The following is a 112,046-nucleotide window of genomic DNA, read 5'->3' as shown; positions in this document are numbered from 1 at the left end:
GCGGCTTCGCCGGCACCGGCGCACACCACCGGCAGGCTGCCGTCGGGCAGGTAGTCGAACAGGGTTGCGGTGCGTTCGAAGAACAGCGGCAGGTAGTACTCCACGCCGGCCGGGGCCAGCCCGGACTTCAGATCCTGGTACAGCGCACTGCGCCGGGTGTCCACGTCGAAGCGCTCGCGCAGCGTGGCCAGCACACGGGCGATGCTGGCCTCGTCCATCGGCACTTCGCGGCCCGGCAGCATGTGCACCGCTTCGACCTTGTCCAGCGAACGCTGGCTTTCCGGGTCGAAGGCTCGGATCGAGTCGATGTCCTCGTCCAGCAGTTCCACCCGCAGCGGTGCGTCGGCACCCATCGGGAACACATCGAGCAGACCGCCGCGCACGGCGAAGTCGCCCGGGTCCATCACCTGCGGCACGTTGCGGTAGCCGGCGCTTTCCAGGCGGCGCTTCTCGACCTCCAGGTCCAGGCGCTGGCCAACCTTCAGGTCGAAGCTGCCACCGATCACGTAGCTGCGCGGGGCCAGCTGCTGCAGCAGGGTCTGCACCGGCACGATCACCAGCCCGCGCTTCAGCGCGGGCAGGCGGTGCAGGGCCGCCAGACGCTGCGAAATGATGTCCGGATGCGGGCTGAAGCGGTCGTAGGGCAGGGTTTCCCAGTCCGGGAAAGCCACTACCGGCAGGGCCGGGTCGCCGCCGAGCAGGGTATGCAGGTCGGCTTCGAGCTGGTTGGCGCCGTGGTTGTCACGCGCGATCACCAGCAGCGGGGCATCGTGGGCGCGCGCGGCCTGGGCCAGATACCAGGCCAGTGCAGTCGGCGAAGCCGGGGCGCGCCACCAGGCGCGGAGCTGGCCGGCACGCGGCAGCGGCGGAGCGGGGTATGAAGTACGCGACATTGATCGCGGATTTTAGCAGAAGCCCCCGCCCGGCCAATGATCGCGACGTGAGCGGGGTAGCGCCGGGCCAAGCCCGGCGAGCGCAGCGGTTGAATCAACGTCGCCGGGCATGGCCCGGCGCTACCGTCAGTTGTCCAGCTCCAGCACCATCCGCACCAGGCCCTCGGCCCCGGTCGGGTGCGGTACCGGCTTGAAGCCCAGCGAGGCGGCCAGCTGCTTCATCGGCTCGTTCTCGGCGGCAACGTCGCCGTACAGGCGGTCCAGATACTTGCCGCGGGCCCACTTCACCAGCTTGCGCATCAGCTGCCGGCCCAGGCCCTGGCCGATCAGGAAGCGGCTGATCAGGATCGCGTACTCGGCCTCACGGGTGCCGGGGATGATCGAGGCCCGGGCGACCGCGCCGACCACGGCTTCGCCAGCGGGCAGGGACTCGGCCGCGACCAGGGTGATCTCGGTCTTCGGATTCGGGTGGGTCAGGCGCTGGGTGGTTTCCGGTGACAGTTCGGTCACCGCCTGCAGGAAACGATCACGGATTTCTTCCGGCCCGAACAGGCTGAACGCCGCTTGCAGCGGTGCGCCATCTTCCGGGCGGATGGGGCGGATCAGCAGCTCGTGGCCGCTGGGAGCCTTGAAGATCTCATGCCAGGGCGGCATGCGGTTGCGAGTGGCCATACCGGGTGATTCCTTGGTGGTCCATCGATTGTGGCATCACCGGGGCTGCATTCCGTGAACGAAAGGCTCACGGCGGTACAGCCTCGTGAAGGCCGTTATTCGGGCGCTTTGAGCCAATCCAGGCGGGTGCTGGCACCGGGTTCACCCAGGTGCTGGCGCAGCGCCGGCAGGGCCGGGCCGACCACCCGGTCGAACTGCCAGGGCGGGTTGAGCAGCAGCATGCCACTGCCGTTCAGGCGCAGCGGCGAATCGTCCGGGCGCACCAGGAACTCGATCGTCATCGCCGACTTCACCGGCAGGGCGGTGGCCTTGCGCAGGAAATGCAGGATGGTGCGGCGCTGCTTGATCGGGAACCAGACCGCGCAGGTGGCCTGCGGCCAGCGTGCCAGGGTCTCGGCCAGGGCGGCCAGGACGGCCTGGTACTCGGCATCCTGGGCCTCGTAGGGCGGGTCGATCAGCACCAGGCCGCGGCCGATCTTGCTGCCGTTGAACTTCGGCGGCAGCAGCGAACGCAGCAGCGCGTAGCCATCGCCGGGATGCACGCCGACCCGGCTGTCATGCGCGAACAGCGCCTTCAGCGAGGCGGTTTCGGCCTCCTGCAGCTCGCACACGGCCATGCGGTCCTGTGCGCGCATCGCCTGTGCGCTCAGCAGCGGCGAACCCGGGTAGGTGGTCATCGCCCCCACCGGATTGCCGGCCTGAACTGCCTTCAGGTAGCGCTCGACCACCTCCGGCAGCTTGGGCTGGGCCATCAGCCGCATGATTCCGGACTCGGCCTCCAGGGTCTTGCGGCTCTCTTCGCTGGCCAGCAGATAGCGGCCGGCACCGCCGTGAGTGTCGAGCACGAAGAACGGGCTGTCCTTGCGCTTGAAGCTGTCAATCAGGGCCAGCTGCACGATGTGCTTGAGCACATCGGCGTGGTTGCCGGCATGGAAGGCGTGGCGATAGTTCATGGGCGGCAGTGTACGGGGCGGCGGCCGCAGCGGCTATGCTGCGCGCCATGACAGCGCCCGTTGCCCATGTCCTGGTGGTCGAGGACGAAACCGCCATCGCCGAAACCGTGCTCTATGCGCTGCGCAGCGAAGGCTACGCCGCCAGCCATTGCCTGCTGGGCGGTGAGGCCCTGCTGCGGCTGCAGGCCGGGGATATCGACGTGGTGGTGCTGGACGTCGGGCTGCCCGACCTGGGCGGCTTCGAGGTCTGCCGCCGGCTGCGTGCCCAACCCGGGCCGGCGGCGCAGCTGCCGGTGATCTTCCTGACCGCGCGCAATGATGAAGTGGACCGCGTGCTTGGCCTGGAGCTGGGCGCCGACGATTACATGACCAAGCCGTTCTCGCCGCGCGAGCTGGTGGCGCGGGTGCGGGCACGCCTGCGCCGTGTGCTGCCGGTTGCGGCCGTGGCCAGTGCCGACGCCGGTTGGCAGGAACAGGGTGCGTTCTCCATCGATCGCGAAGGCCGGCGCATCCGCTTCGATGGCCACCCACTGGATTTGACCCGCTACGAATACGCATTGCTGGAGGCGTTGCTGCAGCGCCCGGGTGCCATCCTCAGCCGTGCCCAGCTGATGGACCGGGGCTGGGACAGTGGTGCCGACAGCGCTGACCGCACCGTCGATACGCACGTAAAGACGCTGCGCGCCAAGCTGCGCGCGGCCGGGGCCAGCAACGATCCGATCCGCACCCACCGTGGCCTCGGCTACGCGCTGGAGGTGTAGCCGATGCGCCTGGTGCTGAAGCTGTTCCTCGGCTTCTTCCTGATCACCGGCATCGCCGCGTTCTTCGTGATGCGCGTGTTCGTCAACGAAGTGAAGCCCGGTGTACGCCAGGCGATGGAATCGACCCTGGTCGATGCCGCCAACGTGCTGGCCGAGATGGCCGCCGCCGACGTCAAGGCCGGCACCATCCGCAGCGGCAGCTTCACCCGCAACCTGGCCAAGGCACGCCAGCGCGACCTGAAAGCGATGGTCTGGCGGTTCCCGAAGCGCTCGCTGGATTACCGGGTGACCATCACCGATACCAGGGGCATCGTCATCTATGATTCGCTGGGCCGCGACCTGGGCCGTGACAATTCGCGCTGGAATGATGTCTACCGCACCCTGCGCGGTGAATATGGCGCCCGTTCCAGCCCGGAAACGCCGGGTGAGGAGGGCAATACGGTGATGCACGTGGCCGCCCCGGTGTACGACCCGGCCGATGGACGCACACTGATCGGCGTGCTCAGCCTGGCCCAGCCCAACCGCAGCATCGATCCGTTCATCGCCGCCAGCCAGCGCGCCATCATCGAGCGTGGTGTGTGGCTGATCGGGTTGTCGGCGCTGGTCGGGGTGCTGGTGACGATGTGGCTGACCACCGGCCTGGGTCAGCTCAGCCGCTATGCACGTGCGGTCACCGCCGGCGAACCGGTGCCACCGCCACGGCGCCGCCGCGACGAGATCGGCGACCTGGGCCAGGCGCTGGAAACGATGCGCCGCAAGCTGGAAGGCAAGGCCTACGTCGAGCAGTACGTGCAGTCGCTGACGCATGAGATGAAGAGCCCGCTGGCGGCGATCCGCGGTGCCGCCGAGCTGCTGCAGGAGCCGCTGCCGGAGGCCGATCGCCTGCACTTCGCGCGCAGCATCGTCGACCAGCAGGAGCGGCTGACCGAAACCATCGACAAGCTGCTGGCGCTGGCCGAAGTGGAACAGCACGGCTGGCTGCAGACCCGCGACCCGATCGCGCTGCCGGCGTTGCTGGCCGATGCGGCCGGGGCGGCGCAGGTGCGCGCGCAGGCGGCCGGCGTGCAGGTCCGCATCGGCAGCGTGCCCGAGCTGGCCGTGCAGGGCGATGCCTATCTGCTGCGGCAGGCATTGCACAACCTGATCGACAACGCGATTGCGTTCTCACCCGCCGGTGCAGAGGTGGTGCTGCAGGCTGACGCGGAGGGGCAGGGCGTGCGCCTGCAGGTGGCCGACCGTGGCGCCGGCATTCCCGACTATGCGCGCGAAAGGGTGTTCGAGCGCTTCTATTCGCTGGCCCGCCCCGGCAGCGGCCGGCGCAGTTCCGGTCTGGGCCTGCCGTTCGTGCAGGAGGTCGCGCGCCTGCACGACGGCCGCGCCAGTGTCGATGCCCGCGATGGTGGCGGTACCGTGGCCAGCCTGTGGCTGCCACTGGGCACGACGGGCCAGCGCCCGCGGCGCTGACTTCACACTCGCTTCAACTTCGCCACAAACCCTGCTCACGGCAGCGGTCCATCCTGCAGCCCTCTCCAACGAGGATGGACCATGAAATCCCTGAAGATGCTGCTGCGGTTCGCCATTGTCGGCGGGCTGATCCTGCTGCTGTTGATTCCGCTGACGATGATCCGCGGGGTCATCAGCGAGCGCAGCCAGTACCGCGACGAAGCCTTCGCGCGTGTGGCCGACAGCCGTGCCGGTGCGCAGCAGCTGGTCGGGCCGGTGCGGGTAGTGCCGTGGGTGGAACGCCAGCAGGTTGAAGTGGTTGACGCCAAGGGCAACAAGAAGACCGAAGAGCAGGTCACCGAAGGCCACTGGCTGCAGATGCCGGCGTCGCTGGAAGTGGGGGGCGAGATGCTGCCGAGCCAGCGTGAAGTCGGCCTGTTCAAGGTGCCGGTGTACAGCTGGAATGGCCAGTTGAAGGCGACCTTCGCCGCCGACGACTATCCGCTGAAGGCTGGCCGTGTCTACGGTCAACCCTACGTGGCACTGGGTATCTCCGATGTGCGCGGGCTGGTGGGCACGCCCAACCTGCGTGTGGATGGCAAGCAGGTGCGTCTGCTGCCCGGCGTCGGCGCAGCCAGCGAAGTCGGCCGTGGCCTGCATGCGCCGGTGGCCGGTTTCGCCGCGAACCAGGGCGGCACCCTGGCAGGCAGTTCGGTGGAGCTGGAACTGCGCCTGGATGGCAGCCGCATGCTGTCGGTGGTGCCGGTCGGCGATGACACCCGCATCGCGCTGCGCTCGAGCTGGCCGCACCCGTCGTTCAGCGGCGCGTTCCTGCCCAACGAGCGCCGCGTCGATGCCCAGGGCTTCGATGCACGCTGGGCGGTGTCTTCGCTGGCGTCCGATGCCCAGCGCCAGCTGCGTAGCGAGGGGGCCATCGATTCGCAGGCGGTGACGGTGTCGCTGGTCGATCCGGTCGATACCTACACCCAGGCCGACCGCGCTTCCAAGTATGGCGTGCTGTTCGTGCTGCTCACCTTCGTCGGCTTCATCCTGTTCGAGTTGATCAAGTCGCTGCGCATCCATCCGCTGCAGTACCTGATGGTGGGCCTGGCACTGGCGATCTTCTTCCTGCTGCTGATCAGCCTGTCCGAGCACATCGCGTTCTGGAAGGCCTACCTGGTCTCGGCGGTGGCGTGCATCGGCCTGCAGGCGGTGTACCTGGCCAACGTGCTGGGCCACTGGAAGCGTGGCCTCGGCTTTGCTGCGCTGCTGACCGTGCTGTACGGCGCGCTGTATGGGTTGCTGGTGTCGGAGAACAACGCGTTGCTGATGGGTTCGCTGCTGCTGTTCGTGATCCTGGCGCTGGCGATGTGGGTGACCCGCCGGGTCGACTGGTACGCGCTCGGCGCGGAACCGAAGTAAGGAGCGTGCGATGGGCTGGCGCCAGGGACTGCGGCAACGGGCACAACAGGGCATCCCGGCCCTGCTGGAGGTGGATGCACTGCTGCAGGCACATGGTGTGCTGGCGGCCCTGCCGGGGGCACGGATCGCCCCCGGCCTGGTCCGCTTCCAGCTGGCTGCGGTGACCTGCGAAGGATTGCAGGGGCAGGGCCTGGGCTGGTTGCAGGACGCGCGGCACGGACGCGGCGCGGTGGCCGGCCGGGTGCCGCGTTACCGGCCATGGAAGACCGGGGCGGCGGCGCTGGCCGAGATAGGCATGAGGGGTTTGCCGGAGGACTGGCCGGCACATGCGGCGGTATACGGCTGCAGCAGCATCGACCGGCGGCACTGGTTGCTGCTGCTGCCGGAACGGGCGCAGTTGTGGCTGGGGTGGAATGGGTGATCGCCCCCATGACCGATGGGACGGTATCGCCGCGCCCGTGCTGGCTAGACTCGACGGGTTGATGAGCAGGCCGCAAGGCAGGGGTGGGATGTGTTGAAGTGGGGCATGCTGGCCGCAGCGCTGGCGATGGGTGGCAACGCAGGGGCGCAGCAGCGCGAAACGGTGGACCTGGACATGGTCAGCCGCATCCGCCAGGAAGCGTTCCATCGTTCGCAGGTGATGGACACCTTCAGCTATCTCACCGAACGCATTGGGCCTCGCCTGACCAATTCGCCGGCGATGGGCCGCGCCAACGCCTGGACCCGCGGCAAGTTCAACGAATGGAAGCTGGACAACGTCCACGACGAAGCCTTCGATGATTTCGGACGCGGCTGGGAATTCACCTCGGCCAGCGTGGAGATGCTGGGTGACCGCATCCAGCCGCTGCATGCGCTGCCCAAGGCCTGGACTCCGGGCACGCAGGGGCCGGTGGAAGGCGAGCTGGTGCAGGTCGAGATCAAGAAGCCCGAAGACATCGAGAAATACCGCGGCAAGCTGCGCGGGAAGATCCTGCTGCTGGGCGAGGCGCGCGAGTACAAGCGCGGCACCGAAGCTGATTCGCACCGTCACGATGCCACCTCGCTGGAAGGCCTGCAGGAGTTCACCCTGCCCAAGGACAAGGACGCCACCGCTGAACGCGCCAAGCGGGTCAAGGAATACCAGGAACGGCAGGCGCTGACGGCCAAGGTCAATGCGTTCTTCGTCGAAGAGGGTGCGCTGGCCTCGATCAGCATCAGCAGCTGGGACAACGGCATCATCCGTGTGGCCGGTGGCGGCTCGCGCAAGGCCGGTGAATCGGTCGGCATTCCGGAGCTGGCGATGATCAGCGAGCACTTCAATCCGCTGGTGCGCGCGCTGGAGGCCAAGCAGACCGTGCGGCTGCGCGTGGATGTGGCCGCACGCTTCACCGACGAGGCCGACCAGCCCGGCTACAACACGCTGGCCGAGATCCGCGGCAGCAGAAAGCCCGACGAAGTGGTGATGATCGGCGCGCACCTGGATTCATGGCACAGCGGCACCGGCGCGGCCGACAATGCCGCCGGCGTGGCGGTGATGATGGAGGCCATGCGCATCCTCAAGGCCACCGGCGCCAAGCCCAAGCGCACCATCCGGGTGGCGTTGTGGAGTGGCGAAGAGCAGGGCCTGATCGGCTCGCAGGCCTATGTGGCCAAGCACTTCGGCCAGTTCCCCGCGCCCACCGACCCGGCGCAGAAGGCGCTGCCGGCCTCGCTGCGCGAGCCGACCGGCGCGCTGCGCAAGACCCGCGATTACGGCAAGTTCCAAGTCTACTTCAACATGGACAACGGCTCGGGCCGCTTCCGTGGCATCTACGCCCAGGAAAACCTGGCGGCGATGCCGATCTTCGAAGCCTGGCTGGCGCCGTTCCATGACGTGGGCGCCACCACCGTGGCCACCCGCAACACCGGCAGCACCGACCACATCAGCTTCGACCGTATCGGCCTGCCGGGCTTCCAGTTCATCCAGGATCGGCTGGACTATTTCACCAATGTCCACCATACCCATCTGGACACCTGGGACCACGCCGAACCGGAAGACCTGAAGCAGGCCGCAGCCATCGTCGCCTCGTTCGCCTACAACGCGGCGATGCGTGAGCAGTCCTTCCCGCGCAAGGCTGAACCGCAGCCCTGAAGAACCGGGTGGCAGGGGCCGGGCGCACCGGTCCCTGCTTGCCTTTCCGGGGCTGGTGGTAAAATCGGCGGATTCCCGTTCCTCGAGCCCTCCATGACCTGCCGCACCCGCTTCGCCCCCAGCCCCACCGGTTACCTGCACATCGGCGGTGCCCGCACCGCACTGTACTGCTGGCTGGAGGCCCGCCACCGTGGCGGCGAGTTCGTGCTGCGCATCGAGGACACCGACCGTGAACGCAGCACCCAGGCGGCGATCGACGCCATCCTGGAGGCGATGGACTGGCTGGGCCTGGACTACGACCAGGGCCCGATCTACCAGACCGACCGCGTGGCCCGTTACCTGGAAGTGGCCGAGCAGCTGGTGGCCGACGGCAAGGCGTACTACGCCTACGAAACCAAGGAAGAGCTGGACGCCATGCGCGAGGCGGCCATGGCCAGGCAGGAAAAGCCGCGCTACAACGGCGCCGCGCGCGAGCTGGGCCTGCCGCGCAAGGACGACCCGAACCGCGTCATCCGCTTCAAGAACCCGCTCGACGGCAGCGTGGTGTTCGACGACCTGATCAAGGGGCGCATCGAGATCGCCAACAGCGAGCTGGATGACATGGTCATCTTCCGCCCGGACGGCTACCCCACCTACAACTTCGCGGTGGTGGTGGACGACTGGGACATGGGCATCACCGAGGTCATCCGCGGCGACGACCACATCAACAACACCCCGCGCCAGATCAACCTCTACGAGGGCATCGGCGCGCCGGTGCCGAAGTTCGGCCACATGCCGATGATCCTGGATGAGCAGGGCGCCAAGCTGTCCAAGCGCACCGGCGCGGCCGACGTGATGCAGTACAAGGATGCCGGCTACCTGCCCGACGCGCTGCTGAGCTATCTGGCCCGCCTGGGCTGGTCGCACGGTGACCAGGAGCTGTTCAGCCGCCAGCAGCTGATCGAGCTGTTCGACGTGAAGGACTGCAATTCCAAGGCCTCGCGCCTGGACATGGCCAAGCTGGGCTGGGTCAACCAGCAGTTCCTGAAGAGCGAGACGCCGGCCAGCATCGCCCCGCACCTGGTCTACCAGCTGCAGAAGCTGGGCCTGGACGTGGCCGCCGGCCCGGCGCCGGAGGACGTGGTGGTGGCCCTGCGTGACCGCGTGCAGACCCTGAAGGATATGGCCGAGAGCGCCGTGGTCTGGTACCAGCCGCTGACCACCTACGACGAGGCCGCGGTGGCCAAGCATTTCAAGGCCGGTGCCGAGGTGGCGCTGGGCAAGGCCCGCGAGTTGCTGGCGGCGCTGCCGGAATGGACCGCCGAAGCGGTCGGCGTGGCCCTGCACGACACGGCCGCGGCACTGGAGATCGGCATGGGCAAGGTCGCCCAGCCGCTGCGCGTGGCCATCACCGGCACCCAGGTCAGCCCTGACATTTCCCAGACCGTGTATCTGGCCGGCCGCCAGCAGGCCTTGAAACGCATCGATGTGGCCATCACCAAGGTAGCAACGGCCTGAGGCATCCTTGCCAGGCCCGAACCGGAGAACGCGCATGCCCGCCAAGACCGCCACTGCTTGTACCGCCCCGCACCACCACGTCCATGACGCAACGGATTTCGTGGCGGTGGTCGAGCGTGTCTCGCGCGAACGCGGGCTGCGCCTGACCCCGATCCGCGCCAATGTGCTGAAGCTGATCGCCGAGGCCGGCAAGCCGGTCAAGGCCTACGAGCTGCTGGAGTGGGTGCGCAACGGCAAGGGCGTGGGCGCCGATGCCCCGCCCACCGTGTACCGCGCGCTGGACTTCCTGATGGCCAATGGCTTCGTGCACAAGCTGGAATCGGTCAACGCCTTCGTGGCCTGCCATCACCCCAGCAGCGCGGCGCACTCGGTGCCGTTCCTGATCTGCAACAGCTGCCACAGCGCGGTGGAGCTGGAAGACCGCGAGATCGTCAGCCAGCTGGAAAAGCGCGCCAAGGAACTGGGCTTCCAGCCGCAGGCGCAGACCCTGGAAGTGCACGGGCTCTGCGCGCGCTGCGCAGGCTGAGCGGGCGGTGGGATTGGGGTCAGATCCCTTTGCCAGAGGCAAAGGGATCTGACCCCATTTCATGAGCTAGTCGAGCAAGCTCGACTCTACCGGGCCGGCGCCGGCTCGACCGCGGTATCCACCCGTGCGATCACCGACATGCCTGGCCGCAGCCGCGCCGCCAGTTCCTGTCCCGGATCGATCGAGATCCGGATCGGCAGCCGCTGCACCACCTTGGTGAAGTTGCCGCTGGCATTGTCCGGCCGCAGCACGCTGAACTCCGAGCCGGTGGCCGGTGCGATCTGCTCCACATGGCCGCGCAGCACCTGGCCCTGGAACGCATCCACCGCGAAGGTGGCCGGTTGGCCGATGCGCATCTGCCAGGTCTGGCCTTCCTTGTAGTTGGCCACCACCCACAGCGCATCCGGTACCAGGAACAGCAGCTGCGAGCCGGCGGCCACGTACTGGCCCACGCGCACGCTGGCCTCGCTGATCTGGCCGTCGCGCGGCGCATGGATCACCGTGTTGGCCAGGTCGATGCGGGCCAGCTCCAGCTGCGCCTGTGCACTCTCCACCTGTGCTTCCAGGCTCTTGCGCGCCACCTGGGTCGAGACCAGGGTCTCCTCGGCGATGCGGATCTGCGCCTGCGCCTGCTGCACGCTGGCCTGCGCCGAGGCCTGGCTGGTGCGGAACTTGTCGCGGTCGTTGATCGATACCAGCTGCTGCGCGGCCAGTTCCTCGTAGCGTTTCAGCTCGTTGCGCGAGCGCTGCAGTTCGGCCTGCCCGGCCGACAGCGTGGCGTGCACCGAAGCGATCTGTGCACGGTTCTGCGCCTGCGACTGGTCCGAATTGGCCAGCGCCGCACGCGCGCTGTCCAGCGTGGCCTGCGCCTGCGCAACGCGCTGTGCGTAGATGCGGTCATCGATGCGCAGCAGCGGCTCACCCTGCTTCACATGCTGGAAATCCTTCACCAGCACCTCGGTGACGTAGCCGTTCACCTGCGGCGCCATCACCGTGATCTGCCCGCGCACATAGGCGTTGTCGGTCACCATCACGGCGCTGGTGAACGGCCACAGGTGCCAGGCGCGCAGGATCAGCGCGATGCCCAGCAGCGCCACCACCACCATCACCACCACACTGCGTGCGCTGGGCTTGAGGTACTTCGGCGGCAGCGCCGGTTCGACCGGCGTCGGCGCGGGGGCGGCGTCGGTCGGTGGCGGTGGGGTGACGTCGTCGGCGTCGTCGGGGCGGGGCGGAACCGGAGGCATGGCAGTGGACTCAGCGGGTTGCGGCCGGCGTGGCCACGGCAGGGGAAGAGGGATGACGCTTGCGCCATTGCCTGAGCACGGCGGTGCGCAGCGACAGCAGCAGCAACCAGCACAGGAAGCCGATCGCCAGCCAGCCGCTCAGGGTGAACACATCGTTGAAGCCGCGCACGTTGGCTTCGCGGCGCGTGGTCTGCGCCAGCTGCGCGCTGCCCTGTGCGCTGCGCAGCACCGGGTCGGTGATCTGTGCGCCGTACAACTGCTGCTGGAGGCGCAGGCGCTGCGCCACCACTGGATCGGCGGGGTCGAGCTGGCTGGTCAGCGCGCTGGAATACAGCTGTTCGCGATGCAGCTGGAAGGTGCCCAGCACCGCAGAACCGGCCAGGCCGCCGAGGGTCTGGGTGATCGACAGCGTCACCAGGAAGGTGATCATGTGGTCCACGCCCTGTTTCAGCGCGGCGGAGATGCCGAGCATGATCAGCGGCCCCATGAACATGCCGGCACCGACCGAGGCCAGGAACTGGCTGACGAAGAAGTCCTGCGGGCGATCCTGGCTGGTGCGGTGCTGGTCGAAGAACGCGGCCGCGCCCAGCAGCAGGATCGCCATCAGCAGCTGCGGAATCAGCCGCTTCGGGCCGAAGGTCAGCGCGGTGCCCACGATGCCGGTGACCACACCGGCCAGTATCACCACGAACAACGGTCGCATCTGATCAGGCCCCATGCCCAGCGTACGCATCAGGTTGACCACGCCATAGGACTGCTCGGTGGTCAGGAAACGGATCAGGAACGCGCCCATGATGAAATGCAGCACCGGCAGGCTGGCCAGCCAACGTGTCTGCAGCAGCGGGTTGCGCCGGTAATGTTCGATGATGAAGGCGGTGGTCGACAGCGCGATCGAGGCAATCAACGCCCAGCCCAGCCAGGGCGTGTTGAGCCACCAGCGTGTGTAGCCCTGCGCCAGCACGATCACCAGCAGCGCCACCGCCGGCGCGAGCAGCGCGAAGGTGAGGAAATCCAGCGGCTCGAACGCCTTCACCTGGATGCCCGGCGGCAGCTTCAGCACCACCACGGCAGCGAACGCACACAGCGCCAGGCCGGCTTCGAACGAGTACAGCTGGTGCCACTGGCCGGTATCGACCAGGCCCGGTGAAACGATCCAGGCGATCGGCACCGCCAGCTGTGAGAGGCCAACGCCGACCACCAGCAGGTTGCCGGTAAAGCGACGCGGCAGCGCCTGCAGCATGTACAGCGTGCCCAGCGTCGAACAGGCCGCGCCGGCGAAACCGCTGGCGGCCCGGGTCAGCATCGTGGTCTCGAAGCTGCCGACGAACAAGTGCAGCACCGCCAACGCCGCATACAGGCCCAGTCCGATCTCGGCGAACAGTCGGATGCCGTACTGCTGGCGGAACTTGAAGGCCAGCAGGTTGGCGGTGACATTGACCATCGCGTAGGCCGCCACCAGCCAGCTGCCCTGGGTCGGGGTCAGCGCCAGCTGGCCCTGCAGGAACGGCAGGTTGGCGGTGACCAGCGCGTTGCCCAGGCCGCCGGTGATCGCCACCAGCAGCGATACCAGTGCGTAGGCGACGCGTCGATGCGGCGGATGCCAGGGCATCGACGCCGAGCCGGGCATGGTCGGCTTCTCGTGCTCTTCCCAATCCGGAACCGGCTTCAGATACGGCTGGACCATCAACGGGCCTCGCTGGTAGCTCCCTGGAGACCCCCGCGCAGCAGTTGCAGGGCACGCCCGGCCAGATGGGCGCGCTCGTCGCGGGTCTTGCCGCGCAGGGCTGCGCCCAGCATGCCCGAGATCAGTGAAATATCCGTCTTGTCCAGGTCGGCGCGGCACAGGCCGGCGGCCTTGGCGCGGTTGATGGGGTCTTCCAGCAGATCACGCACGGTTTCGCGTGCGGTGCGCATGGCCGGCACGTCCGAATCGACCGCGCGCCAGTAATCGGCCAGTGCCGGCGAATCGATGATGCGCTGGGCCATGCCTTCGAACACCTCGAACAGGGCGTCGTCGCGGTCGCCAAGCTGTTCGACCTGGCGCCGGATGCGATCAACCGTGCGCTGCAGCAGCGCCTGGATCAGCGCAGTGCGGTCGGGAAAGTTGCGGTACAGGGTGGCCCGGCCCACCTGGGCGCGCTCGACCACCAGGTCCAGCGGGGCGGTGACGCCATGCTGGCCGAAGACATGGTCGGCGGCATCGAGGATGAGGGCACGGCGGGCGGCAGCATCGGCACGTTGGGCAGTCATGGAATTATTTTCGGACAAAAGTGTCCGTATGGCGAGACAGTGAGTGACGGGATTGTCCGGTTGTTGTCGTACGCACATCTTTGTGACGCCTACGTGATGGGGTGCGGCTGAAACAAAAACGGGGGCCCGAAGGCCCCCGTTCTGATGGCGTGGGGTCAGAGCCCTTTCCGTCGGAAAGGGATCCGATCCCGCCTTGCGCGATCAGAAAAACGCGCGGATGCCAAAAGCGACACCGCGACCCGGCAGCGGCGAGTAGTCGCGCAGCAGCGAGGTATGCGGACGCACTTCGCGGTTGGTCAGGTTGCTGCCATCCAGGAACACCTCGTAGCTGTTGCTGGTGTTGCGGTCCCAGCGGTAGGCCAGATGCGCATCGACCAGGGTGTAGCCATTGCTCGGCTCCTCGTTCTGCGCCACGTCCTTCTGGCGGCTGTAGCGCACCGCACCGACCGAGGCACGCCAGCCGTCCTTCGACCAGCGCAGGTCGGCGCCGACGCGGGCCGGTGCGATGCGCGGCAGGTAGCCGGTGTTGGCCAGTTCCACCGAGTAATTGTGGTTGTGGTCGCCGTGCGGCACCGCGATGTCCAGCGTGCGGCTGCCGCTGCCATCCAGCTTGGCCTTCACGTAATCGCCGAACAGGCGCAGGTCCCAGTCGCCGGCACCGCCTTCGAACAGATGCACCAGCGCCTCGGCTTCGGCGCCGCGGAACACCGCGTCCTGCTGGGTCCAGGCGCGGACCGGCAGGCTCTCGGTCACGCCGGTGTCGGCCAGGTAGATGAAGTCCTTGAACTTGGTCTGGTAGACCGACGCGGAGAAGTCCAGGCGCTCGCTGTGGGTATGGATGCCCAGCTCGACGCGCTGGCCTCGCTCGGTCTTCAGGTTGGCGTCGCCGATTTCCAGCGAGCGGGTGGCGATGTGCGCGCCGGCGGCATACAGCTCTTCATTGGTCGGCGCACGTTCGGAGCTGTCCACGCCGATGCGCAGGTCGACCGCGTCGTTGAGCTTCCAGATGCCGGCTGCGGACAGGTTGGTGGCACCGAAGGTACGGCGGCGGTAATCACCGGTCGGCTCCAGCTTGACCTGGTCGTGGCGGCCGCCCAGTTCCAGCTTGAACGGGCCGAACTGCTTTTCCTGCAGCACGAACAGGCCGATGTTCTTCGTGCCGGTATCCGGGACGAAAGCTTCTTCACCCTTGGCACCGAAATCACTGTTGCCGAACTGCAGGCCAAAGGCACCGTCCCAACCGCCGATCTGCTGCTGCACCGCCTCCAGCCGGGCCTCGATGCCACGGTTGGTGAAGCGGGTGGACGGCGTGCCAGCCTCCAGCTCCACGTGCTCATAGTCGGTGTAGGCCACGCGCGCGTTGATGTTCTTCAGGAACGAAACCGGGTTGTAGATGCCGGCCTTGGTCTCGAAACGGTTCTGCACCATGTCGATGCGCACGTCATGCTCGTCGCCTTCCTCTTCGTCGCCATGATCGTGATCGTGGTCATGGCCGTGATCGTCGCCGTCGGCGTGCACGTGGGCGCCGTTGGGAATGCCATAGTTGGTGCGGTAGGTGCTGGCCGACACGCCGAAGTAGCCACCTTCGCCCAGCCAGGTGGCGCCGACGCCACCGGCGCGGGTGCGGATGGAACTGTTGTCCAGGCGGCCGCGACGCGGTTCTTCACCCTCGGCCGCATCGTGGTCATGGTCGTGGTCGTGATGATCTTCCAGGCTGTCGATGACCGCATAGCCGGGAATGCGGTAGTCGTCGCCATTGCGCACCAGGCCATCGACGTGCAGCACGACATTGCCGCTGACGCCATCGAGGCGGAACATGCCGCTGCGCTCGTTGTTCACCGAATTGCCGCGCAGTTCGGCGCGGCCGCTGAGCGGGCGCTCCGGCAGTTCGCGCGCGATGCGGCCATCAACCACGTTGACTGCACCACCGATGGCGCCGCTGCCGAACAGCAGCGTGGCCGGGCCCTTCAGCACTTCGATCTGGTCGGCCAGGAACGGTTCGATGCTGGTGGCGTGGTCGGCGCTGACGGTGGAGGCATCCATGTTGCCCATGCCGTTGGACAGCACCGCCACGCGCGGGCCTTCCTGGCCACGGATGATCGGGCGGCCGACGCCGGGGCCGAAGAACGTGCTCTGCACGCCGGGCAGCTTGGCCACGGTATCGCCGAGGGTGCCAGCCTTCTGCTCGTCCAGGCGTTCGCCGGCAAGCACGTCGACCGGGCGCGCCAGCGATTCGGCATCGCCCTGCAGCGGCGAGGCCGTCACCTGCACCGACGACAGCTCGGTCAGGTGGCGGTCACGATGAGCGGTGTCCTGGCCGGCGGCAAAGGCCGTGGACGGCAGCAGGGCGGCCAGGGCCAGGGCGAGGGAATGCGGCTTGAAGCGCAGGGTTTGGGCGGGCATGGGCAAGTCCTTTGTTACAATGTATCAATTGCGGGGCGCACGTATCCCGTCGGCGGGACAGGGGGGAGGGAAACCGTGCGGGTCGGGAACGGATGTTATATTATTCCATAACGATTCGCCGACCCTGCTGGAAGTCATGTCCCTGTCCTCACGCCTGCGCCACCTGCTCGACCGTTTCGGCGCCACTGGTTCGATGCTGTGCGCGGTGCATTGCGCGGTGATTCCCGTGCTGCTGGCGGCGGCGCCTTCGCTGGGCCTGTCGTTCTGGCTGAGCGATGGCGTGGAGCAGGCCCTGGTGGTGTTCGTGACCCTGCTGGGGCTGTTCAGCCTGGTCTGGGGCTACCGCCGCCACGGCGCGCTGCGCGCGCTGGGCTTCCTGATTCCCGGTCTGGTCGCGCTGTGGGCCGGCGTGCTGTACGACCCGCTGCACCACAACGCCGTGCCGCATGCGGTGGTGATGACCATCGGTGGCCTGCTGGTGGGGGTTGCCCATCTGGTCAATCTGCGCCTGAACCACGGCCACGTGCACGACGCAAGCTGCGCGCACTAGGTGCTCCGTGATAGGATTTTCGATCGTGCGCGGGGGCGCCCAGCAAGGCGGCCCCGCCGAACCCGTGTCAGTACGGGGTAACCAGATTTCACACTTGAGGAGTTGAAGACATGGGTAAGGGTGACCGCAAGACCGCCAAGGGCAAGCGCTACAACGCCAGCTACGGCAACGCCCGTTCGCACACCGCGAGCAAGGTCGCCGTAGGCGCCGCCGCCCCGGTTGCCAAGAAGACCGTGGCCAAGGCTCCGGCGAAGAAGGCTGTGGCGAAGAAGACCGTCGCCAAGGCCTGATCCGGCCGACCGACCGGTCCAAAGAAAACGCGGCGCCTGGCGCCGCGTTTTTTTATGCCTGTCGTTCGGGCCGCTGCGCTCGCCGGGCATGCCCGGCGGAGGTGCTCAATCAGCGCAGCGTCTGCTTCAGCGTTTCCGGGTTGCCATCATTCGGCGCGGCCGGTACCTGCAGCAGGTGGGCCAGCAGCGGGTAGACATCCACGTTGTCGAACCCGTCGATCACCAGGCCCTGGCGGAACGATGGGCCGCTGGCCACGAACACCGCACGCATGGATGGCAGTGCGTTGTCGTAGCCGTGCGAGCCGCGGTCCTGGTGGACGCGCTTGGCGAGCTTCTGCTGGTGCAGCGCGTCCCAGCCTTCGTCCATGTTGCAGACAATGGCCGGAATGCGCGGATGCGTGCCGTAGTGCCAGCGCGCCGGCAGGTTCTCCTTCTTCCAGCACTCATAGTGTGCGTGACGGCCGAGCAGGGCGCGTTCGGCTTCTGCCTCACGGCCGGCCACCGGCGAAAAGCCGATCGACTGGCCCTGGCTGACATTGCGCGCGATGGCGGGGTCGACCATCGATTCGGTGGAAATCACCTGGCCTTCCGGCACCGATGCCATTCCGTGGTCGGACACCACGATCACGTTGGTGGTGGCGGCCAGGCCACGTTGCTGCAGGCCATCGAGCACCTGGCCGACAATCAGGTCCGCACGGGCGATGGCCTCGGCGTACTGCGTCGATTCGGGGCCGTAGTTGTGGCCGGCCTTGTCCACATGTTCCATGTACAACGTGGTCAGCCGCGGTGCATCGGCGTCGGACTGTGCCAGCCAGTCCAGCACGATGCCGGCGCGCTGCTCCAACGGCTCCTTGCTGTCGTACACGCGCCACTGGCTGGGGCGCACCCCGCCGATCGCTGATTCGCTGCCCGGCCAAGAGGTGGTGGCGGTACGCACGCCGACCTTCTCGGCGCCGACCCAGATCGGTTCACCGCCCCACCAGCCGCTGGTGGTGACCGCGTCGCGGTTGCTCAGTTCGAAACGGCCCAGCGCTGCATCGTCCATGCTGTTGTTGACGATGCCGTGGTGGTCCGGGCGCAGGCCGGTGACGATGGTGTAGTGGTTGGGGAAGGTCAGCGACGGATAGGACGGTGTCATCCAGCGTGCGCGGACGCCGCCGTCGATCAGACGCTGCAGGTTCGGGGTCAGGCCGCGATCGAGTGCGTCGGCGCGCAGGCCGTCGATCGAGATCAGCAGCAGCTTCGGCGGCGCGGCCGCAGCGGCAGCGGTGGGAGCGGAGGCGGAAGGGGCGGGCGCGGTGGTGCAGGATGCCAGGGGCAGCAGCAGCGCCAGCGAACAGGTCAGGCGTACGGAAGTCATCCATGCATGATAAGCCGCCGCAATGACCAAGCCGAGACACGGCGCCGGAGAGCGCGCCGTGTCCACGCATTTTTCCTTATCCCCGCGCCTTCGGCGCGCCCCCTTCAACAGGAAGGGGCTCCTCACCAGAGGCACTCCGCAAACCCATCCAGCATGTCGACCAAGGTCGACACCTGCCAACAGCCACTCAACCTTCAGGCAAACAGCGGGGCCTGGCGTTGTTCCAGGCGCAGCAGGGCGGCCTTGGTTTCCAGGCCGCCGCCGAATCCGGTGAGGGCGCCATTGCTGCCGATCACGCGATGGCAGGGCAGGATGATCGGCAGGGGATTGCGGCCATTGGCCGCGCCCACCGCGCGGGTCGCACTGGGTTGGCCCAGGTGCTGCGCCAGCTGCAGGTAGCTCCAGGTCTGGCCAAACGGGATCAGTGCCAGCGCCTGCCATACGCGCAGCTGGAACGGCGTGCCGCGCGGTGCAAGCTCAAGATCGAAGCGGCTGCGCTCGCCATGCAGGAACTGCAGCAACTGCTCGCGTGCTTCCGGCAGTGCATCCGGTGCGTAGTGCCAATCGTCACGGCCGCGCGCCGGATGGCGGTTCTCCGGGAACAGCACATGCGAAAGGCCGCGCTCGTCACCGGCAATGGTCAGCACGCCGATCGGGCTGTCGAAACGGTCGAACAGCAGGGTCATGTCGGTTCTCCAACGAAAGTGCCGGACAGGTGCCACAGGTGCAGCACGGCGTAGGCGCGCCAGGGGCGCCACGGTTGCGAGCGCGCTTCGGTGGCACGTTCGCTCAGGCGTTGGCCCTGCGCATGGCCCAGGACCTGCTGCAATACCAGGTCACCGGCGGGGAAGGCATCGGGTTGGCCGAGGCCGCGCAGGGCGATGTACTGCGCCGTCCACGGTCCGATGCCGGGCAGCGCCACGCAGCGGGCAACGAACTCTTCCAGCGCCTGGCCGGGCCCGAAGTCGAGCTGGCCGCTGGCGCAGGCGGCCGCCAGCGCACGCACGGTGGCCGCTCGGCTGCGCGGCAGGCCGATCGATTCCAGCGGCGCTTCGGCCAGCACCTCGGGCGCTGGGAACTGGCGGTCGAATTCCGAGGGCATGCCGGGCAGATGCGCGCCGTAGGCATCCACCAGCCGCCGCGCGAACGTCGTGGCCGCCGCGACGCTAACTTGTTGGCCCAGCACTGCGCGCACGCCCACTTCGAAACCATCCCAGCCGCCGGGCACGCGCAGGCCCGGCCGTTCGGCGATGCCGCGCGCCAGCAGCGGTTCCTCGCTCAGCGCGGCGTGCACTTGTTGCAGGTCGGCATCCAGATCGAACACGCGGCGCACGCGGCGCACGATGTCCGGAATCAGGCGCGGATCGACCGCGCCCAGCTGCAGATGCAGTTCCGGTCGCTTCGGGTCGGCGGTGACGCGCAGCAGGGTGGGGCGTTCGGGCGTGCCGAGCACGCGCTGGTAGCTGTCCTCGCCGATCAGCTCGATGCCGGGCAGGCTGCGCTTGCGCAGGAAGGCCAGCATGCGCGGGAAATCCAGCGGTGGGCGATACACCAGACGCAGCACCAGGCTGCCGTCGTCGGCGGCCAGTGGGTGATGCTGGCGGCGCAGCGCGGTTGGCGCCATGCCGCAGCCCTGCAGGAACGCCGTATTGAAGCGGCGCAGGCTGTTGTAACCGGCAGCCAGTGCCACGTCGGTCACCGGCAGCGTGGTTTCGGTCAGCAGCTGCTTGGCCAGCAGCAGGCGATGGGTGGCGTGGATCTGTCCCGGGGTCGCACCCAGGTGTTCGACGAACAGGCGCTGCAGCTGGCGCGCGCTCAGGCCAAGCTTCGCGGCCAGATCGCCAACCGGTTGATCCTGCAGGAAACCGCCATGAATCAGGGCGAGTGCACGCTGTACGGTCTGACCGGCAAGCGCCTGCTGCGCCTGGGGTGCCAGTTCGGGACGGCAGCGCAGACATGGCCGGTAGCCGGCTGCGGCTGCGGCGGCCGCCGTGGGGAAATAGCTGATGTTGCGCGGCTTCGGCGGTGGCGCCGGGCACACCGGGCGGCAGTAGATGCCGGTGCTGCGCACGGCGGTGAAGAATACGCCGTCGAAGCGTGCGTCGCGGGCCAGACGGGCGCGGTCGCAGGCGGCGGTGTCGAGGGCGAGTGCGGTGTCCATGGCGCCAGTCTAGGCCGGAGTGGGCAGCGATACTCGCCACATTCGGACATGGATGCTGAAGGGGTTCGGCAGGGCTGCGCCCTGCACCCGTGGTAGTGCCGGCCGCTGGCCGTCAACTGCAACAGCGGGCTTCCTGCGGGAGAGTGTTCTGCACTGCTGTTGGCAGGTGTCGAGCTTGGTCGACACGCTTTTTCCCCAAGGGTCAGAAGGGGTTCAGTGCCAGGCACTGAATGCGCGGCCTGGACGGGTAGACTGTGGCTCTTGCTCAGATGAAGACCGGTTGCCCGATGTCCGCCAAACTCCGCTGGTTGCCCCTGTTGTGCCTGGCCCTGGCGGGCTGCAGCCAGCTGGAGAATCCGGGCAACGTGACCGCCGCCGACAAGGCCGCGCGGGCACCGGCCAGCGATGGCGAGAACATGGTGTCGATCAATGCCGCCGATGCGCCACCGCCGCCGGCGCCGCCCCGCAGCCGGGCCGACCGGCCGTGGCCGCAGGCGCAGCTGGAGAACGGCCGCGCCTGGGTCAGCTGCAGCACCGAATATGCCGGTGACGCCGGCGACGGTGTCGAGCTGGAGGGTCTGCAGCGCGACCAGATCAGCAAGGCATTGGCGCCGTGTGCCGAGCGCGGCCTGATGCGCGTGCGCTATGCCGGCAAGATCAATCCGGGCTTCGCCGAGATGATGTGGCGGTTGGCTGTGGTGGCCGATGAACAGAAGATCCACAAACGCATCCTTGACCTCGATTCCAGCGGTGGCCAGGTGGAATCGGCGATCGTGGCCGGTGACAGCATCGGCGAATCGGGCTGGACCATCTGGGTGCGCGAAGGCTCGATCTGCCACAGCGCCTGCGTGTTCGTGCTGGCAGCCGGCGACAACCGCCTGCTGTCGGGCAAGGTCGGCATCCACCGCATGATGCGCATCAGTTCCAGGGCCACCTCGCGTGCTGAACTCAACCGCGAGCTGCACGAGGTCTACGACAACGTGAAGGACTACCTGCAGCGCAACGGCGTGGCGGTCGGCGTGGCCGACCTGATGATGACCGTGCCCAACCGCAGCCTGCGCCTGCTGACCGCCGACGAGCTGCGCCAGTACGGGCTGGATGGCACCAACGCTGTGCAGGATGATCTGGAACGGATCAAGCAGATGCGCGCCTGCGGCGATGATTTCGTGCAGCGCAAGGATGCGTTCCTGATCGCCTTCGACCAGCAGTGCAAGCGCGAAGGCGCCGACATGGAATCGATCAACAGCTGCGGCCAGGCGCTGAAACAGCGCTTCGGGTTCCCGGATGCGGTGTGTCCGGAGGAAAGCCCATTGTCGGAGATCGACGTGGCAACGCTGCCGCCGGCGCCGTCCGAGCCGTCGCCGGTGGCCGAGCAGCTGCCTGCGGACGCCGGTAGGCCTGCAGCGCAGGCCGACGCGGCTGCCGGGGCGGTGGAAGGCAGCGTCCCCGCGCGCTGACGAGGCGGTCACCGCGCTGGCGTAGACTGCGGTTCTTTCCCGAGAACCGGCGGTGTCCATGAAGCGCGTGCTCCTGCTGCTGTCCCTGATGCCCATCGCCGCGTTGGCGCAGGCGCCTGCACCGGCCACGCCCGCCCCCGCGCCTGCGCGACCGGCACCGGCATCGCCGGCGGCGGCCAAGCCGCTTACCGCGGGCGCGCCGGCACTGACCGCCGCACAGCAGGCGCAGGTGCAGAAACAGGATGCGGAGATGGGGGCGGCGGCGGTGCGGGTCGCGCAGCTGGTCGATGCCAATCGCGCAGGCGAATTGTGGGACGGCGCATCCGCAGTCGCACGACGCGCGGTTCCCAAGGCTGCCTTCGTTACCCAGCTGGCCGGTGAACGCACGCGCCTGGGCGCGATGGCCGGCCGTGGCCAGCCGACCATCACCCGGGTCAAGTACAGCGCGGGTGCGGCCGTACCGGAGGGGCTGTACATCAATGTCAGCTTCCCGACCCGCTTCGCCAACAGCGCACAGCCGGTGCGTGAGCTGGTGTCGTTCCGTTTCGACGAGGACCAGGTGTGGCGACTGGCCGGCTACAGCCTGCGCGCGTCGGGTCCCTGAGGAGAACGATGATGGCAACCGAACTGACCATGCTGGCCTGGGCGACCCTGCTGGGCTTCGTCTACATCTTCTCCACCTCCACCGTGGTCACCCGCGAGCGGGGAATGAAGTGGAATGCCTCGGCACGTGATGGCCAGGCCCGGCCGCTCACCCCGCTGGCCGGCCGCCTGCAACGGGCCCAGGCCAACTTCCTGGAGACCTTCCCGTTCTTCGCTGCCGCCGCGATCGCGGTGGTGCTGGCCGGGCGCGGCAATGACACCACGGCGCTGGCCGCGCAGGCCTACTTCTGGGCGCGCGTGGCCTATCTGCCGTTGTACGCCGCCGGCGTGCCGTACGTGCGCAGCCTGGTGTGGCTGGTGTCGCTGCTGTCGATCCTGGCGCTGGTGTTCGCGCTGTTGTGATCCGGCGCTGATCCAGATCAAGGCCGCTCAGCTGCACGGCGCTATGCTGGCGCGGACTGGATCAACGGCAGGAGGCGCGCATGCGCAGGATGGACGTGGTGGTGGTCGGTGCCGGGCCGGCAGGCCTGTGCTTTGCGCGCGCGCTGGCCGACAGCGGCCTGCAGGTCGGGCTGGTGGACGTGCAGCCGCGCCAGGCGCTGGCCGATGCCGCCTTTGATGGTCGCGAGATCGCGCTGACCCATGCCTCGCGGCAGAGCATGGAGCAGCTGGGGCTGTGGCAGCGCCTGCCGCATGCCGAGATCGCCGAACTGCGCGATGCGCGGGTGATGAACGGCGCATCGCCGTTCGCGCTGACCTTTGCCAGCCGCCAGGTCGACGGCCAGCCGCTGGGCTGGCTGGTGCCCAACCACCTGATCCGCCGTGCCGCGTGGGATGCGGTGCAGGGGCAGGACGGCCTGGAACTGTTCGACGGGCGCAAGGTGCTGGGGGTGCAGGCCGACGCGCAGGGCCACGTGGTCAAGCTCGATGACGGCAGCCAACTGCACGCGCGCCTGCTGATCGCCGCCGACAGCCGCTTCTCCGCCACCCGCCGCATGCTCGGCATCGGCGCGCAGATGCGCGACTTCGGCAAGTCGATGCTGGTGTGCCGGATGCAGGTCGAGCGCGATCACCATCACACCGCCTGGGAGTGGTTCGGCTATGGCCGCACCCTGGCGCTGCTGCCGCTCAACCAGGGCCAGGCCTCGGCGGTGATCACGCTGCCGCCGCGGCAGATCGAGGAGTTGCTGGCGATGGACGAGGTGGCCTTCGGTGAGGCCGTCACGGCCTTCTTCGAGCACCGCCTGGGTCGCATGCAGCCGGTGGCCACGCCACAGGCGTATCCGCTGGTCGGCGTGTACGCGCACCGTTTCGTCGGCGAGCGCTCGGCGCTGATCGGTGATGCCGCGGTGGGCATGCACCCGGTCACCGCGCATGGCTTCAACCTGGGCCTGGCCAGCGCGCAGCGGCTGGCACAGGGCATCGTCGAGCAGCAGCGCCGCGGTGCCGACATTGCCGCCGCAGGCATGCTGGCCAGCTACCAGCGTGGTCATCGACTGGCGTCGCGACCGCTTTACGAGGCGACCAATGCAATCGCCAGCCTGTATACCGACGACCGCCGCCCGGCCCGCGTGCTGCGTGCGGCCGGTCTGCGCCTGGCACAGGGCGTCGCGCCGTTCCGGCAACTGATTGCCGCGCATCTCACCCAGCGCGTGGCCTGAACGGGTTCAGATCAGCCGGCGGCCAGCACCCGGATCTGGCTGTCGGCGAATTCCACCACCTGGCCTGCGCGGATCTTGCAGGCCTTGCGCAGCTCGACCTCACCGTCGACCAGGACCTGGCCTTCGCTGATGACCATCTTGGCCTCGCCACCGCTGGTGACCAGGTCGGCCAGCTTGAGCAGCTGCTTGAGTTCGACGTAGTCGCCGTCGAGGTCGAATTCGAGAATCTGCATGGAGCGGGGTTTCCTGGGATAGGGCACGGGCCAGCGGCCGGGCCGGGGGGGAAGAGGGCGCGTATTGTGCGCCAGCACGGGGCATGACGGCACGCGCACGCAAAGCTGTACGCGTTGTTCAGGATCAATGCGGTATCATTCCGCTCTGAGCGAGTGAATCTCCCTCCGAACGAGCAGCGCCAGGGCACGCGATAAGAAGGGCGCCCAAAGCGCGGACCATCCCTTTTTTATCGCACTGCCATGCAGATGGCCGTGCCTTTGGAGTTTTCCATGTCCCAAGAATCCCAAGCGCCGCTGCAGTTTGCGCAGCTCGGCCTGTCCGAGCCCGTGATGCAGGCGGTCACCGCCATCGGCTACGAAACCCCGTCGCCGATCCAGGCGGCTACCATCCCGGCGATGCTGGAAGGCCGCGACGTGCTGGGCCAGGCCCAGACCGGTACCGGCAAGACCGCTGCGTTCGCACTGCCGGTACTGTCCAACATCGACCTGCAGCAGATCAAGCCCCAGGCCCTGATCCTGGCGCCGACCCGCGAACTGGCCATCCAGGTCGCCGAGGCGTTCCAGTCCTATTCGTCGAAGATCCCGGGCTTCCGCGTGCTGCCGGTGTACGGCGGCCAGCCTTACGGCCAGCAGCTGTCGGCGCTGCGCCGCGGCGTGCACATCGTGGTCGGTACCCCCGGCCGCGTGATCGACCATCTGGACCGCAGCACCCTGGACCTGTCCGAGCTGAAGACCCTGGTGCTGGACGAAGCCGATGAAATGCTGCGCATGGGCTTCATCGACGACGTCGAAGCCGTGCTGAAGAAGCTGCCGGAGCAGCGCCAGGTGGCCCTGTTCTCGGCCACCATGCCGCCGCAGATCCGTCGCATCGCGCAGACCTACCTGCAGGATCCGGTGGAAGTGACCATCGCGGCCAAGACCACCACCTCGGCCAACATCCGCCAGCGTTACTGGTGGGTGAGTGGCATGCACAAGCTGGACGCGCTGACCCGCATCCTGGAAGTGGAGCCCTTCGATGCGATGATCATCTTCGCGCGCACCAAGGCCGGCACCGAAGAACTGGCCAGCAAGCTGCAGGCCCGTGGCCTGGCGGCTGCCGCGATCAACGGCGACATGCAGCAGGCCCAGCGTGAGCGCACCATCGCCATGCTGAAGGAAGGCAAGCTGGACATCCTGGTGGCCACCGATGTGGCCGCGCGTGGCCTGGATGTGGAGCGCATCAGCCACGTGCTGAACTACGACATCCCGTACGACACCGAAAGCTACGTGCACCGCATCGGCCGTACCGGCCGTGCCGGCCGCAGCGGCGAGGCGATCCTGTTCGCCACCCCGCGCGAGAAGGGCATGCTGCGCCAGATCGAGCGCGCCACCCGCCAGCCGATCGAAGAAATGCAGCTGCCGAGCGTGGAAGCGGTCAACGACACCCGCATCAACAAGTTCACCTCGCGCATCAGCGAGACCCTCGGCGCCGGTGGCCTGGACTTCTACCGCCAGCTGCTGGAGCGCTTCGAGAACGAGCAGAACGTGCCGGCGATCGAAGTGGCCGCCGCGCTGGCCAAGATGCTGCAGGGCGACACTCCGTTCCTGCTGCAGGCGCCGGTGCGGGCCCCGCGTGAAGAACGGGGCCCGCGCGAGCGTTTCGACCGTGGCGACCGTCCGGAACGCGGTGATCGTTTCGATCGTAACGATCGTGGTCCGCGTTTCGAACGCGGCCCGCGCCGTGATGACGCCGAAGGCGGTTTCGAGCAGCGCCCGCGCCGTGAGGTTCCGCCGCGCGGTGCACCGGAGCAGGGCATGGAGACCTACCGCATTTCGGTGGGCCACCAGCATGGCGTGAAGCCGGCCAACATCGTCGGCGCCATCGCCAACGAAGCCGGCCTGGAAAGCCGCTTCATCGGTCGCATCGACATCCACGACGACTTCTCGCTGCTGGATCTGCCGGCGCAGATGCCGCCGGACGTGCTGTCGCACCTGCAGAAGGTCTGGGTGTCCGGCCAGCAGCTGCAGATGCGTGCGCTGGCCCCGGGTGAAGACACCAACCCGGCTCCGCGCCCGTTCAAGCCGCGCTTCGACAAGCGCGGTCCGGGTGGTCCGGGTGGTCCGCGTCGTGGCGGCCCGGGTGGTCCGGGTGGTCACGGTGGCGAACGCGGCGACCGTGGTGGTGACCGCGACGGCCGCCCGCCGCGCCGTGATGGCTTCAAGCCGCGCGGCCCGCGCAGCTACTGAGCCTCACCCGACGTAGTGAACAACGCCAGCCTCCGGGCTGGCGTTGCCCGTTGTGGCCCACGAAAAAGGGGACGGAGGGGATTAAGTCGCAATTGGCCGGCTGGACGCTTCTGCCGAAAGCGACTTAATCCCCTCCGTCCCCTTTTTCGCATGGCCCACACATTGCCGGTCATAGGCTGGACCGGTTCCAAGGGAGGTTGTCACCGCAGCACATTCGGGGGGATCCGGGATGGGTAGGAGTGGCACGGACCAGCAGCGCCGACGGGTTCCGATGACCCGTGGCCTGGGACTGCGATTTGCGTTGCTGACGGGCATGGCGATCGGATTGGTGGCACTGTCCGCGTTGATCCAGGAGTTGCAGGCGGCGTCCACTGCCTGGATCGCCGGCCAGGGCTACTGGTCGCGGGGGCAGCAGGATGCGACCGCCGCGCTCAGCCGTTACCTGGCCCGTGCCGATGCCCGCGATCTGGACGATGCGCGCCAGGCTCTGCAGGTGCCGTTGGGCGATCTGCAGGCGCGGCTTGCGCTCGAACAGGCCGAGCCGGATGTCGGCAAGGCCAGGCAGGGCTTCCTGCAGGGCGGCAACGCGCCGGCGGATATTCCGCGCCTGGTGTTCTCGTTCCGCTATGCGCGCGACATCGGCGCCTTCCGCGAAGCCACCACGCTGTGGCGCAATACCGATGATGACCTCAGAGCGGTGCAGCGGCTGATCGATACGTTGCAGCGGCGGCACCCGCAGGGCGCGCTGCCCACTGCCGCCCGTGACCTTCATCTGCAGCAGCTGCGCGATCTTGACCGCCGCCTGCAGATCCAGGCCCAGGCGTTTTCGCAGGCGTTGCTGCGCATGGCCACGATGGTGCGCATCGCCACGCTGGTGGTCGGTGGATTGTCGGTGCTGGCGATCAGCTTGATGGCGGTCGCACTGGCGCGGCGCGTCGGCAAGGACCTGACCGAGCATGAAAGCCGGTTCCGCGCGGCCTTCTACCAGGCCAATGTCGGCATGCTCAAGCTCGACACCGACGGCAAGGTGGTCGAGGCCAACCAGGCGATGGCCGACATCCTCGACCATCGTCGCGATGCGCTGATGCAGTTGTCCCTGGGCGACCTGTTGATGGACGGGGAACTGGTCATCGATGGCGTAGGGCGGATCGACTGGGACAGGCAGCTGCGGCCAAGTGAGCTGCGTTTCCGGCGCCGCGATGGCAGCCTGGTCTGGGGGCGCTGGAGTGGCACCGGTGTACGCAGCGCCGATGGCGGCTTGTCGGTGTTCGCGATCATCGAGGACGTCAGCCAGAATCATGCCCTGGCACGCGAGATCGAACACCATGCCAGCCACGATCCGCTGACCGGCCTGATCAACCGCCGCGAGATCGAGCGGCTGCTGGAGCGGGCGCTGCTGCAGGTGCGCAGCGAGGGCGGCACGCATGCGCTGTGCTACATCAACCTGGACCATTTCAAGCTGGTCAACGATAGTTTCGGCCATGCTGCCGGCGACCAGATGCTGCGCAGCTTCGCCGACTATCTGCTGGCGGCGGTGCGCGAAGGCGACTGGGTGGGCCGCCTGGGCGCCGACGAATTCGCGGTGTTCCTTGCCCATGCCGGGCAGGACGAGGCCAAGCGCGTACTGCAGCGGGTGATCCGCAACCTGGGCCAGGCCAGTTTCCCGATGCGGGAGGGCAGCCCACAGCCGAGCTGCAGCATCGGCGTGGTCGAGGTCAACGCCGAGGCGCCGGACGTGAACTGGCTGATGAGCGCTGCCGACAGTGCCTGCTACGCAGCCAAGCAGGCCGGGCGCAATCGCGTGCATTGCTTCAACGAAAACCGCATGGCGCTGGAGGAACGGCGCCGAGAAGCCGAACGGCTGCAGGGCGTCAGCGTGGCGATGGCCGAGAACCGCATGGTGCTGTACGCCCAGCGCATCGCCCGTGTCGGCGATCCGCAGTACCTGCACTACGAAGTGCTGGTGCGCATGCGTGGCAGTGACGGCAGCCTGCACCTGCCGGGCCAGTTCATGCCGGCGGTGGAGCGCTACGGCATGGCCGTGGCACTGGACCGGCACGTGCTCGGCCTGCTGTTCCGGCACCTGCAGGTCTGCCCGGCGCATGTCCGGCAGCTGGGGCTGTGCAATGTGAACGTATCGGCACAGTCGATCGCAGAGCCGGGGTTCCTGGCCTTCGTCTGCGATCTGCTGGAACGCAACCGGGCGCTGGCGTCCAAGCTGTGCTTCGAGATCACCGAGACGGCCGCGATCAGCAACCTGAGCCAGGCACGCGCCTTCATCGATGCGGTGAAGGCGCGCGGCTGCCGGATGGCGCTGGACGATTTCGGCTCCGGCCTGTCCTCGTTCGGGTATCTGCGCCAGCTGCCGGCGGACATCCTGAAGATCGACGGTGCGTTCGTGCGTGACATGGATACCGATCCGGTCAGCCACGCTACCGTACGTGCGATCAGCGAACTGGGGCGCGAACTGCAGATGGAGGTGGTGGCCGAGTGGGTGGAGACGGCCGAGGTCGCCGCCGCCTTGACCCGGCTGGGCGTGCAGGGGCTGCAGGGCTATGCGATCGAACGGCCGCAGCCGCTGGAACGGATGACGCTGTCCGAGCTGCGGCCGGCGCGGCTGGTCGCAGTGAAAGGACCGCCGGCCGCCGGCTGAAGGCCCGCAGCGACTTTGGTCTACACATGCGACGTTGCGGGGGCTGCGATAATGCCGGCCAGGGGCGACGTGCAGTGGGCGCGGTCGTAGGCAGGAACAGGACGTGGCGTGGGCGGCAGGCAGTGGCGGTACCGAACAGGTGGGGTGCGGATCGTGCTGCTGCTGTGGTGGGCGATGTCCTGGCCGCTGCAGGCGGCTCCGGCAGCGGCCGGACACGATTACCTGCTGGTGGGCAGCGCCACCGACGAACCCACGCCGCACCGGGCCTGCACGCCGCAGATGCTGGACGGTCCGCGCCAGCAGGTGCAGGTCGCGGCACCACCGGGGGGCTGGTCGGGCCAGCCGCAGGCGCTGGATGTGTTCAACGTGTTTGCCGGCGAAGTGCGCGTGCAGCACGGCGATCGCGAGATCTGCGGCAACATGCACGACGCGCGCACCCGCGATTCGCGCTTCCGCGCGGGCATCGGCCTGGTCGCGGTGCCTGTGGCCGGCAGCCATGAACCGTTCCTGGTTTCCTGGCAGACACCACTGAAGGCGCGCTGGGTGCCGACGCTGCGGCTGGGCGCGCCCAGCCCGGTGCAGCAGAACGACACCGCCCGGCTGCTGGTGCGCGCGGCCTGCATCGCAGTGGCGATCGCGCTGGCGCTGTCGGCGTTGATGGCGTTCCTCACCACGCGTGATCGCAGTTTCCTGGTCTACATCGCCGGCACCGCCGTGATGGTGCTGTGGCAGTCCATCCTGGGGGGCCTGAGCGGCTATCCGGAACCGTGGCTGCCGGTGGGCGAACAGGGCGCCTGGTGGCTGCTGGCGCTGACCGCAGCGACCCAGGCGCTGGTGTTGCCTGCGCTGTGGCGGCTCAATGGCGGTGATCGTCTGCTGCCGCGCTCGCGCCCGGCCCAGTTGCTGGCGTTGTGGGGGCTGCTGGGCGTGGCGGTGCTGGTGCCGTGGCTGCAACGCGATGGCCTGGCCTGGGTGGCGCGCGGCCTGCAGGCGTCCTGCCTGCTGGGCTGCGGCCTGGCGCTGGCCGTGGGCGTGTGGGCGCGCTGGCGCGGTGACCGCTGGGCGCAGGCCGGGCTGGCGGCGCTGGCGCCGATGCTGGTGCTGATCGTCGCCGATGCCTGCCGTGCGGAGTGGCTGCTGGAGTACCGGGTGGAGGCGCTGCAGCTGGCCGTGACCTGGCTGCTGATGATGTCAGCCTACGCGTTGAACCAGCGGCTGGGGCGGCTGCGCCAGCAACGCGATGAACTGCGCCAGCTGGCCGAGACCGATGGCCTGACCGGGCTGCCCAACCGTCGCGCCGGCCTGCAGCAGCTGGCCCGCCAGCTGGAACGGGTGGACCGCGAGCGGGGGCCGCTGGTGATCGGTTTCCTCGACATCGACCTGTTCAAGGACATCAACGATCGCCATGGCCATGCGGTGGGCGATCAGGTGCTGGTGGCGGTGGCGCGCGCGCTGCGTGCGGCGGTGCGCAGCCAGGACCAGGTGGTGCGGATGGGCGGCGAGGAGTTCCTGCTGCTGATGCCGGGCATGCCGCGCGAGGCCGCGTCGGCGCGCCTGGAGCGGCTGCGCCAGCGCATCACCGAGGCGGGGCAGGCGCTGCAGGTGCCGGGCCTGGAGGTGACCGCCAGCATCGGCCTGGCACAGTGGCGGCCGGGCGAGGACGATCTGGCGGCGCTGCTGCGCCGGGCCGACCATGCCATGTATGCGGCCAAGCGCGGCGGCCGCAACCGCGTGTTCGACGGTGAAACGCTCGATCCACCTGCACTGGCATGAGGCGCGCCGGGCGGGATACCGGATAATGGTGCGATGACCACCCGACTCAACAAACATATCGCCGATACCGGCTTCTGCTCCCGTCGCGAGGCCGATCGCCTGATCGCCGCCCGCCGGGTCACCGTCAACGGCCACCCGGCCGGCACCGGCGCGGTGGTGGGCGAGGAAGACCAGGTGCTGGTCGATGGCCAGCCGCTGCGCGCGCGGGTCGCGCGCAAGCCCGGCACCCGCCGCCACGTCTACATCGCGCTGAACAAGCCGGTGGGCGTCACCTGCACCACCGAAAGCTCGGTCAAGGGCAACATCGTCGACTTCGTCGGCCACGAGCAGCGCATCTTCCCGGTCGGCCGGCTGGACAAGGAGTCGGAAGGCCTGATCCTGATGACCAGCAACGGCGACATCGTCAACCAGATCCTGCGGGCCGAGAATGGCCACCAGAAGGAGTACCTGGTGGCGGTGAACAAGCCGGTCACCGACGAGTTCCTGCGCGGCATGGCCCGCGGCGTGCGCATCCACGACCAGATGACCCTGCCGTGCAAGACCTCGCGGATCGCCAAGTTCGGTTTCCGCATCACCCTGCAGCAGGGCCTGAACCGGCAGATCCGCCTGATGGCCGCTGAATTCGGTTACCGCGTGACCCAGCTGCGCCGCGTGCGCATCGACAACATCAAGATCGGTGCGCTGAAGCCGGGGCAGTGGCGCAATCTGACCGAGCAGGAACTGCAGGGCCTGCTGCCGAAGCAGCTGGACTGGTAGTGCCGGCCGCTGGCCGGCACCCCTCGATGTGCGGATTGCAGCCCGGCATCCGCTAGACTTCGCAGCGACCTGCCGGAACATGACGCTGCATGATCAAGCCCGACAAGCCCGCCAACGAAGCTCTCCGCCTCGAGGCGCTGTACCGCTACCGGATCCTCGATTCGGAGCGTGAGAAATCCTTCGATGACCTGGTGGTGATCGCCAAGGCAGTCTGCGGCACCTCGATGGCGGCGGTCACCCTGATCGATGTTGAACGGCAATGGTTCAAGTCGATCCAGGGCATCGACGCGGCCGAGAACCTGCGCAGCGAATCGATGTGCGGCCACGCCATCCTGCAGCCGCAGGAAATCATGGTGGTCGAGGACGCCCTGCAGGACATCCGTTTCCACGACAACCCGGTGGTGGCCGGCGACCCGCATATCCGCTTCTACGCCGGCGCACCGTTGATCAGCTCCGATGGCCTGCCGCTTGGCACGCTGTGCGTGTTCGATGCACAGCCGCAGCACCTGGCCCACGACAAGGCCGAGGCACTGGCCGCGCTGTCGCGGCAGGTGATGCTGGTGATGGAGCTGCGCCGCTTCGCGCTCGACATCCAGAAGCACATGCTCGAGCGTGACGACTACGAACGCCTGCTGTCCGAATACCAGGACGTGCTGCTGGCGCAGAACGCCGACCTTACCGAGCAGAGCCGTACCGATGCACTGACCGGGCTGCCCAACCGTCGCGCGATGGCGGCGGCGCTGGACCAGGCGGTGGCCGTGACCGAAGGGCAGCCGGGGTTGGCCTGCGTGGCGCTGCTGGACATCGACCATTTCAAGCACATCAACGATTTCCAGGGCCATGCCACCGGTGACCGGGTGCTGGCCGAACTGGGCGTGCTGCTGCGCTCGCACTTCGCCGGCCGCGGCATGGCCGCACGCTACGGCGGCGAGGAGTTCGTGGCGGTGATGCCCGGTACCGACCTGCGCACGGCCGAACTGCAATGCGAGTTCCTGCGCCTGGCGGTGGCCGACCTGCCGCTGGGTTTCCCGGTCACGATCAGCATCGGCGTGGCCCAGCACCGCGCGGGCGAGAACGTGGACGAAACGCTGGCGCGCGCCGACAAGGCGCTGTACCGGGCCAAGGGCAACGGCCGCAACCGGGTGGAACGGGCCGACTGAGCCCCCGCCCGGTAGTTCCACGCCCGGCGTGGATGCTTCCACCGATGGGCTGACGCTGTGTCGCGGCCTGTGCGATTGCACCGCGCGAGTATGGCGTTCCTGTTCCCCGGACTCGCCCATGCTGCAGACCCTGGCCATCGCCCATTACCGTTCGCTGCACGGCCTGGTGCTGCCCCTGCACCCGTTGAACGTGATCACCGGTGAGAACGGCAGCGGCAAATCCAACCTGTATCGCGCACTGCGCCTGCTGGCGGAAACCGCGCAGGGCGGGGTGGCTGCCGTGCTGGCCCGCGAAGGGGGTCTGGGCTCGGCACTGTGGGCCGGACCGGAAACGATCGACCGTCGCGTCGGCGCGGGCGAGATCCCGCTGCAGGGCGGCCCACGCCAGGCCGCAGTGGGGTTGAAGCTGGGCTTTGCCACCGACGAATTCGGCTATGCCATCGACTTCGGCTATCCGCCACCCAGCCGTTCGGCGTTCGCGCTGGATCCGCAGATCAAGGCCGAAGCGATCTGGGCCGGGCCGTTCCTGCGCAGCGCCAACCTGCTGGTTGATCGCCGCGGGGCGAGTGTGCGACGGCGCCATGCGCAGTGCTGGGAACGGGTCGATGACCGCCTGTCGGTGTTCGACAGCCTGTTCACCCAGGTGGCTGACCCGCAGCGCATGCCCGAGACCCTGGCCCTGCGCGACTACATCCGCCGATGGCGCTTCTACGACCATTTCCGCAGCGACGCCGATGCGCCTGCACGCCAGCCGGCGATGGCCACGCGCACGCCGGTGCTGCATCACGATGGGCGCGATCTGGCTGCGGCGTGGGTGACCATTGTCGAGATCGGCGATCCGGTCGCATTGGCGCGCAGCGTGGACGATGCGTTCCCGGGGGCGACGGTCGGGTTCGAGGCACTGGACGGGCGCCTGGCCCTGCGCTTCCACCAGCCCGGCCTGCTGCGGCCCTTGTCGATGGCCGAGCTTTCCGACGGCACGCTGCGCTTCCTGCTGCTGGCCGCGGCCCTGCATACCCCGCGCCCGCCACCGCTGCTGGTGCTCAACGAACCGGAGAGCAGCCTGCATCCGGACCTGCTGCCAGCGCTGGCACGGCTGATCATTGCGGCCAGCGCACGCAGCCAGGTGTGGGTGGTGTCACACGCCAGCCGCCTGATCGCGGCACTGGAACAGGCGCCGGGGTGTCATTCGCTGCACCTGCACAAGCAACAGGGCCGCACCCTGCTGAGTGGCCAGGGCCTGCTGGATGCCCCGGCCTGGCACTGGCCACAGCGCTGAGCCGTCGATCCGGCTCCGGTAGATCCACGCCCTGCGTGGATGCACTCAATCGGCGATGTTGCGCGCCTCGGCCGTGCCGAGGATCTCTGGATGCTGTACCGGCTTGCGGCGGTTCAGCAGTGGGTGCAGGAACACCGCGCCGACGATGATCGCCACGCCCAGGTAGAACCACGGTGTGACCTCGTGCTGCTCGCGCAGCAGCACCACCGCCAGCAGCACGGCGTAGACCGGTTCCAGGTTGGTCACCAGCTGCACCGTGTAGGCGCTGAGATGGCGCAGTGCGACCAGGGCCAAGGCGAACGGCAGCAGCGTGCAGAAGCCGGCCAGCACCAGCAACAGGAGGCCGTCATGCAGGTCCGGCACCACCCACAACGGGCTGGCCAGTGCCGGCAGCAGGTACGGCATCAGCGGTGCCAGCAGAGTCAGCGTAAGCGTGCCGGCGCCCAGTTCCAGCGCGGTGACGGTGAGTGGGTCGGCATGGCTGACCATGCGCTTGTTGAGCGAGCCGAACACGGCCACCAGCAACGCTGACACCGCGCCGACCAGCACGCCCAGCCGCATGCCATCGGGTACGCCACCGACCACCAGCGCGACGCCGGGCAGCACGGCCAGGCCGAAGGCCAGCTCACGCAGCTGGAACGGCCGCTTGGCCACCCACGGTTCGATGATCGAGGTGAACACCGGCGCCAGTGCGATGCAGGTGGCGGCCACGGACGCATTGGCCAGTTTCACCGCGCCATAGAAGGTCAGCCAGTGCAGGGCGACCAGCGCGCCGATGCCGGCGTAGCCGGCCACCACGCGCAGGGGCAGGGTGCGCAGCCCGCGCCAGACCCGCGGCAGCAGGGCCAGCATCGCCGTCACCAGCAGCATGCGCCACCACACCAGCGGCAGCGCGGGCAGGGTGATCAGCTTGCCGAGGATGGCGGTGACGCCCCACAGCAGGACACAGAAGTGGATCTGCCACAGCGCTTTGCGGGTGTCGGGTGTGCTCATCCGCCTATTGTGCGGCAAGCCATCGTCCGCGGCGCTATCCGCGGGTCGGATGGCTGGTTTCTGCGGCCCGCCGCTGCAGCGCCATCGCCGCCGCCGGATTGCGTACCTTGCCCGCGCCGATGCACAGCAGGTAGACCTCGCGAGGTGCTTTCGTGGCAGGCCCGGCCAGGCACGGCAGGTCATCCACCGGCTCACCGCGCGACCAGCGCCGGGCGCGTTCGCTCCAGCGCTGTTGCACGCTCGCCGGCAGACCCTCGTTCAAGCGCGCCTGGCTGCGCTTGATCCGCGCATAGACGAAGCCGGCGCTGACATCGCCGTGCAGTGGTGCCTCGTCGCTGTCCTCGATCACCAGCGCCACGCCATGCGTGCGTGCAGCGGCCACCAGTGCCGGGCCGTGCACCTCGGCGTTGCGGACTTCCAGAGCGTGTTGCAGCGGCACGCCCTCCAGCTGCTTGGGCAGCTGCGCCATCAGCGCCGCCAGCATGGCCGCATCGGCCGGATGGCGGGGATCGAACTGCCACAGCAGCGGGCCCAGCCGATCGCCGAGCGCGAGCGCGGCCTGCAGGAAGGGGGCCGCAGCCTCCACCGTACTGGACAGGTCCCGGCGCTGCACCAGATAACGCGGCGCCTTCATCGCGAAGCGGAAGCCGTCCGGCGTCTGTGCCGCCCATTGCGCGCACTGGCCGGGGGTGGGCGTGCGATAGAAGGTGCCGTTGATCTCGATGCAGCGCAGCGCACGGCTGGCATGTGCCAGTTCTTCACGCTGGGGCAGGCCGGCGGGATAGAACACGCCGCCCCGCCATTGTGGAAACACCCAGCCACCGATGCCGCAGCGGATGGCGCCGGCGCTCACTGGCCGTGGTCCGTGCGCCACGGGTCGTAGCTGCCGAACCACCACAGGTAGCCTTCCGGGTCGGCGCAGGCATAGCCGCGGCCGCCGTAGTCCTGGTCGGCGATGTCGATGACGATGCGCGCTCCGGCCGCCTTGGCCCGTGCATAGTGCGCATCGGCATCGCTGACGATCACGCAGGCACTCTGGGTCTGGCGGCCGCCGACCTCGTCGGGCAGGGCGGTGTGTTCGCTCCACGCGCTCTGGTTGCCGGCCGAGCCGAGCATGATCATGCCGTTGCCGAAGGTCAGCTGCGCATGGAATACGGTATCGCCATCGGCATACACCGCCTGCGCATGAAAGCCGAACGCGCGTTGCAGCCAGTCGATGGCGGCCAGCGCGTCGCGGTAACGCAGGCACGGAATGATGGTGGATCCATTGCTCGGTTGGCCTTTCCCGCCCATGACACCCCTCCTATGGCACAGGGCAGGATCGGCCGGGGACCGTTACCATCGCGCGAAACCCCGGTGACGGCCTGCACATGGCCGCGACCCCTGTTCGGAGATGGTGCTGGATGAAGACCTGGATTGGAGGAGCCGTGCTGCTGGCGTGCACGACCATGGCGAGCGCGTCGACCCCGGCGCCGCTGCAGGATCTGGATGCGACGGTCGAGCGCGTGCGCGCGCAGTTCGACGTGCCCGGCATCGCCGTGGCCGTGGTCAAGGATGGCCAGGTGGTGCTGGAACGTGGCTGGGGCGTGCGCGAGCTGGGCAGGCAGGAGCCGGTTCAGGCCGACACGCTGTTCGCCATCGCCTCCAACACCAAGGCGTTCACCGCCACCTCGCTGAATCTGCTGGCCGAGGACGGCAAGCTGAAGATGGACGACAAGGTGATCGATCACCTGCCGTCGTTCCGCATGTCCGACCCGTTCGTGACCGGGCAGATGACCATCCGCGACCTGCTCTCGCATCGCAGCGGACTGAGCCTGGGCGCCGGCGACCTGCTGTTCTGGCCGACCACGTCCTACAGCAATGCCGAAGTGGTGGAGCGGCTGGGCAGGGTGCCGCTGAAGGGCGGTTTCCGCGAGAGCTATGCCTACGACAACATCCTTTACGCGGTCGCCCAGCAGGTGATCGAGCACGTCTCCGGCATGAGCTACCAGCAGTTCCTGCAGACCCGCATCTTCGACAAGGTGGGCATGGCCGGGACGCGCTACAACGCCGACCACCTCAAGCCAGGCGACAAGGCTGCCGTCGGCCACGCCAAGTACGATTTCAAGGACCTGCGCACCGTCGCGCCGCTGACCTGGTCGAACAATGCCGGTGCCGGTGGCATCTATTCCAGCGCACACGACATGGCGCGCTGGATGCAGGTGCAGCTGGCCGAAGGCAAGCTGGCCGATGGCACACCGCTGTTCTCCGAGAAGAGCCAGCAGCAGATGTGGCGGATGATCACGCCGCAGTCGATCCCGGCGCCGAGCGTGCCGGAACTGGCGCCGGCACGGGCCAATTTCGCCGGCTACGGCGAAGGCTGGAGCCTGAGCGACTATCGCGGGCAGAAGCTGGTCTGGCACACCGGCGGTTGGCCGGGCATGGTCTCGCGGCTGACCCTGGTGCCGGGCGAGAAGCTGGGCGTGGTGGTGCTGACCAACCAGGAGGTGGGCGCGGCGTTCAACGCGATCACCCTGAGCGTGCTCGATGCCTACCTGGGCGGTGAAACGCATGACTGGGTGGATGCCTATGCCAAGGCGGTGGCCAAGGGCCAGGACAAGGCTGACGAGGCGTGGGCCAAGCATCAGAGCGCACGCGACAAGGGCAGCCGGCCATCGCTGGCGCTGGCAGGCTATACCGGGACCTTCCGTGACCGCTGGTACGGCGACATGCAGGTCAGCGGCGACGGCAAGGGCCTGCGTCTGCGCTTTGCCAGGACCGCGCAGCTGAGTGGGCGCCTGGAGCACTGGCAGCACGACACCTTCATCGTGCGCTGGGATGACCGCTCGCTCAACGCCGATGCGTTCGTGAACTTCAGCCTGGACCCGGACGGCAAGGTGCGCGAGGTGCGCATGCAGCCGATTTCCGACCTGACCGATTTCAGCTTCGATTTCCAGGACCTGCTGTTCACCCCGGTGAAATGACGCCGCCGGGCCTGGCCCGGCGCTACCGGAAGCCGGGCATCGTCGGCCGGCGTACACATCCGGCGTGGGATACTTCGCCGGCTATTGATGGCGAGGGAATGCGATGTTCCGTTGGTTTGAATCCCTGATTCCGGTGTTCCCGCCCGTGGACGGGCGCATGCCACCGCGCAGGGTGTTTCCGTTCTACCTGCACTACCTGCGCCCGGTGTGGCCGGTGCTGCTGGCCACGCTGATCGCCGGCCTGCTGCTGGCGCTGGTGGAAGTGGCGATGTTCGATTACCTGGGCCGCATCGTCGACATGGTCGCCGAACGGCCGGGTGCCGACTTCTTCAAGCGCCACGCCAATGAACTGGGCTGGATGCTGTTCATCACCGTCATCGCGCGGCCGATCCTGGTCGGCCTGCACAACCTGCTGGTCAACCAGGCCATCGTGCCCGGCCTGAGCAACCGCTCGCGCTGGCTGATGCACAACTACGTGGTGCGGCAGAGCCTGAGCTTCTTCCAGAACGACTTCGCCGGCAGCGTCGCCAACCGGGTGATGCAGACCGGTACTTCGCTGCGCGAATCGGCGGTGCAGATGGTCGATTCGCTCTGGTACATCGTGGTCTACACCGGCACCGCGCTGTACCTGTTCGCGCAGGCCGACTGGCGGCTGATGGTGCCGCTGATCCTGTGGCTGCTGGCCTATGCGGTGATCCTGTTCTACTTCGTGCCGCGCGCGAAGGAGCGGGCGTGGATCGCCTCCGAGGCGCGTTCCAAGGCCATGGGCCGCATCGTCGATGGCTACACCAACATCCCGACGTTGAAGCTGTTCGCCCATGGTGGACGTGAGCAGGCCTACGTGGCCGAGTCGATCCAGGAACTGGCGGTCAAGCACCGCGCGCAGACCCGCATCACCACCGGCATGGACCTGACCATCGCCATCGTCAACGGTTTCCTGATCGCCGGGACCTGCGGGCTGGCGCTGTGGCTGTGGAACGGTGGCCACATCACGGTCGGCGCGATCACCCTGGCCACCGGCCTGGTGATCCGCATCCACAACATGTCCGGCTGGATCATGTGGACCATCAACGGCATCTTCGAGGACATCGGTACGGTGCAGGATGGCATCACCACCATCGCCCAGCCGCTGACCGTGCAGGACCGCGACGATGCCGTGCCGCTGCAGGTGACCCGCGGCGGCGTGCACTTCCAGGACATCCACTTCCACTACGGCAAGAAGGGCGGCGTGATCGCCGGTCTGGACCTGGTGGTCAAGCCGGGTGAAAAGATCGGCCTGGTCGGCCCTTCCGGCGCCGGCAAGTCGACCCTGGTCAACGTGCTGTTGCGCCTGTACGACCTGGAGAGCGGCCGCATCCTGATCGACGGCCAGGACATTGCCTATGTCACCCAGGAGAGCCTGCGCCAGCAGATCGGCGTGGTCACCCAGGACACCTCGCTGCTGCATCGCTCGATCCGCGACAACCTGCTGTATGGCCGCCCGGATGCCAGCGACGAACAACTGCACGCGGCGGTGGCCAAGGCGCGCGCGGCCAGCTTCATCGACACACTGGTGGACGGGCAGGGCCGTCGCGGCTACGACGCGCATGTCGGCGAGCGCGGCGTGAAGCTTTCCGGTGGTCAGCGCCAGCGCATCGCCATTGCCCGCGTGCTGCTGAAGGATGCCCCGATCCTCGTGCTGGACGAGGCGACCTCGGCGCTGGACTCGGAAGTTGAAGCGGCGATCCAGGACAGCCTGGACGAACTGATGGGCGGCAAGACGGTGATCGCGATCGCGCACCGGCTGTCGACCATCGCGCGCATGGACCGGCTGGTGGTGATGGACCAGGGCCGCATCGTCGAGACCGGCAGCCACGCCGAGCTGATTGCGGCCGGTGGGCTGTATGCGCGGTTGTGGGCGCGGCAGACCGGTGGTTTTGTCGCCGCCGATCAATGACCGCTTCGGGGTCGGATCCCTTTCCGAAGCAAAGGGCTCTGACCCCCCGCGTGATTCTGGAGAGCTGCATGATCCTCCCCCTCCGCCTCCTGCTGCTGGCGCTCGCGCTGGGCCCGAGTGCTGCGACCGCAATGGCCGCTCCTGCGGCCGACGAGCAGCTTGAACAGGTGATCCTGCTCAGCCGCCACAACCTGCGCGCGCCGGTGGTGGCCTCCGGCGCGCTCGCCAACGCGACCCCTGAAACCTGGCCGCGCTGGGACGTGGGTGCGGGCGAGCTGACCACCAAGGGCGGCGTGCTGGAGGTCTACATGGGCCGCTACGTCGGCCAGTGGCTGCGCCAGACGCAGTTGCTGCCGCGGTCGGGATGCCCGCAACCGGGCGATCTCCACGCCCATGCCAACAGCCTGCAACGCACCCAGGCCACCGCACAGTTCTTCCTTGCCGGTGCCTTCCCGGGCTGCCACGTGGCGATCGAGCAGCGCATGCCGCTGGGCACGATGGACCCACTGTTCAATCCGGTGATCCATCGCGATGATGTGGCCTATCGCGAGCGCGCGCTGTCATCGATGCGGCAGGCATTGACCGAGGCGGACCTGGCGCCGGCACTGGCGGTGGTGGAGGCGGTTACACGCTACCCTCAGTCGGCGGCCTGTGCTGACCGCAGCGACTGCCATCTGACCCTGACCGATACCACCTTCACTGCGGAAGCGGGCAAGGAGCCGCGCGCGACCGGATCGCTGGCGCTGGCAAGTGGCGTGGTCGACGCGCTGCTGATGGAGCACTACGAGGCACGCGACGCCGCCGCCGAAGGCTGGGGCCGGTTGAACACCGAGGGCCAATGGCAGGCGTTGGCGCAGATCCGCAATCGCTACCAGGACATCCTGTTCGGCACACCCGGGGTGGCGCGTGATGTGGCCGCGCCACTGTTGGAGCAGGTAGGCACGCTGTTGAACGATCCGGCGTCACCGAAGGTGGCCCTGCTGGTCGGTCATGACTCCAACATCGGCTCGGTGCTGGCGGCGCTGGGCATCACCGACTACACACTGCCAGGTCAGTACGAGAAGACGCCGATCGGTGGCCTGCTGCAGTTCGAGCGCTGGCGTGACCGCCGCAGCGGCAGGGAGCGGATCCGCCTGGTCTACGTCTACCCGACCACCGTACAGTTGCGTGACGCACAGCCGCTGACCGAGGCGCAGCCGCCGGGCCGTGTCGCGTTGCGGGTGCCGGGCTGCGCGGCGCAGGGCTGCACCGCCGCGGAGTTCCAGCGCCTGCTGCAACCGGCGGCCCGCTGAGGTGCGCGACTAGCGTAGGGGCGCGCGCACGATGCCGTGCGTGGCCATCAGGGTCAGGTCGCCGCCCAATCGCGGCGAGTGGAATGGCCCACGTGCGTGTGCGGCTTCGAACAGGCCGCCATCGGGCGAGCGCAGTCGATAGAACTCGACCCAGCCGCTGGCCTGCAGCGGCAGCTGTGCCACGCCGGTCTGCTGGTTGAACCACGCCGGGTCCTTGCTGCCCTCGATGACGCGTCGCGCCAGGCGATCGATGGCGTGGTCGCGGCTGGCGTACCAGTCCTGGCCGCGCAGCCGGGCCAGCTCGGCCATCATCACCAGCGGCGCCAGCGCGTAGTCGTGATAGTGCAGGGTACGCTGCCCGCGCGCCATTTCCAGCGGCAGACTGCCATCGTCCTGGATGTCATCGACGCCCTTCTGGAAGGCGGCATGACCGGCCTGCCACAGGGCCGGGTCATCGGTGGCCAGGCCGGTGGCCAGCACGCCCAGACCGCCCCAGTAGTAGTGGTTGTTGCGGCGCCGTTTCGGGTTGTCCCAGTAGGTCAGATTGGCGCGTGCCAGCTGCTGCAGCCACGGATCGATGCGCGCGCGCTGCTGCGGGTCGGCCTGGTCATGCACTTTCAGGTAGGCCATGGCCACCGCATCGAGCATCCACTGCCGCATGTAGAACGACTGGTCGTTGTTGACCCGTATCATCTGCCCGAGCATCGCGCCGTCCTTCGCCCAAGCGCCGAGCCAGGCCAGCGTGCACTGCGCAGCGGCGCGATCACCATCGCGCAGGTAGTCGTCACTCATGCGCGCCACGTCGGCGGCATAGCGGTCCAGCGACGCGGTGGCGTCATGATTCTGCTGTTGAAGCGCCGGGTCGATCACCGAGCCGGCCTTGTCGGTGTAGTAGCCCAGGGCGCGGATGTCGGGCTGGCCGGGCGGTGGTGGAGGGCAGGTGGCGAAGGCACAGGCGCTGGCCAGCAGCGTGGGCAGCAGTGCAAGACGGAACAGGGGGAGAGACATGGAGGCCGGTGGAAGGGGGAACCCGGCAAACGATGTGCCCGTGCATGTTGCCGGTGCGTGATGCAGGCGCGGCTCCTGCTACCGCATGCAGAAACGGCCCGGGTCTCCCCGGGCCGTTCCGATTCCAACCTACATCCCCGATCACTCGATCGGCTGGTCCAACATCAGCTGGCGGGCGAAGCGCACCGGCGGCGCGCCGTAGGACAGCACCTGATCGTGGTACGCCTTCAGGTTGAACTTGTCGCCCAGCTTCTCCTGCACCGCCTTGCGGGTGTCGAAGTGTTCCTGCGCACCGACGAAGTAGGTCGGCAGCTGCGCCGACGTCAGCTGTGCACGTACCCACTTGCCGGCCGCCTCGCTTTCCTGCTGGAACGCGTCGTGGGTCATCAGGTGCATCGCCTTCTCGCGATCCCAGTTGTCCACGTGCACGCCCTGGTCGAGGATCGCGTTGGAGATCGTGCGCAGGTAGAACTTCAGCTGCACCAGGTGGAACAGCGGGTCGTTGTTGAGGTAACCCTGCTCCTGCATCATGCGCTCGGTGTAGACCGCCCAGCCTTCGGCGAACAGGCCCGAACGCAGCACCGCACGCAGGGTGGAAGGGAACTTGGCCGAATGCCAGCCTTCCAGGTAATGGCCCGGGGTGCCTTCGTGGATGCTGAGCAGGTGGATCATGCGCGAGTTGTACTCACGCAGGAACGAATCGACCTGCTTGTCGTTCCAGTCGTCCGGAATCGGCGACACGGCGTAGAAGGTCTTCAGGTTCTTGTCCAGCGGGCCCGGCGAATCGCAGTACGCCACGGCCACGCCGCGCTGGAATTCCGGCATCAGGATGATGTCCACCGGCGCATCGGGCAGGGTCATCAGGTCGTGCTCGCGCACGAACGCGGTGGACTGCTCCAGCGCGGCCTTGGCATCGTCGACCACCTTGTCGCGCGCCGGCTTGTCGGCGTAGGCCAGCTCCAGCGCCGCTTCGATTGCCTTCTGCTGCTGCTCGTCGGTCGGCTGGGCCGGCATCTCCGGCGCACCCGGCTTGTCCTTCAGCACGGTCTGCGCGATGCCGTACATGTCTTCGCGCACGCGCTTGAGTTCGGCACGTGCACGCTCACCGATCTCCTGGCGCGACAGCGAGGAGCTCAGCGCGAACTTCAGCTTCTGGTCGTACTTTTCCGCACCGATGCGGAAGTCGCCCTGGGCATTCGGCACCAGGGTCTTGTCCAGCCAGGTCTGCTGCTCGTCCACCGCCTTCTTCAGGCCCTCGATGGCGGCCTGCAGGCGCTGCTGGTCGGCCTGCGGCAGTTCGCCGATGTGCGGGGTGATGAAGGTATCGACGATGCTGAGGATGCCCTTGTTCTGCTTGGCAACGGTCTCGGCGTGGATCTTCGGCACGCGCGCCGGGTCCAGGTTCTCGCGGGCCTGGGCGAAGATCGCAGGCAGCTTTTCCATGCGCGCGGTAGCCGACTTCAGGCGCTCCGGCAGCGGCGCGAATTCACGCGCCATCAGGCCGTAGATCGCGCTGCCGGCGATGCCGTTGTACAGCTGCGGGTCCCACTTGCCGGACTGCAGCACTTCGGCGTTCCAGATTTCCGACTGCAGCTGGTTGCGCAGGATCGCCGCGTCCACCTGGTTCTCGCGGCCCAGCTTGGCCACTTCGATCTTGTCCAGCTCACCCAGCAGCGCCTTGTAGGCGGCCACGGTCTTCTGCTGGCCGGCGGCGCTCAGGTCGTCCAGCTCGCTGTCGTAACGGTGGTCGCCGATCTGGGTCGCGCTGACCGGCGACAGCTGCATCCACGTATCGAGGGCGCGCTTGGACAGATCGGCGAAGGCAGCATCGGCTGCCGCATCCGCCGCCTGCTGGCCGGCGGCCGGGGTGGCGGCATTGGTCGGGGCGTCGGTCGGCTGGCAGCCAGCCAGGGCGGCCACCAGGGCGAGGGCAAGAAGATGCGGGCGCATCGGCGTTCCTGTGCAGGGTCAAACCCCGAGCATAGGGCCCCGGAGCTGCTTTGTCCCCGTGCCATAGGATTACCATGGGCGGCACAAGGACCCTCCAGCGGAGCGCAGGACATGCAATACCAGGGAAGCTGCCATTGCGGCAGGATCGCATTCACCGTGGAAGCACAGGCACCGATCAGCGATGTGATCGACTGCAACTGCTCGATGTGCCGCCGCCGCGGCAGCCTGCTGTGGTTCGCCCCGCGCGAGGCGTTCCAGCTGGCCACCGATCCGGCGGACGTGGCCACCTACCACTTCAACAAGGCCCACATCGACCACCACCATTGCCGCGAATGCGGCATCGCCCCCTACAGCGAAGCGGTGGATCCGCGCACCGGCACGACGATGGTGGCGGTGAACGTGCGCTGCGTGCCGGCGGTGGATCTGGCAGCGCTTACGGTGACCTCCTACGACGGAGCCGCACTGTGAGCCGCACCGGCGCATGGACGCGCGCGGTGGTGGCGCCGATGCTGCTGCTGGCGCTGGCGGCCTGTGCCCAGAGCGGCGATCGGGCGGCCAGTGCCGATACCGGCGCGGTGGCCGCCGAAGCGGCCATTGCCTCTCCGGACGGCGCGTTCCTGGCCTACGAACATGACGTGCAGATCCAGCTGGACGCCGCGCAGATCGCTCCACGCATCCAGCAGGTCGCTCAGGCCTGCCAGAGTGCGAAGTTCGGTGATTGTGCAGTGCTGCAGGTCGACCAGCGCAGTGGCGATCAGCCCAGCGGCGAGGTCAAGGTGCGCATCGCCCCGAAGGGCACCGAGCCGTTGATCGCGCTGGCCGGTGACGGCGGCACGCTGCAGTCGCGCAACACGCGCGCTGAAGACCTCGCCCAGCAGGTGGCCGACACTGCGTTGACCAAGGCGCGGCTTGAGAAGGAGCACGCACGGTTGCTCTCCTACCAGGACCGCAAGGACCTGAAGATCGAGGACCTGATGGCGATCACCACGCGCCTGTCGGAGATCGAGGCCGGTGTCGAGCAGGCCAACAAGGATTCGGCGCAGCAGCGCCGGCGTATCGATACCCAGCTGGTGACGCTGCACTTTGCCACCACCTCGGGCCAGCGCAGCCGCAGCGAGATCGGCGAGGCGCTGAGCGAGTCAGGCAGCATCCTCAGCACCAGCGTGGCGTTCCTGATCCGTGCCGCGGCCGCCTTGTTGCCGGTGGCGGTGCTGGCCCTGATCGCAGGATGGGGCGTGCGTACCTGGTGGCGCCGCCGCCGTCGCACGACGTAATCGCGCACGGTCGCCGGACATGGCCCGGCACTATCGGAATCTGCAGAACGTAGCGCCGGGCCATGCCCGGCGGACACTCATCCTTCGTCGGTTTCGTACTCGACGAACACATCCAGCTCCAACGCGAGCTCCTGCACCGCATCGCGCACCTTCTGCGCGGTGCTCTCGTTGCCGACTTCCACTTCCAGTTCGTGGATGCCGGGGCCGATATCATCGGACAGCCCGGCCGAACTGGAATCGTCATCGTCCATGTGTGGCATCAGGTCGTCGGTTTCCTCGACGTGCTCGATGCCCTCCAGGCCGAGCAGCAGATCGCTGATGGCGCGGGCGTCGTCTTCGGTTCCGGTGATGCGCAGTCGCAGCAGGCTCATGTCAGGGGCACGTGGAAGGGTTCGACTGCAGCCTAGCCAGCGCGAAGCAAAGAACGGGTGAGGGCGCAGTCAGCCGCGCGTGGCCGGACGCCCCAACAGGCTGTCCGGCAGCGCGGGAATCGGCGTGCGCTCGTCCTGGGCCTGCTCCAGCAACCAGTCGATGAACAGGCGTGCTGCCGGGCTGGGTGGCTGTGCTTCGGCATGCACCACGTAATAGGCATAGCGCGCCTTCAACGCAGGTCCTGGCAGGCGCACCACTTCGTAGCGCTGCAGGTAGGGCTGGGCGATGTGGGTGCGTGCCAGTACCGCCCCCATGCCATATACCGCTGCACGCATCGCATCGGTGCTGTCGGCGAAGGTGTGCATCGGCGGCAAGGGTGAGGGCGGGCGCACGCCGGCATGGCGGAACCAGTCGCGCCAGCCTTGCGGCGACAGGTCGGTCAGCAGCGGCAGGTCGGCGATGCGGGCCGGATCGTCCAGCGATTCGACCCCGGCCAGCGCAGGCGAGGCGACCGGGAACAGGTAGTCGTCCATCAGGTGCTGCGCATGCAGGCCCGGCCACTGTCCCAGACCGTAGCGGATGCCGACCTCCGGCCCATTGTCGTCGTAGCGATCGAGCCCGCTGCCGGTGTGCAGCTCGATGCGGATGTGCGGATGTGCCTGGGTGAAGCGCGGCAGCCGCGGCAGCAGCCAGCAGTAGGAGAGCGAGCGCAGCGTGGTGATCCGCAGCGGCACGCTGTCTGCATCCGGATGCAGGTGATGGGCCACGGCCGCGACATCGCTGAAGGCCGCGCTGGCGGCATCGGCCAGCTGCCGGCCTTCGGCGGTCAGGCGCACGCCGCGGGCATGGCGCAGGAACAGGCGCGTTTCCAGCACTTCTTCCAGGCGCCGCACGTGGTGGCTGACGGCGCTGGCGGTCAGGTGCAGTTCCTGCGCGGCCTGGGCAAGGTTCTGGTGGCGGGCGGCGACCGCGAACACGGCCAGTGCGGGGAGCAGGGAGGGGCGTAGCTGCATGTCGAGCCTCAAGCCAGATTTGTGGCTGGCAGCGATACTACGCGCTTGTACGGCGGGCGTCCCCGCACGATCCTGTGTGCCTTGACGAGGACTCGACGATGGACGGAGGCAGGGCATGAATGCGGTCCCACAGGCGGCCGAGCGCGACTGGCGCACACCGCTGGAACTGACCCTGCTGGGCGCCATCTGGGGCTGCTCGTTCCTGTTCATGCGGGGGGCGGTGCCGTCGTTCGGCCCGTTCGCGCTGGTTGAACTCCGTTTGGTACTCGGCGCGCTGGTGCTGCTGCCGTTCCTGTGGCGCGCGCGCGCGCAGTTCCCGCCGCGGCGATGGCTGTGGCTGGCACCGATCGGCCTGATCAACTCGGCGCTGCCGTTCGTGCTGTTTGCCTATGCGGCGGAGCAGGCACCGGCGGCGATCGGCGCGATCTGCAATGCGATGACCGTGCTGTTCGCCGCGCTGATCGCCTTCCTGTTTTTCGGCGAGAAGATCGGCATGCGCCGCGCCGGCGCTTTGCTGGTCGGCTTCGCTGGCGTGGTGGTGCTGGCTACGGCCAAGGTTTCCGGCTTGAGCATCGGTACTGCCGTGATCGCGGGTGCAGCGGCGTCGCTGCTGTACGGGCTGGGCGTGAACCTGGTGAAGCGCCATATGACCGGCCTGCCCTCGGCAGCGGCGGCGGCGGCCACGCTGTCGTGCGCCTCGCTGTGGATGCTGCCGATGGCGGTGACGCACTGGCCGCAGGCGGCGATTCCGCTGAAGGCGTGGGGCGCGGCGATCGCACTGGGCGTGGCCTGCACCGGCCTGGCGTTCCTGATGTTCTACCGGCTGATCGGCCGTATCGGCCCATCGCGCGCCTCGACGGTGACCTACCTGATTCCGCTGTTCGGCGCGGCGTTTGCGTGGTTGTTCCTGGGCGAGGCGGTGACGGTGCAGATGTTGATTGCCGGTGCGTTGATCCTGGGTAGCGTGGCGGTCAGCCAGAAGGGCTGAGGGTGCCGAAGCGCTGGTAGTGCCGGGCGCTGCCCGGCAGGTCTTTTCCGGGCCTGCGGAGAGGTGTCACTTTCTTTGCTCGTGCAAAGAAAGTAACCAAAGAAACACGCCGCCAGGTCGCGAGCCGGTGCTGCGCACCGGTACCCTGCGCTCCTCGGCACGTCGAGGGACGGCGCGGGAACTCGCTGCGCTCAAACACCCGCGCCTCTTCGCCCTCGCCGGACCTGCGGTGCTCGGCTCGCTCAAGGCGGATCCAGGATCAAGGGCAGAAGCGGTCGCTTCGCTCGCCGGGCCCGGCCCGGCACTACCAAACATCGTCGTGCAGCTGTGGCTCTTGATCTTGGATCCGCCTTGAGCGAGCCGAGCATCGCAGGGGAATCAGGGGCGAAGAGGTGCCGATGTCTGAGCGCAGCGAGTTCGGCACCGTCCCCTGATTCGCCGAGAAGCGCAGGGGACCGACGTGCGAAGCACGGCGGCTCGCGACCTGGCGGCGCGTTTCTTTTGGTTACTTTTCTTTTCGCGCGAAAAGAAAAGTAACGCCCATGAACAGTGAAGCACCTTCAGCACGCGTAACGTGCGGAAACCATCACCGCACCGGCACCGGAATATTGCAGAGATCGATATGCCCCGCCGGGCGCTTGTAGAAATCATCCACGCGATTGCGCCGCGCCTCCACCGTATCGGCGAAGGTCTTCGAATCGGTACGCAGCACCTGGATCGGCGTGCGTTCGGCCGCTGGCACGTCGCTGGCGCGGCGTATCGATATGATCGGCGTGCGCAGCGCCGGGTCTGCATAGAAGCCCATCGGCGCCGGCCCGCGCGGGATCGCGCTGAGCAGCTCCATGCCCTTCAGCACGCGGCCGACCAGGGTGATGTTGCGGTCCAGCTGGCGCGGTGACTGCCCGGTCACCACGTACAGTTCGGCACCGATGCTGCTGTCTTCCTCGTTGTTGCGGCCCGCCCCCAGCATGCCGTAGCAGTGCGCCAGCCAGGCCTTGCCGGCCTGCGGGTCCTGGCCGACCGGGAAGCCGTCGACGAACCCGGTCTGTGCCGCCCAGCCATCACGATCGGGCAGCACGCTCACCTTCAGGCCGGTGCTGGCGCGTTCGAACTCGGCCGGCAGCTTGCGTGCGGCGCTGCCGAACGGCCTGGCCTTGGCCGCGTCATCGGCGTCAGCGTCGCCGAACTGCACCACGAAATTGTCCTGCGAGCGGTAGATGCTGGTGCCGTCCCAGAAATGCTCGTGGGCGAAGGTCTGGATGTTGGCCACATGGCGCGGGGCGAACTGCGGTGCCAGCTCGATGATCACCCGCCCGGCCGGCAGGTCCATGTACAGCAGGTTGGCCGGGTCCGGCGTACGCCAGTCACTGGCCGCCGACGCATCGAGGATCTGCTGCGGGCTGCGGTAGGGCGTGGCCGCGTTGGCCAACGAGGGCAGCAGGCAGGCCAGGGCGAGGGCGGTCAGGGCAAGGCAACGGCGGTGCGGCATGGGAACCCCGGAACATGAACAAGGGTTCGATTCTGCGCGAGCGCAGCGGTCTCGCCAACCGGCAGAGTGACTAACGACACATTCGCTATACCGAACTTCGCACTACTGTGCACTTCAACGTAGTGGAGGGCCGGCCATGTCCGAGGACGATGTCCACCTGAAGAAGTTCCAGAAGGAGCTCAGCGCCGGAACGGTGTCGCTGGCCCTGCTGGCGGTGCTGGCCCGGGCCGGCGAGCCGCTGTACGGCTACCTGATCGCCAAGGAGCTGGAGCGGGTGGGCGAGGGCGTGCTGAGCGGCAAGCAGAGCGCGCTGTACCCGGTGCTGCGCAACCTGGAAGGGGCCGGGCTGCTGGAAAGCCATGTGGAGCCGTCCAGCAGCGGGCCACCGCGGCGCTACTACCGCATCAATGATCGTGGCCTTCAGGTGCTGGCGCAGTGGCGCCAGGCCTGGCAGGCCACCCGCGATTCCGTCGATTCCGTGTTGGAGGGGGTATCACAATGAACGACCCGAGCCTGGCAGGCCGCGCCCTGCCCACGACCATCCCACAGTACCTGGCGCAGCTGCGCGCGGCGCTGGAAGGTGCCGATCCGGCGATGGTGCAGGACGCGCTGTACGACGCCGAGGAATACCTGCGCTCGGAGCTGGCGGCGCAGCCCGGCCGCAGCGAGGCCGAGGTGATCGCCGACGTTGCCGGCAGTTATGGCGCGCCCGATGAAGTGGCCGAGATCTACCGCGAGACCGAGGTGACAGTGAACCGCGCGCTGCGTACGCCGCGTGCGGATACCGCGCCGGTGCTGCGTGCGGCCGCCGAAGCCAGCGGCGTCGAGCCGGCCGCGCCGCCGCCGGCACCGGTGCAGCGCTCGCTGCTGGCGCGCTGCTTCGGCGTGGTGACCGATCCGCATACCTACGGTGCGCTGTTCTACATGCTGCTGTCGCTGGCCACCGGCATCTTCTTCTTCACCTGGGTGGTGACCGGCCTGTCACTGTCGCTGGGCCTGCTGATCCTGATCATCGGCATTCCGTTGACGGTGCTGTTCTTCGGCTCGGTGCGCGGGCTGGCGCTGCTGGAAGGGCGGCTGGTGGAAGCGCTGCTGGGCGAGCGCATGCCGCGCCGTCCGCGTTACACCGACCGCAGCCGCACCTGGCTGCAGCGCATCGGCGACATGTTCACCGATGGCCGCACCTGGCTGACCCTGCTGTACTTCGTGCTGATGCTGCCGTTGGGCATCATCTACTTCACCATCGCGGTGACGCTGCTGTCGCTGTCGCTGAGCCTGATCTGGGCGCCGGTCGCGGCGATCTTCAGTGGCGATATCCCGGGCGTGTACATCAACGACGTGAATGTACTGCCGATGGCGGCCTCGCCGCTGGTGGCAATCGCGGTGGCGGCGGTGGGCGCGCTGCTGCTGGTGCTGACGATGCACCTGGCGCGCGGCATCGGCAGGCTGCACGGGCTGATCGCCAAGAACCTGCTGGTGCGGCTGTAAGCAGGGGCCGGTGCTCTGATAGGTGCCAACCTTGGTTGGCACGATCCTTCAGATACCGGGATTCATGGAAGTGCGCCAACCAAGGTTGGCTTCTACCAGGGCGTACCGACCAAGGTCGGCACCCACCGAGGGCGGTTTACCCGGCCTTGCGCCGCAGCGGAGTGACGTTGCTCTTCTTCTTCGTGGCCTTGGCGGCCGGGGCTTCGGCGTGCGCGGCGAAGAAGTCGCGCACCTTCGGGTACACCACTTCGCGCCAGCGACGGCCGCTGAAGATGCCGTAGTGGCCGGCGCCTTCGACGATGAAATGCTCGCGGCGGTCAGCAGCAATGCCGGTGCACAGGGCCTGCGCCGCTTCGGTCTGGCCGAGCCCGGCGATGTCGTCCAGCTCGCCTTCGATGCTCAGCAGCGCGGTATCGCGGATCGCCGACGGATCGACCTTCTCGCCATTGACCACCCACTCGCCACGCGGCAGCAGGAAGTCCTGGAACACCACGCGGATGGTGTCCAGGTAGTACTTGGCCGGCATGTCCAGCACCGCGTTGTATTCGTCGTAGAAGCGGCGATGCGCGTCGGCGTCTTCCAGGTCGCCCTTGACCAGGTCGGTGTAGAAATCCCAGTGCGAACTGAAGTGGCGGCTGGGGTTCATCGACAGGAAGCCGGCATGCTGCAGGAAGCCGGGATACACGCGGCGACCGGCGCCGGGATAGCTCGGTGGCACGGTGTGGATGACGTTGTTCTCAAACCACGACAGCGGGTTCTGCGTGGCCAGGTTGTTCACTGCGGTCGGGCTGCAGCGCGCATCGATCGGGCCACCCATCATCACCAGCGTGCGCGGCGTCGGTTCGCCACGGCTGGCCATCAGCGAAACCGCAGCCAGCACCGGTACGGTCGGCTGGCACACGCTGACCACGTGCAGGCGTTCGACGCCCAGATGGCGGATGAATTCCTGGATGTAGGCGATGTAGTCGTCCAGGCCGAACTCGCCTTCGCTGGCCGGCACCATGCGCGCGTCCACCCAGTCGGTCACGTACACACGGTGGTCGCGCAGCAGCGTGCGCACGGTATCGCGCAGCAGGGTGGCGTGGTGGCCGGACAGCGGCGCCACCACCAGCACGAACGGCTGGTTGAGCATGGTGTGCAGCTGGTCGGCTTCATTGCTGTGGCGCTTGAAGCGCAGCAGCTTGCAGAACGGCTTGCTCACCTCTTCGTGCACGACAATCGGCACGCGCTCGCCGTCGACATCGATTTCGTTGATGCCCCACTCGGGCTTCTCGTAATCCTTGCCGATGCGATGGAACAACTCGTTGACCGCGGCCAGGCGATCGGCACCCGGCATCTGCGACCACCAGTGGCCCGGGTTGGCGAAGAACTTGGCGTTGGCCTGGGCCTGGTGCACCCATGGGGCGAGCAGGTTGCGGGTCAGTTCGTGCAGTTGGTAGAGCATGACGACCGAATATGTATGGTCATATGTTGCCGTGCAGCATATCCCATCCGGGTGTCCCGCAGGTTAAGTTGGCTGAAAATAATGAATCCGGATTCACATCCGTTCCAGCGCGGCCGCATCGCCTGCCAGAGCGGGGCCCAGCCAGCAGTGCGACCCTACCGGCTGCAGGCCCTGCCGGGCCAGCGTCCGGCGATACCAGCGCGCCGGGCGCGCCTGGAAGCCCTCATGGTCGCCGTCGAACTCGTCTTCGGCGGCGAAGGTCTCCAGGAAGGCCACACCGCCGGTCAGCTCGGCCACGCCGGCCAAGCCCGCGCGCAGCTCGCGATCAGGCACGTAGTGCATCACGTCCGAGCACACCAGCAGGTCGACCGGGGCGCAGGGCCGCAGCCAGGCGAAGTCGCCGAAGCCGGCCAGGTGCAGGTTACGGGTGCGGCCGTAGCGGCGCACAGCGTACTCGCTGCTGTCGAAGCCGAGGTATTCGACCTTTGGACGCAGTTTCAGCAGTGGTGCGCGCCAGGCGCCTTCACCGCAGCCGATGTCCAGCACGCTGCGGATCGGCCGCTCCAGGTAGTACTCGGCGCTGGCCACGGCCAACGCGACCTTGCGCGCCAAGCGGGCGCTGCCGCCGATGTCGGCACGGCGGTACCAGCGCTGGAAGTAGGCGGCGTCGTAGGTCTTGTCCATGGGGCGGTGCGCGATCGGGGAAAACGGTGCCTATCGTACGGTGTTGCGGCGCGCCATGCGTCGATGTGTCGCGGCGTGCGTGCCTGCGGTGGCTTTGCCACGGCATGCGAGAATGGCCGCCAACCTACGCCAGCCGCCGGAGCGAGCGCATGCAGAGCTACTACTGGGTGAAGACCTTCCACATCGTGTTCGTGGTGGCGTGGATGGCCACGGTGTTCTACCTGCCGCGCATCCTGGTCAACCTGGCCGAGACCGCAGGCCAGCCGGCCGTGACCGAGCGCCTGCAGCTGATGGGGCTGCGCCTGTACCGTTTCGGCCATTCGATGTTCGGCCTGGCCTTCCTGCTCGGCCTGGTGCTGTGGCTGGGCTACAGGGTCATTCCGGATTTCCCGACCATGGTCGCGCCGGGCGGTGCCGGCTGGCTGCATGCCAAGCTGGGCCTGGTGGTGCTGCTGCTGGTGTACTTCGGCTGGGTAGGTCGCCTGCTCAAGGGCGTGGCCAAGGGCAGGGCGCTGCCGTCCTCGCGCGCGCTGCGCTGGATCAACGAGATCCCGCTGCTCGCGTTCATCCCGATCGTGTGGCTGGTGCTGGCCAAGCCGTTCTGAAGCGCGGCGCGTTACGCGCACGGCGCATTGATCCCCTGCGCTCCTCGGCCCGCCTGAAGGCAGATCGGAAAAGCAAATTACAAATGCATCCACGTATGGCGTGGATCTACCGGGTGAAGCGGCGGCTTTTGATGTTCAGGTCCGCCATGAGCGAGCCGAGCATCGCAGGTGAAACAGGGGCGAAGAGGCGCCGATGTCTGAGCGTAGCGAGTTCGGCGCCGTCCCCTGATTCACCGAGAAGCGCAGGGAACCGGTGCGTAGCACCGGCTCGCGTTCGGCGGCGTGTTCTTTGGTTACTTTCTTGCACGAGCAAGAAAGTAACAAGCCGATGAATCAGGCTGCTTCGTAGGTGCCGTAGCTGCGCAGGCGCGTGTAGCGCTGTTCCAGCAGCTGCTCGGTGGACAGCGCGTCCAGCGCGTCCAGTTCGTTCAGCAGCACGGCCTTCAGGCGCTTGGCCATCTGGGTCGGGTTGCGGTGGGCGCCACCGGTCGGCTCGCGCACGACCTTGTCGACCAGGCCCAGGCTCTTCAGGCGCGGCGCGGTCAGGCCCAGCTGCTCGGCGGCATCCTTGGCCTTGCCCGCGTCCTTCCACAGGATCGAGGCGCAGCCTTCCGGGGTAATGGTCGAATACACCGCGTATTCCAGCATGACGGTGCGGTCGCCCACGCCCAGCGCCAGTGCGCCGCCGGAGCCGCCTTCACCGATCACGGTGCAGATGATCGGCACCTTCAGTTCGGCCATCTCGATCAGGTTGCGTGCGATCGCTTCGGACTGGCCGCGCGATTCGGCGTCGATGCCTGGCCAAGCGCCGGCCGTGTCGATCAGGGTCAGCACCGGCAGGCCGAAGCGCTCGGCCATCTTCATCAGGCGCAGCGCCTTGCGGTAGCCCTCCGGCTTGGGCATGCCGAAGTTGCGCTTGATCTTTTCCTTGGTGTCACGGCCCTTCTGGTGGCCGATCACCATCACCGCGCGGCCGTTGATGCGGGCCAGGCCGCCCATGATGGCCTTGTCGTCGGCGAAGGCGCGGTCGCCGGCCAGCTCCTGGAACTCATCGCAGATGATGCGGATGTAGTCGGCGGTGTAGGGGCGCGACGGGTGACGGGCCAGCTGCAGTACCTGCCATGAGGTCAGGTTGCGGAAGATCTGTGCGGTGCGCACGCGCAGCTTGTCCTGCAGCGCGTGTACTTCCGCCTCGACATTGACCGCCGGCCCGGCGCTGGCGTTGCGCAGCTCCTGGATCTTGGCTTCCAGGTCGGCGATGGGTTGCTCGAAGTCGAGGTAGTTCGGATTCATCGGAAGCCGTCGAGTAAAGAAGGGGGAAAGTGTAGCCGAACACAGGTGGATTCCCCGTACGCCCCTGTCTGGAGCGTACGGGGCGCGGGCTCAGCCCTTGCTGGCCGGGCGCACTGCCGCCGACATGCCGGTGGCCTGGCCCAGCGCCGACTGGAACGCATTGCGCTGCTCGTGGTCGGCCGGGCGCAGGTCGCGGCCGGCGGCCGCGCTGGCCTGCACGAAGTCCACGCTTACCTTGAAGCTCTCCTTCTTCAGGCGCGTCTGTTCGGACGGATCGACCGCGGCCAGGTAGCGCGCGTGCCACTGCCGCGCGGCGGCGGCATGCGCCTCGAACTGCGGGTGCAGCGCCGGCAGCACGGTCGGGGTGAACGGTGCCGGGTCCTCCGGAGTGCGGTAGCCGGCCGGGTTGGCGGCCAGGTAGCTGCCCGGTTCCTCGTTCTCCTTTTCCAGGTAGGCGATGAAATCAACAGCGCTGAACAGCTTGTTGCGGCGCTCGATGCCGGCCTGCTGCTGGGTGGTGATCACGCTGTCCGGGAAGTTCTCGTGGGCGCCGTAGCGCCAGTCCTTTTCGATGAACAGGCCGTGGACCTTGGTGAATGGACCTTCGATGGCGACCCCGTCAAGGTCGATCTCGTTGTTGGCCTCTCCGTACTGCTGCCCGGCATCGGCGTAGACCTGGCTGACCACCACGTACTCGGACAGGGTCGGGTTGATCAGCCCGCCCTGGCCGTCGGCGTAGACCACCAGCTGCACGTCGCCCAGCGCCTGGGTATGCAGGCGGTGTTCGCCCGGCGCCAGCGACACCGACACCGAGGCGTGCGGCCCGATGGCATGGGGCTTGCCGTCCAGGGTCAGTTGCAGCGGGCTGTCGGTGGGGTTGTCGATCTCGAAGCTCACGCTGGACAGCGAGCAGCCCGCCAGCGCGAGGCCGGCCACAAGGGAAAGCAGCAGGGATTTCATCAGCGGTATCGTCCTTGAAGTGGTGCGGGGAAAAGGTGAGCCCAGCGTCAGCTGGCCCATGGCGGGCTGTAGCGCACCTTCAGCGTCCGCACGGCCGGGTCGGCGCGCAGCGCCTCCATCAGCTTCGAATCGATGCGTACCGCGCTCTGCCCGGACACATCGAGCATACCGGCCACGCCGCCCTGCGGGCCCTTCAGCAGCAGGTCCAGGCGCAGTGGCGTTCGCCCTGGGCGGTGGCGGTCGAGCAGGGCATCGATGCGTTCCCAGACCGGGCGCTGCTGGCGCAGGTCCAGGCGCAGCGACAGCCGCGTGGCGTAGTTGGCGCAGACTTCATCGAAGTCCCAGCACTGGCGGATGCGCAGCGCAAAGCCGCCGTTGAATTCGTCCTCGCGCAGGCCGCCCTTGACCACCAGGATGCGGTCCTTGGTCATCAGGTGGCCGAACTCGGCCATCGCGTCGGAGAACGCGCTGCACTCGACGCGGCCACGACCGTCTTCGAGCTGGATGAAGATCTGGCTTTCGCCCTTGCGGCGCACGCCGACCACCTGGCCGGCCAGCACGGTCTGCACTTCCGGGCGCCAGCGTTTCTCGCCACCACCACCACCGCCACTGTTGGCGCTCCAGATCTTCTCCACCGCGCCCAGATCGTTGCCGACCAGGTCGCGCACATCGTCGCGCCACGGATCGAACGGATGGCCGCTGAGGTAGAAGCCGAGCGTGTCACGCTCGCCGTTCAGGCGCTGCAGCAGCGGCCATTCGTCGGCCTCGGGCAGGTCCAGCTGGATCGACACCGCACTTGGGTCGGGCCCGCCGAACAGCGAGTTCTGACCGGAAGCACGCTCGCGCGCCATCTGGTCGGTGGCCTTGATCACTTCCGGCAGCTGCAGCATCAGCGAGGCGCGGTTGCGGCCGAGCTCATCGAGCGCGCCGCAGTTGATCATCGCTTCCAGCGTGCGCCGGTTGAGCTTGGCCGAGCCGACGCGGGTGCAGAAGTCGAGCAGGTCCTTGAACTCGCCGCCCTTCAGGCGCTCGTCCACCACCGCTTCGCAGGCACCCTGGCCCACGCCCTTGATCGCGCCCAGGCCGTACTGGATGGTGTCCGGGGTGACCGCTTCGAACATGAAGGCCGACTGGTTCACCTTCGGCGGCAGCACGGTCAGGCCGAGGTTGCGCACTTCGTCGAGGAAGCCGACCACCTTGTCGGTGTTGTCCAGATCGGACGACAGCGTGGCCGCCATGAACTCGGCCGGATAATGGCGCTTCAGCCACGCGGTCTGGTAGCTCACCAGCGCATAGGCGGCGGCGTGCGATTTGTTGAAACCGTAGCCGGCGAACTTCTCCATCAGGTCGAAGATCGCATCGGCCTTGGCTTCGTCCACGCCGTCCTTGGCCGCACCTTCGCGGAAGATCTCGCGGTGCTTGGCCATTTCCGCCGGCACCTTCTTGCCCATCGCGCGGCGCAGCAGGTCGGCGCCTCCCAGCGAGTAGCCGCCGACGATCTGCGCCATCTGCATCACCTGCTCCTGGTACACCATGATGCCGTAGGTGTCCTTCAGGATCGCTTCGGTGCGCGGATCGGGATAGATGATTTCTTCCTGGCCGTGCTTACGCGCGTTGAAGGAGGGAATCAGGTCCATCGGGCCCGGTCGGTACAGCGACACCAGCGCGATCAGGTCTTCGAAACGGTCGGGGCGCGCGTCCTTCAGCAGGCGGCGCATGCCCGAGGATTCGAACTGGAACACCGCGCCGGTGTTGCCGTTGGCGAAGATGTCCTTGTAGGTGGGCGTGTCGTCCAGCGGAATCGCGGCGATGTCCACCGGCGGGATGCCGGCGCGCTCATGGCGCTTGTTGATCGCCTTCACCGCCCAGTCGATGATGGTCAGCGTGCGCAGGCCGAGGAAGTCGAACTTCACCAGGCCCACTTCTTCCACGTCGTTCTTGTCGAACTGGGTGACCGGGTTCTTGCCCAGGCCGTTCTCATCGTGTTCGGCGTACAGCGGGCAGAACTCGCTCAGCGGCTCGGGGCCGATCACCACGCCACCGGCATGCTTGCCGGCGTTGCGGGTCAGGTCTTCCAGCTGCAGTGCCAGATCGATCAGGTCGCGGACATCGTCCTCGGTCTCGTAGCGCTGGATCAGTTCCGGCGATGCCATTTCCGAGCTGGGGCCTTCCTTGCCCTTGCCCAGTGCATCCTTCAGGTGGATACCCAGGATGTTGGGAATCAGCTTGGAAACACCGTCGACCAGGCCGTACGGGAAACCGAGCACGCGGCCGGAGTCGCGCACCACCGCCTTGGCGGCCATGGTGCCGTAGGTGATGATCTGGCTGACGCGCTCGCGCCCGTACTTGCGCGCGACGTAGTCGATCACCTCGTCGCGGCGGTCCATGCAGAAGTCGATGTCGAAGTCGGGCATCGACACGCGTTCCGGGTTGAGGAAGCGCTCGAACAGCAGGTTGTACGGCAGCGGGTCCAGATCGGTGATCTTCAGCGCCCACGCCACCAGCGAACCGGCACCGGAACCACGGCCGGGGCCGATCGGAATGCCCTGGTTCTTGCCCCACTGGATGAAGTCGGCCACGATCAGGAAGTAGCCGGGGAACCCCATCTTGATGATGGTGTTGAGCTCGAACTCCAGGCGCTCGAAATATTCTTCGCGGGTCTTGCCCGGCGCCAGCGGATTCTTCTCCAGGCGCTCTTCCAGGCCGTCGCGCGACATTTTCTGGATCCAGGTGTCCAGGGTCTCGTCGTCGGGTACCGGGTAGTTGGGCAGGAAGTAGGTGCCCAGCCGCATCTCGATGTTGCAGCGCTCGGCCAGTGCCAGCGTGTTGTCGATCGCATCGGGAATGTCGGCGAACAGCGCGCACATTTCCTCGGCCGACTTCAGGTACTGCTGGTCGCTGTATTCGCGCGGCCGCTTGGGGTCGTCCAGCACGCGGCCAGTGGAGATGCACACGCGCGCTTCGTGTGCGCTGAAATCCGACGGCGACAGGAAGCGCACGTCATTGCTGGCCACCACCGGCAGGCCGCGCTGGCCGGCGGCCATCAGCGCGAACTGGTTGAAGGTTTCCTCGCCCTCGCGGCCGGTACGGGTCAGTTCCAGGTGCAGGCCATCGCCGAACACGCGCTGCCAGTCGGCCAGCTGCTGCTCGGCCAGTTCATGCTTGCCGTCCAGCGCCAGGCGCCCGGCCAGGCTCTGCCGCCCGGCCAGCGCGAACAGGTTGGCGTTGCCGGCCTTCAGCCAGTCCGGGTGGATGGCCACCCCGCCTTCCGGGCGATGGCCCTCCATCCAGGCGCGGGTCAGCAGCCGCGACAGGCTCAGGTAGCCCTCACGGTCGCGGCACAGCAGGGTCATCCGCCAGGGCTCCTGGCCTTCCTCGGCAATCAGCACGTCGGCGCCGGCGATCGGCTTGATGCCCACGCCTTCGGCCGCCTTGTAGAACTTGACCAGGGCGAACAGGTTGTTGAGGTCGGTCACCGCCAGCGCGGGCAGGCCCAGTTCCACCGAGCGCGACAACAGGTTGGCCTGCTTGGCCTTTTTCGGGTCGGCCTGGTCGGGTTTGGCCGGCACACGGATGGTCGAGTCCGCCAGCGAGAACTCGGTGTGGACGTGGAGATGTACGAAGCGGGAGTTGGACATGCCGGACCAGGTTGGAGCGCGCAGGCCCCGGATGCCGACGGAGGTTCGTCGCCGGGGTCGGGAAGCGCTGGAGTGCCTGGTCAGGGTACCGAGGGCGGAGAGGCGCGACAAGCTCTTGACATGCCCCGGAGGACGACCGGGTTCAGGCGTGCGGGAGCCCGTTTCCTGTAGAGCCGAGCCCACGCTCGGCTGCTGCGGAAAGCCGAGCATGGGCTCGGCTCTACAAGGTCAATCGAGGCACTCACGTACCGGGGCGAAGCTGCGCCGGTGCTCCATGCAGGGGCCGTGCTCGCGCAGCGCGGCCAGATGGGCCGGGGTGCCATAGCCCTTGTGCTGCTCGAAGCCATACTCAGGGTGGCGCACGTGCACCTCCTGCATGTAGCGGTCGCGCGAGACCTTGGCCAGGATGGAGGCGGCCATGATGGCCCGGTCGATGCCATCGCCGCCGACCAGGGCCTGTGCCGGCAGGACCAGCCCCTTGGGCACCACGTTGCCGTCGATGCGCGCGAAGCCCGCCACGTGGGCCACGGCGGCCACCACATCGCGCATGCCCTGCAGGGTGGCCTGGTAGATGTTGAGGCGGTCGATGGCCTCCACCTCCACCAGTACCACATGCCAGGCCAATGCCCGTTCGACGATGCGGTCATACAGCTGCTCGCGGCGCGCGGCGGTCAGCTGCTTGGAATCATCCAGGCCGTTGATGCGCGGCCTGGACGGGTCGAACACCACGGCGGCCACGGCCACCGGGCCGGCCAGCGGGCCGCGCCCGGCTTCGTCGACACCGGCGATCAGGCGTTCCGGCTCGACCACCGCGCTGGCATCGAACAGCGCCAGGCTGGCTGCAGCGGCGTGGCGGCGGCTCATGCCTGGGCCTGGTTGCGCACCAGCAGCTCGCCCACGGCGTCGGCGGCACGTGCCGATGCGTTGCGGCGCAGGCGCTCGTGCAGGCGCGCGTAGGTGTCCTGCAGGTCGCTCACCCGCTGCGGGTGGTCGAACCACTGCTGGATGGCCGCCGCCAGCTTGTCCGGTGTGCAGTCATGCTGCATCAGCTCCGGGGCCAGGTCCTGGCCGGCCAGGATGTTGGGCAGGGCGAAGCGGTCCACCTTGATCAGGCCCAGCGCCTTGACCAGGCGGTAGGTCAGCTCGTTGACGCGGTAACCGACCACCATCGGCCGCTTCACCAGCATGGCCTCCAGCGTGGCGGTACCGGAGGCCAGCACCACCACGTCGGCGGCGATCATCGCATCGCGCGCCTGGCCGTCGAGCACGTGCGAATAGGCCACCGGCAGCGCCGAGCGTGACAGCTGCTCTTCAATCAGCCGCTTGCACGCCGCGTTGGCGGCAGGCACCACCACATGCAGCCCGGGAATGCGCTCGGAGACCTGCCAGGCGGCTTCGAAGAACGGCTCGCCCAGGCGCGAGATCTCACCCAGGCGGCTGCCCGGCAGCACCGCCAGCACCTTGGCCGAGGTCGGCAGGCCCAGCGTGGCGCGTGCGGCCTCGCGGTCGCCCTGCAGGGGAATGTCATCGGCCATCGGATGCCCGACAAAGCGCGCGTCGATGCCGTGCTTGGCATAGATCGGCGGTTCCATCGGGAACAGGCACAGCACCAGGTCGGCGCTGCTGCCGATCTTCTCGGCGCGCTTCTCGCGCCAGGCCCAGACCGACGGGCTGACGTAGTGCACGGTGCGTACGCCCCGCTGCTTCAACCAGCGCTCGATGCCCAGGTTGAAGTCGGGCGCATCGATGCCGATGAACACGTCCGGCTGCCATTCCAGCGCACGCTGGCGGAAGGCCGAGCGCAGCTTCAGCAGGCGCGGCAGATGGCGCAGCACCTCGGTCAGGCCCATCACCGCCAGCTCGCTGGCATCGTGCCAGGTCTGGCAGCCGGCGCTGCGCATGGCATCACCGCCGATGCCGGCGAATTCGGCATTCGGGAAGCGCGCCTTGAGCTCGCGTACCAGTCCCGCACCGAGCAGATCGCCGGAGGCTTCACCGGCCACCAGCGCGATCCGCAACGGGCGCTCGCTGAGCACCCGCTGCGCAGGGACACTGCCGGCCATCGAGGCCAGCGGGATCACGGCGGCGCCGGCGGGCGCCTGGCCGGCGGTGCTGTTCATCGCAGCAAGGGCCGCTCGGCGTGCTCGATGAAGTCCAGCATGGCCTTCACGTCATCGCTGTCACGCGCCTGCTCGGTCAGCTGCACCTTGGCCTCGGCCAGCGGCAGCCCGGCCACATACAGCGTGCGGTAGGCGCGCTTGATGGCCGAAATGCGCTCGGCATCGAAGCCGCGGCGCTTCAGGCCTTCGCTGTTGATGCCTCGCGGGCGGCCGAGCGAGTCGGTGCCGACCATGGTGAACGGCGGCACGTCGCCATTGGTCAGCGCACCCATGCCAAGGAAGGCATGCGCGCCGATGCGGCAGAACTGGTGGGCGCCGGCAAAGCCACTGATGATCACGTAGTCGCCCACGGTCACGTGGCCGGCCAGCGTGGTGTTGTTGGAGAACACGCAGAAGTTGCCCACATGGCAGTCGTGCGCCACGTGCGTGTAGGCCAGCATCCAGTTGTCGTTGCCGATGGTGGTGATGCCGCCGCCGCCGCCGGTGCCACGGTTGAGGGTGACGAACTCGCGGAACACGTTGCGGTCGCCGATCACCAGTTCGGTACGCTCGCCGCCGAACTTCTTGTCCTGCGGCTCGCCACCGATGGCCGCGTGGCCGACGAAGCGGTTGTCGCGGCCGATCCGGGTCGGACCGTGGATGCTGCAATGGGGGCCGACCACCGTGCCGGCGCCGATTTCAACATCGGCGCCGATCAGGGTGAAGGCGCCCACCTGTACGTCGTCGGCCAGCCGGGCGGCCGGATCGATGACGGCGGTGGGATGGATCCGTGGTGCGTTGTCAGTCATTGCTGCCTCCCGTGGATCAGCCCTTGGCGCCGGCGCACATGACCTCGGCCGAGGCGACCACTTCGCCATTGACCTTGGCTTCGCCGTAGTACCAGCCCATGTTGCGGATCAGGCGCTTCATCTGCACATCCAGCATCAGCACGTCGCCGGGGACGACCTGCTTGTTGAAGCGGGCGTTTTCCACCTTGACCATGTAGAACAGCTTGGACTGCGAGTCGCGGCCAAGCGTGAGCTGGGTCATCACGCCACCGGCCTGCGCCAGCGCTTCGATGATCAGCACGCCGGGCATGATCGGGCGGCCCGGGAAGTGGCCCTGGAAGAACGGCTCGTTGATGCTGACGTTCTTCTGCGCCAGGATGCGCTTGGCCTCGATGTCGAGCTCGAGCACCCGGTCCACCAGCAGGAACGGGTAGCGGTGCGGAAGCAGTTCCTGGATCTGGCTGACGTCGATCGGAAGCTGCAGCGTGTCGTTCATTCTTTCTCCTTGCCAGCAGCCAGGACGCGGCGAGCCAATGCGTCCAGCTGCTTGAAGCGCGCGGCGTTCTTGCGCCACGTGCGGTTGTCGGTCAACGGGGTGCCGGACGAGTACTCGCCCGGCTCATGGATGGAGTTGCGGACCACCGACTTGCCGGTGATCACGACCTTGTCGCAGATCTCAAGGTGGCCGACCACGCCGACGTGGCCGCCGAGCAGGCAGTAGCGGCCGATCTTGGCGCTGCCGGCGATGCCGGTGCAGCCTGCGATGGCCGAGTGCGCGCCGATCTGCACGTTGTGGGCGATCTGCACCAGGTTGTCCAGGCGCACATCCTCGTCCAGCACGGTGTCTTCCAGGGCGCCACGGTCGACGCAGGTATTGGCGCCGATCTCGCAGTCGTCGCCGATGCGCACACCGCCCAGCTGCGGAACCTTGATCCACTTGCCGGCATCCATGGCCAGGCCGAAGCCATCGGCGCCCAGCACGGCACCGGGGTGCACGCGCACGCGCTTGCCAAGCGTGACCCGGGTGACCAGGGTGACCCGGGCGATCAGTTCACAGCCGGTGTCCAGGCGGCAGTCTTCGCCGATCACGCTGCCGGCGCCGATGATGCAGTTGTCGCCCACCACGCTGCGCGCGCCGATGGAGACGAACGGACCGATGTGGGCGCTGGCGGCGACCTGGGCGCTGGGATCGATGACGGCGCTGGGGTGGATGCCCGGCGGGCGTGCCGGTGCGATGTCGAACAGCGCGGCGATCTTGGCGAAGGTGGTGTAGGGATCCTTGGCCACCAGCGCGGTGCCCGGGGCGGCGTCGGCGTCGTCGGCGCGCAACACCACCAGCGAGGCCTGGCTGTCGGCCAGCTGGGCGCGGTAGCGCGGGTTGGCGAGGAAGGTCAGCTGGCCAGGTCGGGCATGGGCGAGGGTGGCCACGCCATGGATGGCGGTGGCGGGGTCGCCATGGACCTGCAGGCCGAACTGCTCGGCGAGTTGCTGGGCGGTGTAGGTGGGAGTATTCACGGCGGGAGTTTAACGTGTGACGCCATTGCGGTCATGCGGGGGCGCGAGGGCTTGGCGCCTGCCTGGTACGGGAGGGAGGCGGCGGGTGGCCCTGGCCAGGACACGCAAAAGCCCCTCCATGGTGCTCGATGGCGCCATCCATGGCGCCAACGGTCCTGTCCAGGGCCACCCGCCGCCTCTGGACAGTTTCCCGCGAGCGCGGCCAAACGCCGGTGCCGTGCAGTGTCATCTGCATCAACGAAAACGCCGGGCAGAGCCCGGCGATTCGCACCCCGTCTGGTGGAGAGCCCCCCTTCTGTTAAGGGGGGCGCGCCGCAGGGAATCGCAGGAGCGATTCCCAACGTTGCTGTGCAACGGCCCGAAGGGCGCATGCCACGGATGGCATGCGTAACGGCGCGGGGGATAGGAGGTAGGTCGGGACCCGCTGCTTGCGCAGCAAGCCGCGGCGCACCTTCGGTGGTCAGTTCTTAGAACTGGCCGCCGAAGGTGAATTGCAGTCGTTCGATCTTGTCATCGTCTTCCTTCTTCAGCGGGAAGGCGTAGCTGATCGAGATCGGACCGACCGGGGCGCGCCACAGCAGGGCCACGCCGGTGGACACGCGCAGCTCGTTGGCCTTGAAGTTCTCGGTGCCGTTGTAGACGTTGCCGAAGTCGACGAAGGCCGACACGCGCGCCGACGGGCTGTCGAACAGGCGCGGGAAGTAGGCTTCGACCGAGCCGACGGTCTTCAGCGAACCACCCAGCGGCTGGCCTTCCGGATAGCCTTGGGTGATTTCGCGCGGGCCCAGGGTGTTGTCCTCGAAGCCGCGCACCGAGTTGGTGCCGCCGGCGTAGAAGTTCTCGAAGAACGGCAGGCCGCTGGCGGTAACGGTTCGGGTGGTGCCATCCGGCTCGGTCAGGGTGCGGCTGTAGTCCTTTCCATAGGCGTCACCGTAGCCCACTTCGGCACGGGTGTTGATCACCAGCGAGGGCATGATCGGCCAGTACTTGCTGATCTGGTAGTTCAGCTTGTAGTACTCGATGGTCGAACCCGGCAGCGTGGTTTCCAGGCCGACGCGCTGGTAGGTACCGCGGGTCGGCATGAAGTAATCGTTGCGCGAGTCGCGCGCCCAGCCCAGCTCGGTGCGCCACGCGTGGAAGGTACGGCGGCCGACCGCGTTGATGTAGTCGATGATCGACTGCGGGGTCGAGCCCTGGTAAGTGGTGATCTGGTTGCTGTCGATGCCGAACATCAGCGAGACGGTATCGGTCTCGGTCAGCGGCACGCCAAACACCACCTGCGCCGAACCATTGGTGCTGTTGTACTGGGCGGTGTTGAAGTCGGAGTAGTCCAGTTCGCGCCAGGACAGGTTGTAGCCCAGCGACACGCCGTCATCGGTGAAGTACGGGTTGGTGTAGCTGAAGCCGTAGCGCTGCAGGTAGCTGCTGCGCGAGGCTTCAACCGACACGCGGTTGCCGCCGCCGAGGAAGTTGTTCTGCGACAGCTGCACCGAGGTGGTCATGCCGTAGGACTGCGAGTAGCCCAGGCCGAACACGAAGCTGCCGGAGGTGGTTTCCTTGACGTTGTAGACGACGTCGACCTGGTCGTTGCTGCCGCTGACGGCCGGGGTCTCGACCTCGACCGACTCGAAGTAACCCAGGCGCTGCAGGCGGATCTTGGAACGGTCGATCGCGGCCTGCGAGTACCAGCTGTTCTCGAACTGGCGCATTTCGCGACGCATCACTTCGTCGGAGGTGCGGGTGTTGCCACGGAACAGGATGCGGCGCACGGACACGCGCGGGCCGGGCACGACCTGCATGTTGATGGCCACCGTCTGCTCGGCACGGTTGGTGGTCGGGATCGGGTTCACCTTGGCGAACGCGTAGCCGATGTTGGACAGCGAGTTGGTGATGGTGTCCGAGCTGAATTCCAGCAGGGCACGCGAGAACGTGTCGCCGGACTTCTGGATCACCATGCGCTCGACGTCCTCCTGCGGGAGGATGGTGTCGCCGCTGACCTTGATCTCGGAGATCTTGTACTGCGCACCCTCGGTCACGCCGGCGGTGAGGAACATGTCGCGCTTGTCGGGGCTGATCGAGACCTGGGTCGAATCGATGCTGAAGTCGACATAGCCGCGGTCCAGGTACCAGGAGTTGAGCTTTTCCAGGTCGCCGGACAGCTTTTCCTTGGAGTACTGGTCATCGCGGCGGTACCACGAGGCCCAGTTGTGCTCCTTCGATTCCCAGGTCTCCAGGATGTCCTTGCTCTCGTACTTCTCGGTACCGACCAGGTTGACATGGCGGATCTTGGCCGCCTTGCCTTCCTTGATGGCGATGGCGATGTCCACGCGGTTGCGGTCCAGCGGGCTCACCGTCGGGGTGATCTCGACGTTGTACTTGCCGCGGTCGTTGTACTGGCGGCGCAGTTCCTGGGTCACGCGGTCCAGGCTCAGGCGGTCGAAGGTGCCGCCTTCGGTCAGGCCGATGTCGGACAGGCCCTTGAGCAGCTGGTCGGACTTGATGTCCTTGTTGCCGGTCACGGTCAGCTTGTTGATCGCCGGGCGTTCCTTGACGGTCACCACCAGGATGGTGCCCTGGCGGTCCAGCTGCACGTCTTCGAAGAAGCCGGTCTTGTACAGGGCGCGGATGGTCTCGCCGACCTTGCTGTCGGTGACCGTCTCGCCACGTTCCACCGGCAGGTAGGTGAACACCGTGCCCGAGCTGATGCGCTGCAGGCCATCGACGCGGATGTCGCTGACAGTGAAGGGCTCGGCTGCCTGGGCCAGGGCGGGAGCGCCGGTGACGGCGGCGAGGGCGAGGGCCAGCAGGCGGCGATTGGGGAGTCGCGTCATGTCACGTCCGGTAGGAAGGTCGATTTCATTGGTGCGGGATGCCGACGCTGTAGACGGCAACAACGTGGAAAAGTTCATCGCGGGACCAGGCCGAGGATGTCGTTGTAGAACGCCAACCCCATCAGCCCGGCCAGCAACGCCAGGCCGATGTATTGGCCGGCGGCGATGGCACGCTCGCTCAGCGGGCTGCCCTTGACCAACTCGATAAGGTAATACAGCAGGTGGCCGCCGTCCAAGATCGGGATCGGCAGCAGGTTGATGATGCACAGGCTGAGCGACAGCAGGGCCAGGAACTGCAGGAACCAGTCCAGGCCGCGCTTGGCCGATACATTGGCCACCCGGGCGATGGTGACCGGCCCGGAAACGTTCTGCAGCGAGGCTTTGCCGGTGACGATGCGGCCCATCATGCCCAGCGAGTCGGCCGCCAGGCGGCCGGTTTCGCGCACGGCCACGGTCACCGCGTCCAGCGGGCCATAGCGCAGCAGGGTGTCGTAGGCCGGGCTGTAGGAGGTGGGGAAGCCGACGCCGATCTGCCAGACCGGGTTGCCCTTGCCGTCCTTGCCCTGGCGCGGGGTGACCTCCAGCGCCAGCCGCTCACCGCCGCGCAGGACTTCGATCATGCCCGGGCCGCCGGCGCGGCCGAGGGCCTGGATCTCGCCGATCACCTGGTCGACGCTGTCGATGCGCTGGCCGTCGATCGCCACGATCAGGTCGCCGGGCTGCAGCAGCCCGCTCACCACCGAATCGGGCGTGAGTGAATCGACCAGGGCCGGCTGCAGCCACGATTGCCAGTACAGGCCGGCCAGGATCGGCACCCGCCTTTCATCGAAGCCCGCCGGCAGCTGCGACAGCGGCAGCGTGCGCACGCGCACCTGGTCGGCGGCATCGAGCACTTCCAGCTTCACGTCGCGGCGGTCCATCGCTGCAGCGGTCAGCGCCATGCTGGCCTCGCCCAGGGTGACCACCTGGCGGTCGTCCACGCGCAGCACGCGATCGCCACTGACCAGGCCGGCCGTGGCGGCAATGCCGCTGGTGCGGCCGATGGTGGGGGAGTAATCCTGTTTGCCGATCACGAACATCGCCCACAGCAGCAGGATGCACAGCAGCAGGTTGGCGAGCGGGCCGGCGGCGACGATGGCGATGCGCTGCCACACGGTCTTGTGGTTGAAGGCCTGGCCGCGTTCATGCGGGTGGACCTCGACCTCGCGCTCGTCGAGGAATTTCACATAGCCGCCGAGCGGGATGGCGGCAATGGCGAACTCGGTGCCATGGCGGTCGCGGCGCGACCACAGCGGCCGCCCGAAGCCGACCGAGAAGCGCAGCACCTTGACGCCGCACAGGCGGCCGACCCAGTAATGCCCGAACTCGTGGAACGTGACCAGCAGCCCGAGGCTGACAATCATCCACCAGACCGATCCGATGAAATCAGTCATGCAGGCTCACAGTGGCGGACAGGGGCGGCGTCGTCATGCTGGGCGAGGCGGTCGTTCAGGCGGCGGCGATGGCGTTCAGGGTCAGCTGGCGTGCCCGCTGGTCGGCGGTCAACAGGACCTCCAGTGTATCGGCTGGTTCGGTCGGCAGTGTTGAAAGCGCGTTAGCAACCAGCTCCGGGATGGTCAGGAAACCGATCCGGCCCTGAAGAAACGCTGAAACCGCCTCTTCGTTGGCAGCGTTCAGCACCGCCGGGGCGGTGCCGCCGGCCTGCATCGCCTGCCAGGCCAGCGCCAGGCAGGGGAAGGCGTCAGTGTCGGGGGCTTCGAAATCGAGCCGGCCCTGCGCCAGCAGGTCCAGCCCGGCCACGCCCGATTCAATGCGTCGCGGCCAGCCCAGGCCGACGGCCAGGGTGGTGCGCATGTCCGGCAGGCCCATCTGCGCCAGGGTGGAGCCGTCGACGAACTCGACCAGCGAATGCACCAGGCTCTGCGGATGCACCAGTACCTCGATGCGCTCGCCAGGCACCGCGAACAGATGATGGGCCTCGATCACTTCCAGGCCCTTGTTCATCAACGTCGCCGAATCGACCGAGATCTTCGGCCCCATCGACCACTTCGGGTGGGCCACGGCCTGTGCCGGGGTGACCTGGGCCAGCTCGGCACGCGTGCGGCCACGGAACGGGCCGCCGGAGGCGGTCAGCAGGATCCGGCGCACGCCGGCGCCGTCGAGGCTGGCGTCGCGCGAGCGCAGGCACTGGAAGATCGCGCTGTGCTCGCTGTCGATCGGGATGATCTCGGCGCCGGCACGCTCGGCGGTGCGGGTCAGCAGTTCACCGGCCAGGACCAGCGATTCCTTGTTGGCCAGCAGGATGCGCTTGCCGGCGGCCGCGGCGGCCAGGGTCGAGGACAGGCCGGCGGCACCGACGATGGCGGCCACCACGGTGTTACAGGCCTCACTGGCTGCCAGCTGGTCCAGCGCGGCGGAGCCGGCATGGGCCTGGGTGGCCAGGCCGGCCTCGCGCAGGCCGTCGCGCAGCTCGGCGTACAGCGATTCATCGGCGATCACCGCATGGGCCGGCGCGTGCTGCCGGCACAGGGCCAGCAACGCCTGCACCTGGCGGCCCGCTGCCAGCACGGTGGCCTGGTAGCGCTGCGGGTGGCGGGCGATCACGTCCAGCGTGGAGGCACCGATCGAGCCGGTGGCGCCGAACACGGCGACCCGGCGCAGGTCTGCAGCTGCATTCATGGTCAGAACCCGAAGATTTCCTTGCCCAGCGCGAACACGGGCACGGCCGCCAGCACGCCGTCGACCCGGTCCAGCACGCCGCCATGGCCCGGAATCAGGTGGCCCGAGTCCTTGGCGCCGGCGTGACGCTTGATCAGGCTTTCGAACAGATCGCCCAGCACCGAGGCAAACACCGCCACCACCGAGGTGATCAGCAGGCCCGGCAGGTGGGCGCCGTCGATGCCGGCCAGCCAGCCCAGTCCAAGGGCGACGGCGACGCCGGCGATCAGCCCACCGAACAGGCCTTCCCAGGTCTTGTTGGGGCTGATGCGCGGGGCCAGCTTGTGCTTGCCGAACTGTCGGCCGGCGAAATAGGCGCCCGAATCGGCGGCCCAGACCAGTGCCAGTGCCGCCAGCAGCCACAGGTGGCCTTGCTGGCCCGGCGGATCGCCGCCAGCATGGATCAGCACCAGCGCCGCCCAGGCCGGGACGATGGCCAGGGTGCCGGCCAGCATCTTCACGATCCGCGCGGGGGCCGTCGGCTGTGCGCCGAAGTTGAAGAAGCGCAGCCAGACCAGGGCCGCCAGCCACCAGGCAACGCCGGCCAGCGTGGTGATCTGGAACAGCACCAGCGTGCTGCCATCGGCCCAGACCAGCAGCACCATCAGCAGCAGGTTCAGCACCAGCAGCACGGTACGCGCCAGGGTGTCTTCAATGCCGGACAGCTTCAGCCATTCCCACAGGCCGATCAGCAGCACGGCGGCTGCGGCTGCGGCCAGCCACTGCGTCGGCAGCAGCAGGATCGCGGCGATGGCCAGCGGCGCCATGATCAGCGCGGCGAGGACTCGGGTCTTGGTCATGGGCTGGAGGTCTCGGTGGCCAGGGCGGCGATCTGGGCGCTGGTCAGGCCGAATCGACGCTCGCGGCCGGCATAGGCATCAAGCGCCTGCTGCAGCTGGTCGGCATCGAAATCGGGCCACAGCGCCTCGGTGAACCACAGCTCGGTATAGGCCAGTTGCCACAGCAGGAAGTTGCTGATGCGGGTGTCGCCGCCGGTGCGGATGAACAGGTCTGGCGGCGGCAGGTCGGCCAGAGCGACCTGGCGGCCCAGCAGCGACTCGTCGATCTGCTCGGGCAGCAGGCGGCCGGCGGCAACTTCGGCGGCCAGGGCGCGCGCGGCTCGGGCGATATCCTGGCGGCCGCCGTAGCTGGCGGCGATCGACAGGGTGAGCGCGGTGTTGTCGGCGGTGCGTTGCTCGGCCAGCTGCATGCGGCTGACCAGTCCGGCGCCGAAGCGCTCGCGTTCGCCGATGAAGCGCACGCGCACGCCGCGCCGATGCAGCTCGTCCACTTCGCGGTCGAGCGCACCGAGGAACAGCTTCATCAACGCATCGACTTCCTCCTGCGGCCGGCCCCAGTTCTCGCTGGAGAAGGCGAACAGAGTCAGCGCCGGGATGCCCAGTTCAAGGCAGCGCTCGATGGTGCGGTTGACGGCACGCGCGCCGGCACGGTGGCCGATCACGCGCGGGCGGCGACGCTGCTGCGCCCAGCGACCGTTGCCATCCATGATGATGGCAACGTGGCGGGGCAGGGCAGCCGGCAACGGGGGCGGGACTGAAGGCATCGACTTCAGACCGACAGCAGTTCTTTTTCCTTGTCGGCAACGACCTTGTCGACGTCCTTGATGTTGGCGTCGGTCAACTTCTGGATGTCGTCTTCGCCGCGCTTCTTCTCGTCTTCGCTGATCGCCTTGTCCTTGACCAGCTTGGCGATTTCCTTGTTCGCGTCCTGACGGATGTTGCGGATCGCGATCTTGGCGCCTTCGCCTTCCTTCTGCACCTGCTTGGCCAGCTCCTTGCGGCGCTCTTCGGTCGGCGGCGGCATGTTGATGCGGATCGCCGTACCCAGGGTGTTCGGGGTGAACTCGGCGTTGTAGAGGCCCTTTTCGATCTCCTTGATCATGCCCTTGTCGAACGGGGTGACCAGCAGCGAGTGGGCGTCGGCGTTGGAGATCGAGGCAACCTGGTTCAGCGGGGTGCTGGCATTACCGTAGGCATTGACCGTCACGCGGTCCAGCAGGGCCGGCGTGGCACGCCCGGTCCGGATGGAGGTGAGGGTGTGCTTCAGAGCGTCGATGCTCTTGGCCATGCGCGTCTGCGCGTTGTTCTTGATGTCGTTGAGCATCGCCCGGTCCTGGATGTATCTGGAATCGGGCGATTATAGGCGAATACGGGACGCTGCCGGGCCTGGATCGACCCGGCTGTCGCCGCCCGCTCAGGCTCAGGCCGGATCGCGGCCCTGAACCAGGGTGCCGATGTTCTCGCCGCTGAGGATTTTCAGCAGTTCGCCCGGCTGGCCCATGTCGAACACGCGCATCGGCAGATCGCTGTCGCGCGCCAGCGCGAAGGCGGCGGTATCCATCACTTCCAGGCCGCGGCGGATCACTTCGTCGTAGCTGAGGGTGTCAAAGCGGACCGCATCGCTGTGCTTGTTCGGGTCCTTGTCGTACACGCCATCGACCTTGGTGGCCTTCAGCAGCAGGTCGGCACCGATCTCGATCGCACGCAGGGCGGCGCCGGAGTCGGTGGTGAAGAACGGGCTGCCGACGCCGGCTGCGAAGATCACCAGGCGGCCCTTTTCCAGGTGACGGATGGCGCGGCGGCGGATGTAGTCCTCGCACACGTCGTTGATCTTGATCGCGCTCATCACACGGGCCTTGGCGCCGAGCTTCTCCAGCGCGTCCTGCATGGCCAGGGCGTTGATGACGGTGGCCAGCATGCCCATCTGGTCGCCGGTAACCCGGTCCATGCCGCCGGCGGCCAGGCCGGCACCGCGGAAGATGTTGCCGCCGCCGATCACCAGTGCCACTTCGGCACCGGCCTGCTGGGCTTCGATGACCTCGCGGGCCAGGCGGTTGATGATCTTCGGGTCGATGCCGTAGTCCTCATCTCCCATCAGCGCCTCCCCGGACAGTTTCAGAAGGATGCGGCGATAGGCGAGCTTGGACATGGGGACCTCGGGTGCGTGGAAATCGCGGGCGATTCTACGCGCATGCGGCGTCGGGCCATAGTGTTTTGTGCACTGCGGCGCGAAATCCGGCGGTTCACCCCGGTGATGCGGGGCTTCCCGTTCAGCCCAGTTCGGCGCCGGCCGTCGCCGACAGCTCGTCGTGGCCCAGTGCACCGGGGGAGCGTGCGATCACCCGGTTGCGGCCCAGGTTCTTGGAGCGGTACAGCACATCGTCAGCGGCGCGCAGCAGGTCCTGCACATCGGCGAAGCGCTCGTAACCGCCCTGGGTGGCCACGCCGGCGGAGAAGGTGACGAACAGCGGGCCACCTTCCAGCTCGGCCATCGGCGTGGCGACGATGTTGGCCAGGACCCGGCGGATCACGTCCAGGGCCACGGTTTCGCTGGTATTGGGCAGCAGCGCGACGAACTCCTCGCCGCCGAAACGGGCCACGGTGTCGCTGTTGCGCAGCTGGCCCTGCAGCTTGCCGGCGAACGCGCGCAGCACTTCGTCGCCGGTCAGGTGACCGTGGGCATCGTTGATCTTCTTGAAATCGTCCAGGTCGATGAAGGCCACCGACAGCGGCCAGCCCTGGCGCCCGGCGCGCAGGAATTCCTGTTCCAGCACCGCCTCCAGCTGGCGGCGGTTGAGCACCCCGGTCAGGGCATCGCGATGGGCCTGGTCGGCCAGGCGCTTGGCGCGGGCCTCGAACTCGTCGGCGCGGCGGCGCGCCTGGTCGGCATCCTGCAGTTCACGCAGGTTGCGCAGGGTGGCCAGCTCCTGGGCGTGGTCGATCAGCTCGCGCACCCGCATCGGCGAGCTCAGGCCGGCCTCGAACAGGCTGGCGATGTCCGGCAGGGCGTCGCTGATGCGCACCAGCACCTGGTCGAAACGCGCGCTGTCCAGTTCCAGACGATCGTGCACCTGCTGCAGGGCGCGCTCGCGCGCGGCATCGGCATCGTCATCGAGCCAGATGTCGGCCACGGCGCCAGACAGCTGCACGCAGGCCTGGAACGCCGATCCGGCGGCATCCTGGTCTTCGCTGTGGCTGATGCTCTCCACCAGATAGCGCGGCAGGCCCCACTGCTCGGCCACCCAGGCGCCCACGTCGGCATGGCTGCAGCCCAGCGCGTCACGCTCACGGGAGACCAGGTCGATGTTGTCGCGCGCATCCCGCAGCAGGGGCAGATAGCGCTCTGATTCGGCCTGGGCCAGGCACAGCACGCCCAGGTCCTGCAGCAATCCGGCCAGCATCAGCTCCTCCAGCCGGCGCAGCCCTCGCGCCTGGCCCAGCTGGCTGGCCGCCAGTGCACTGAGGATGCTGCGCTTCCACGCGCGCTGGCGCAGGTCGTGGTCGGCACCGCTGCCGCCGGTCAGCCCCTGGGTGACGGTGAAGCCGAGGGCGAGGCTGATCGTGGCATTCAGGCCGAGCATGGTCAGCGCCTGGCCGAGGTTCTCGATCCGGCGGCGGCTGGCGTACAGCGGTGAATTGGCGATGCGCAGCATGCGAGCGCTCAGCGCCATGTCGATGGCGATGATGTCGGCGGCGGTGGCGATGTCCGCTTCCGGGTCCTGCGCCAGTTCGATGATGCGCAGGGCAATACCGGGCGGCGAAGGCAGGTTGCGGCAGAGCGCCAGGGCAGCTGTCAGCTCGGGAGGCATGTCGGGTCGTTCAATTCCATTAGGACAAGAATACCTAGGAATGCATCACAGTCCGCGATTTTCGTTCCTGTTAGGTGACTGTCGATTCCCTGCGCCGAGTATCGGCTTGATTGGTGCGTAACGCAAAGGTGCGGGTGTCGGTGTGCGCACCAACGGTGCGCACCCACCGGTGGGGTGCAGTCACAGGCACAAAAAAAGAGCCACGGTTTCCCGCGGCTCCTTCTGGTTGCTTCACAGCCGGAGGGCTGGAATCAGACCTGCATCGCCTTGGCAACTTCGGCGGCGTAGTCTTCCACCACCTTCTCGATGCCTTCGCCGACGACCAGCAGCTTGAAGCCGGCCACGTCGGCGCCAGCGGCCTTGACCACCTGCTCGACGGTGGTGTCGCCCAGCACGTAGGTCTGGCCGTACAGGGTCACGTCGCTGACGATCTTGTTGATCTTGCCGCTGATGATCTTTTCCAGGATGTCGGCCGGCTTGGCCTTGTCCTTCTCGGACATCTTGGCCAGCTCGATTTCCTTTTCCTTCTCGACGAAGTCGGCCGGAACGTCCGCAGCCTTGTTGTGCGGCGGCTTCAGCGCGGCCACATGCATGGCCAGGCCACGGGCCAGCTCGACGTCGCCGCCGACCAGGTCGACCAGCACGCCGACCTTGCCGTTGGTGTGCACGTAGGCGCCGACGGTGTTGTTGCCGTCCACCTTCACCAGGCGACGGATCTGGATGTTCTCACCCAAGGTCTGCACGGCGGTGGCACGGGCTTCTTCAACGGTGCGGCCATCGGCCAGCTTGGCGGCCTTCACGGCTTCGACGTCGTTGGCGTCCGTGGCCAGGGCGGCAGCGGCGACAGCGTTGACGAAGGACTTGAAGTTGTCATCGTTGGCGACGAAGTCGGTTTCCGAGTTGACTTCGACCAGCACGGCCTTGCCGCCGTCCTGGGCCAGGCCCAGACGGCCTTCGGCGGCCACGCGGTCAGCCTTCTTGTCGGCCTTGGCGGCGCCGGACTTGCGCATGGCTTCAGCAGCAGCGTTGATGTCGCCGTTGGCTTCAGTGAGCGCCTTCTTGCATTCCATCATGCCGGCGCCGGTGCGCTCGCGCAGTTCCTTGACCAGGGAAGCAGTGATTTCCACGGGATTACCTCACGAAAGAAAGGGGTTGGGCCGGCATGGTGGCCGGCCCGTGTGACACAGTCCTGTCACGCGCCAAGGGCGGCATGCAGGGAGGGTGGGCGCCGGGCGTCCACCCCGGGGCCTGGATCAGGCCTGGGCGTCGTCGCCCTTCTTGGCAGCCTTCTTGGCCGGCGCGCGGCGGGCCGGCTTGTCTTCGCCTTCAGCGGCGGCTTCAGCGAACTCTTCTTCGCGCACCGAAGCGGCGTGCGGTGCAGCAGCCTTGCCTTCCAGCACGGCGTCGGCAGCGGCGCGGGCGTACAGCTGCACAGCGCGGATGGCGTCGTCGTTGCCCGGGATGGCGTAATCAACCAGTTCCGGGTTGTAGTTGGTGTCGACCACGGCGATGACCGGGATGCCCAGCTTCTTGGCTTCCTTGATCGCGATGTCTTCGTGGCCGATGTCGATCACGAAGATGGCGTCCGGCAGACGGTTCATGTCCTTGATGCCGCCCAGCGAGGCTTCCAGCTTGTCGCGCTCGCGACGCAGGCCCAGCACTTCGTGCTTGACCAGCTTCTCGAAGGTGCCGTCGGTTTCGCCGGCTTCCAGTTCCTTCAGGCGGGCAACCGACTGCTTGACGGTACGGAAGTTGGTCAGGGTGCCGCCCAGCCAACGCTGGTTCATGAACGGCATGCCGCAACGCTCGGCTTCTTCACGAATGGTTTCGCGGGCGCTGCGCTTGGTGCCCAGGAACAGGACGGTGCCGCGCTTCTGGGCCACCGACGAGATGAAGTTCATCGCGTCGTTGAACAGCGGGACGGTCTTTTCCAGGTTGATGATGTGGATCTTGCCGCGGGCGCCGAAGATGTACGGAGCCATCTTGGGGTTCCAGTAGCGGGTCTGGTGGCCGAAGTGGACGCCGGCTTCCAGCATCTGACGCATGGTGACCTGGGGCATTGCAATACTCCTGATGGGGAACCTGCGCTTCCGCCCGCGGTAATAGGTATGCGGGACGCGTGGAAACGCGATGGGTTCCGGGGTTGGGCTTCCCTGTTGCCTCCGTGGCCGAACTCCTTGCGGAGCACCCCGGCACGGATGGGGGCAGCAGGTGTGGATTCACCGGTGACGTCCGGTGTGGACGGGGTCCCGCGCACGCTGGCGGCAGGAATCCGGTCGATTATAGCCCGCTTGGCGCGCCCGCTGCAATTGCGGGGTCCGGCGCGGTCAGCTCGACCTGGCGGCCATCCTGCAGATGGGCCTGGAAACGCCCGCCATGGTAGCCGTTCGGCCGGGGCGGCAGCGCCCAGCGGCGCTCGTGCCCGGCCAGCAGATAGCCGGCCAGCCCCGGTAGCAGCAGGGTGCGCTGGCCGTCTTCGGCAACGAACACCAGGTCATGCAGGCGGGCGTGCAGCGGCCCGGCGTTGTTCAATCGCAGATGGGGCTGCGACGCGTCGGCGTCGAGCCGGGCCTGTACGCGGGGTTGCGCCTGCGGTGCGGCCTGGCCGCGGAACAGCGGGAGTGAGTAGCGGGGCAGGCCGGCCCCGCTGGGCTCCAGCACGATGCGATAGGCCTGTTCACCGGCCACGGGCTCGGGTCGGCCGGGCAGCAGCCAGACGCGCTGGCGGACGCCCGGGGCGAGATCGAGCTGGATCGGGCTGGCCAGGATCTGCCCGGTCGGGCGCAGCCGCTCGGCATCCACCTGTTGTTCCCAGGCCAGCACCCGCACCTGGCCCTGCCAGTGGCCGGGGCCGGGGTTGTACAGCCACAGCTCGGTGCGGCCACCTTCGACGGGCAGCTGCAGGGTAGTGGGGGACAGGTCCAGTGCAGCGGCGGGCATGGCCAGCAGCGACGCCAGGAGGATCAGCGCCACACGCATCAGTAGATGACGGTCACGGCAGGCACCGGGTCTTCGTTGGCGGGCGGTGGTGCCAGATCGCGGACCTGGGCGGGCAACTGCGGCGCGTCACTGCGTTGCTGCGGAACCGGGCAGCGGCGGCTGCCGGCCTCGCCGCTGCAGGCGTCCACCACGGTGAGCCGGATCTGCAGCGGCGTGGTGCCCGGTTCAGCCCATGCGGGTGTGCTGGCGAACAGTATCGCCCCGATCAGAAATACGCGAACCACCCGCCAACCACCCTGCGTCAGGACTCGCTGCGCGGTATCGGCCGGATCGGCCGGAACTGTAGAGTCGAGCTTGCTCGACTGCGCCAGGCCAGCATCCACGCATGGGTGGATCTACCGGAACCCCGTAGTAGGTGCAGACCGTTGGTCTGCACGCCCATCAATAGGTAATCGTCACCTGCACCAGGTCGTTGTAGGTGCCTGCCGGTGGCTGGCCGCTGACCGGCGGCACCCGGCCATAGATGGTCAACTGCTGCGCGCTGCCGGTTCCGGTGCCGCTGGCGGTATCGACGGTCAGCGTGTTGCCCCAGCGCTGGGTGCGGGTGGAATCGCGGTACAGCTCGTAGGTGAGGTAGTAGGTGCTGCCGCCGATGGTGGTGGCCATGCGCCGGGTGCTGGTGGCTGCGGGATTGTTCTGCCCGTTGTTGAGGCTGACCTGGTAGGCGGTGTTCTTCAGGCAGGTCAGGGTCAGCGTCGCGGTCTGGTCGATGTTGGCAGGAATGCCGCCGGTGACAGTGCCGAAGTTCATGTTGGTGGTGACGTAGCTGCCGCACTGCGGCAGCACATTGGCGGTGGCGGTGAAGCTGAAGGCCGCGCTGGCACTGTTGGTGCCGGTGGCACCGCCGTTGCAGGTGGCCGGGACGGTGGCGGTGCCGAGCAGTACTTCGTTCCAGGCCCAGGTGAGCACCACGTTCGCCCCGCTGAAGGTGCTGCTGTAGGCACCGGAAGCCAGCACCTGGTTGGCCGGGATCTGCGCGAACAGCTGGGTGGCCTGCGCGCCACTGCCGCCGGTCAGCAACGGCACGTTGTAGGTCATGGTCAGTTCCTGTGCCGGCGGCGTGCCGCGCGGGGCCAGCCCGGTCACCTGGCTGAAGTTGGAGGTGTTGTAGAGCTGGAAGTTCATGCTGTCGCTGGCGCTGGTCTTCATCGTCCGCCAGGTGGAGCTGCTGCCGCCGCCGCTGCCGGCACCGATGCCCACGCAGACCCGCACGCCGGTGGTGGCCAGCAGGCTCAGCGCGGCGGTGGTGCAGGTCACCGTGATGTTGAGCGTGCCGGTGGTCGCGCCAGGTGCATTGCTGTTGACGTTGCCGAACGGCAGCGTCGGGTCGGCGATGGCGGTGCACACGGCGGTGGCGCGCGCTGGCGCCGCCGCCAGCAGGCCAGCGATCAGCAGCAGGCCCAGCAGCACCCTCATGGCGCCACCTCCGGGATGCACGCCAGCGGTGCTGGCTTCGGCCGCGCGCCGGACGCCACCACCTTGGGCAGGTCCGGTACCTTCACCCGGCATTGCCCGCCGCTGGTGGTGATGTACAGCACGCTGCCGGCGGCCACGTCCTCCAGGTACAGCAGGCCGTCATAGCCCACCAGCGCCTGCCGCCCATCGGGCAGCTGCACTTCGCTGCCCACCTCCAGCGGCTGCCCGTCCATGCTGTGCAGGGTCAGGCTCAGCGAGGGCCGCGAGCGCAGTTCGAAGGTCACCCGCGTGCCCGCGCGCTGGCGTGGGGTCACCCAGTCTTCGATGCGGTCGGCGCGCATGTCCTCAGGCAGGTCCAGGGTGTCGATCGAGACCCGGTTGCGCTGCCAGGACAGCAGTGGGCTGACCAGCAGCAGGCCGCGATCATCGGTCACGCCGATCAGCCGGTTCTCCAGCCGCACCGGCACGCCGCCCACGCCGTTGGTGCTGATCACCGCGAACGCGTCGGAAACCTCGCGGGTTGCAAAGGCATGCCCGCCCATCCACACCAGGCTGCCGCTGGCGCTGGCGTAGGCATAGTTCAGGCCGCCCTGGCGCGAGGCGCCAAGCGAATAGCGGCCGACATCGTTGAGGATGCCGACTTCGGCCAGGCCGCCGTTGCCATCCTCGCCGTGGCGTACCTGTGCGCGCCAGCCGACGCCGCCGGCGCTGCCATCGCCGGGCACCGGCTGGGTGACATCGGCCACCCAGCTCTGGCTGTCGCCGTTGCGTTGGCTGGACAGGCTGGCCTGGCGGTTGTTGCCCAGGCTGGCGGTGACGGACAGATAGAGGCTGCGGTCATCGCTGTTGTCCAGGTTCTGGTTCAGCGACAGGTAGGCCGACCAGCGCTGGCTCCAGCTGCGCGACCAGAACAGGCTGGCGTAACGGTTGTCCTCGCCGTCGGGGTAGCGCAGGCGCAGGTAGCTGGCGCTGAGCGTGCCCAGCCGCAGCAGGTCGACGCCGACCGTGGCCTGGTCGCTGATGTCTGGTGGCAGGTTGCCCTGCAGTGCGCCCAGGTCGCGATAGTCGCCGTGGCTGCGCACGCTGCGCAGGTTGAAATTGAAGCGGCGGTTGTTCCAGCTGTAGCCCAGTGCCCATTGCCCGCCCTGCAGGCCGTGGTAGTCGCTGCGCGCGTAGGCGGCATTGAACACCCCCGCGCCGCCGAGCAGCCACCAGCCGCCGAGACCGGCCTGGGCCAGGCCACCGCCGCCTTCGGCATGCGCTTCGCCGGTAAAGGTATCGCTGACGCCGCCGCGCCAGCTGGCACTGGCCACGGTGCGATCGTCGTAGGCAAAGGAGCGTTGCCCGAAATCCTCGCGCAGGCGGCCGACGCCGACCGACCAGTCCGACAGGCCCTTGGCCAGCAGCTGCTGGGTGCCGTAGAAGCTGAAATCCAGGGTCTGCATGCGGCCGAACGCGTCGGTCACCACCACCTGTGCGGTGCCGGTACCGCTGATGCCGGGCTGGGCGCCCAGCTGGAACGGGCCGACCGGCACCTGGCCGCTGTACTGGCGCAGGCCATCGACGTACAGCTCGACGGTGGACGGCACCACCGCCTGGCCGAGGAAGCTGGGCGTCGGTGTCAGCACGCGATAGGGCTGCAGGCCGTAGTTGCGGCCGATCTGCAGGCCGCCCAGGCGCACCGGTCGGGTCCAGTCGACAAAGCCGCTGTAGAAGTCGCCGACGTCCAGGGTCAGCGCCTGGTCAGGGAAATCCAGGCTCCAGCGGGTGTCCAGGCGCACGCTCTCGCCGCGCCAGCGACGATCGCCGGGCTGCTGGTAGCGGCGGCTGACCGCGGTGTTCTCGAAGGTACCGTTGCCGATGCCGAACAGGCGCAGTTCCGAGCTCAGGCTGAGATTGCCGAGCGTATCCACGTGGCTGCCATACACGTCGTAGTTGAGCAGCAGGCCCGGTGAGGCCGTGCCGGCCAGTGCACGGGTCTGTGGGCGGCTGAGCACGGTGGTCGGCAGGGTCAGCTGGTCCAGCGGCACGTCCAGTGCCAGCGTCTGCATGTGCGCGTCGTAACGCACCACCGCGCCGCTGATCTGGTCCAGGTAGACCGGGGCATCACCGCTGGCATTGAAGCCGAGCTGGCGCAGCACCTCGGGGCTTGCCTGCAGGCGGCCACGGTTCTCGGTGAACGGCAGCAGGCCGCGCGGCGTGCTGTTGAGCGAAACATCCAGGTACAGCGTCTGGCTGGCGGTCAGCGGCGTTGGCGGTGGCAGGATTGCATCGGCTGACACGCCCGATACGTCTGCGGCCCCGGCGGCCGCGATACCGGGCACATCGGCGGCCTCGGTCGCCGCAGGAGCCAGGGCAGCCAACAGCGCGCCCATCAACGCCTCAGCGAGCCGGTGGTGGCGACAGTGGCGTCTGTTCCGACTCGCCATTGAGCTTGGCCGTGATCTGGTCGTTGTCGCGGTCGATCGCGATACGCTCGATCGGCCAGCGCATCACCTGTCCGGGCAGCACATAGCCCAGCAGCCCCGGATGCACGATGCGTGGCCGCTGCGTGCTGCCCAGCGCGAGATCGGCGATCTGCGCATAGCTGTTGCCGGTGTTGGCCACTTCCACCCCGTTGCGGCCGTCCTCCAGCCGCACCAGGCGCGCGGCCAGCTGTGGCGCGAGCTTGCCGCCGGAGGGCTGCACGAATACCGGGATCGAATAGCGCAGCACGAATTGCATGCCGTTGGCGCGGGTCGCCAGGTCGGGCACTTCGTCGACGATCAGCCGGTAGTAGCGCTGGACCTCCGGCGGCTGGTTGACCGGACGCATCACCCGCACCAGCTGTTGCTGGCCGGCGGCCAGTTCCTGCATCGGCGGGGTGGCCAGCAGCTCATCGGTGGGCAGCAGCTGTTCCTGCCCATCCTGCTGTACCCAGCGGAACACGCGCACCTGCAGCCTGACCGGCGAGGTGCCGCTGTTGGTCAGCCACAGTTCGCCTGCGCGCTGGCGGGCTTCGAGCTGCAGGCTGGTGGGGGCGACCTGCAGGCTGGTGGCGCCGGCGGCGGTGGCGAGCAGCAGGCTCAGGGCGAGCAGCGCCACGCCGGTGGCGCGCCACGGGCGGGGTCCGGCCATGCGGGCGTGCTCCATCAATAGGTGATCGTGGCGGTGACCGTATCCAGGTAGTTGCCGGTGGCCGGGTTGTTGGTGCTCAGGTTCAGGATCTGGCCGTAGACGATGTAGGGCACCGCCAGGCCGGTGCCGATGCCGGCCTGGGTGTTGGTGCCGGTGGTGGCGCCCCAGACCAGGGTGTGCGCGGCGTCCTGGTAGAGCTGGTAGCCGACATAGTTGTTGGCGGTCACAGCCGCATTGGTGTTCTTCATGCGGCGGGTGGTGACGTCGTTGGCCGTGCTGGCGTTGGCGCCGGCGTTCAGCGAGATCGTGTATGGGGTCAGCGCCGAGCACTGCGCGGTCACCGTGCCCTGGCCCAGGGTGGGGGTGGCGGTGGTCGATGCGGCGGTGCCGAAGTCAACGTTGGTGGCCGCTGCGGCGGTGATGGTGCAGGCCTTGGTGACCACCAGGGTGACGTTGAAGGTGGTGGTGTCGGCCGCCAGCGCCGGACCGCTCAGCAGGAGCGCCCCCAGGGCCCAGGCAAGCGGGGAACGAAGCGGGGATCGCATGGACAACCTCCCTGACCCGAAGGTCCGTTGAACAAGGCGAAGGCGGCATGTTCGGTGCCGCTTTGACGACGGTGGCCGCCAGCTTGTGCGGCTAAGTGTCTGTAATCCGTGATAAATAGTGATCCGAAAGGGCGAATCCCATCACGCTTTCACTTTCCTTGCCGGAACCGTGCACGGCCCGCAACGCCAGTTGGGTGGCGTTCGTTCAGATTGCGGCCGGATCGGCGATAATGGGCGCCATGAGCGTGAATCTGAAAACCCCGCAGGAAATCGAGATGATGCGCGTCGCCGGCCGCCTGGCCAGCGAAGTGCTCGACATCGTCACCCCCCACGTCAAGCCCGGTGTCACCACCGAGGAACTGGACCGCATCTGCCACGACCACATCGTGAACGTGCAGGGCGCCATTCCGGCCAACGTCGGCTACCGCGGCTTCCCCAAGACCGTGTGCACTTCGGTCAACAACGTCATCTGCCACGGCATTCCCAGCGAAGGGAAGGTGCTCAAGGATGGCGACATCATCAACATCGACGTGACCGTCATCAAGGATGGCTGGCACGGCGATACCAGCCGCATGTATTTCGTCGGTACGCCGTCGGTGATGGCCCGCCGCCTGGTGGAAGCCACCTATGAAGCGATGTGGCGCGGCATCCGTGCGGTGCGCCCGGGTGCGACCCTGGGCGACATCGGCCATGCCATCCAGAGCTATGCCGAAGGCGAACGCTTCAGCGTGGTGCGCGAGTACTGCGGCCACGGTATCGGCAAGGTCTACCACGACGAGCCGCAGGTGGTGCATTACGGCCGCCCGGGCCAGGGCCTGGTGCTGCAGCCGGGCATGACCTTCACCATCGAACCGATGATCAACGAGGGCACCCGCTACAACAAGGTGCTGCCGGATGGCTGGACCGTGGTGACCAAGGACCGCAAGCTGTCGGCGCAGTGGGAGCACATGATCGCGGTCACCGAGACCGGCGTGGACGTGCTGACCCTGTCGCCGGGCGAATCGCAGGTCGCCTGACCATGCTGCCGGCGGGTTCACTGCTGGACGCGCCGGCCGATTCGCTTGACGATTCCGAATGGGCGTCTGCCGCACGGCAGGCGCTGCAACAGGCCGATGCGCGCCTGTACCGACGCTTCGACCAGGGCGACAACATCGAGCGCCTGCTGGCGCTGCGCGCGCGTGCGGCCGACCATCTGATCCGCCTGGCCTGGCAGCGCTGCCTGCCGGCCGACAGTGGACTGTCGCTGTTCGCGGTGGGCGGCTATGGCCGCGGCGAGCTGTTCCCGCGGTCGGACATCGACCTGCTGGTGTTCGGTGACGCGCAGGCACAGCTCGCTCATGAGCCCGCATTGGCACGCCTGTTCGCGCTGCTGTGGGACTGCGGGCTGGCGGTCAGCCATGCCGTGCGCTCGGCCGCGCAGTGCCGCCAGGCCGCTGCCGACCAGACCGTGCTGACCGCGCTGATCGAGGCGCGTCCGATCCTGGCCGACGATGCGGCACGCCGCGCGTTGCGCGAAGCGATCGACGATCGCGAACTGTGGCCGGCGCGGACCTTCTTCCTGGCCAAGCTGGAAGAACTGCGCAACCGCCACCAGCGTTTCGGTGATACCGCCGACAACCTGGAGCCGGACCTGAAGGACGGCCCGGGTGGCCTACGTGACCTCAACACGCTGGGCTGGATGGCGCTGCGTGCGTTCGGCGTGCGCGATCTGGAGGCGCTGGTCGGGCTCGGCCACCTGGGCGCCGACGAAGCGGCTGCATTGAAGCGCGAGCGCGCGGTGCTGGCGCGGCTGCGCTTTGGCTTGCACCTGGTGGCGCGCCGCCCGGAAGAGCGCCTGCGCTTTGATTACCAGAAGACCCTGGCCGCGCGCCTGGGCTTCGAAGACGACGCCGAGAATCTGGGTGTCGAAAAAATGATGCAGGGCTTCTACCGCGCTGCATCGGTGGTGCGCCGGATCAGCGACCGCCTGCTGCAGCGCTTCGAGGAGCAGTTCGATGGCGAGGCGCAGCCGGAACCGCTGACCGTGGGTTTTTCGCTGCGCCGTGGTTACCTGGCCGCGAACGAGGCCGACTGGCCACGCGCGGATATCGGCCAGGTGTTCGCGCTGTTCGCCAGCTGGGCCAACAACCCGCAGGTGCGTGGCCTGCATTCGCTGACCGCGCGCGCGCTGGCCGAATCGCTGCCGCTGCTGCCGGCCTACGACCAGGCCGACACCGATGCGCGCGAGCAGTTCATGACCCTGCTGCGTGGTCAGCGCCCGGTCGATACGCTTTCGCGCATGGCGCGGCTGGGCGTGCTTGGCCAGTGGATCCCGGCGTTCGCCCAGGTCAGCGGGCGCATGCAGTTCGACCTGTTCCATGTCTACACCGTGGATCAGCACACGCTGATGGTCCTGCGCAACATCGGTCAGTTCGCCAGCAGCCGCGCCGACGAGCGCTTCTCCATCGCCCATGAAGTCTGGCCGCGCCTGCGCAAGCCGGAGCTGCTGCTGCTGGCCGGGCTGTTCCATGACATCGCCAAGGGCCGCGGCGGCGATCACTCCGAGCTGGGCGCGGTGGACGCGCGTGCGTTCTGCCAGGCGCATGCGTTGAGCGTGACCGACACCGAACTGGTGGCCTGGCTGGTCGAGCAGCATCTGCGCATGTCGGTGACCGCGCAGAAGCAGGACATCGCCGATCCAGAGGTGATCCATCGTTTCGCCACCCTGGTCGGCAGCCGCGACCGCCTGGACTACCTGTACCTGCTGACCTGCGCCGACATCGCCGGCACCAGCCCCAAGCTGTGGAACGCCTGGAAGGACCGGCTGCTGGCCGATCTGTACTTCGCGACACGGCGCGCATTGCGCGAGGGACTGGAGCATCCGGTGCCGGCCGCCGAGCGCGTGGCCGAGGCGCGCGACAGCGTGCGCGCGCTGGTGCGCGAACAGGGCTACGACGACGCCACCATCGACCGCCAGTTCGCGGTGATGCCTGACGAAGGCTTCATCCGCCTGCGCCCGGAACAGCTGGCCTGGCAGGCTGCCGCACTGGTGCCGGTGAAGCAGGGCCAGGCCCTGGTGAAGGTGCGCCGGATCAGCGTCGACGACCCGGCGCTGGAAGTGTTCGTGCATTCGCCGGACCGCGACGGTCTGTTCGCCGCCATCGTGATGACCCTGGACCGCAAGGGCTACGGCATCCACCGCGCGCGCGTGCTCGATGGTCCGGCTGAGACCATTTTCGATACGTTTGAAGTGAGCCCGGCCGATACGTTTGCCGATGGCAGCAGCGCCAATCTGGAAGCGGCACTGCGCGAAGCGCTCGGTGGCGATCTGGCCCGCCTGCGGCCGTCACGCCGGGTCGTGCCACGCCAGCTGCGCCACTTCCGTTTCGCCCCGCGCATCGAGTTCCGCGATGAACCCGGCGCGACCCGCTTTGCCCTGGTCGCTCCCGACCGTCCCGGCCTGCTGGCCGACGTGGCGTTCGTGCTGCGCAACCAGGGTCTGCGCGTGCACGACGCGCGCATTGCCACATTCGGCGAACGCGCCGAAGACACCTTCGTGATCAGTGACGAACACGACCTCCCCCTGACTGAACCTGCCCGGCAGCAGCTGCATGACGCGATGCTGGCCTGCCTGGACCCTGATCGAAACGCCGGAGACCCCGCCTGATGGCCACCAAGCCTGTGAAGAAGACTGCTGCCACCACCAAGAGTGCAGCGGCCAAGAAATCTGCCGCCATGCCGGCCGCGAAGAAGGCCGCGGCGCCGAAGAAAGCCGCAGCGGTGAAGGCCCCGGCGAAGAAGGTGGCTGCGCCGAAGAAGGCCCCGGTCAAGAGCGCCGAAGCCGCACGCGCCGAAACCATCGCCCGCAAGTCGCTGCGCAAGCCGCCGGTGCCGGGCGTGGAAGAGCTGAAGTTCGGCATCGAGAGCGCCTTCGAGCGCCGCGCCACGCTGACCCTGCACGAGCTGGAAGGCTCCACCCGTCCGCTGGTCAACCGGGTGATCGATGGCCTGGAAACCGGTGAATTCCGTGTGGCCGAGCCGGACGGCCACGGCGGCTGGAAGGTCAACGAGTGGCTGAAGAAGGCGGTGCTGCTGTACTTCCGTGTCAATGACATGGCGGTGGTCGACGCCCGCCCGGCGCCGTTCTGGGACAAGGTCGAATCGCGTTTTGCCGGCTATGACGAAGCGAAGTTCCGCCGCGCCGGCGTCCGCGTGGTGCCGGGGGCGATCGCCCGCCGCGGCACGTACTTCGGCAAGGACGTGGTGCTGATGCCGAGCTTCACCAACATCGGCGCCTACGTCGGCGAAGGCACCATGGTCGATACCTGGGCCACCGTCGGCTCCTGCGCGCAGATCGGCCAGCATTGCCACCTGTCCGGCGGTGCCGGTATCGGCGGCGTGCTGGAGCCGCTGCAGGCCAGCCCGACGATCATCGAAGACCACTGCTTCATCGGCGCGCGTTCGGAAGTGGTGGAAGGCGTGGTGGTCGGCCACCACAGCGTGATCGGCATGGGCGTGTTCCTCAGCCAGAGCACCCGCATCTACAACCGCGCCACCGGCGAAATCACCTACGGCTACATCCCGCCGTACAGCGTGGTGGTGTCCGGCTCGCTGCCGAGCAAGGACGGTACCCACTCGCTGTACTGCGCGGTGATCGTCAAGCAGGTTGATGCCAAGACCCGCAGCAAGACCAGCGTCAACGACCTGCTGCGCGGCCTGGCCGACTGAAGGTGACCGCGCCGCAGGACCTGGCGCAGTCTGCGATCTACCGGCACCCGTCCGACAGCCTGTTCGGGCGGGTGCTGCCGCGCCTGCTGCACGCGGTGCAATGGACCCGGCTGCGCCGCGCGCTGTCGCGGCGCTGGCCGATGCCGGCGCTGCTCAGCGACGTGCGCGACGTGGTCTACGTGAGCTGGTGGGTCGATGTGCGCCATGCACCGCCGCCACCGCCAAGCCATCACTACGTGGTGCATGAAGGGCGCACGCCGTACACCATCCTCAGCTACCGCCACGGTCATTTCGGGCCCGCACTGGCCGGCCCGCTGCGCGCATTGATGCCGTCGCCGCGGCAGAGCAACTGGCGCTGGTACCTGCGCCGCGATGACGATCCGGAAGGCACACCGGTGGTGCTGTTTGATCGCAACGTGATGGACCAGCTGGCCTTCGTCGCCGGCGCGCGCGCGTTCAGCGATGCCATGCAGCCCCATCTGTCCGCCCGCTTCGCGCATGTGCTCGACGCCGATGGCGCGGGCCACACATTGATCGAGAGCGGGCAGGGCAGTGCGCCGGCGTTGCATCTGCGCTGGCAGGCTGCCGCAGGGTGGAGCGCGGCCGGGTGGTCGGCCGCCTTCGGTGGCGATGAGGCCCTGCTGCGTTTCCTGACCTGCCAGGACGAGGCCATCGCCCGCACCTGCGACCACCGCTGGGCCAGTACCCGCATCGCCCTGCCGGTGGCCGTCGACACCTTGCAGCCGCTGCGCCTGTCGGGCGAACTGCAGTGCCCACACCTGCAGGCGATGGGCGTGGCGCTTGAATCGGGCCTGGCCTTCCGTTTGCCGAGGGTGCCGTTCCGGGTCGTGTCCGAGCGCCTGTTGTGAGATTCTGGCCCTCTGTTTTCCAGCATCACAGATGGCCATGAGCACCACTGTCTACGGTTTGAAGAACTGCGATACCTGCAAGAAGGCGACCAAGTGGCTGGATCGCTTCGGTGTGCCGTATACCTTTGTCGATTACCGCGATAACAAACCGAGTCCGGAGACGCTGCTGGAATGGGCCGCGCAGCTGGGCGGGCTGGCGGCGATGGTCAACAAGTCCTCCACCACCTGGCGGCAGCTGCCGGACAACCGCAAGGCGGCCGAGTCCGATGCCGAATGGAAGCTGCTGCTGCGCGAGTACCCGCAGTTGATCAAGCGCCCGCTGGTGGTCACCGCCGATGGCACGGTCAGCCAGGGCTTCAGTGACAACGGCTTCAAGGCACGCTTCGGCGTGGGCAGCGCATGAGTGCCGTTCTCGACCTGGCCTGCGAGCTGATCGCGCGGCCCTCGGTGACGCCCGATGATGCTGGCTGCCAGGGGTTGCTGGCCGCACGCCTGAAGCAGGCCGGGTTCCACTGCGATCACCTGCGCCTGGGCGAGGTCGACAACCTGTGGGCGACCCACGGCAGCGGGGCGCCGGTACTGGTGCTGCTCGGCCACACCGACGTGGTGCCCACCGGGCCGCGCGAGGCCTGGACCAGCGACCCGTTCACGCCGACGATCCGTGACGGCGTGCTGTATGGCCGCGGTACGGCCGACATGAAGGGCAGTGTGGCCGCGTTCGTGGTTGCGGCCGAACAGTTCGTCGCCGCGCACCCCGATCATCCCGGCACACTGGCGGTGCTGCTGACCAGTGACGAAGAGGGCGATGCCATCGACGGGGTGCGTCATGTCGCGCGGCTGTTCGCCGAACGTGGCCAGCGCATCGACTGGTGCATCACCGGCGAGCCGTCGTCGACCGCGACGCTGGGCGACCTGTTGCGGGTCGGCCGCCGTGGCAGCCTGTCGGCCAAGTTGCGCGTGCAGGGCGTACAGGGCCATGTGGCCTACCCGGAAAAGGCACGCAACCCGATCCACCAGGCGGCGCCGGCACTGGCCGAGCTGAGCGCACGGCGCTGGGACGGCGGCTACGAGAGCTTCCCGCCGACCAGCCTGCAGATCTCCAACATCCACGCCGGCACCGGCGCCAACAACGTGATTCCCGGCGAACTCGAAGTGGATTTCAACATCCGCTACAACCCGCACTGGGATGCGCCGAAGCTGGAAGCGGAGATCACCGCGCTGCTGGACCGGCATGACCTGCAGTACACGCTGAAGTGGCATCGCAGCGGCGAGCCGTTCTACACCCCGGAAGGCACGCTGCGGGCGGCCGCGCGTGCGGTGCTGGCCGAGCACATCGGCCGTGCACCGGAAGAAAGCACCGGCGGCGGCACGTCCGATGCGCGCTTCATCGCGCCGTTGGGTGCGCAGTGCATCGAAGTGGGCCCGGTCAACGCCAGCATCCACCAGGTGGACGAGAACGTGCGCGTGGACGAGCTGGAAGCGCTACCGGGCCTGTATCAGCGACTGGTGGAACGGCTGCTGGTGTGAGGTCGGCAGGCCTTCCTGTAGAGCCGAGCCATGCTCGGCTGATGTTCCCCGATAGAAGCAGCCGAGCATGGCTCGGCTCAACTATTCCGAGAAAAGGAAGAACGGCGGCTTGATCGCCTTTTCCCAGTAACTCGGCGCCGCCATGTAGAAGCGCTGCGCCTCGGCCCTGGCAAACCAGCCGGCCGCCGCAGCGGTATCCTTCTCCACACCCGGCGCACTCCGGCCCAGCAGCAGCCCGGCGAAGTACTGCCCAAACACGTTGCCCTGCTCGCCGGCACGCTGGTACAGCAGCAGGGCTGCCGCGGGATCGCGCGGCAGGCCCACGCCGCTTTCCAGCAATGCCCCCAGATCCACCTGCGCCTCGGCGTCGCCGCGATCCGCACGCCGTTGGAGGCGGGCGACCAGCGGGTGCACCGCATCGCCTTGCGGCGTCACGGCATCCGGCAATCGCGAGGAGCGGCTCGGATAGCGCTGGTAGATCATCGCGCGCAGGTCCCAACGCAGAGCCTGCTGCGCGTCGCCCTGCTGGCGATAGGCAGCAGCCAGTTCCTGGAACGCGTAGGGATTGCCGTGATTCGCCGCGGCCCGATAGGCGCGCTCGCCGCGTCGCCACGAGGCACGCAGCACCGGTGCAGGATCGATGTGCGGACAGTCGGCATGCCGCAGCGCGCCGGAGGTCCAGATCCGGCCCAGTGCTTGTTCTGCCTTGGTGTTGTGGAAGGTCCAGGGCGTGACCGCTGCGGCGCGCTCGTAGTAGGCGACCGCACGCGGATCGTTGAAGCGTTCGAAGGTCTGTGCGGTTTCCCAGGCCCCCTCGAAACTGCCGTCGTTGCCGCGGCGTTCCAGCGCCTGCAGCTGGGCCGCAGGCAGGCGCGAAGGCACGGGCAGGGTCTGGCAGGCGGCCAGGCCCAGGCAGAGCAGGGCGGCCAGTACGGCGGTGCGTCCAGTGCGGTGTTGCATTTCCATTACACAGTGCAGGGGGGACCATTATGCGCTTCACCTGTGGTTGCCGACGCAACTGTTGCGCCGCGCGAAGAACCGGGGTAGGGTCAGTGCCATGTCGATCCGCCTGGCCACCGCCGTCAACAACAACAACCGCAATAATCTGCGCGCGAATAATCGTGCGCGGCCGATGCGGGACTGCGCCCTGGGTAGATAGACAGCAACACACGCCCGGACACCAGAAAACCCGCATCGGCCGATGCGGGTTTTTTTGTGCCCGGGCGCAGCCTTCCCGGGCCTGGATGGCCGGTCGAACACCCTCCCTTCATGAAGTCCCCCAACAGGAGCTCTGCCATGTGTTCGATCTTCGGAATCTTCGGCCTGCAGGCCGGTGACGATCTTCCCGCCCTGCGCCGCCACGCGCTGGAACTGTCGCAGCGCCAGCGCCACCGGGGTCCGGACTGGAGCGGCGTATACCTCGACGAAGGCGCCTTGCTGGTGCACGAACGGCTGGCCATCGTCGATCCGGCCGGTGGCTCGCAACCGCTGTTGTCGGCCGATGGCCAGCTGGCGCTGGCGGTGAACGGCGAGATCTACAACCACCAGCAATTGAAGGCCGCGCTGACCACCGCCTACGACTTCCAGACCGGTTCGGACTGCGAAGTGATCAACGCGCTGTACCGCCAGGGCGGGTCGCCGACGCAGTGGCTGGAGCAGCTCAACGGCATCTTCGCCTTTGCGTTGTGGGACCGCGACAGTGGCCGCGTGCTGGTGGCGAGGGATCCGGTCGGCGTGGTGCCGCTGTACTGGGGCCACGATGCGCAGGGGCGCCTGCGGGTGGCCTCGGAAATGAAGGCGCTGGTCGATTCCTGCGCCGATGTCGCGCAGTTCCCGCCGGGTCACTATTTCGACAGCGCCAGCGGCGAACTGGTGCGCTACTACCAGCAGCCGTGGCGTGAGTATGCGGATGTGCAGGGCCGCCAGGCCGACCTCGCCGAACTGCGGCAGGCCTTCGAGCACGCGGTCGAGCGCCAGCTGATGAGCGACGTGCCGTATGGCGTACTGCTGTCCGGTGGCCTGGATTCATCGCTGGTGGCCGCCGTGGCCGCACGCTACGCGCGCCGTCGTATCGAGGACGGCGGGCAGACCGAAGCCTGGTGGCCGCGCCTGCACTCGTTCGCGATCGGGCTGAAGGGTTCGCCCGACCTGGCCGCTGCCGCAGTTGCCGCCGAAGCGCTGGGCACCGTGCACCACGGCTTCGAATACACCTTCGAAGAAGGCCTGGACGTGCTGCCGGAAGTGATCCGGCACATCGAAACCTACGACGTCACCACCATCCGCGCATCGACGCCGATGTTCCTGCTGGCGCGGCGGATCAAGGCGATGGGGGTGAAGATGGTGCTCTCCGGCGAGGGCAGCGACGAGATCTTCGGTGGCTACCTGTATTTCCACAAGGCGCCGGATGCGCGCGAATTCCACGACGAGCTGGTGCGCAAGCTCGATGCCCTGCACAACTACGATTGCCTGCGTGCCAACAAGTCGATGATGGCCTGGGGCGTGGAGCCGCGCGTCCCGTTCCTGGACCGTGAATTCCTCGATGTGGCGATGCGTTTCGATGCTGCGCACAAGATGGTCGGCGCGGGGTTCGGTGGCCGTCGCATCGAGAAGGCGGTGCTGCGCGAGGCGTTCGATGGCTATCTGCCGGACAGCATCCTGTGGCGGCAGAAGGAGCAGTTCAGCGATGGCGTCGGCTACGGCTGGATCGACGGGCTGAAGGCGCATGCCGAAGCGCAGGTGAGCGACCGTGTGCTGGCGGCGGCCGACAAGCGCTTCCCGCACAACCCGCCGCAGACCAAGGAGGCGTACTACTACCGCCACCTGTTCGAGCAGTTCTTCCCGAGTCGTGCGGCTGCCGAGACGGTACCGGGCGGCAAGTCGATCGCCTGTTCCTCGCCGGCGGCGATCGCCTGGGATGCCAGCTTCGCGGCGGCGGCCGACCCTTCCGGACGCGCGATCGCCGGCGTGCACGAACAAGCCTTGGCGTAATGCTTCCGCCGGGCCACGCCCGGCGAGCACAAGGAGAACTCAATCCCCTCCATCCCCTTTCTGCGACGTATCATCGGCGCCCTGCACATTGGGGAATGTTCATGGACGTACCGCGCGGGAGCCCGGCGCCGCCGATGAAATGGGGCTGGCGCTATCTGGCCTGGGCCGGCGTGCCACTGCTGGCCGGCGTGCTGCTGGCCCGCTATGCCGGGCCCGATGCACCGCAGGCGGTGGCTCGTGCCACCGCCGCCACCGAAGGCGGCTGGGCGCAGCATCTGGCCTCTCCCCTGGGCCTGTTCCTGCTGCAGCTGTTGGTGCTGTTGCTGGTGGCCAAGGGCGCCGGCGCGCTGCTGAAGCGGTTGGGCCAGCCGGCGGTGATCGGCGAGATGGCGGTCGGCCTGATGATGGGCCCACTGGTGCTGGGCAGCGTGCTGCCGCAGCTGCATGGGGCGCTGTTCCCGGCCACTTCGCTGGGGCCGCTGGGCATGCTCAGCCAGCTGGGCGTGCTGATGTTCCTGCTGGTGGCCGGTGCCGAGCTGGATCTGGCTGCGCTGCGCGGGCGACGGCGTTTTGCCTTCACGGTCAGCCATGCCGGCATCGCGGTGCCGTTCGTGCTTGGCGTCGCGCTGGCGATCTGGTTGTACCCGCAACATGGCCCGCAGGGAGTGGGCTTCACCGCATTCGCGCTGTTTGTCGGCATCTCGATGAGCATCACCGCGTTCCCGGTGCTGCTGCGCATCCTCGCCGACCGTGGCATCACCCAGACATCGTTGGGCCAGACCGCCATCGCCTGCGCCGCCTTGGGCGACGCCACCGCGTGGTGCCTGCTGGCGCTTATCGTTGCCGCGGCCCAGGCCAGCGGCTGGCTGCCGGCCAGCCTCAACCTGCTGTGCGTGGTGGCGTTCGTGGCGTTGATGCTGGGGCTGGTGAAGCCGTGGTTCGCCCGCCAGCAGATCGCAGCGGGCCGCGAAGGGCGTTGGCTGCTGGGCATCCTGCTGCTGTCGCTGGCCAGCGCGCTGGTTACCGAAATGCTCGGCATCCACGCCTTGTTCGGTGCGTTCGCCGCCGGCGTGGCGGTCTCGTCCAACACGCCGCTGCGCGAGCTGCTGATGGCCCGCGTCGAACCGTTCGCGGTAACGCTGCTGCTGCCGCTGTTCTTCGCCATGACCGGCCTGCGCATGCGTGCCGATGCGCTGCAGGCCAGCGATATCGTGCTGTGCGTGGTGGTGATCGTGGTGGCCACGGCCGGCAAGCTGCTGGGCACCTTCAGTGCGGCGCGCAGTGCCGGCATGCCCACGCGTGAAGCCTGGCGGTTGGGTGCATTGATGAACACCCGTGGCCTGATGGAGCTGATCGTGCTCAACCTGGGCTACGAGCTGGGGCTGCTCGGCGACCGCCTGTTTGCCGTGCTGGTGATCATGGCGCTGGTGACCACGGCGATGACCGGGCCGCTGTTGAACCTGATCGAGCGGCGTAGAAGCTGACCCGGTAGCGCCGCGTGGGCATGTGAGCGCCGCCGTCAGCGCGCTGGCACCAGCGTCATGGTGTGCTGCGCCTTGCCGGGCAGGAATGGGGTCGGGCGGCCATGCACCCAGTCTTCGTGGCCGGCGCCCCAGTACGGCGACAACGGGTGCCCGCTCTGGCCGCCGGGCATGTGCACGATGCCGTCGGCCTCGTGGCCGGGCGATACCACCATGCGCTGGGAGGCGCCGAAGTTCGGCGTCTGCACGCGCGGCATGTCGCGGTCGCCGGGCAGGCGGTCGGCCGGCATGCACAGCCAGCGCTTGGCGAACCCGGGCAGCGCGCGTGCGATCGGGTGGCAGATCGCCGCGGTATTGCGCTCGCCCCAGGTACGTTGGGCCAGCGGTCCTTGCTGTGACAGCTCAGCTTCGGTACGCCGGGCAGCATCGAGCAGCAGCGCGTCCCAGCTGTCGTATGCCGGTGGCAGCAGGTTGGCCGGGCGCTGTTGCAGCATCGGCCAGGCCACGCCTTCCAGCTGCGCCAGGCGCGGCTCCAGGAAGTCCTCGCCGAGCTGCGCATGGGCAGGCGCCAGCAGCGCCGCGGACAGCGTGTCCATCACGTTCGAACGGAATTCGCGCACCACCCGGTAGCTCACCGAACTGGCCGAGGCGCGGCCGCCCCATTGGTGGCTGGCCGCCTTCAACCGCTTCAGTGCCGGATCGTCGCTGCGCTCGATGACGTCGTGCAGCAGCGCCCACCAGCGCTGCAGGAACACCGCACGGTCATCGAGCTGGATCGCCAGCAGATCGTGTTCGTCGAAACGCTCCTGCATCGCCAGCAGATCGCGGATCTGGCGCGCACGTGCGCCGAGGTCGTATCCACCATCACCGGCGATGGCCAGCGCCTCACCGTCGAGCACGCGACCGTTGGCCGTCCACAGGCGATGGCCTGGCGGGTCGATCAAGGCCGGTGCGGCGTCGCTGCGCAGCGGCCATGGCGCGCACTGTTGGTTGCTGGCGGCGGTGAAGCCGGCGGGTGCGCAGCCGGGTCCGCGATCCGGACGCGCACCGATCAGGCGCCAGGCGATGCGGCCGCTGCGGTCGGCGATCACCAGGTTCTGCGCGGGGATACCGGCGTGGTCGGCGAAGTGCAGGGCGCCATCGAGATCACCGGCGCGGGCCAGATCGCTGAAATCCAGGCGTACTGCGCCGGGCAGATGGGCCACCCAGCGCAGGGCATCGCCACTGCCATCGACATGGGTGTGCAGGAGCGGTCCCCAGGCTGTCTCGCGCACCGGAAACACCACGTCGGCCTGGCCCGCCACGGCGATGCGCTCCTGATGCACGGTAACGGCGGCGTTGGCCGGTTCCGTACGGTAATCGGCGGTGTCGATGTAACTGTTGGTGAAGCCCCAGGCGATGTGGCCGTTGCTGCCGACGATCACCGCCGGCAGGCCGGGCAGCGAGAAGCCGCTGACATCGACCTGGCCGCCGGCGGCCTGCGGGTCGGGATAGCGCAGCCGCACCCGGAACCACAGGCCCGGTGCGCGCAGGCCCAGATGCATGTCGTCGGCGACGATTGCACGGCCGTCGGCGGTGAGCGCACCGGCCACGGCAAAGTTGTTGCTGCCAACGACGTCGGCCTCGTCCTGCGCGGTGCCCGGCGTTGCCTTCAGGCTGCGCAGATCGAGCTGGCTGGCGTCGGGCAGGGCGGCGTTGCCGGTCGGTTGCCCGAACAGCGGGGCATCCCATTCGGTGCCATCGTGGGCAAGCAGGGCGTACAGCGGCGGCGGCACCACCGCACGGATGCGGCTCATCGCCAGCTCGGTACGGTTGTCCGGGTCCTGCAGGTCGGCATACATGGCCAGCCCGGCCAGCACGCTGTCGCTGGCCTGCCACGGTTGCGGTGCCTGCCGCAGCAGCAGGTAGGCCCAGGGGCGCACGGAGAGATCGGCCAGGCCCTCATTGACCCCACCGACATAGGCGCTCACAGCTTCGATGTTGCCGCCCAGCGCAGCCTGCATGTTCGCCTCGGTGCGTGCGCGCAGCCGATGCACGCGCATGCGCTTGTCGGCCTCGATGGCCTTTGGCCCGAACAGGGCCGACAGCTCACCGGCGGCACTGCGCCGCATCAGGTCCATCTCGAAGTAGCGTTCCTGCGCATGCACGCGGCCCAGTGCACGCATGGCATCGGCCTGGCTGCCGGCGGTGATGGTGACCACGCCCAGCGCATCGCGCTCGACGGTGACCGGCCCGGCCAGGCCGGGCAGGGGGCGCTCGCCGTCCAGGTCGGCCAGGCTGCCGCGCAGCAGCAGCCACAGGACCAGGACGGTGGCCAGCACGATGGCGATCAGCACGCCCAGCATCCAACGCCATGTACGTCGCATCGCACGTCCTTTCCGAACTCGTGGGTCGATTGTAGCCGCAGGCGCAACTGCGACTGATTCCGATTAGATCACCGTATTTTGAAATGCGGCACCCTATGTCACATCGATTCACAGGAGCCCCCCATGAAAGGCAACCCGGACGTCATCGCCTGCCTGAAGGAACTGCTGCGCGGCGAACTCGCTGCCCGCGACCAGTACTTCATCCATTCCCGCCGCTACGAGGACCAGGGCCTGTTCGCGCTGTACGAACGCCTGAACCACGAGATGGAAGAGGAAACCCAGCACGCCGACGCGCTGCTGCGCCGGATCCTGTTCCTGGGTGGCGACCCGGACATGCGCCCGCATGCCACCGAGCCGGGCAGGACCGTGGAGGAGATGCTGCAGAAGGATCTGGATACTGAATACGCCGTTCGGAACAATCTTGCCGCCGGCATGAAGCTGTGCGAAGAGAACGGTGACTATGTGAGCCGCGACATCCTGCTGGCGCAGCTGAAGGACACCGAGGAAGACCACGCCTGGTGGCTGGAGCAGCAACTGGGCCTGATCAAGCGCATCGGCCTGGAGCTGTACCAGCTGAGCAAGATCGACGGCAACGGCGCTCCGGCGCACTGAGCCCGCACCGCGCTCGGTAGGGCCGACCGCTGGTCGGCTGCTTTCCGGTAGAGCAGCCGACTGGCAGTCGGCTCTACCAGGAGCACAACGTTCTGTCGCCCGCCAGCACCGGAGCACCGCCAGCCAGCCTTCGCCAGCCAGCCGCTCCGCCGCCCGCCAGCCGACAACGAAAAAGCCGGGGAATGCCCCGGCTTTCTCGTGTCTGACGTCCCTGGATTCCGGTAGTGCCGGCCGCTGGCCGGCAACGTTGGATCGCAGCAACATCCAGCAGTTGCCGGCCAGCGGCCGGCACTACCGCTTACTCCACCGACAGGCCTTCCACCTTCTGCCAGCCGCGCGGCAGCAGGTGGCCGCGCGTGGCGCGGGCGCCGAGGTAGGCGTCGAGCTCGTTGAACTTCAGCCCCATGGTGCGCTGGCCACTGCGCACCTGCAGGGTCTGGCCCGGGCTGATCGCCACGATGGCGACCACGCGTTCGGTGGCGAGCTTGGCCTTGGGGATCTCGATGATCTTGTTGCCCTTGCCCTTGTCCAGTTCCGGCAGGTCGTTGGCGGCAATCGCCAGCAGGTTGCCCGAACTGGTCACCGCGACGATGCGGTCGGTTGCCACGTTCGCCACCACCGACGGGGTCAGCACCGACGAGCCGGACGACAGGTTCAGCATCGCCTTGCCAGCCTTGTTGCGGCCGATCAGGTTCTCGAAGCGGGTGACGAAGCCGTAGCCGTGGGTAGAGGCCAGCACGAAGCGGGTGTCCGGTTCGGCGCTGGCCAGGGTCACGAAGCTGGTGCCCGGGGCCGGCGAGAAGCGGCCGGTCAGTGGCTCGCCGTTGCCGCGCGCCGAGGGCAGGGTGTGCACCGGCGTCGAATAGGCGCGGCCTTCGCTGTCGAGGAACGCGACCTGCTGGGTGCTGCGTGCGCGCACCGCGCCCTGCAGCGCGTCGCCATCGCGGTAGGACAGCGCGGACGCATCGACGTCGTGGCCCTTGGCGGCGCGGATCCAGCCCTTCTCCGACAGCACGACGGTCATCGGCTCGCTCGGCACCAGCTCGGTCTCGTCGATGGCCTGCGCGGCCTGGCGCTGCACCAGCGGCGAGCGGCGGGCGTCGCCGAACTTCTTGGCATCGGCAGTCAGTTCGTCGCGGATCAGCTTCTTCAGCTTGGCCTTGCTGTCGAGGATGCCGAGGATCTTCTCGCGTTCCTTGGCCAGCTCGTCCTGCTCGCCACGGATCTTCATCTCTTCCAGGCGGGCCAGCTGCTTCAGCTTGGTTTCCAGAATGTACTCGGCCTGTTCCTCGGACAGTTCGAAGCGCGCGATCAGCGCCGCCTTCGGTTCGTCCTCGGTACGGATGATGTGGATCACCTCGTCCAGGTTGAGGAAGGCGACCAGCAGGCCTTCCAGCAGGTGCAGGCGGCGCTCGACCTTCTGCAGGCGGTGCTGCAGGCGGCGGGTGACGGTGTTGCTGCGGAAGGTCAGCCATTCGCTGAGCAGCATCTTCAGGTTCTTCACCTGCGGACGGCCGTCCAGCCCGATCACGTTGAGGTTGACGCGGTAGCTGCGCTCCATGTCCGTGGTGGCGAACAGGTGGCCCATCAGCTGCTCGGCGTCGACACGGTTCGAGCGCGGCACCAGCACCACACGCACCGGGTTGGCGTGGTCGGACTCATCGCGGATGTCTTCCAGCCACGGCAGCTTCTTGGCGCGCATCTGCGCGGCGATCTGCTCGATCACCTTCGACGGCGACACCTGGAACGGCAGCGCCGTCACCACGATGTTGTTGGCTTCCTTGGTGAAGGTCGCACGCGCACGCACGCTGCCGTTGCCGGTCTCGTACATGTTCCGCAGATCGTTGGCGGCGGTGATGATTTCTGCGCTGGACGGGTAGTCCGGCCCCTGCACGTGCTCGCACAGGTCGCGCACAGTGGCTTCGGGGTTGTCCAGCAGGTGCAGCAGCGCGCTGACGATCTCGTTGAGATTGTGTGGCGGCACGTCGGTGGCCATGCCCACGGCGATGCCGGTGGTGCCGTTGAGCAGCAGGTGCGGCAGGCGCGCCGGCATCCAGGTCGGTTCCTGCAGGGTGCCGTCGAAGTTCGGCGCCCAGTCGGTAGTGCCCTGGCCCAGTTCGCCCAGCAGCACTTCGGCGATCGGGGTCAGCTTGGATTCGGTGTAACGCATCGCCGCGAACGACTTCGGGTCGTCGCTGGAGCCGAAGTTGCCCTGGCCCTCGATCAGCGGGTAGCGGTACGAGAACGGCTGTGCCATCAGCACCAGCGCTTCGTAGCACGCGCTGTCGCCGTGCGGGTGATACTTACCGATGACGTCACCGACGGTGCGCGCGGACTTCTTCGGCTTGGACGCGGCATTCAGGCCCAGCTCGCTCATCGAGTAGATGATGCGGCGCTGCACCGGCTTCAGGCCGTCGCCGAGGAACGGCAGGGCACGGTCCAGGACCACGTACATCGAGTAGTCCAGGTAGGCGCGTTCGGCGTACTCGCGCAACGGCAGTTGTTCGAATCCGTGGAACACGGGGCGGGCAAGTTCGGTCATGCGGCGTTGTTACCTATGTCGGGAGGCGGCGACGGCGGTCGCCGCTCGCAATCCTGTGATTATCCGGATGCGGCCGGGGATGCCAAGCCACGCGCCGGGTCCAGCCCGGTTTCCAGCCCGTGCCCGGCCCGCGCCAGGTAGCGCCCGGGCGGCAGCCCGAAGTGGCGGCGGAACACGGTAACGAAGGCGCTGGCGCTGCTGAAGCCCAGCGCGTGGGCGATGTCGGCCACACTGCGGCCATCGGTCAGCTGGCGCAGGGCCTCGGCCAGGCGCGCCTGCTGCCGCCACTGGGCGAAGCTGAGCGTGGTCTCGTCGCGGAAGTGGCGGGTCAGGCTGCGCGGCGACAGCCCGGCCCAGTGCGCCCATTCGGCCAGGCTGCGCTCGTCGGACGGGTCGGCCAGCAGCTGCGAGGCGATCTTCAGCAGGCGCCGGTCGTGCGGCATCGGCAGGTGCATGCGCTGGCGCGGCGCGGTGCGGATCTCGTCCAGCAGCACCTCGATGATGTGCTGGCGCTCGGGCGTGGTGTCGTAGCCCAGCGGCCAGTCGCAGATGCGGTCGGCCAAGGCCTGGGCCAGCTTGGACAGGCCCAGCACGCAGGGGTCGGAGGGCAGGGTGGCGCAGGCCGGCGCCGCCAGCGCCATGCCCCAGCCGCGCAGCGGGCCGTCCAGAGTGACCGTGTGTGGTTCCAGCGGCGGCATCCAGCCGGCCGAGCCCGGCGCCAGCGACCAGGTCCCGTGCGAGGTCCGGGTCGTCAGCAGGCCGCGTTCGACACAGATCAACTGGGCGCGCTGGTGGTGGTGCCAGTCCACCTCGCGCACCAGCCCCTGCGGGCTGTCAAAGCGGAAACCGACCACCGGTGGGCCATCGTTGCGCTCGAACCAGTCCAGCGCGTCGTCCCGCAGCAGCCGCTTGGGAGGGGGAATTTCTGCCTTGTTCATCATGTCCGCTGGCGTAAAAGTGTCATCCATTGGCTGAATTGTACTACCGGGCCACCTGAGCAGATCATTAAGGTAGGCGCCTTCACCGATCCAGCCCACTGCTGCAACACAGCATTCGATGCCAGATCGAATATTTCCATTGAGAAATATTTTTTTTGGAAGAGAATGCTCCCCCATGATCTGTCCTGCAACCACTCCCCCCAGCTTCGGCCTGCTGCTGCGCCAGGTGCGCGACGGCCTGGTCCGGCAACTCGACACATCCATGGCTGAAGAAGATCTCGGTATCGGCTTCACCCACTACATCGGGCTGAAGGTGCTTTCGCACATGGCCCCGTGCACCGCCAACGAGCTGGCCCAAGCCATCGACCAGGTACCCAGCGCGGTGACCCGCCTGCTGGACAAGCTGGAAGCGCTGGGCTGTGTCCGCCGCGAACCGCACGCCCAGGACCGTCGTGCGCTGCAGATCGTGCTGACCGATGAAGGCCGTGCGCTGTGGGCGCGGCTGAAGCTGCGCGGCGACGCGGTGATGGATTACGCCCTGCGTGATCTTTCCGCCGACGAGCGCACGCTGCTGCTGTCCCTCCTCACCCGAATCCGCGATTCCCTGACGACCCCATGAACCCGATCCCGCATTCTCCTCTCCGCCGGTCCGGGCGCGCGCTGCTGGTGTCAGCGCTGGCCCTGGCCCTGGCCGCCTGCGCCAGCAGCCGTGGCCTCACCCCGCAGGGCCACGTGCTCGACGTGGACAGCCTGCACAGCGAACGCACCCTGGCCGATACCGACCTGAGCGCCACCGGCTTCCCGGCGCAGGACTGGTGGAAGGCGCTGGGTGATGCCCAGCTGGACGCGCTGGTCGCCGAAGGCCTGGCCGGTCATCCGAGCCTGGACGCCGCCGATGCGCGCCTGCGCCAGGCCCAGGCCCAGGTCGGTACCGCGCGCGCCGACGAGCTGCCGAGCCTGTCGGTGTCCGGTGGCTATACCGGCCTGCGCCTGCCCGAGTCGATGGTCGGCAGCGAGATGGGCGGCCGCTACGGCGGCAGCAGCCAGGTCGCCTTCGATTTCAGCTATGGCGTGGACCTGTGGGGCGGCAAGCGCGCCGCCTGGGAAGCGGCGGTGGATGGCGCGCACGCGGCGACGGTCGAAGCGCAGGCCGCCCGCCTGAACCTGTCCACCGGCATCACCCAGGCCTATGCCGACCTGGCCTACGCCTGGCAGCTCAATGATGTGGCCGAAGAAGAGCTGACCCGTTCGCAGAAGTCGCTGGAACTGACCCGCCAGCGCCGCAGCGCCGGCATCGACAGCGACCTGCAGGTGCGCCAGGCCGAAGCCCGCGTGCCGGCCGCGCAGCAGCAGGTACAGGCCGCGCAGCAGCGCATCGACGCGGCCCGCACCGCACTGGCGGCACTGGTCGGCAAGGGCCCGGACCGTGGCCTGTCGATCCAGCGCCCGCAGCCGTTGAACCCGATGGCGCTGCAGCTGCCGGGCGTGCTGCCCAGCGAACTGCTCGGCCGTCGCCCCGACATCGTCGCTGCGCGCTGGCGCGTGGAAGCGGCTGACAAGCAGATCAAGGTGGCCAAGACCAAGTTCTACCCGAGCTTCAACCTGACCGCGCTGGCCGGCGTGGTCGCGCCGAACGTGGGCGACCTGCTGAAGAGCAGTTCCACCTTCGCCTACATCGGCCCGGCACTGAGCCTGCCGATCTTCGAGGGCGGCAAGCTGCGCGCCAACCTGGCCAACACCGATGCGCAGTACGACCTGGCCGTGGCCAACTACAACCAGGCCGTGCTCGACGCGCTGCGCGATGTGGCCGACCAGGTCAATGCGGTGCGTTCGCTGGCGCAGCAGGCGCACTCGCAGCAGCAGGCCGTGGACACCGCACGCTCGGCCTTCGACCTTGCCCAGCAGCGCTACCGCGCCGGCATCGGCAGCTACCTGGACGTGCTGACCGCGCAGTCCACGCTGTTGCAGTCGCAGCAGCAGCTGGCCGGCCTGCAGTCGCAGCAGGTGCAGGCCTCGGTGCGCCTGAGCAAGGCGCTGGGCGGTGGTTTCCAGCCCGCTGACGCCGACCGCGCACCGATCGCCTCCCATTCCGATTCCTCGCATTCCTGAAGACCCCTGCCATGAGCCAGACCCAAGACACCGCGGCCCCGGCCGCCCCCAACCGCCGCGGCAACCTGCTGCGCGGCCTGTTCGTGATCGTCGTGCTGCTGCTGGCCGCACTGGCGCTGTGGTACTTCATGTTCGGCCGTTGGTTCGAAGAAACCGACGATGCCTACGTGCAGGGCAACCAGGTCCAGATCACCCCGCTGGTGGCCGGTACCGTGGTCGCCATCAACGCCGATGACGGCATGCGCGTGGAGCGCGGCCAGCTGCTGGTGCAGCTGGACCCGTCCGACACCTCGGTGGCGCTGCAGCAGGCCGAAGCCAACCTGGCCAAGACGGTGCGCCAGACCCGCGGTCTGTACCGCAGCGTGGAAGGCGCGCAGGCCGACCTGAACGCCCGCCAGGTGACTCTGAAGCGCGTGCGCGACGACTTCGCCCGCCGCAAGGACCTGGCCGCCACCGGCGCCATTTCCAACGAAGAACTGGCCCACGCCCGCGATGAGCTGGCCGCCGCCGAAGCGGCCGTGGCCGGTTCGCGCGAGACCGTCGAGCGCAACCGCGCGCTGGTCGACGACACCGTGATCGCCACCCAGCCGGACGTGCAGGCCGCTGCCGCGCAGCTGCGCCAGGCCTTCCTCAACAACGCCCGCGCCGGCATCGTCGCGCCGGTCACCGGCTACGTCGCCCGTCGTTCGGTGCAGGTCGGCCAGCGCGTGCAGCCGGGCAACGCCCTGATGGCCGTGGTACCGACCGAGCAGATGTGGGTGGAAGCCAACTTCAAGGAAACCCAGCTGCGCCACATGCGCCTGGGCCAGGAAGTGGAGCTGAAGTCGGACCTGTACGCCGGTGACGTGAAGTACAAGGGTCGCATCCAGAGCCTGGGCCTGGGCACCGGCTCGGCGTTCTCGCTGCTGCCGGCACAGAACGCCAGCGGCAACTGGATCAAGATCGTGCAGCGCGTGCCGGTGCGCATCGCCATCGATGCCAAGCAGCTGGCCGAGCATCCGCTGCGCATCGGCCTGTCGATGAAGGCCGAAGTGAGTCTGCGTGACCAGAAGGGTGAAGTGCTGCCGAGCGCTCCGGCCAAGGGCACGGTGTTCGACACCGACGTGTATGCCAAGCAGCTGCATGATGCCGACGAGGTGATCCACACGATCATCCAGGGCAACCTGCCGCAGCAGCAGGCGAAGGTGGGCTGAGGTCGCCATGTCCGCACAAGCTCCAGCCGCGCCCGGCGCTCCGGGTGCACCGGCGGCGCCGGGTGCGGCCTCCGGGTTCCTGCCGCCCAGCGTCGCCCTGTGCACCGTGGGCTTGGCGATGGCCTCGTTCATGCAGGTGCTCGACACCACCATCGCCAACGTCTCGCTGCCGACCATCGCCGGTAATCTCGGCGCCAGTTCGCAGCAGGCGACCTGGGTCATCACTTCGTTCGCGGTCAGCACCGCCATCGCGCTGCCGCTGACCGGCTGGCTCAGCCGTCGCTTCGGCGAACGCAAGCTGTTCGTCTGGGCCACGCTGGCCTTTGTCATCACCTCGCTGCTGTGTGGCCTGGCGCAGAGCATGGGCATGCTGGTGCTGTCGCGTGCGCTGCAGGGCTTCGTGGCCGGCCCGATGTATCCGATCACGCAGTCGCTGCTGGTCTCGATCTACCCTCGCGAGAAACGCGGGCAGGCGTTGGCATTGCTCGCGATGATCACGGTGGTGGCACCGATCTGCGGCCCGATCCTCGGTGGCTGGATCACCGACAACTACAGCTGGGAATGGATCTTCCTGATCAATGTGCCGCTGGGCATCTTCGCCGCGCTGGTGGTGGGCAGCCAGTTGAAGGGCCGCCCGGAGCAGATCGAGAAGCCGAAGATGGACTACGTCGGCCTGGTCACCCTGGTGATCGGTGTCGGCGCGCTGCAGCTGGTGCTCGATCTGGGCAACGATGAGGACTGGTTCTCGTCGATGAAGATCGTGGTACTGGCCTGCGTGGCGGTGGTAGCCCTGACCGTGTTCCTGATCTGGGAACTGACCGACAAGGACCCGATTGTCGACCTGAAGCTGTTCCGCCACCGCAACTTCCGCGCCGGTACGCTGGCGATGGTGGTGGCCTACGCGGCCTTCTTCAGCGTCTCGCTGCTGATTCCGCAATGGCTGCAGCGTGACATGGGCTACACGGCGATCTGGGCGGGCCTGGCGACCGCGCCGATCGGCATCCTGCCGGTGATCATGACCCCGTTCGTGGGCAAGTACGCCTCGCGCTTCGACATGCGCATGATCGCTTCGGTGGCCTTCGTGTTCCTGTCCTTCACCAGCTTCCTGCGTTCGAACTTCAACCTGCAGGTGGACTACACCCACGTGGCCGGCGTGCAGCTGATCATGGGTATTGGTGTCGCGCTGTTCTTCATGCCGGTGTTGCAGATCCTGCTGTCGGACCTGGATGGGCGCGAGATCGCGGCGGGCTCCGGGCTGGCCACGTTCCTGCGTACGCTGGGCGGCAGCTTCGCGGCATCGCTGACGACCTGGCTGTGGGCGCGTCGGACCCAGGTGCACCATGCCGACCTGACCGAACACATCTCGGCCTATCAGCCGGGCATGCAGGACCAGGTGACAGCGATGGGGCAGGGTGACCTGCAGCATGGCGCAGCGGTGCTCAACAACATGATCAACCACCAGGCATCGCAGATGGGCTTCAACGACATCTTCTTCCTGCTGGGCTGGATCTTCCTGGCGATCATCGCGTTCCTGTGGCTGGCCAAGCCGCCGTTCGGCGCCGGTGCCGGTGCGGCGTCTGCCGGCGGCCATTGATCGATCATTGCCGTTGAAACGCAAAACCCCGCCGCAAGGCGGGGTTTTTGTCTGGAGCGCATCCACGCATGGCGTGGATCTACTGCCGGTGCGTCATTCCCGAACGCCGAAACGAAAAAACCCGCTTTCGCGGGTTTGATCATCTTGAGTCGTGGTGCCCAGGAGAGGACTCGAACCTCCACGGTTTTACCCGCTAGTACCTGAAACTAGTGCGTCTACCAATTCCGCCACCTGGGCGACTCAGGAGATGAATTGTGCGGTACGACAGAGAGTGTGTCAACAAGATTTCACAGTTTTTTCTGTGGCTGCACGCCCAGGTGTTGCAGCAGGCTGCGCATCGCCGGCGACAGCTGCGTCCACTCGGCAAAACAGGCGCATAGACGGCGTTGTGCCCACGCATCGGCAAGTGGCACCGCGACGGTGTGCGTGCTGCGCCGATGCAGGCGGGCAACGGTGCGCGGCACGATGCCGACACCAATGCCGTGGCCGACCATGATGCACACGCCTTCGAAGGTTTTCATGCGGATGCGCATGTCCAGGCGGTGGCCGATGTCGCGGGCCTGGTCTTCGATGTAGGTCTGCAATGCGTTGCCATCGGCCAGGGCAACGAAGGTCTCGCCGGCAACGTCGGTGAAGGACACGCTGCGGCGCGAAGCGAAACGATGAGCGGCCGGAAGCAGCATCACCAGCGGGTCTTCGGCGACCACATGCCGCTGCAGGCCCGCAGCGTCGATCGCGTCGCTGATGATACCGGCCTCGGCCTGGCCGGCGCAGATCGCGCGCACGACCTCCGGGCTGGTGCGTTCCAGCAGCTCCACATGCAGGCGCGGGCGCTCGGCCAGCCACGGTGCGAGGCGTACGGGCAGGTAGTGGGTCAGTGCGGCGGTGTTGGCATACAGGTGCAGGGTGCCGCGCGCGCCGTGCGCGAATGCCTGCAGTTCGCCGCGCAGCTGCGCCTGCTGCTGCAGGATCAGCCGCGCGTGGTGGGCGAGGGCGGCGCCGGCTTCGGTCAGGCTGACGCCGCGCGGGTGGCGGTTCAACAGTGCGGTGCCGGCATCGGTCTCGATCATGCGCAGGCGCTCGCTGGCCGAGGCCAGTGCCAGGTTCGCCTGCGCCGCGCCGGCCGTGATGCTGCCGGCCTCGGCAATCGCCAGGAACAGGCGCAGGTCGGCGATATCCATCCGCATGGGGGTGCCCTCATCGAAACGCCGGCGCCTTCGGATCAGCCGAAGGCAGGGGCGGGAAGACCGCATTGTGCGCCGAGGGTCCGCCCGATCCAATGAGGGCATGAACGAGACAACGTATTTCTACGTGCTGTTGGTGGTGGTGTTCGTGCTGGCCGGCGTCGTCAAGGGCGTGACCGGCATGGGCCTGCCGACGGTGGCGATGGGCCTGCTGGGCGGTGCGCTGTCGCCGGTGGCGGCAGCCTCGATGCTGTTCATTCCCACCTTCGTCACCAATGCGTGGCAGCTGTTGTCCGGCCCATCGCTGGGCCATACCGTGCGGCGGCTGTGGCCGATGATGCTGGCGGTGGTGGTGGTGACGCTCGGCTCCGCCGCGCTGCTGGTGCGGGTGGACCGCACCTGGTCGCGTGCAGCGTTGGGCATGGCGCTGGTGGTGTATGCACTGTACGCGCTGATCGCGCCGGTGTTCCGTGTGCCGCAGCGGCGCGAGCGCTGGCTGGGGCCGCTGGTCGGCGCGTTGTCCGGTGTGGTCACCGGCGCGACCGGTGTGTTCGTGATGCCGGCGGTCCCGTATCTGCAATCGCTGGGGCTGCAGCGCGAGGAGTTGGTGCAGGCGCTCGGGCTGGCGTTCACCGTGTCGACGATCTCGCTGACCTTCGGGCTGGTGCTGCATGGTGCGTTCGGCATCCAGCAGCTGGGCCTGAGCGCAGTGGCGGTGCTGCCGGCGCTGTTGGGCATGTGGCTGGGGCAGGTGATCCGGCAGCGCATCAGTGCGCGGGTGTTCCGCGCCTGTTTCCTTGGGTTCCTGCTGTTGCTCGGGCTTGAGCTGGTGCTGCGGCCACTGTTCTGATGCCGGATTCCGGGCATGAAAAAACCCGCTTTCGCGGGTTTTTCTCATTCTCGACATGGTGCCCAGGAGAGGACTCGAACCTCCACGGTTTTACCCGCTAGTACCTGAAACTAGTGCGTCTACCAATTCCGCCACCTGGGCGTCGAGGAGCGAGATTATGGGGTGTTGTTACGGGGGTGTCAACACCTTTTGCAGCGCCGGGGTCGGATCCCGTTTCGCTTGCAAAAGGGGCTCTGACCCCAGGGCCAGAGCGCCGGATTGCAGGCAAAAAAAATCCCCGCCGAAGCGAGGAGTTTTTTCGTTGGTGCCCAGGAGAGGACTCGAACCTCCACGGTTTTACCCGCTAGTACCTGAAACTAGTGCGTCTACCAATTCCGCCACCTGGGCGTTCCAGAGGCGCAATTGTGAAGATGAATCCGGGGGCTGTCAACGACTTCCTGAAATTATTTCATCCAACGCCTTCAGGGTGCCCCCTGACCCGTTCTGCACGCCATCACCGGCTACCATGTAGGGCGATGACTACCAAAAAACCAAGCAAGGGCGGGAGCAAGTCCCGCAGCCAGGCCCCGAAGAAGGGCGCCAAGGCGGGCGCAGCCCGCACCACCAAGCCGGGCAAGCCGCTGCCGGGCTGGTTCCCCGAATTGAATGAAGGCGGTGCGCCGCCACGCGGCCGCAAGGTCCGCAGCGCAGAGGCCAGCGCACCGGGCCCGGCCCCGGGCCGCAAGCTGCCGCCGACCGGCAAGGTGATCAACGATCCCTATGCCGCCCGCGAAGCCGAGAAGTACGAACAGCCCATCGCCAGCCGCGAGGCCATCCTGGCGCTGCTGGAGCGTTGCGAAGGGCCGCAGACCGCCGAAGAACTGGGCGCGCGCCTGGGCCTGACCGCTCCGGACCGGGCCGAGGCGCTGTCGCGCCGGCTCGGCGCGATGGTCCGCGATGGCCAACTGGTGCAGAACCGCCGCGGCGGCTTCGCCCCGATCCAGACGCTGAACCTGGTCACCGGCGTGGTGATCGCCAACCCGGAAGGGTTCGGCTTCCTGCGCCCGGTCGAGGGCGGCGACGACCTGTTCCTGCCGCCGTATGAAATGCGCAAGGTGATGCACGGCGACAAGGTGCTCGCCCGCGTCAGCGGTATCGACCATCGCGGCCGCCGCGAAGGCAGCATCGCCCGCGTGCTCGAGCGCGGCATGACCCGCCTGATCGGTCGCTTCAGCGTCGAGATGGGCATCAACTACGTGGTGCCCGATGACAAGCGGATCCAGCGCAACGTGCAGGTGCCGCCGGACCAGACCGGTGGCGCGCGCGATGGCCAGCTGGTGGTCTGCGAACTGACCCAGGCCCCGGACAGCCGCCGCCCGCCCATCGGCCGCATCATCGCCGTGCTCGGCGACAAGCTGACCGCCTCGCTGGTGGTGGAAACGGCCATCCACGGCCATGAACTGCCGTTCGAGTTCCCGCAGGAGGTGCTGGACGAAGCCGCCTCGGTGCCGCTGGTGGTGGAGCCGGCGATGATCGGCAACCGCGTCGACCTGCGCAGCACGCCGCTGGTCACCATCGATGGCGAGGACGCCAAGGACTTCGACGACGCGGTGTACTGCGAGCCGAACGCCGACGGCTTCCGCCTGGTGGTGGCCATCGCCGATGTCTCCAACTATGTTCGCCCCGGCACGCCGCTGGACGAGGAGGCACAGAAGCGCGCCACCTCGGTGTATTTCCCGGGCTTCGTGGTGCCGATGCTGCCGGAGACGTTGTCCAACGGCATCTGTTCGCTGATGCCCAAGGTCGACCGCATGTGCTTCGTCTGCGACATGCAGATCGACCGTGACGGCGTGGTCAGCCACTCGCGCTTCTACGAAGCAGTAATGAACTCGCATGCGCGCCTGACCTACACCCAGGTCTGGCAGGCGGTGGGTGAGGATGACGCCGGCGCCAAGGCCGTCATTGGCGATCTGCTGCCGCAGGTGCAGCGCCTGCACCAGCTGTACAAGGTGCTGGCCAAGGCACGCGCCAAGCGGGGTGCCATCGAATTTGAAAGCAGCGAAGTGCGCTTCGTGCTGGACAACCGCGGTGAAGTGACCCAGGCCGGCATGCTGGTGCGCAACGATGCACACAAGCTGATCGAAGAATGCATGATCGCCGCCAACGTGGAGGCGGCCAAGTACCTGCTGTCGCGCCACGTACCGGCGCCGTACCGCATCCACGAGAAGCCGCCGGAAACCAAGTACGCCGACCTGCTCGAATTCCTCAAGGAGTTCAAGCTGAGCCTGCCGCCGTGGTCGAAGGTGCGCCCGGGCGATTACACCAAGCTGCTGAAGAAGATCCGCGACCGTCCCGATGCCACGCTGCTGGAATCGGTGCTGCTGCGCAGCCAGAGCCTGGCCATCTACAGCCCGGACAACCAGGGCCACTTCGGTCTGGCGCTGGAAGCCTACGCGCACTTCACCTCGCCGATCCGTCGCTATCCGGACCTGCTGGTGCACCGCGCGATCAAGCACGCGCTGTCGGGCAAGCCGCTGGATACGTTCACCTACAACGCGCGCGAGATGGCTGCGCTGGCGCTGCAGTGCTCCGAGCGTGAGCGTCGCGCCGACGAGGCCGAGCGCGAAGTGGACGAGCGTTACCGCGCGGCGTGGATGGAAAAGCACGTGGGCGGCCAGTTCGACGGCGTGATCAGTGGCGTGACCAGCTTCGGCCTGTTCGTGGAACTGGACGAGTCGAAGGTGCAGGGCCTGGTACATGTCACCCAGTTGCCGCAGGACTATTACAAGTTCGACGCGACCCGCAAGACGCTGACCGGCGAACGCCGTGGCAGCAGCTACCGGCTCGGCGACCGCGTGCGGATTCTGGTGCTGAAGGCCAGCATGGAAGAGCGCAAGATCGACTTCCGCCTGGTCGAGCACAAGGGAGAGGACGAAGGCGATGGCCTGCCGCCGCTGCCCGAGCGCGGCAAGCCGGCCAAGCGGACCAAGAAGCAGTATTGAAAGGTGTGCCGACCAACGGTCGGCACCCACCTCACCCGGTGGGTGCCAACCTTGGTTGGCACGCCGTTACGGAGGAACCCACCATGCAGGGCCAACCCGAGTACAGCGGCGGCTGCCAGTGCGGCGCGATCCGCTTCCAGGCGCGCGGTGAGCTGACCGACAGTTCGATCTGCCACTGCCGGATGTGCCAGAAGGCGTTCGGCGCCTATTACGCACCGCTGGTCTCGGTGCGCGGGGTGCAGTTCAGCTGGACCCGAGGCCAGCCGCGCTATTTCCAGTCGTCCAACGTGGTGCGGCGCGGCTTCTGCGCCGACTGCGGCACGCCGTTGACCTACGAGGCGCCAGACGGCGTGGCAGTGGCGGCAGGGGCCTTCGACCAGCCTGAACGCCTGCCGCCCACCCTCCAGTACGGGGTGGAGCACAAGCTGCCGTTCGTCGACACCTTGGCCAGCCTGCCGGCCAGGCGCACCGAGGACGACGTCGCTGCCCTCGCGTTCCTGGCCACGATCGTGTCCCACCAGCACCCCGACCACGACACCCCGCACTGGCCGCCGCGCAGCCGATGACACTCTGTAGAGCCGAGCTCACGCTCGGCTGGCGGGTCGCCGCAGCCTGAACCCAGGACAGCCGAGCGCTGGCTCGGCTCTACGGAGGGCCCGCCGCAGCGCCCGGCCCGCCGATGCTCTACCATAGCCACCCCCTTTCCGGTCCCCGCCCGCATGAGCAAGAACAGCCAGTGGATCGTCGGCGTCAACGCCGTCGCCTCCTCCATCGAGAACGACGCCGACAACGTCCGCGAAGTGCTGGTCGAGGCCGGTGCGAAGAACCCGCGCCTGACCGAAATCGAAGAGAACGCCCGCCGCAAGGGCATCGACGTGCGCAAGGTCAACAGCCAGGCGCTGGACGGCGTGGGCGGTTCGGTGCGCCACCAGGGCGTGGCCGCGCGTTATGCCGCCGCCCGCACCTACAGCGAGAACGAGCTGGAAGGGCTGGTGACCGCTGCAGAGGGCAAGGCCCTGCTGCTGGTGCTGGACGAGGTGCAGGACCCGCACAACCTGGGTGCCTGCCTGCGTTCGGCGGCAGCGTCCGGTGCCACTGCGGTGATCATTCCCAAGGACAAGTCGGCCACGGTGAACGCCACCGTGCGCAAGACCTCGGCCGGCGCCGCCGACCGCATTCCGGTGGTGGCGGTGACCAACCTGTCGCGCTGCCTGAAGGACCTGCAGAAGCAGGGCGTGTGGATCTACGGCCTGGCCGGCGAGGCGACCGCCTCGCTGTACGACCTGGACCTGAAGGGCAACATCGCGCTGGTGCTGGGCGGTGAGGCCGATGGCCTGCGCCGCCTGACCCGCGAGAACTGCGATGGCCTGGTCAAGATTCCGATGCCGGGCGAGATCGAAAGCCTGAACGTCTCCGTCGCCGCCGGCGTCAGCCTGTTCGAAGCCGTGCGCCAGCGCGGTTGAGCGCGGGGTCAGATCCCTTTCCCATGGAAAAGGGCTCTGACCCTTTTCTCATGCCGCGCTGCGCGCTCGCCGGGCATGGCCCGGCGCTACCGAGTCGACCAAGGTCGACACCTACCGCGGCGGTGCATGACGCCATTCCGACAGCAGGCGGGAAACGGTCAAGGGCGGGGTGGGTCCGGTGGCAGGGGCGTGAGCCGCATGGATGCGGCGACCAAGCCCCCAGGGATGGGTTCACGGCGTCCCCTGCCACGACCCGCCCCGCCATTCAACGGAAT

General features: G+C 67.7%; 95 protein-coding genes and 3 tRNA genes (1 of these 98 running past the window's edge). 45 read left to right on the top strand and 53 right to left on the bottom strand.

Going from position 1 to position 112,046, the window contains the following annotated elements:
• The 3 genes from mfd to AC5YGJ_RS00480 all read right to left on the bottom strand — a co-directional run.
• Window positions 1-893 carry the beginning of a transcription-repair coupling factor gene (gene mfd / locus AC5YGJ_RS00490; protein ID WP_496185411.1) on the bottom strand. The gene continues 2,572 nt to the left of window position 1, outside the view, so 893 of the gene's 3,465 nt are visible here — the first part of the coding sequence; the start codon lies at window positions 891-893; its stop codon lies beyond the left edge, outside the window.
• A 126-nt stretch (window positions 894-1,019) separates the two neighbouring features.
• Window positions 1,020-1,565, bottom strand: coding sequence for a GNAT family N-acetyltransferase (locus AC5YGJ_RS00485; protein ID WP_046987672.1), 546 nt, complete (start codon window positions 1,563-1,565; stop codon window positions 1,020-1,022).
• A gap of 95 nt (window positions 1,566-1,660) precedes the next feature.
• On the bottom strand, window positions 1,661-2,518 hold the full coding sequence (locus AC5YGJ_RS00480; RefSeq protein ID WP_107230277.1) for a 23S rRNA (adenine(2030)-N(6))-methyltransferase RlmJ: 858 nt from the start codon (window positions 2,516-2,518) through the stop codon (window positions 1,661-1,663).
• 35 nt (window positions 2,519-2,553) lie between these two features.
• Between AC5YGJ_RS00480 and creB the strand changes: the two genes are divergently transcribed.
• The 7 genes from creB to AC5YGJ_RS00445 all read left to right on the top strand — a co-directional run bounded on the left by creB (window position 2,554) and on the right by AC5YGJ_RS00445 (window position 10,277).
• Window positions 2,554-3,279 carry a two-component system response regulator CreB gene (gene creB / locus AC5YGJ_RS00475; RefSeq protein WP_249844629.1) on the top strand — a complete coding sequence of 242 codons (726 nt, stop codon included), beginning with the start codon at window positions 2,554-2,556 and terminating at the stop codon, window positions 3,277-3,279.
• Window positions 3,280-3,282: 3 nt separating this feature from the next.
• Window positions 3,283-4,743: a two-component system sensor histidine kinase CreC gene (creC, locus tag AC5YGJ_RS00470; protein WP_496185410.1), complete on the top strand. Its 1,461-nt coding sequence runs from the start codon at window positions 3,283-3,285 to the stop codon at window positions 4,741-4,743.
• Window positions 4,744-4,824: 81 nt separating this feature from the next.
• A complete protein-coding gene (gene creD, locus AC5YGJ_RS00465; RefSeq protein ID WP_409461129.1) occupies window positions 4,825-6,144 on the top strand; it encodes a cell envelope integrity protein CreD in 1,320 nt (439 codons plus the stop codon).
• 10 nt (window positions 6,145-6,154) lie between these two features.
• Window positions 6,155-6,565 (top strand): hypothetical protein, encoded by a 411-nt coding sequence (locus tag AC5YGJ_RS00460; protein ID WP_496185409.1) that lies wholly within the window; start codon window positions 6,155-6,157, stop codon window positions 6,563-6,565.
• 105 nt (window positions 6,566-6,670) lie between these two features.
• A complete protein-coding gene (locus AC5YGJ_RS00455; protein WP_496185605.1) occupies window positions 6,671-8,254 on the top strand; it encodes a M20/M25/M40 family metallo-hydrolase in 1,584 nt (527 codons plus the stop codon).
• Between the two features lie 93 nt (window positions 8,255-8,347).
• Window positions 8,348-9,751: a glutamate--tRNA ligase gene (gene gltX / locus AC5YGJ_RS00450; protein WP_409461130.1), complete on the top strand. Its 1,404-nt coding sequence runs from the start codon at window positions 8,348-8,350 to the stop codon at window positions 9,749-9,751.
• A 34-nt stretch (window positions 9,752-9,785) separates the two neighbouring features.
• Window positions 9,786-10,277, top strand: coding sequence for a Fur family transcriptional regulator (locus tag AC5YGJ_RS00445; RefSeq protein WP_107230286.1), 492 nt, complete (start codon window positions 9,786-9,788; stop codon window positions 10,275-10,277).
• Window positions 10,278-10,363: 86 nt separating this feature from the next.
• On the opposite strand, the gene AC5YGJ_RS00440 is transcribed toward AC5YGJ_RS00445, so the two are convergent.
• From AC5YGJ_RS00440 to AC5YGJ_RS00425, 4 genes are all read right to left on the bottom strand, one after another.
• Window positions 10,364-11,524 (bottom strand): HlyD family secretion protein, encoded by a 1,161-nt coding sequence (locus tag AC5YGJ_RS00440; protein WP_496185408.1) that lies wholly within the window; start codon window positions 11,522-11,524, stop codon window positions 10,364-10,366.
• 10 nt (window positions 11,525-11,534) lie between these two features.
• Window positions 11,535-13,208: an MFS transporter gene (locus AC5YGJ_RS00435; protein ID WP_309337400.1), complete on the bottom strand. Its 1,674-nt coding sequence runs from the start codon at window positions 13,206-13,208 to the stop codon at window positions 11,535-11,537.
• Window positions 13,208-13,774: a TetR/AcrR family transcriptional regulator gene (locus AC5YGJ_RS00430; protein WP_496185407.1), complete on the bottom strand. Its 567-nt coding sequence runs from the start codon at window positions 13,772-13,774 to the stop codon at window positions 13,208-13,210. The genes AC5YGJ_RS00435 and AC5YGJ_RS00430 overlap by 1 nt, the downstream gene beginning before the upstream one ends.
• A 201-nt stretch (window positions 13,775-13,975) precedes the next feature.
• Window positions 13,976-16,177, bottom strand: a complete 2,202-nt coding sequence (locus AC5YGJ_RS00425) for a TonB-dependent receptor (protein WP_496185406.1) — start codon at window positions 16,175-16,177, stop codon at window positions 13,976-13,978.
• A gap of 136 nt (window positions 16,178-16,313) precedes the next feature.
• Here AC5YGJ_RS00425 and AC5YGJ_RS00420 point away from each other — a divergent pair, with 136 nt between their 5' ends.
• Both AC5YGJ_RS00420 and AC5YGJ_RS00415 read left to right on the top strand, forming a co-directional pair.
• Window positions 16,314-16,727 (top strand): MerC domain-containing protein, encoded by a 414-nt coding sequence (locus AC5YGJ_RS00420; RefSeq protein WP_008264835.1) that lies wholly within the window; start codon window positions 16,314-16,316, stop codon window positions 16,725-16,727.
• 110 nt (window positions 16,728-16,837) lie between these two features.
• Window positions 16,838-17,017: a 30S ribosomal protein THX gene (locus tag AC5YGJ_RS00415; RefSeq protein ID WP_010483110.1), complete on the top strand. Its 180-nt coding sequence runs from the start codon at window positions 16,838-16,840 to the stop codon at window positions 17,015-17,017.
• A 109-nt stretch (window positions 17,018-17,126) separates the two neighbouring features.
• Here AC5YGJ_RS00415 and AC5YGJ_RS00410 read toward each other — a convergent pair whose 3' ends face one another.
• From AC5YGJ_RS00410 to AC5YGJ_RS00400, 3 genes are all read right to left on the bottom strand, one after another.
• Entirely contained in the window at window positions 17,127-18,377 is a 1,251-nt protein-coding gene (locus AC5YGJ_RS00410; protein WP_309337415.1) for an alkaline phosphatase family protein, read from the bottom strand.
• Between the two features lie 194 nt (window positions 18,378-18,571).
• Window positions 18,572-19,063, bottom strand: a complete 492-nt coding sequence (locus AC5YGJ_RS00405; protein WP_309337418.1) for a methylated-DNA--[protein]-cysteine S-methyltransferase — start codon at window positions 19,061-19,063, stop codon at window positions 18,572-18,574.
• On the bottom strand, window positions 19,060-20,538 hold the full coding sequence (locus AC5YGJ_RS00400) for a DNA-3-methyladenine glycosylase 2 (RefSeq protein WP_107230293.1): 1,479 nt from the start codon (window positions 20,536-20,538) through the stop codon (window positions 19,060-19,062). The genes AC5YGJ_RS00405 and AC5YGJ_RS00400 overlap by 4 nt, the downstream gene beginning before the upstream one ends.
• 287 nt (window positions 20,539-20,825) lie before the next feature.
• On the opposite strand from AC5YGJ_RS00400, the gene AC5YGJ_RS00395 reads away from it, so the two are divergent.
• The 4 genes from AC5YGJ_RS00395 to ubiM all read left to right on the top strand — a co-directional run bounded on the left by AC5YGJ_RS00395 (window position 20,826) and on the right by ubiM (window position 24,259).
• Window positions 20,826-21,995, top strand: coding sequence for a COG3904 family protein (locus AC5YGJ_RS00395; RefSeq protein ID WP_496185405.1), 1,170 nt, complete (start codon window positions 20,826-20,828; stop codon window positions 21,993-21,995).
• 58 nt (window positions 21,996-22,053) lie between these two features.
• On the top strand, window positions 22,054-22,599 hold the full coding sequence (locus AC5YGJ_RS00390; protein WP_309337425.1) for a DUF4019 domain-containing protein: 546 nt from the start codon (window positions 22,054-22,056) through the stop codon (window positions 22,597-22,599).
• Window positions 22,600-22,610: 11 nt separating this feature from the next.
• Window positions 22,611-23,000: an MAPEG family protein gene (locus tag AC5YGJ_RS00385; protein WP_496185404.1), complete on the top strand. Its 390-nt coding sequence runs from the start codon at window positions 22,611-22,613 to the stop codon at window positions 22,998-23,000.
• 80 nt (window positions 23,001-23,080) lie between these two features.
• Window positions 23,081-24,259, top strand: a complete 1,179-nt coding sequence (gene ubiM / locus AC5YGJ_RS00380) for a 5-demethoxyubiquinol-8 5-hydroxylase UbiM (protein WP_249844614.1) — start codon at window positions 23,081-23,083, stop codon at window positions 24,257-24,259.
• Between the two features lie 11 nt (window positions 24,260-24,270).
• On the opposite strand, the gene AC5YGJ_RS00375 is transcribed toward ubiM, so the two are convergent.
• A complete protein-coding gene (locus tag AC5YGJ_RS00375) occupies window positions 24,271-24,492 on the bottom strand; it encodes an RNA-binding S4 domain-containing protein (RefSeq protein ID WP_006426190.1) in 222 nt (73 codons plus the stop codon).
• A gap of 270 nt (window positions 24,493-24,762) precedes the next feature.
• On the opposite strand from AC5YGJ_RS00375, the gene AC5YGJ_RS00370 reads away from it, so the two are divergent.
• The 6 genes from AC5YGJ_RS00370 to AC5YGJ_RS00345 all read left to right on the top strand — a co-directional run bounded on the left by AC5YGJ_RS00370 (window position 24,763) and on the right by AC5YGJ_RS00345 (window position 34,339).
• Window positions 24,763-26,718: a DEAD/DEAH box helicase gene (locus AC5YGJ_RS00370; protein ID WP_409461133.1), complete on the top strand. Its 1,956-nt coding sequence runs from the start codon at window positions 24,763-24,765 to the stop codon at window positions 26,716-26,718.
• Window positions 26,719-26,947: 229 nt separating this feature from the next.
• Window positions 26,948-29,371: a putative bifunctional diguanylate cyclase/phosphodiesterase gene (locus AC5YGJ_RS00365; protein ID WP_496185403.1), complete on the top strand. Its 2,424-nt coding sequence runs from the start codon at window positions 26,948-26,950 to the stop codon at window positions 29,369-29,371.
• Window positions 29,372-29,479: 108 nt separating this feature from the next.
• Window positions 29,480-31,144, top strand: coding sequence for a sensor domain-containing diguanylate cyclase (locus AC5YGJ_RS00360; protein WP_496185402.1), 1,665 nt, complete (start codon window positions 29,480-29,482; stop codon window positions 31,142-31,144).
• 33 nt (window positions 31,145-31,177) lie between these two features.
• Window positions 31,178-31,900, top strand: a complete 723-nt coding sequence (locus AC5YGJ_RS00355; protein ID WP_107230300.1) for a pseudouridine synthase — start codon at window positions 31,178-31,180, stop codon at window positions 31,898-31,900.
• An 89-nt stretch (window positions 31,901-31,989) separates the two neighbouring features.
• Window positions 31,990-33,060 (top strand): GGDEF domain-containing protein, encoded by a 1,071-nt coding sequence (locus tag AC5YGJ_RS00350; protein WP_249844610.1) that lies wholly within the window; start codon window positions 31,990-31,992, stop codon window positions 33,058-33,060.
• 118 nt (window positions 33,061-33,178) lie between these two features.
• Complete coding sequence (locus tag AC5YGJ_RS00345) at window positions 33,179-34,339, top strand: AAA family ATPase (protein ID WP_496185401.1); 1,161 nt, start codon at window positions 33,179-33,181, stop codon at window positions 34,337-34,339.
• Between the two features lie 45 nt (window positions 34,340-34,384).
• Here AC5YGJ_RS00345 and AC5YGJ_RS00340 read toward each other — a convergent pair whose 3' ends face one another.
• From AC5YGJ_RS00340 to AC5YGJ_RS00330, 3 genes are read right to left on the bottom strand one after another with little or no spacing between them, the layout of a single operon-like run.
• Window positions 34,385-35,332: a DMT family transporter gene (locus tag AC5YGJ_RS00340; protein ID WP_309337448.1), complete on the bottom strand. Its 948-nt coding sequence runs from the start codon at window positions 35,330-35,332 to the stop codon at window positions 34,385-34,387.
• Between the two features lie 34 nt (window positions 35,333-35,366).
• On the bottom strand, window positions 35,367-36,185 hold the full coding sequence (locus AC5YGJ_RS00335) for a DUF72 domain-containing protein (RefSeq protein ID WP_496185400.1): 819 nt from the start codon (window positions 36,183-36,185) through the stop codon (window positions 35,367-35,369).
• Entirely contained in the window at window positions 36,182-36,625 is a 444-nt protein-coding gene (locus tag AC5YGJ_RS00330; protein ID WP_496185399.1) for a VOC family protein, read from the bottom strand. The genes AC5YGJ_RS00335 and AC5YGJ_RS00330 overlap by 4 nt, the downstream gene beginning before the upstream one ends.
• A 110-nt stretch (window positions 36,626-36,735) precedes the next feature.
• On the opposite strand from AC5YGJ_RS00330, the gene AC5YGJ_RS00325 reads away from it, so the two are divergent.
• The 3 genes from AC5YGJ_RS00325 to agp all read left to right on the top strand — a co-directional run bounded on the left by AC5YGJ_RS00325 (window position 36,736) and on the right by agp (window position 41,523).
• Window positions 36,736-38,295 (top strand): serine hydrolase, encoded by a 1,560-nt coding sequence (locus AC5YGJ_RS00325; protein ID WP_496185398.1) that lies wholly within the window; start codon window positions 36,736-36,738, stop codon window positions 38,293-38,295.
• Between the two features lie 103 nt (window positions 38,296-38,398).
• On the top strand, window positions 38,399-40,231 hold the full coding sequence (gene smrA / locus AC5YGJ_RS00320) for a multidrug efflux ABC transporter SmrA (protein WP_496185397.1): 1,833 nt from the start codon (window positions 38,399-38,401) through the stop codon (window positions 40,229-40,231).
• A gap of 68 nt (window positions 40,232-40,299) precedes the next feature.
• Window positions 40,300-41,523, top strand: a complete 1,224-nt coding sequence (agp, locus tag AC5YGJ_RS00315) for a bifunctional glucose-1-phosphatase/inositol phosphatase (protein WP_496185396.1) — start codon at window positions 40,300-40,302, stop codon at window positions 41,521-41,523.
• Window positions 41,524-41,532: 9 nt separating this feature from the next.
• Here the strand turns inward: agp and AC5YGJ_RS00310 are convergent, their stop codons facing one another.
• On the bottom strand, window positions 41,533-42,531 hold the full coding sequence (locus tag AC5YGJ_RS00310; protein WP_496185395.1) for a polysaccharide lyase: 999 nt from the start codon (window positions 42,529-42,531) through the stop codon (window positions 41,533-41,535).
• Between the two features lie 141 nt (window positions 42,532-42,672).
• A complete protein-coding gene (locus AC5YGJ_RS00305; RefSeq protein ID WP_496185394.1) occupies window positions 42,673-44,481 on the bottom strand; it encodes a DUF885 domain-containing protein in 1,809 nt (602 codons plus the stop codon).
• A gap of 111 nt (window positions 44,482-44,592) precedes the next feature.
• Here AC5YGJ_RS00305 and AC5YGJ_RS00300 point away from each other — a divergent pair, with 111 nt between their 5' ends.
• The gene (locus AC5YGJ_RS00300; RefSeq protein WP_496185393.1) at window positions 44,593-44,949 is read left to right on the top strand and encodes a GFA family protein; all 357 of its coding nucleotides are present in this window, start codon (window positions 44,593-44,595) and stop codon (window positions 44,947-44,949) included.
• A gap of 38 nt (window positions 44,950-44,987) precedes the next feature.
• Window positions 44,988-45,755, top strand: a complete 768-nt coding sequence (locus tag AC5YGJ_RS00295; RefSeq protein ID WP_496185604.1) for a DUF4349 domain-containing protein — start codon at window positions 44,988-44,990, stop codon at window positions 45,753-45,755.
• Window positions 45,756-45,832: 77 nt separating this feature from the next.
• Here AC5YGJ_RS00295 and AC5YGJ_RS00290 read toward each other — a convergent pair whose 3' ends face one another.
• Both AC5YGJ_RS00290 and AC5YGJ_RS00285 read right to left on the bottom strand, forming a co-directional pair.
• On the bottom strand, window positions 45,833-46,126 hold the full coding sequence (locus AC5YGJ_RS00290; RefSeq protein WP_107230313.1) for a hypothetical protein: 294 nt from the start codon (window positions 46,124-46,126) through the stop codon (window positions 45,833-45,835).
• 69 nt (window positions 46,127-46,195) lie between these two features.
• The gene (locus AC5YGJ_RS00285; protein WP_249844599.1) at window positions 46,196-47,140 is read right to left on the bottom strand and encodes a LysR substrate-binding domain-containing protein; all 945 of its coding nucleotides are present in this window, start codon (window positions 47,138-47,140) and stop codon (window positions 46,196-46,198) included.
• Window positions 47,141-47,255: 115 nt separating this feature from the next.
• On the opposite strand from AC5YGJ_RS00285, the gene AC5YGJ_RS00280 reads away from it, so the two are divergent.
• Window positions 47,256-48,128: a DMT family transporter gene (locus AC5YGJ_RS00280; protein ID WP_496185392.1), complete on the top strand. Its 873-nt coding sequence runs from the start codon at window positions 47,256-47,258 to the stop codon at window positions 48,126-48,128.
• Between the two features lie 586 nt (window positions 48,129-48,714).
• On the opposite strand, the gene AC5YGJ_RS00275 is transcribed toward AC5YGJ_RS00280, so the two are convergent.
• A complete protein-coding gene (locus AC5YGJ_RS00275) occupies window positions 48,715-49,617 on the bottom strand; it encodes a peptidylprolyl isomerase (protein ID WP_496185391.1) in 903 nt (300 codons plus the stop codon).
• Window positions 49,618-49,753: 136 nt separating this feature from the next.
• On the opposite strand from AC5YGJ_RS00275, the gene AC5YGJ_RS00270 reads away from it, so the two are divergent.
• Together AC5YGJ_RS00270 and AC5YGJ_RS00265 are read left to right on the top strand one after the other, a co-directional pair.
• Window positions 49,754-50,119, top strand: a complete 366-nt coding sequence (locus AC5YGJ_RS00270; protein ID WP_249844596.1) for a PadR family transcriptional regulator — start codon at window positions 49,754-49,756, stop codon at window positions 50,117-50,119.
• Window positions 50,116-51,105 carry a sensor domain-containing protein gene (locus tag AC5YGJ_RS00265; RefSeq protein WP_496185390.1) on the top strand — a complete coding sequence of 330 codons (990 nt, stop codon included), beginning with the start codon at window positions 50,116-50,118 and terminating at the stop codon, window positions 51,103-51,105. The genes AC5YGJ_RS00270 and AC5YGJ_RS00265 overlap by 4 nt, the downstream gene beginning before the upstream one ends.
• 136 nt (window positions 51,106-51,241) lie before the next feature.
• On the opposite strand, the gene AC5YGJ_RS00260 is transcribed toward AC5YGJ_RS00265, so the two are convergent.
• Window positions 51,242-52,549: a polyhydroxyalkanoate depolymerase gene (locus tag AC5YGJ_RS00260; RefSeq protein WP_409461141.1), complete on the bottom strand. Its 1,308-nt coding sequence runs from the start codon at window positions 52,547-52,549 to the stop codon at window positions 51,242-51,244.
• Window positions 52,550-52,642: 93 nt separating this feature from the next.
• Window positions 52,643-53,233: a class I SAM-dependent DNA methyltransferase gene (locus tag AC5YGJ_RS00255; protein WP_107230320.1), complete on the bottom strand. Its 591-nt coding sequence runs from the start codon at window positions 53,231-53,233 to the stop codon at window positions 52,643-52,645.
• A 149-nt stretch (window positions 53,234-53,382) separates the two neighbouring features.
• Between AC5YGJ_RS00255 and AC5YGJ_RS00250 the strand changes: the two genes are divergently transcribed.
• Complete coding sequence (locus AC5YGJ_RS00250) at window positions 53,383-53,838, top strand: CopD family protein (RefSeq protein ID WP_107230321.1); 456 nt, start codon at window positions 53,383-53,385, stop codon at window positions 53,836-53,838.
• A gap of 333 nt (window positions 53,839-54,171) precedes the next feature.
• Here the strand turns inward: AC5YGJ_RS00250 and AC5YGJ_RS00245 are convergent, their stop codons facing one another.
• From AC5YGJ_RS00245 to AC5YGJ_RS00130, 24 genes are all read right to left on the bottom strand, one after another.
• Complete coding sequence (locus tag AC5YGJ_RS00245) at window positions 54,172-55,131, bottom strand: acetyl-CoA carboxylase carboxyltransferase subunit alpha (RefSeq protein ID WP_249844592.1); 960 nt, start codon at window positions 55,129-55,131, stop codon at window positions 54,172-54,174.
• A gap of 90 nt (window positions 55,132-55,221) precedes the next feature.
• Window positions 55,222-56,091 (bottom strand): hypothetical protein, encoded by an 870-nt coding sequence (locus tag AC5YGJ_RS00240; protein WP_249844591.1) that lies wholly within the window; start codon window positions 56,089-56,091, stop codon window positions 55,222-55,224.
• Between the two features lie 47 nt (window positions 56,092-56,138).
• Window positions 56,139-59,729, bottom strand: a complete 3,591-nt coding sequence (gene dnaE, locus AC5YGJ_RS00235) for a DNA polymerase III subunit alpha (RefSeq protein WP_496185389.1) — start codon at window positions 59,727-59,729, stop codon at window positions 56,139-56,141.
• A gap of 228 nt (window positions 59,730-59,957) precedes the next feature.
• Window positions 59,958-60,593, bottom strand: a complete 636-nt coding sequence (rnhB, locus tag AC5YGJ_RS00230) for a ribonuclease HII (protein WP_496185388.1) — start codon at window positions 60,591-60,593, stop codon at window positions 59,958-59,960.
• Entirely contained in the window at window positions 60,590-61,792 is a 1,203-nt protein-coding gene (gene lpxB / locus AC5YGJ_RS00225) for a lipid-A-disaccharide synthase (protein WP_475289891.1), read from the bottom strand. Before lpxB ends, rnhB begins: the two co-directional genes overlap by 4 nt.
• Before the next feature lie 53 nt (window positions 61,793-61,845).
• Complete coding sequence (gene lpxA, locus AC5YGJ_RS00220) at window positions 61,846-62,637, bottom strand: acyl-ACP--UDP-N-acetylglucosamine O-acyltransferase (protein ID WP_057497707.1); 792 nt, start codon at window positions 62,635-62,637, stop codon at window positions 61,846-61,848.
• A 16-nt stretch (window positions 62,638-62,653) separates the two neighbouring features.
• The gene (fabZ, locus tag AC5YGJ_RS00215) at window positions 62,654-63,112 is read right to left on the bottom strand and encodes a 3-hydroxyacyl-ACP dehydratase FabZ (RefSeq protein WP_057497706.1); all 459 of its coding nucleotides are present in this window, start codon (window positions 63,110-63,112) and stop codon (window positions 62,654-62,656) included.
• Window positions 63,109-64,131, bottom strand: coding sequence for a UDP-3-O-(3-hydroxymyristoyl)glucosamine N-acyltransferase (gene lpxD / locus AC5YGJ_RS00210; RefSeq protein WP_496185387.1), 1,023 nt, complete (start codon window positions 64,129-64,131; stop codon window positions 63,109-63,111). Before lpxD ends, fabZ begins: the two co-directional genes overlap by 4 nt.
• A gap of 467 nt (window positions 64,132-64,598) precedes the next feature.
• Window positions 64,599-66,962 (bottom strand): outer membrane protein assembly factor BamA, encoded by a 2,364-nt coding sequence (gene bamA / locus AC5YGJ_RS00205; protein WP_496185386.1) that lies wholly within the window; start codon window positions 66,960-66,962, stop codon window positions 64,599-64,601.
• A 74-nt stretch (window positions 66,963-67,036) separates the two neighbouring features.
• Window positions 67,037-68,395, bottom strand: coding sequence for an RIP metalloprotease RseP (gene rseP / locus AC5YGJ_RS00200; RefSeq protein WP_496185385.1), 1,359 nt, complete (start codon window positions 68,393-68,395; stop codon window positions 67,037-67,039).
• Between the two features lie 55 nt (window positions 68,396-68,450).
• On the bottom strand, window positions 68,451-69,641 hold the full coding sequence (locus AC5YGJ_RS00195; RefSeq protein WP_496185384.1) for a 1-deoxy-D-xylulose-5-phosphate reductoisomerase: 1,191 nt from the start codon (window positions 69,639-69,641) through the stop codon (window positions 68,451-68,453).
• A gap of 2 nt (window positions 69,642-69,643) precedes the next feature.
• A complete protein-coding gene (locus AC5YGJ_RS00190) occupies window positions 69,644-70,480 on the bottom strand; it encodes a phosphatidate cytidylyltransferase (RefSeq protein WP_107230330.1) in 837 nt (278 codons plus the stop codon).
• Complete coding sequence (gene uppS, locus AC5YGJ_RS00185; RefSeq protein WP_249844585.1) at window positions 70,477-71,244, bottom strand: polyprenyl diphosphate synthase; 768 nt, start codon at window positions 71,242-71,244, stop codon at window positions 70,477-70,479. Before uppS ends, AC5YGJ_RS00190 begins: the two co-directional genes overlap by 4 nt.
• A 5-nt stretch (window positions 71,245-71,249) precedes the next feature.
• A complete protein-coding gene (gene frr / locus AC5YGJ_RS00180) occupies window positions 71,250-71,804 on the bottom strand; it encodes a ribosome recycling factor (RefSeq protein WP_049427358.1) in 555 nt (184 codons plus the stop codon).
• 96 nt (window positions 71,805-71,900) lie between these two features.
• On the bottom strand, window positions 71,901-72,629 hold the full coding sequence (gene pyrH / locus AC5YGJ_RS00175) for a UMP kinase (RefSeq protein WP_057497698.1): 729 nt from the start codon (window positions 72,627-72,629) through the stop codon (window positions 71,901-71,903).
• Between the two features lie 121 nt (window positions 72,630-72,750).
• Window positions 72,751-74,289 (bottom strand): sensor domain-containing diguanylate cyclase, encoded by a 1,539-nt coding sequence (locus AC5YGJ_RS00170; RefSeq protein WP_249844584.1) that lies wholly within the window; start codon window positions 74,287-74,289, stop codon window positions 72,751-72,753.
• A gap of 251 nt (window positions 74,290-74,540) precedes the next feature.
• Entirely contained in the window at window positions 74,541-75,416 is an 876-nt protein-coding gene (gene tsf, locus AC5YGJ_RS00165) for a translation elongation factor Ts (protein ID WP_107230333.1), read from the bottom strand.
• A 126-nt stretch (window positions 75,417-75,542) separates the two neighbouring features.
• On the bottom strand, window positions 75,543-76,349 hold the full coding sequence (rpsB, locus tag AC5YGJ_RS00160; protein ID WP_057497695.1) for a 30S ribosomal protein S2: 807 nt from the start codon (window positions 76,347-76,349) through the stop codon (window positions 75,543-75,545).
• A 220-nt stretch (window positions 76,350-76,569) separates the two neighbouring features.
• Window positions 76,570-77,268: a fimbrial biogenesis chaperone gene (locus AC5YGJ_RS00155; protein ID WP_496185383.1), complete on the bottom strand. Its 699-nt coding sequence runs from the start codon at window positions 77,266-77,268 to the stop codon at window positions 76,570-76,572.
• Window positions 77,268-77,612 (bottom strand): hypothetical protein, encoded by a 345-nt coding sequence (locus tag AC5YGJ_RS00150; protein WP_249844582.1) that lies wholly within the window; start codon window positions 77,610-77,612, stop codon window positions 77,268-77,270. The genes AC5YGJ_RS00155 and AC5YGJ_RS00150 overlap by 1 nt, the downstream gene beginning before the upstream one ends.
• A 58-nt stretch (window positions 77,613-77,670) precedes the next feature.
• Window positions 77,671-78,705 carry a Csu type fimbrial protein gene (locus AC5YGJ_RS00145; RefSeq protein ID WP_309337509.1) on the bottom strand — a complete coding sequence of 345 codons (1,035 nt, stop codon included), beginning with the start codon at window positions 78,703-78,705 and terminating at the stop codon, window positions 77,671-77,673.
• Window positions 78,702-81,080 (bottom strand): fimbria/pilus outer membrane usher protein, encoded by a 2,379-nt coding sequence (locus AC5YGJ_RS00140; RefSeq protein WP_496185382.1) that lies wholly within the window; start codon window positions 81,078-81,080, stop codon window positions 78,702-78,704. Before AC5YGJ_RS00140 ends, AC5YGJ_RS00145 begins: the two co-directional genes overlap by 4 nt.
• A 7-nt stretch (window positions 81,081-81,087) precedes the next feature.
• A complete protein-coding gene (locus AC5YGJ_RS00135) occupies window positions 81,088-81,837 on the bottom strand; it encodes a fimbrial biogenesis chaperone (RefSeq protein ID WP_249844579.1) in 750 nt (249 codons plus the stop codon).
• Window positions 81,837-82,367 (bottom strand): Csu type fimbrial protein, encoded by a 531-nt coding sequence (locus tag AC5YGJ_RS00130; RefSeq protein ID WP_249844578.1) that lies wholly within the window; start codon window positions 82,365-82,367, stop codon window positions 81,837-81,839. The genes AC5YGJ_RS00135 and AC5YGJ_RS00130 overlap by 1 nt, the downstream gene beginning before the upstream one ends.
• 230 nt (window positions 82,368-82,597) lie before the next feature.
• Here AC5YGJ_RS00130 and map point away from each other — a divergent pair, with 230 nt between their 5' ends.
• The 6 genes from map to dapE are packed head-to-tail and all read left to right on the top strand — an operon-like array spanning window position 82,598 to window position 89,470.
• Window positions 82,598-83,383, top strand: coding sequence for a type I methionyl aminopeptidase (map, locus tag AC5YGJ_RS00125; RefSeq protein ID WP_146160116.1), 786 nt, complete (start codon window positions 82,598-82,600; stop codon window positions 83,381-83,383).
• Window positions 83,384-83,385: 2 nt separating this feature from the next.
• Window positions 83,386-86,013: a [protein-PII] uridylyltransferase gene (locus tag AC5YGJ_RS00120; protein WP_249844577.1), complete on the top strand. Its 2,628-nt coding sequence runs from the start codon at window positions 83,386-83,388 to the stop codon at window positions 86,011-86,013.
• Window positions 86,013-87,074: a 2,3,4,5-tetrahydropyridine-2,6-dicarboxylate N-succinyltransferase gene (gene dapD / locus AC5YGJ_RS00115; RefSeq protein ID WP_249844576.1), complete on the top strand. Its 1,062-nt coding sequence runs from the start codon at window positions 86,013-86,015 to the stop codon at window positions 87,072-87,074. The genes AC5YGJ_RS00120 and dapD overlap by 1 nt, the downstream gene beginning before the upstream one ends.
• Window positions 87,075-87,076: 2 nt before the next feature.
• Window positions 87,077-87,943: a hypothetical protein gene (locus tag AC5YGJ_RS00110; RefSeq protein ID WP_496185381.1), complete on the top strand. Its 867-nt coding sequence runs from the start codon at window positions 87,077-87,079 to the stop codon at window positions 87,941-87,943.
• A 31-nt stretch (window positions 87,944-87,974) separates the two neighbouring features.
• Window positions 87,975-88,346, top strand: a complete 372-nt coding sequence (locus AC5YGJ_RS00105) for an arsenate reductase (RefSeq protein WP_309337521.1) — start codon at window positions 87,975-87,977, stop codon at window positions 88,344-88,346.
• Entirely contained in the window at window positions 88,343-89,470 is a 1,128-nt protein-coding gene (dapE, locus tag AC5YGJ_RS00100) for a succinyl-diaminopimelate desuccinylase (RefSeq protein WP_496185380.1), read from the top strand. Before AC5YGJ_RS00105 ends, dapE begins: the two co-directional genes overlap by 4 nt.
• A gap of 81 nt (window positions 89,471-89,551) precedes the next feature.
• On the opposite strand, the gene AC5YGJ_RS00095 is transcribed toward dapE, so the two are convergent.
• Window positions 89,552-90,430: a tetratricopeptide repeat protein gene (locus AC5YGJ_RS00095; protein WP_496185603.1), complete on the bottom strand. Its 879-nt coding sequence runs from the start codon at window positions 90,428-90,430 to the stop codon at window positions 89,552-89,554.
• Window positions 90,431-90,766: 336 nt separating this feature from the next.
• Between AC5YGJ_RS00095 and asnB the strand changes: the two genes are divergently transcribed.
• Window positions 90,767-92,458 carry an asparagine synthase B gene (gene asnB, locus AC5YGJ_RS00090; protein WP_249844572.1) on the top strand — a complete coding sequence of 564 codons (1,692 nt, stop codon included), beginning with the start codon at window positions 90,767-90,769 and terminating at the stop codon, window positions 92,456-92,458.
• Between the two features lie 95 nt (window positions 92,459-92,553).
• Complete coding sequence (locus AC5YGJ_RS00085) at window positions 92,554-93,942, top strand: cation:proton antiporter domain-containing protein (protein ID WP_496185379.1); 1,389 nt, start codon at window positions 92,554-92,556, stop codon at window positions 93,940-93,942.
• 35 nt (window positions 93,943-93,977) lie between these two features.
• Here AC5YGJ_RS00085 and AC5YGJ_RS00080 read toward each other — a convergent pair whose 3' ends face one another.
• The gene (locus tag AC5YGJ_RS00080) at window positions 93,978-96,305 is read right to left on the bottom strand and encodes a penicillin acylase family protein (protein WP_496185378.1); all 2,328 of its coding nucleotides are present in this window, start codon (window positions 96,303-96,305) and stop codon (window positions 93,978-93,980) included.
• Window positions 96,306-96,428: 123 nt separating this feature from the next.
• Here AC5YGJ_RS00080 and bfr point away from each other — a divergent pair, with 123 nt between their 5' ends.
• Window positions 96,429-96,917: a bacterioferritin gene (gene bfr, locus AC5YGJ_RS00075; protein ID WP_107230348.1), complete on the top strand. Its 489-nt coding sequence runs from the start codon at window positions 96,429-96,431 to the stop codon at window positions 96,915-96,917.
• Window positions 96,918-97,215: 298 nt separating this feature from the next.
• Here the strand turns inward: bfr and parC are convergent, their stop codons facing one another.
• Complete coding sequence (parC, locus tag AC5YGJ_RS00070; protein ID WP_249844569.1) at window positions 97,216-99,459, bottom strand: DNA topoisomerase IV subunit A; 2,244 nt, start codon at window positions 99,457-99,459, stop codon at window positions 97,216-97,218.
• 59 nt (window positions 99,460-99,518) lie between these two features.
• On the bottom strand, window positions 99,519-100,400 hold the full coding sequence (locus AC5YGJ_RS00065; RefSeq protein WP_181358661.1) for a helix-turn-helix domain-containing protein: 882 nt from the start codon (window positions 100,398-100,400) through the stop codon (window positions 99,519-99,521).
• Window positions 100,401-100,572: 172 nt separating this feature from the next.
• Between AC5YGJ_RS00065 and emrR the strand changes: the two genes are divergently transcribed.
• From emrR to emrB, 4 genes are read left to right on the top strand one after another with little or no spacing between them, the layout of a single operon-like run.
• Window positions 100,573-101,016, top strand: coding sequence for a multidrug efflux system transcriptional regulator EmrR (gene emrR / locus AC5YGJ_RS00060; RefSeq protein WP_249844568.1), 444 nt, complete (start codon window positions 100,573-100,575; stop codon window positions 101,014-101,016).
• Window positions 101,013-102,506 carry a multidrug efflux transporter outer membrane subunit EmrC gene (gene emrC / locus AC5YGJ_RS00055; RefSeq protein WP_496185377.1) on the top strand — a complete coding sequence of 498 codons (1,494 nt, stop codon included), beginning with the start codon at window positions 101,013-101,015 and terminating at the stop codon, window positions 102,504-102,506. Before emrR ends, emrC begins: the two co-directional genes overlap by 4 nt.
• A gap of 11 nt (window positions 102,507-102,517) precedes the next feature.
• Window positions 102,518-103,699: a multidrug efflux MFS transporter periplasmic adaptor subunit EmrA gene (gene emrA, locus AC5YGJ_RS00050; protein ID WP_249844566.1), complete on the top strand. Its 1,182-nt coding sequence runs from the start codon at window positions 102,518-102,520 to the stop codon at window positions 103,697-103,699.
• 7 nt (window positions 103,700-103,706) lie between these two features.
• A complete protein-coding gene (gene emrB / locus AC5YGJ_RS00045; RefSeq protein ID WP_496185376.1) occupies window positions 103,707-105,293 on the top strand; it encodes a multidrug efflux MFS transporter permease subunit EmrB in 1,587 nt (528 codons plus the stop codon).
• A 152-nt stretch (window positions 105,294-105,445) separates the two neighbouring features.
• Here emrB and AC5YGJ_RS00040 read toward each other — a convergent pair.
• Both AC5YGJ_RS00040 and AC5YGJ_RS00035 read right to left on the bottom strand, forming a co-directional pair.
• Window positions 105,446-105,530: transfer RNA gene (locus tag AC5YGJ_RS00040), tRNA-Leu, on the bottom strand.
• Between the two features lie 50 nt (window positions 105,531-105,580).
• A complete protein-coding gene (locus AC5YGJ_RS00035) occupies window positions 105,581-106,480 on the bottom strand; it encodes a LysR family transcriptional regulator (RefSeq protein ID WP_496185375.1) in 900 nt (299 codons plus the stop codon).
• A 100-nt stretch (window positions 106,481-106,580) separates the two neighbouring features.
• Between AC5YGJ_RS00035 and AC5YGJ_RS00030 the strand changes: the two genes are divergently transcribed.
• Window positions 106,581-107,327, top strand: a complete 747-nt coding sequence (locus AC5YGJ_RS00030; protein ID WP_496185374.1) for a sulfite exporter TauE/SafE family protein — start codon at window positions 106,581-106,583, stop codon at window positions 107,325-107,327.
• A 56-nt stretch (window positions 107,328-107,383) separates the two neighbouring features.
• On the opposite strand, the gene AC5YGJ_RS00025 is transcribed toward AC5YGJ_RS00030, so the two are convergent.
• Window positions 107,384-107,468: transfer RNA gene (locus AC5YGJ_RS00025), tRNA-Leu, on the bottom strand.
• A 161-nt stretch (window positions 107,469-107,629) separates the two neighbouring features.
• Window positions 107,630-107,714, bottom strand: a tRNA-Leu gene (locus AC5YGJ_RS00020).
• Between the two features lie 128 nt (window positions 107,715-107,842).
• On the opposite strand from AC5YGJ_RS00020, the gene rnr reads away from it, so the two are divergent.
• From rnr to rlmB, 3 genes are all read left to right on the top strand, one after another.
• Window positions 107,843-110,308 carry a ribonuclease R gene (gene rnr / locus AC5YGJ_RS00015; protein ID WP_496185373.1) on the top strand — a complete coding sequence of 822 codons (2,466 nt, stop codon included), beginning with the start codon at window positions 107,843-107,845 and terminating at the stop codon, window positions 110,306-110,308.
• An 83-nt stretch (window positions 110,309-110,391) separates the two neighbouring features.
• Complete coding sequence (locus AC5YGJ_RS00010) at window positions 110,392-110,874, top strand: GFA family protein (RefSeq protein WP_496185372.1); 483 nt, start codon at window positions 110,392-110,394, stop codon at window positions 110,872-110,874.
• Window positions 110,875-111,027: 153 nt separating this feature from the next.
• Window positions 111,028-111,771 carry a 23S rRNA (guanosine(2251)-2'-O)-methyltransferase RlmB gene (gene rlmB / locus AC5YGJ_RS00005; RefSeq protein ID WP_107230358.1) on the top strand — a complete coding sequence of 248 codons (744 nt, stop codon included), beginning with the start codon at window positions 111,028-111,030 and terminating at the stop codon, window positions 111,769-111,771.
• Window positions 111,772-112,046 lie beyond the last annotated feature (275 nt).

Source organism: Stenotrophomonas sp. CS3K5 (assembly GCF_059515225.1).
This window is presented reverse-complemented; position numbering and strand designations above follow the sequence as displayed.

What these genes read in the sequence shown, in the direction of transcription:
- bfr (WP_107230348.1), top strand. Translation starts at nt 96,429, where the DNA reads ATGAAAGGCAACCCGGACGTCATCGCCTGCCTGAAGGAACTGCTGCGC.
- emrB (WP_496185376.1), top strand. Translation starts at nt 103,707, where the DNA reads ATGTCCGCACAAGCTCCAGCCGCGCCCGGCGCTCCGGGTGCACCGGCG.
- AC5YGJ_RS00410 (WP_309337415.1), bottom strand. Translation starts at nt 18,377, where the DNA reads ATGACTTCCGTACGCCTGACCTGTTCGCTGGCGCTGCTGCTGCCCCTG.
- frr (WP_049427358.1), bottom strand. Translation starts at nt 71,804, where the DNA reads ATGCTCAACGACATCAAGAACAACGCGCAGACGCGCATGGCCAAGAGC.
- AC5YGJ_RS00300 (WP_496185393.1), top strand. Translation starts at nt 44,593, where the DNA reads ATGCAATACCAGGGAAGCTGCCATTGCGGCAGGATCGCATTCACCGTG.
- map (WP_146160116.1), top strand. Translation starts at nt 82,598, where the DNA reads ATGGGCGCCATGAGCGTGAATCTGAAAACCCCGCAGGAAATCGAGATG.
- AC5YGJ_RS00305 (WP_496185394.1), bottom strand. Translation starts at nt 44,481, where the DNA reads ATGCGCCCGCATCTTCTTGCCCTCGCCCTGGTGGCCGCCCTGGCTGGC.
- AC5YGJ_RS00105 (WP_309337521.1), top strand. Translation starts at nt 87,975, where the DNA reads ATGGCCATGAGCACCACTGTCTACGGTTTGAAGAACTGCGATACCTGC.
- AC5YGJ_RS00140 (WP_496185382.1), bottom strand. Translation starts at nt 81,080, where the DNA reads ATGGGCGCGCTGTTGGCTGCCCTGGCTCCTGCGGCGACCGAGGCCGCC.
- AC5YGJ_RS00405 (WP_309337418.1), bottom strand. Translation starts at nt 19,063, where the DNA reads ATGACCCTGCTGTTCGACCGTTTCGACAGCCCGATCGGCGTGCTGACC.
- AC5YGJ_RS00085 (WP_496185379.1), top strand. Translation starts at nt 92,554, where the DNA reads ATGTTCATGGACGTACCGCGCGGGAGCCCGGCGCCGCCGATGAAATGG.
- AC5YGJ_RS00455 (WP_496185605.1), top strand. Translation starts at nt 6,671, where the DNA reads ATGCTGGCCGCAGCGCTGGCGATGGGTGGCAACGCAGGGGCGCAGCAG.
- AC5YGJ_RS00375 (WP_006426190.1), bottom strand. Translation starts at nt 24,492, where the DNA reads ATGCAGATTCTCGAATTCGACCTCGACGGCGACTACGTCGAACTCAAG.
- asnB (WP_249844572.1), top strand. Translation starts at nt 90,767, where the DNA reads ATGTGTTCGATCTTCGGAATCTTCGGCCTGCAGGCCGGTGACGATCTT.
- AC5YGJ_RS00285 (WP_249844599.1), bottom strand. Translation starts at nt 47,140, where the DNA reads ATGCAGCTACGCCCCTCCCTGCTCCCCGCACTGGCCGTGTTCGCGGTC.
- AC5YGJ_RS00145 (WP_309337509.1), bottom strand. Translation starts at nt 78,705, where the DNA reads ATGAGGGTGCTGCTGGGCCTGCTGCTGATCGCTGGCCTGCTGGCGGCG.
- dnaE (WP_496185389.1), bottom strand. Translation starts at nt 59,729, where the DNA reads ATGTCCAACTCCCGCTTCGTACATCTCCACGTCCACACCGAGTTCTCG.
- lpxA (WP_057497707.1), bottom strand. Translation starts at nt 62,637, where the DNA reads ATGACTGACAACGCACCACGGATCCATCCCACCGCCGTCATCGATCCG.
- AC5YGJ_RS00260 (WP_409461141.1), bottom strand. Translation starts at nt 52,549, where the DNA reads ATGCTCTACCAACTGCACGAACTGACCCGCAACCTGCTCGCCCCATGG.
- AC5YGJ_RS00425 (WP_496185406.1), bottom strand. Translation starts at nt 16,177, where the DNA reads ATGCCCGCCCAAACCCTGCGCTTCAAGCCGCATTCCCTCGCCCTGGCC.
- AC5YGJ_RS00265 (WP_496185390.1), top strand. Translation starts at nt 50,116, where the DNA reads ATGAACGACCCGAGCCTGGCAGGCCGCGCCCTGCCCACGACCATCCCA.
- AC5YGJ_RS00395 (WP_496185405.1), top strand. Translation starts at nt 20,826, where the DNA reads ATGTCCGCCAAACTCCGCTGGTTGCCCCTGTTGTGCCTGGCCCTGGCG.
- AC5YGJ_RS00135 (WP_249844579.1), bottom strand. Translation starts at nt 81,837, where the DNA reads ATGGAGCACGCCCGCATGGCCGGACCCCGCCCGTGGCGCGCCACCGGC.
- agp (WP_496185396.1), top strand. Translation starts at nt 40,300, where the DNA reads ATGATCCTCCCCCTCCGCCTCCTGCTGCTGGCGCTCGCGCTGGGCCCG.
- AC5YGJ_RS00250 (WP_107230321.1), top strand. Translation starts at nt 53,383, where the DNA reads ATGCAGAGCTACTACTGGGTGAAGACCTTCCACATCGTGTTCGTGGTG.
- AC5YGJ_RS00080 (WP_496185378.1), bottom strand. Translation starts at nt 96,305, where the DNA reads ATGCGACGTACATGGCGTTGGATGCTGGGCGTGCTGATCGCCATCGTG.
- AC5YGJ_RS00240 (WP_249844591.1), bottom strand. Translation starts at nt 56,091, where the DNA reads ATGAAATCCCTGCTGCTTTCCCTTGTGGCCGGCCTCGCGCTGGCGGGC.
- AC5YGJ_RS00435 (WP_309337400.1), bottom strand. Translation starts at nt 13,208, where the DNA reads ATGGTCCAGCCGTATCTGAAGCCGGTTCCGGATTGGGAAGAGCACGAG.
- creD (WP_409461129.1), top strand. Translation starts at nt 4,825, where the DNA reads ATGAAATCCCTGAAGATGCTGCTGCGGTTCGCCATTGTCGGCGGGCTG.
- AC5YGJ_RS00195 (WP_496185384.1), bottom strand. Translation starts at nt 69,641, where the DNA reads ATGAATGCAGCTGCAGACCTGCGCCGGGTCGCCGTGTTCGGCGCCACC.
- uppS (WP_249844585.1), bottom strand. Translation starts at nt 71,244, where the DNA reads ATGCCTTCAGTCCCGCCCCCGTTGCCGGCTGCCCTGCCCCGCCACGTT.
- AC5YGJ_RS00420 (WP_008264835.1), top strand. Translation starts at nt 16,314, where the DNA reads ATGTCCCTGTCCTCACGCCTGCGCCACCTGCTCGACCGTTTCGGCGCC.
- AC5YGJ_RS00460 (WP_496185409.1), top strand. Translation starts at nt 6,155, where the DNA reads ATGGGCTGGCGCCAGGGACTGCGGCAACGGGCACAACAGGGCATCCCG.
- rpsB (WP_057497695.1), bottom strand. Translation starts at nt 76,349, where the DNA reads ATGCCCCAGGTCACCATGCGTCAGATGCTGGAAGCCGGCGTCCACTTC.
- AC5YGJ_RS00350 (WP_249844610.1), top strand. Translation starts at nt 31,990, where the DNA reads ATGATCAAGCCCGACAAGCCCGCCAACGAAGCTCTCCGCCTCGAGGCG.
- AC5YGJ_RS00095 (WP_496185603.1), bottom strand. Translation starts at nt 90,430, where the DNA reads ATGCAACACCGCACTGGACGCACCGCCGTACTGGCCGCCCTGCTCTGC.
- AC5YGJ_RS00155 (WP_496185383.1), bottom strand. Translation starts at nt 77,268, where the DNA reads ATGCGTGTGGCGCTGATCCTCCTGGCGTCGCTGCTGGCCATGCCCGCC.
- AC5YGJ_RS00390 (WP_309337425.1), top strand. Translation starts at nt 22,054, where the DNA reads ATGAAGCGCGTGCTCCTGCTGCTGTCCCTGATGCCCATCGCCGCGTTG.
- smrA (WP_496185397.1), top strand. Translation starts at nt 38,399, where the DNA reads ATGTTCCGTTGGTTTGAATCCCTGATTCCGGTGTTCCCGCCCGTGGAC.
- AC5YGJ_RS00275 (WP_496185391.1), bottom strand. Translation starts at nt 49,617, where the DNA reads ATGCCGCACCGCCGTTGCCTTGCCCTGACCGCCCTCGCCCTGGCCTGC.
- AC5YGJ_RS00295 (WP_496185604.1), top strand. Translation starts at nt 44,988, where the DNA reads ATGCTGCTGCTGGCGCTGGCGGCCTGTGCCCAGAGCGGCGATCGGGCG.
- creC (WP_496185410.1), top strand. Translation starts at nt 3,283, where the DNA reads ATGCGCCTGGTGCTGAAGCTGTTCCTCGGCTTCTTCCTGATCACCGGC.
- rseP (WP_496185385.1), bottom strand. Translation starts at nt 68,395, where the DNA reads ATGACTGATTTCATCGGATCGGTCTGGTGGATGATTGTCAGCCTCGGG.
- dapE (WP_496185380.1), top strand. Translation starts at nt 88,343, where the DNA reads ATGAGTGCCGTTCTCGACCTGGCCTGCGAGCTGATCGCGCGGCCCTCG.
- AC5YGJ_RS00355 (WP_107230300.1), top strand. Translation starts at nt 31,178, where the DNA reads ATGACCACCCGACTCAACAAACATATCGCCGATACCGGCTTCTGCTCC.
- AC5YGJ_RS00270 (WP_249844596.1), top strand. Translation starts at nt 49,754, where the DNA reads ATGTCCGAGGACGATGTCCACCTGAAGAAGTTCCAGAAGGAGCTCAGC.
- AC5YGJ_RS00365 (WP_496185403.1), top strand. Translation starts at nt 26,948, where the DNA reads ATGGGTAGGAGTGGCACGGACCAGCAGCGCCGACGGGTTCCGATGACC.
- bamA (WP_496185386.1), bottom strand. Translation starts at nt 66,962, where the DNA reads ATGACGCGACTCCCCAATCGCCGCCTGCTGGCCCTCGCCCTCGCCGCC.
- gltX (WP_409461130.1), top strand. Translation starts at nt 8,348, where the DNA reads ATGACCTGCCGCACCCGCTTCGCCCCCAGCCCCACCGGTTACCTGCAC.
- dapD (WP_249844576.1), top strand. Translation starts at nt 86,013, where the DNA reads ATGGCCACCAAGCCTGTGAAGAAGACTGCTGCCACCACCAAGAGTGCA.
- AC5YGJ_RS00415 (WP_010483110.1), top strand. Translation starts at nt 16,838, where the DNA reads ATGGGTAAGGGTGACCGCAAGACCGCCAAGGGCAAGCGCTACAACGCC.
- AC5YGJ_RS00340 (WP_309337448.1), bottom strand. Translation starts at nt 35,332, where the DNA reads ATGAGCACACCCGACACCCGCAAAGCGCTGTGGCAGATCCACTTCTGT.
- AC5YGJ_RS00330 (WP_496185399.1), bottom strand. Translation starts at nt 36,625, where the DNA reads ATGGGCGGGAAAGGCCAACCGAGCAATGGATCCACCATCATTCCGTGC.
- AC5YGJ_RS00035 (WP_496185375.1), bottom strand. Translation starts at nt 106,480, where the DNA reads ATGCGGATGGATATCGCCGACCTGCGCCTGTTCCTGGCGATTGCCGAG.
- rnr (WP_496185373.1), top strand. Translation starts at nt 107,843, where the DNA reads ATGACTACCAAAAAACCAAGCAAGGGCGGGAGCAAGTCCCGCAGCCAG.
- rnhB (WP_496185388.1), bottom strand. Translation starts at nt 60,593, where the DNA reads ATGAGCCGCCGCCACGCCGCTGCAGCCAGCCTGGCGCTGTTCGATGCC.
- emrR (WP_249844568.1), top strand. Translation starts at nt 100,573, where the DNA reads ATGATCTGTCCTGCAACCACTCCCCCCAGCTTCGGCCTGCTGCTGCGC.
- AC5YGJ_RS00430 (WP_496185407.1), bottom strand. Translation starts at nt 13,774, where the DNA reads ATGACTGCCCAACGTGCCGATGCTGCCGCCCGCCGTGCCCTCATCCTC.
- AC5YGJ_RS00120 (WP_249844577.1), top strand. Translation starts at nt 83,386, where the DNA reads ATGCTGCCGGCGGGTTCACTGCTGGACGCGCCGGCCGATTCGCTTGAC.
- AC5YGJ_RS00190 (WP_107230330.1), bottom strand. Translation starts at nt 70,480, where the DNA reads ATGACCAAGACCCGAGTCCTCGCCGCGCTGATCATGGCGCCGCTGGCC.
- rlmB (WP_107230358.1), top strand. Translation starts at nt 111,028, where the DNA reads ATGAGCAAGAACAGCCAGTGGATCGTCGGCGTCAACGCCGTCGCCTCC.
- AC5YGJ_RS00385 (WP_496185404.1), top strand. Translation starts at nt 22,611, where the DNA reads ATGGCAACCGAACTGACCATGCTGGCCTGGGCGACCCTGCTGGGCTTC.
- lpxB (WP_475289891.1), bottom strand. Translation starts at nt 61,792, where the DNA reads ATGGCCGGCAGTGTCCCTGCGCAGCGGGTGCTCAGCGAGCGCCCGTTG.
- AC5YGJ_RS00255 (WP_107230320.1), bottom strand. Translation starts at nt 53,233, where the DNA reads ATGGACAAGACCTACGACGCCGCCTACTTCCAGCGCTGGTACCGCCGT.
- parC (WP_249844569.1), bottom strand. Translation starts at nt 99,459, where the DNA reads ATGACCGAACTTGCCCGCCCCGTGTTCCACGGATTCGAACAACTGCCG.
- AC5YGJ_RS00445 (WP_107230286.1), top strand. Translation starts at nt 9,786, where the DNA reads ATGCCCGCCAAGACCGCCACTGCTTGTACCGCCCCGCACCACCACGTC.
- AC5YGJ_RS00010 (WP_496185372.1), top strand. Translation starts at nt 110,392, where the DNA reads ATGCAGGGCCAACCCGAGTACAGCGGCGGCTGCCAGTGCGGCGCGATC.
- AC5YGJ_RS00370 (WP_409461133.1), top strand. Translation starts at nt 24,763, where the DNA reads ATGTCCCAAGAATCCCAAGCGCCGCTGCAGTTTGCGCAGCTCGGCCTG.
- emrC (WP_496185377.1), top strand. Translation starts at nt 101,013, where the DNA reads ATGAACCCGATCCCGCATTCTCCTCTCCGCCGGTCCGGGCGCGCGCTG.
- pyrH (WP_057497698.1), bottom strand. Translation starts at nt 72,629, where the DNA reads ATGTCCAAGCTCGCCTATCGCCGCATCCTTCTGAAACTGTCCGGGGAG.
- creB (WP_249844629.1), top strand. Translation starts at nt 2,554, where the DNA reads ATGCTGCGCGCCATGACAGCGCCCGTTGCCCATGTCCTGGTGGTCGAG.
- AC5YGJ_RS00170 (WP_249844584.1), bottom strand. Translation starts at nt 74,289, where the DNA reads ATGCCTCCCGAGCTGACAGCTGCCCTGGCGCTCTGCCGCAACCTGCCT.
- AC5YGJ_RS00345 (WP_496185401.1), top strand. Translation starts at nt 33,179, where the DNA reads ATGCTGCAGACCCTGGCCATCGCCCATTACCGTTCGCTGCACGGCCTG.
- AC5YGJ_RS00400 (WP_107230293.1), bottom strand. Translation starts at nt 20,538, where the DNA reads ATGGACACCGCACTCGCCCTCGACACCGCCGCCTGCGACCGCGCCCGT.
- AC5YGJ_RS00440 (WP_496185408.1), bottom strand. Translation starts at nt 11,524, where the DNA reads ATGCCTCCGGTTCCGCCCCGCCCCGACGACGCCGACGACGTCACCCCA.
- emrA (WP_249844566.1), top strand. Translation starts at nt 102,518, where the DNA reads ATGAGCCAGACCCAAGACACCGCGGCCCCGGCCGCCCCCAACCGCCGC.
- AC5YGJ_RS00485 (WP_046987672.1), bottom strand. Translation starts at nt 1,565, where the DNA reads ATGGCCACTCGCAACCGCATGCCGCCCTGGCATGAGATCTTCAAGGCT.
- AC5YGJ_RS00130 (WP_249844578.1), bottom strand. Translation starts at nt 82,367, where the DNA reads ATGCGATCCCCGCTTCGTTCCCCGCTTGCCTGGGCCCTGGGGGCGCTC.
- AC5YGJ_RS00280 (WP_496185392.1), top strand. Translation starts at nt 47,256, where the DNA reads ATGAATGCGGTCCCACAGGCGGCCGAGCGCGACTGGCGCACACCGCTG.
- AC5YGJ_RS00325 (WP_496185398.1), top strand. Translation starts at nt 36,736, where the DNA reads ATGAAGACCTGGATTGGAGGAGCCGTGCTGCTGGCGTGCACGACCATG.
- AC5YGJ_RS00480 (WP_107230277.1), bottom strand. Translation starts at nt 2,518, where the DNA reads ATGAACTATCGCCACGCCTTCCATGCCGGCAACCACGCCGATGTGCTC.
- AC5YGJ_RS00290 (WP_107230313.1), bottom strand. Translation starts at nt 46,126, where the DNA reads ATGAGCCTGCTGCGACTGCGCATCACCGGAACCGAAGACGACGCCCGC.
- AC5YGJ_RS00245 (WP_249844592.1), bottom strand. Translation starts at nt 55,131, where the DNA reads ATGAATCCGAACTACCTCGACTTCGAGCAACCCATCGCCGACCTGGAA.
- AC5YGJ_RS00030 (WP_496185374.1), top strand. Translation starts at nt 106,581, where the DNA reads ATGAACGAGACAACGTATTTCTACGTGCTGTTGGTGGTGGTGTTCGTG.
- fabZ (WP_057497706.1), bottom strand. Translation starts at nt 63,112, where the DNA reads ATGAACGACACGCTGCAGCTTCCGATCGACGTCAGCCAGATCCAGGAA.
- AC5YGJ_RS00310 (WP_496185395.1), bottom strand. Translation starts at nt 42,531, where the DNA reads ATGTCTCTCCCCCTGTTCCGTCTTGCACTGCTGCCCACGCTGCTGGCC.
- AC5YGJ_RS00065 (WP_181358661.1), bottom strand. Translation starts at nt 100,400, where the DNA reads ATGATGAACAAGGCAGAAATTCCCCCTCCCAAGCGGCTGCTGCGGGAC.
- ubiM (WP_249844614.1), top strand. Translation starts at nt 23,081, where the DNA reads ATGCGCAGGATGGACGTGGTGGTGGTCGGTGCCGGGCCGGCAGGCCTG.